The organism is Pseudomonas sp. JS425, assembly GCF_018223845.1.
Lineage (GTDB): Bacteria > Pseudomonadota > Gammaproteobacteria > Pseudomonadales > Pseudomonadaceae > Aquipseudomonas > Aquipseudomonas asiatica.
The window spans coordinates 628,251-741,153 of sequence record NZ_CP073661.1; the positions used below are offsets into that span (position 1 = coordinate 628,251).

General features: G+C 63.7%; 101 protein-coding genes, 1 tRNA gene, 2 pseudogenes and 1 riboswitch (2 of these 105 only partly in view). Of the genes and pseudogenes, 53 read left to right on the top strand and 51 right to left on the bottom strand.

Translation table 11 applies throughout. The features are described from left to right. The 9 genes from secY to bfr form a co-directional block, all read left to right on the top strand. Positions 1–761, top strand: partial view of a preprotein translocase subunit SecY gene (secY, locus tag KDB76_RS02810; RefSeq protein WP_003257108.1) — the 3' portion only. Its footprint begins 571 nt before the window's first position; only the last 761 of its 1,332 coding nucleotides appear in the window; the start codon falls outside the window, past its left edge; the stop codon is at positions 759–761. Between the two features lie 28 nt (positions 762–789). Continuing rightward, positions 790–906: a 50S ribosomal protein L36 gene (gene rpmJ / locus KDB76_RS02815; protein ID WP_002555468.1), complete on the top strand. Its 117-nt coding sequence runs from the start codon at positions 790–792 to the stop codon at positions 904–906. Between the two features lie 131 nt (positions 907–1,037). Further along, positions 1,038–1,394 (top strand): 30S ribosomal protein S13, encoded by a 357-nt coding sequence (rpsM, locus tag KDB76_RS02820; RefSeq protein WP_003257112.1) that lies wholly within the window; start codon positions 1,038–1,040, stop codon positions 1,392–1,394. 18 nt (positions 1,395–1,412) lie between these two features. Further along, positions 1,413–1,802, top strand: coding sequence for a 30S ribosomal protein S11 (gene rpsK / locus KDB76_RS02825; protein WP_003255454.1), 390 nt, complete (start codon positions 1,413–1,415; stop codon positions 1,800–1,802). A gap of 15 nt (positions 1,803–1,817) precedes the next feature. Beyond that, positions 1,818–2,438: a 30S ribosomal protein S4 gene (gene rpsD, locus KDB76_RS02830; protein WP_003257114.1), complete on the top strand. Its 621-nt coding sequence runs from the start codon at positions 1,818–1,820 to the stop codon at positions 2,436–2,438. Between the two features lie 22 nt (positions 2,439–2,460). After that, positions 2,461–3,462 (top strand): DNA-directed RNA polymerase subunit alpha, encoded by a 1,002-nt coding sequence (gene rpoA, locus KDB76_RS02835; RefSeq protein ID WP_003255452.1) that lies wholly within the window; start codon positions 2,461–2,463, stop codon positions 3,460–3,462. Between the two features lie 42 nt (positions 3,463–3,504). Beyond that, the gene (gene rplQ, locus KDB76_RS02840; protein ID WP_003255451.1) at positions 3,505–3,891 is read left to right on the top strand and encodes a 50S ribosomal protein L17; all 387 of its coding nucleotides are present in this window, start codon (positions 3,505–3,507) and stop codon (positions 3,889–3,891) included. A gap of 171 nt (positions 3,892–4,062) precedes the next feature. Further along, positions 4,063–5,502, top strand: a complete 1,440-nt coding sequence (locus tag KDB76_RS02845; RefSeq protein ID WP_013970641.1) for a catalase — start codon at positions 4,063–4,065, stop codon at positions 5,500–5,502. Positions 5,503–5,665: 163 nt separating this feature from the next. Beyond that, positions 5,666–6,130 (top strand): bacterioferritin, encoded by a 465-nt coding sequence (gene bfr / locus KDB76_RS02850; protein ID WP_003257116.1) that lies wholly within the window; start codon positions 5,666–5,668, stop codon positions 6,128–6,130. Between the two features lie 116 nt (positions 6,131–6,246). Here the strand turns inward: bfr and uvrA are convergent, their stop codons facing one another. Continuing rightward, entirely contained in the window at positions 6,247–9,081 is a 2,835-nt protein-coding gene (gene uvrA / locus KDB76_RS02855) for an excinuclease ABC subunit UvrA (protein ID WP_013970642.1), read from the bottom strand. 129 nt (positions 9,082–9,210) lie between these two features. Between uvrA and KDB76_RS02860 the strand changes: the two genes are divergently transcribed. Both KDB76_RS02860 and KDB76_RS02865 read left to right on the top strand, forming a co-directional pair. Then, positions 9,211–10,605: an MFS transporter gene (locus KDB76_RS02860; RefSeq protein ID WP_015268752.1), complete on the top strand. Its 1,395-nt coding sequence runs from the start codon at positions 9,211–9,213 to the stop codon at positions 10,603–10,605. 9 nt (positions 10,606–10,614) lie between these two features. Then, on the top strand, positions 10,615–11,157 hold the full coding sequence (locus KDB76_RS02865) for a single-stranded DNA-binding protein (protein ID WP_013970644.1): 543 nt from the start codon (positions 10,615–10,617) through the stop codon (positions 11,155–11,157). 143 nt (positions 11,158–11,300) lie between these two features. On the opposite strand, the gene KDB76_RS02870 is transcribed toward KDB76_RS02865, so the two are convergent. After that, the gene (locus tag KDB76_RS02870) at positions 11,301–12,680 is read right to left on the bottom strand and encodes a PLP-dependent aminotransferase family protein (RefSeq protein ID WP_023662682.1); all 1,380 of its coding nucleotides are present in this window, start codon (positions 12,678–12,680) and stop codon (positions 11,301–11,303) included. A 199-nt stretch (positions 12,681–12,879) separates the two neighbouring features. On the opposite strand from KDB76_RS02870, the gene KDB76_RS02875 reads away from it, so the two are divergent. The 9 genes from KDB76_RS02875 (at position 12,880) to KDB76_RS02915 (ending at position 23,924) form a co-directional block, all read left to right on the top strand. Continuing rightward, entirely contained in the window at positions 12,880–13,665 is a 786-nt protein-coding gene (locus KDB76_RS02875; RefSeq protein ID WP_031325527.1) for a TSUP family transporter, read from the top strand. A 21-nt stretch (positions 13,666–13,686) separates the two neighbouring features. Then, entirely contained in the window at positions 13,687–14,448 is a 762-nt protein-coding gene (locus tag KDB76_RS02880; protein WP_013970647.1) for an SDR family NAD(P)-dependent oxidoreductase, read from the top strand. A gap of 272 nt (positions 14,449–14,720) precedes the next feature. Further along, positions 14,721–17,789, top strand: coding sequence for a formate dehydrogenase-N subunit alpha (gene fdnG / locus KDB76_RS02885; protein ID WP_143133120.1), 3,069 nt, complete (start codon positions 14,721–14,723; stop codon positions 17,787–17,789). After that, positions 17,789–18,739: a formate dehydrogenase subunit beta gene (gene fdxH / locus KDB76_RS02890; protein WP_013970650.1), complete on the top strand. Its 951-nt coding sequence runs from the start codon at positions 17,789–17,791 to the stop codon at positions 18,737–18,739. Before fdnG ends, fdxH begins: the two co-directional genes overlap by 1 nt. Beyond that, complete coding sequence (locus KDB76_RS02895) at positions 18,736–19,392, top strand: formate dehydrogenase subunit gamma (protein WP_013970651.1); 657 nt, start codon at positions 18,736–18,738, stop codon at positions 19,390–19,392. The genes fdxH and KDB76_RS02895 overlap by 4 nt, the downstream gene beginning before the upstream one ends. Before the next feature lie 4 nt (positions 19,393–19,396). After that, entirely contained in the window at positions 19,397–20,317 is a 921-nt protein-coding gene (fdhE, locus tag KDB76_RS02900) for a formate dehydrogenase accessory protein FdhE (protein WP_038408601.1), read from the top strand. A gap of 158 nt (positions 20,318–20,475) precedes the next feature. Further along, positions 20,476–21,903, top strand: coding sequence for an L-seryl-tRNA(Sec) selenium transferase (gene selA, locus KDB76_RS02905; protein ID WP_013970653.1), 1,428 nt, complete (start codon positions 20,476–20,478; stop codon positions 21,901–21,903). Next, a complete protein-coding gene (gene selB / locus KDB76_RS02910) occupies positions 21,900–23,822 on the top strand; it encodes a selenocysteine-specific translation elongation factor (protein ID WP_013970654.1) in 1,923 nt (640 codons plus the stop codon). Before selA ends, selB begins: the two co-directional genes overlap by 4 nt. 6 nt (positions 23,823–23,828) lie before the next feature. Next, positions 23,829–23,924: transfer RNA gene (locus KDB76_RS02915), tRNA-Sec, on the top strand. Between the two features lie 126 nt (positions 23,925–24,050). Here the strand turns inward: KDB76_RS02915 and KDB76_RS02920 are convergent. Both KDB76_RS02920 and KDB76_RS02925 read right to left on the bottom strand, forming a co-directional pair. Next, complete coding sequence (locus KDB76_RS02920; protein WP_024086175.1) at positions 24,051–25,040, bottom strand: asparaginase; 990 nt, start codon at positions 25,038–25,040, stop codon at positions 24,051–24,053. A gap of 71 nt (positions 25,041–25,111) precedes the next feature. Then, positions 25,112–26,554 (bottom strand): alanine/glycine:cation symporter family protein, encoded by a 1,443-nt coding sequence (locus tag KDB76_RS02925; RefSeq protein ID WP_013970656.1) that lies wholly within the window; start codon positions 26,552–26,554, stop codon positions 25,112–25,114. 178 nt (positions 26,555–26,732) lie between these two features. Here KDB76_RS02925 and KDB76_RS02930 point away from each other — a divergent pair, with 178 nt between their 5' ends. Beyond that, a complete protein-coding gene (locus tag KDB76_RS02930; RefSeq protein WP_024086176.1) occupies positions 26,733–27,542 on the top strand; it encodes a helix-turn-helix transcriptional regulator in 810 nt (269 codons plus the stop codon). Between the two features lie 8 nt (positions 27,543–27,550). Here the strand turns inward: KDB76_RS02930 and KDB76_RS02935 are convergent, their stop codons facing one another. After that, the gene (locus KDB76_RS02935) at positions 27,551–28,345 is read right to left on the bottom strand and encodes a TSUP family transporter (RefSeq protein WP_013970658.1); all 795 of its coding nucleotides are present in this window, start codon (positions 28,343–28,345) and stop codon (positions 27,551–27,553) included. A 17-nt stretch (positions 28,346–28,362) separates the two neighbouring features. After that, positions 28,363–29,403, bottom strand: coding sequence for a hypothetical protein (locus KDB76_RS02940; protein WP_013970659.1), 1,041 nt, complete (start codon positions 29,401–29,403; stop codon positions 28,363–28,365). Positions 29,404–29,667: 264 nt separating this feature from the next. On the opposite strand from KDB76_RS02940, the gene KDB76_RS02945 reads away from it, so the two are divergent. Further along, positions 29,668–30,552, top strand: coding sequence for a sugar nucleotide-binding protein (locus KDB76_RS02945; protein WP_024086179.1), 885 nt, complete (start codon positions 29,668–29,670; stop codon positions 30,550–30,552). Then, positions 30,545–31,477 (top strand): NAD-dependent epimerase/dehydratase family protein, encoded by a 933-nt coding sequence (locus KDB76_RS02950; protein ID WP_013970661.1) that lies wholly within the window; start codon positions 30,545–30,547, stop codon positions 31,475–31,477. The genes KDB76_RS02945 and KDB76_RS02950 overlap by 8 nt, the downstream gene beginning before the upstream one ends. Positions 31,478–31,607: 130 nt before the next feature. Here the strand turns inward: KDB76_RS02950 and KDB76_RS02955 are convergent, their stop codons facing one another. Beyond that, positions 31,608–32,051 (bottom strand): helix-turn-helix domain-containing protein, encoded by a 444-nt coding sequence (locus tag KDB76_RS02955; RefSeq protein WP_013970662.1) that lies wholly within the window; start codon positions 32,049–32,051, stop codon positions 31,608–31,610. 102 nt (positions 32,052–32,153) lie between these two features. Here KDB76_RS02955 and KDB76_RS02960 point away from each other — a divergent pair, with 102 nt between their 5' ends. Further along, positions 32,154–33,359, top strand: a complete 1,206-nt coding sequence (locus KDB76_RS02960) for an MFS transporter (protein WP_038408604.1) — start codon at positions 32,154–32,156, stop codon at positions 33,357–33,359. On the opposite strand, the gene KDB76_RS02965 is transcribed toward KDB76_RS02960, so the two are convergent. The 5 genes from KDB76_RS02965 to KDB76_RS02985 form a co-directional block, all read right to left on the bottom strand. After that, positions 33,347–34,030: an OmpW family outer membrane protein gene (locus KDB76_RS02965; protein ID WP_013970664.1), complete on the bottom strand. Its 684-nt coding sequence runs from the start codon at positions 34,028–34,030 to the stop codon at positions 33,347–33,349. The two genes, KDB76_RS02960 and KDB76_RS02965, sit on opposite strands and share 13 nt — an antisense overlap. 109 nt (positions 34,031–34,139) lie before the next feature. Continuing rightward, on the bottom strand, positions 34,140–34,634 hold the full coding sequence (locus KDB76_RS02970; protein ID WP_038408606.1) for a DUF3299 domain-containing protein: 495 nt from the start codon (positions 34,632–34,634) through the stop codon (positions 34,140–34,142). A gap of 150 nt (positions 34,635–34,784) precedes the next feature. Then, positions 34,785–36,050 (bottom strand): ABC transporter permease, encoded by a 1,266-nt coding sequence (locus tag KDB76_RS02975; RefSeq protein ID WP_013970666.1) that lies wholly within the window; start codon positions 36,048–36,050, stop codon positions 34,785–34,787. Beyond that, on the bottom strand, positions 36,050–36,760 hold the full coding sequence (locus tag KDB76_RS02980; RefSeq protein ID WP_013970667.1) for an ABC transporter ATP-binding protein: 711 nt from the start codon (positions 36,758–36,760) through the stop codon (positions 36,050–36,052). The genes KDB76_RS02975 and KDB76_RS02980 overlap by 1 nt, the downstream gene beginning before the upstream one ends. Next, positions 36,761–37,333, bottom strand: coding sequence for a DUF2796 domain-containing protein (locus KDB76_RS02985; protein WP_013970668.1), 573 nt, complete (start codon positions 37,331–37,333; stop codon positions 36,761–36,763). A 130-nt stretch (positions 37,334–37,463) separates the two neighbouring features. Here KDB76_RS02985 and KDB76_RS02990 point away from each other — a divergent pair, with 130 nt between their 5' ends. Then, complete coding sequence (locus tag KDB76_RS02990) at positions 37,464–37,808, top strand: hypothetical protein (RefSeq protein WP_023663079.1); 345 nt, start codon at positions 37,464–37,466, stop codon at positions 37,806–37,808. Positions 37,809–37,884: 76 nt separating this feature from the next. Here the strand turns inward: KDB76_RS02990 and trxA are convergent, their stop codons facing one another. Genes trxA through KDB76_RS03005 form a run of 3 tightly spaced genes read right to left on the bottom strand, consistent with a single transcriptional unit; the run spans position 37,885 to position 39,925 of the window. Then, on the bottom strand, positions 37,885–38,757 hold the full coding sequence (gene trxA / locus KDB76_RS02995) for a thioredoxin (protein WP_013970670.1): 873 nt from the start codon (positions 38,755–38,757) through the stop codon (positions 37,885–37,887). Positions 38,758–38,788: 31 nt separating this feature from the next. Beyond that, complete coding sequence (locus KDB76_RS03000) at positions 38,789–39,445, bottom strand: 50S ribosomal protein L11 methyltransferase (protein WP_038410335.1); 657 nt, start codon at positions 39,443–39,445, stop codon at positions 38,789–38,791. 27 nt (positions 39,446–39,472) lie between these two features. Continuing rightward, positions 39,473–39,925 (bottom strand): YbaY family lipoprotein, encoded by a 453-nt coding sequence (locus KDB76_RS03005; RefSeq protein ID WP_024086181.1) that lies wholly within the window; start codon positions 39,923–39,925, stop codon positions 39,473–39,475. Positions 39,926–40,031: 106 nt separating this feature from the next. Between KDB76_RS03005 and nrdR the strand changes: the two genes are divergently transcribed. From nrdR to KDB76_RS03065, 12 genes are all read left to right on the top strand, one after another. Then, on the top strand, positions 40,032–40,496 hold the full coding sequence (gene nrdR / locus KDB76_RS03010) for a transcriptional regulator NrdR (RefSeq protein ID WP_003255402.1): 465 nt from the start codon (positions 40,032–40,034) through the stop codon (positions 40,494–40,496). Between the two features lie 2 nt (positions 40,497–40,498). After that, positions 40,499–41,629 (top strand): bifunctional diaminohydroxyphosphoribosylaminopyrimidine deaminase/5-amino-6-(5-phosphoribosylamino)uracil reductase RibD, encoded by a 1,131-nt coding sequence (gene ribD / locus KDB76_RS03015; protein ID WP_024086182.1) that lies wholly within the window; start codon positions 40,499–40,501, stop codon positions 41,627–41,629. Between the two features lie 42 nt (positions 41,630–41,671). Then, positions 41,672–42,337 carry a riboflavin synthase gene (locus KDB76_RS03020; RefSeq protein WP_003255399.1) on the top strand — a complete coding sequence of 222 codons (666 nt, stop codon included), beginning with the start codon at positions 41,672–41,674 and terminating at the stop codon, positions 42,335–42,337. A gap of 18 nt (positions 42,338–42,355) precedes the next feature. Next, positions 42,356–43,447, top strand: a complete 1,092-nt coding sequence (ribBA, locus tag KDB76_RS03025) for a bifunctional 3,4-dihydroxy-2-butanone-4-phosphate synthase/GTP cyclohydrolase II (RefSeq protein ID WP_003259341.1) — start codon at positions 42,356–42,358, stop codon at positions 43,445–43,447. A 92-nt stretch (positions 43,448–43,539) separates the two neighbouring features. Continuing rightward, positions 43,540–44,016 (top strand): 6,7-dimethyl-8-ribityllumazine synthase, encoded by a 477-nt coding sequence (ribE, locus tag KDB76_RS03030; protein WP_003255395.1) that lies wholly within the window; start codon positions 43,540–43,542, stop codon positions 44,014–44,016. Next, complete coding sequence (gene nusB, locus KDB76_RS03035) at positions 44,013–44,513, top strand: transcription antitermination factor NusB (protein ID WP_013970674.1); 501 nt, start codon at positions 44,013–44,015, stop codon at positions 44,511–44,513. The genes ribE and nusB overlap by 4 nt, the downstream gene beginning before the upstream one ends. 18 nt (positions 44,514–44,531) lie before the next feature. After that, positions 44,532–45,500, top strand: coding sequence for a thiamine-phosphate kinase (thiL, locus tag KDB76_RS03040; RefSeq protein WP_038408608.1), 969 nt, complete (start codon positions 44,532–44,534; stop codon positions 45,498–45,500). Then, on the top strand, positions 45,497–46,000 hold the full coding sequence (locus tag KDB76_RS03045) for a phosphatidylglycerophosphatase A (protein WP_004376077.1): 504 nt from the start codon (positions 45,497–45,499) through the stop codon (positions 45,998–46,000). Before thiL ends, KDB76_RS03045 begins: the two co-directional genes overlap by 4 nt. 16 nt (positions 46,001–46,016) lie before the next feature. Continuing rightward, complete coding sequence (locus KDB76_RS03050; protein WP_013970676.1) at positions 46,017–46,760, top strand: transporter substrate-binding domain-containing protein; 744 nt, start codon at positions 46,017–46,019, stop codon at positions 46,758–46,760. A 218-nt stretch (positions 46,761–46,978) separates the two neighbouring features. Further along, entirely contained in the window at positions 46,979–47,596 is a 618-nt protein-coding gene (gene ribA, locus KDB76_RS03055; protein WP_003260612.1) for a GTP cyclohydrolase II, read from the top strand. Then, positions 47,593–48,012, top strand: a complete 420-nt coding sequence (locus tag KDB76_RS03060; protein WP_013970678.1) for a hypothetical protein — start codon at positions 47,593–47,595, stop codon at positions 48,010–48,012. The genes ribA and KDB76_RS03060 overlap by 4 nt, the downstream gene beginning before the upstream one ends. Further along, entirely contained in the window at positions 48,012–48,824 is an 813-nt protein-coding gene (locus KDB76_RS03065) for a cobalamin-binding protein (RefSeq protein ID WP_013970679.1), read from the top strand. The genes KDB76_RS03060 and KDB76_RS03065 overlap by 1 nt, the downstream gene beginning before the upstream one ends. A gap of 135 nt (positions 48,825–48,959) precedes the next feature. Here the strand turns inward: KDB76_RS03065 and dxs are convergent, their stop codons facing one another. The 4 genes from dxs to ribB all read right to left on the bottom strand — a co-directional run bounded on the left by dxs (position 48,960) and on the right by ribB (position 53,028). Continuing rightward, positions 48,960–50,855, bottom strand: coding sequence for a 1-deoxy-D-xylulose-5-phosphate synthase (dxs, locus tag KDB76_RS03070; protein ID WP_013970680.1), 1,896 nt, complete (start codon positions 50,853–50,855; stop codon positions 48,960–48,962). A 188-nt stretch (positions 50,856–51,043) separates the two neighbouring features. Further along, positions 51,044–51,931: a (2E,6E)-farnesyl diphosphate synthase gene (gene ispA / locus KDB76_RS03075; protein WP_013970681.1), complete on the bottom strand. Its 888-nt coding sequence runs from the start codon at positions 51,929–51,931 to the stop codon at positions 51,044–51,046. Further along, positions 51,928–52,170, bottom strand: a complete 243-nt coding sequence (locus KDB76_RS03080; RefSeq protein ID WP_003255380.1) for an exodeoxyribonuclease VII small subunit — start codon at positions 52,168–52,170, stop codon at positions 51,928–51,930. The genes ispA and KDB76_RS03080 overlap by 4 nt, the downstream gene beginning before the upstream one ends. Positions 52,171–52,377: 207 nt before the next feature. After that, complete coding sequence (gene ribB, locus KDB76_RS03085; protein ID WP_013970682.1) at positions 52,378–53,028, bottom strand: 3,4-dihydroxy-2-butanone-4-phosphate synthase; 651 nt, start codon at positions 53,026–53,028, stop codon at positions 52,378–52,380. 80 nt (positions 53,029–53,108) lie between these two features. After that, positions 53,109–53,250: riboswitch (FMN riboswitch) on the bottom strand. Between the two features lie 91 nt (positions 53,251–53,341). On the opposite strand from ribB, the gene KDB76_RS03090 reads away from it, so the two are divergent. The 3 genes and pseudogenes from KDB76_RS03090 to KDB76_RS03100 all read left to right on the top strand — a co-directional run bounded on the left by KDB76_RS03090 (position 53,342) and on the right by KDB76_RS03100 (position 56,521). Beyond that, positions 53,342–54,547 (top strand): RtcB family protein, encoded by a 1,206-nt coding sequence (locus KDB76_RS03090; RefSeq protein WP_013970683.1) that lies wholly within the window; start codon positions 53,342–53,344, stop codon positions 54,545–54,547. Between the two features lie 547 nt (positions 54,548–55,094). Next, positions 55,095–55,259: pseudogene (locus KDB76_RS03095) on the top strand (DUF3077 domain-containing protein); the annotation flags it as partial. A gap of 152 nt (positions 55,260–55,411) precedes the next feature. Next, positions 55,412–56,521, top strand: a complete 1,110-nt coding sequence (locus tag KDB76_RS03100; RefSeq protein ID WP_031324558.1) for an NAD(P)/FAD-dependent oxidoreductase — start codon at positions 55,412–55,414, stop codon at positions 56,519–56,521. A gap of 19 nt (positions 56,522–56,540) precedes the next feature. Here KDB76_RS03100 and KDB76_RS03105 read toward each other — a convergent pair whose 3' ends face one another. From KDB76_RS03105 to KDB76_RS03165, 13 genes are all read right to left on the bottom strand, one after another. After that, positions 56,541–57,218, bottom strand: a complete 678-nt coding sequence (locus KDB76_RS03105; RefSeq protein WP_023661458.1) for a c-type cytochrome — start codon at positions 57,216–57,218, stop codon at positions 56,541–56,543. Positions 57,219–57,227: 9 nt separating this feature from the next. Continuing rightward, the gene (locus tag KDB76_RS03110; protein ID WP_023661459.1) at positions 57,228–58,175 is read right to left on the bottom strand and encodes a copper resistance protein B; all 948 of its coding nucleotides are present in this window, start codon (positions 58,173–58,175) and stop codon (positions 57,228–57,230) included. Continuing rightward, positions 58,165–58,494 (bottom strand): hypothetical protein, encoded by a 330-nt coding sequence (locus KDB76_RS03115; protein ID WP_013970688.1) that lies wholly within the window; start codon positions 58,492–58,494, stop codon positions 58,165–58,167. The genes KDB76_RS03110 and KDB76_RS03115 overlap by 11 nt, the downstream gene beginning before the upstream one ends. 14 nt (positions 58,495–58,508) lie before the next feature. Further along, positions 58,509–60,293 carry a copper resistance system multicopper oxidase gene (locus KDB76_RS03120; RefSeq protein WP_013970689.1) on the bottom strand — a complete coding sequence of 595 codons (1,785 nt, stop codon included), beginning with the start codon at positions 60,291–60,293 and terminating at the stop codon, positions 58,509–58,511. A gap of 475 nt (positions 60,294–60,768) precedes the next feature. Then, complete coding sequence (locus KDB76_RS03125) at positions 60,769–61,470, bottom strand: XRE family transcriptional regulator (RefSeq protein WP_023660927.1); 702 nt, start codon at positions 61,468–61,470, stop codon at positions 60,769–60,771. A gap of 369 nt (positions 61,471–61,839) precedes the next feature. Continuing rightward, the gene (gene ppa, locus KDB76_RS03130; RefSeq protein WP_003255365.1) at positions 61,840–62,367 is read right to left on the bottom strand and encodes an inorganic diphosphatase; all 528 of its coding nucleotides are present in this window, start codon (positions 62,365–62,367) and stop codon (positions 61,840–61,842) included. 93 nt (positions 62,368–62,460) lie between these two features. After that, on the bottom strand, positions 62,461–63,276 hold the full coding sequence (locus KDB76_RS03135; protein ID WP_013970691.1) for a M90 family metallopeptidase: 816 nt from the start codon (positions 63,274–63,276) through the stop codon (positions 62,461–62,463). Positions 63,277–63,285: 9 nt separating this feature from the next. Further along, positions 63,286–63,933, bottom strand: a complete 648-nt coding sequence (locus tag KDB76_RS03140) for a DedA family protein (RefSeq protein ID WP_038408611.1) — start codon at positions 63,931–63,933, stop codon at positions 63,286–63,288. A gap of 250 nt (positions 63,934–64,183) precedes the next feature. Beyond that, a complete protein-coding gene (locus tag KDB76_RS03145; RefSeq protein ID WP_003257044.1) occupies positions 64,184–64,642 on the bottom strand; it encodes a GNAT family N-acetyltransferase in 459 nt (152 codons plus the stop codon). A gap of 108 nt (positions 64,643–64,750) precedes the next feature. Beyond that, entirely contained in the window at positions 64,751–65,569 is an 819-nt protein-coding gene (gene eutC / locus KDB76_RS03150; protein ID WP_038410336.1) for an ethanolamine ammonia-lyase subunit EutC, read from the bottom strand. An 8-nt stretch (positions 65,570–65,577) separates the two neighbouring features. Continuing rightward, positions 65,578–66,972, bottom strand: a complete 1,395-nt coding sequence (locus KDB76_RS03155) for an ethanolamine ammonia-lyase subunit EutB (protein ID WP_013970694.1) — start codon at positions 66,970–66,972, stop codon at positions 65,578–65,580. A gap of 46 nt (positions 66,973–67,018) precedes the next feature. Further along, complete coding sequence (gene eat, locus KDB76_RS03160; RefSeq protein ID WP_013970695.1) at positions 67,019–68,467, bottom strand: ethanolamine permease; 1,449 nt, start codon at positions 68,465–68,467, stop codon at positions 67,019–67,021. Between the two features lie 225 nt (positions 68,468–68,692). Further along, the gene (locus KDB76_RS03165) at positions 68,693–70,213 is read right to left on the bottom strand and encodes an aldehyde dehydrogenase family protein (protein ID WP_003257045.1); all 1,521 of its coding nucleotides are present in this window, start codon (positions 70,211–70,213) and stop codon (positions 68,693–68,695) included. Between the two features lie 255 nt (positions 70,214–70,468). Here KDB76_RS03165 and KDB76_RS03170 point away from each other — a divergent pair, with 255 nt between their 5' ends. From KDB76_RS03170 to KDB76_RS03185, 4 genes are all read left to right on the top strand, one after another. Further along, a complete protein-coding gene (locus tag KDB76_RS03170; RefSeq protein WP_013970696.1) occupies positions 70,469–72,457 on the top strand; it encodes a sigma-54-dependent Fis family transcriptional regulator in 1,989 nt (662 codons plus the stop codon). Positions 72,458–72,523: 66 nt separating this feature from the next. Then, a complete protein-coding gene (mpl, locus tag KDB76_RS03175; RefSeq protein WP_024086190.1) occupies positions 72,524–73,873 on the top strand; it encodes a UDP-N-acetylmuramate:L-alanyl-gamma-D-glutamyl-meso-diaminopimelate ligase in 1,350 nt (449 codons plus the stop codon). Continuing rightward, positions 73,870–74,499: a flavin prenyltransferase UbiX gene (gene ubiX, locus KDB76_RS03180; RefSeq protein WP_013970698.1), complete on the top strand. Its 630-nt coding sequence runs from the start codon at positions 73,870–73,872 to the stop codon at positions 74,497–74,499. The genes mpl and ubiX overlap by 4 nt, the downstream gene beginning before the upstream one ends. After that, positions 74,496–74,783, top strand: a complete 288-nt coding sequence (locus KDB76_RS03185; RefSeq protein ID WP_023660805.1) for a YceK/YidQ family lipoprotein — start codon at positions 74,496–74,498, stop codon at positions 74,781–74,783. Before ubiX ends, KDB76_RS03185 begins: the two co-directional genes overlap by 4 nt. Before the next feature lie 108 nt (positions 74,784–74,891). Here the strand turns inward: KDB76_RS03185 and KDB76_RS03190 are convergent, their stop codons facing one another. The 7 genes and pseudogenes from KDB76_RS03190 to KDB76_RS03220 form a co-directional block, all read right to left on the bottom strand. Continuing rightward, the gene (locus KDB76_RS03190) at positions 74,892–75,536 is read right to left on the bottom strand and encodes an oxidoreductase (protein WP_013970700.1); all 645 of its coding nucleotides are present in this window, start codon (positions 75,534–75,536) and stop codon (positions 74,892–74,894) included. A gap of 27 nt (positions 75,537–75,563) precedes the next feature. Further along, complete coding sequence (locus tag KDB76_RS03195; protein WP_038408613.1) at positions 75,564–77,297, bottom strand: C13 family peptidase; 1,734 nt, start codon at positions 77,295–77,297, stop codon at positions 75,564–75,566. A 705-nt stretch (positions 77,298–78,002) separates the two neighbouring features. Next, positions 78,003–79,066, bottom strand: a pseudogene (locus tag KDB76_RS03200) (2,3-butanediol dehydrogenase). 52 nt (positions 79,067–79,118) lie between these two features. Then, positions 79,119–80,225 carry an acetoin dehydrogenase dihydrolipoyllysine-residue acetyltransferase subunit gene (locus KDB76_RS03205; RefSeq protein WP_013970704.1) on the bottom strand — a complete coding sequence of 369 codons (1,107 nt, stop codon included), beginning with the start codon at positions 80,223–80,225 and terminating at the stop codon, positions 79,119–79,121. After that, on the bottom strand, positions 80,222–81,244 hold the full coding sequence (locus tag KDB76_RS03210; protein ID WP_013970705.1) for an alpha-ketoacid dehydrogenase subunit beta: 1,023 nt from the start codon (positions 81,242–81,244) through the stop codon (positions 80,222–80,224). The genes KDB76_RS03205 and KDB76_RS03210 overlap by 4 nt, the downstream gene beginning before the upstream one ends. Before the next feature lie 33 nt (positions 81,245–81,277). Further along, the gene (locus KDB76_RS03215) at positions 81,278–82,255 is read right to left on the bottom strand and encodes a thiamine pyrophosphate-dependent dehydrogenase E1 component subunit alpha (RefSeq protein ID WP_015268810.1); all 978 of its coding nucleotides are present in this window, start codon (positions 82,253–82,255) and stop codon (positions 81,278–81,280) included. Between the two features lie 22 nt (positions 82,256–82,277). Next, positions 82,278–83,333, bottom strand: coding sequence for an NAD(+)/NADH kinase (locus KDB76_RS03220; RefSeq protein ID WP_013970707.1), 1,056 nt, complete (start codon positions 83,331–83,333; stop codon positions 82,278–82,280). Between the two features lie 282 nt (positions 83,334–83,615). Here KDB76_RS03220 and KDB76_RS03225 point away from each other — a divergent pair, with 282 nt between their 5' ends. After that, on the top strand, positions 83,616–85,469 hold the full coding sequence (locus KDB76_RS03225; protein WP_023662885.1) for a sigma-54-dependent Fis family transcriptional regulator: 1,854 nt from the start codon (positions 83,616–83,618) through the stop codon (positions 85,467–85,469). A 175-nt stretch (positions 85,470–85,644) separates the two neighbouring features. Here the strand turns inward: KDB76_RS03225 and accC are convergent, their stop codons facing one another. The 6 genes from accC to KDB76_RS03255 form a co-directional block, all read right to left on the bottom strand. Next, positions 85,645–87,000 (bottom strand): acetyl-CoA carboxylase biotin carboxylase subunit, encoded by a 1,356-nt coding sequence (accC, locus tag KDB76_RS03230; RefSeq protein WP_003257054.1) that lies wholly within the window; start codon positions 86,998–87,000, stop codon positions 85,645–85,647. A gap of 17 nt (positions 87,001–87,017) precedes the next feature. Beyond that, positions 87,018–87,482 carry an acetyl-CoA carboxylase biotin carboxyl carrier protein gene (gene accB, locus KDB76_RS03235; RefSeq protein WP_003257055.1) on the bottom strand — a complete coding sequence of 155 codons (465 nt, stop codon included), beginning with the start codon at positions 87,480–87,482 and terminating at the stop codon, positions 87,018–87,020. A gap of 100 nt (positions 87,483–87,582) precedes the next feature. Then, positions 87,583–88,038 carry a type II 3-dehydroquinate dehydratase gene (aroQ, locus tag KDB76_RS03240; RefSeq protein ID WP_003255330.1) on the bottom strand — a complete coding sequence of 152 codons (456 nt, stop codon included), beginning with the start codon at positions 88,036–88,038 and terminating at the stop codon, positions 87,583–87,585. Between the two features lie 179 nt (positions 88,039–88,217). Further along, positions 88,218–89,990: a protein-disulfide reductase DsbD gene (locus KDB76_RS03245; protein WP_013970709.1), complete on the bottom strand. Its 1,773-nt coding sequence runs from the start codon at positions 89,988–89,990 to the stop codon at positions 88,218–88,220. A gap of 205 nt (positions 89,991–90,195) precedes the next feature. Beyond that, the gene (locus KDB76_RS03250; RefSeq protein WP_038408615.1) at positions 90,196–92,157 is read right to left on the bottom strand and encodes a methyl-accepting chemotaxis protein; all 1,962 of its coding nucleotides are present in this window, start codon (positions 92,155–92,157) and stop codon (positions 90,196–90,198) included. A 242-nt stretch (positions 92,158–92,399) separates the two neighbouring features. After that, the gene (locus tag KDB76_RS03255) at positions 92,400–93,758 is read right to left on the bottom strand and encodes a diguanylate cyclase (RefSeq protein ID WP_013970712.1); all 1,359 of its coding nucleotides are present in this window, start codon (positions 93,756–93,758) and stop codon (positions 92,400–92,402) included. A 248-nt stretch (positions 93,759–94,006) separates the two neighbouring features. Between KDB76_RS03255 and KDB76_RS03260 the strand changes: the two genes are divergently transcribed. From KDB76_RS03260 to KDB76_RS03280, 5 genes are all read left to right on the top strand, one after another. Then, entirely contained in the window at positions 94,007–95,074 is a 1,068-nt protein-coding gene (locus KDB76_RS03260; protein ID WP_013970713.1) for a DUF2333 family protein, read from the top strand. 2 nt (positions 95,075–95,076) lie between these two features. Further along, entirely contained in the window at positions 95,077–95,613 is a 537-nt protein-coding gene (locus tag KDB76_RS03265) for an NUDIX hydrolase (protein WP_024086195.1), read from the top strand. Positions 95,614–95,911: 298 nt separating this feature from the next. Continuing rightward, positions 95,912–96,283, top strand: a complete 372-nt coding sequence (locus tag KDB76_RS03270) for a translation initiation factor Sui1 (protein ID WP_003257057.1) — start codon at positions 95,912–95,914, stop codon at positions 96,281–96,283. A 151-nt stretch (positions 96,284–96,434) separates the two neighbouring features. Continuing rightward, positions 96,435–98,348: an arginine decarboxylase gene (gene speA / locus KDB76_RS03275; protein WP_013970716.1), complete on the top strand. Its 1,914-nt coding sequence runs from the start codon at positions 96,435–96,437 to the stop codon at positions 98,346–98,348. A 150-nt stretch (positions 98,349–98,498) separates the two neighbouring features. Next, the gene (locus tag KDB76_RS03280; RefSeq protein ID WP_023662678.1) at positions 98,499–98,954 is read left to right on the top strand and encodes a transposase; all 456 of its coding nucleotides are present in this window, start codon (positions 98,499–98,501) and stop codon (positions 98,952–98,954) included. 93 nt (positions 98,955–99,047) lie between these two features. On the opposite strand, the gene KDB76_RS03285 is transcribed toward KDB76_RS03280, so the two are convergent. Beyond that, positions 99,048–100,385: an MATE family efflux transporter gene (locus KDB76_RS03285; RefSeq protein WP_038408617.1), complete on the bottom strand. Its 1,338-nt coding sequence runs from the start codon at positions 100,383–100,385 to the stop codon at positions 99,048–99,050. Positions 100,386–100,632: 247 nt separating this feature from the next. On the opposite strand from KDB76_RS03285, the gene KDB76_RS03290 reads away from it, so the two are divergent. Next, positions 100,633–105,534 (top strand): alpha-2-macroglobulin, encoded by a 4,902-nt coding sequence (locus tag KDB76_RS03290; protein ID WP_024086197.1) that lies wholly within the window; start codon positions 100,633–100,635, stop codon positions 105,532–105,534. 161 nt (positions 105,535–105,695) lie between these two features. Here the strand turns inward: KDB76_RS03290 and KDB76_RS03295 are convergent, their stop codons facing one another. Next, positions 105,696–105,989 (bottom strand): hypothetical protein, encoded by a 294-nt coding sequence (locus tag KDB76_RS03295; RefSeq protein WP_025337571.1) that lies wholly within the window; start codon positions 105,987–105,989, stop codon positions 105,696–105,698. A 77-nt stretch (positions 105,990–106,066) separates the two neighbouring features. Between KDB76_RS03295 and pbpC the strand changes: the two genes are divergently transcribed. Both pbpC and KDB76_RS03305 read left to right on the top strand, forming a co-directional pair. Next, entirely contained in the window at positions 106,067–108,421 is a 2,355-nt protein-coding gene (pbpC, locus tag KDB76_RS03300; RefSeq protein ID WP_038408619.1) for a peptidoglycan glycosyltransferase PbpC, read from the top strand. A 127-nt stretch (positions 108,422–108,548) separates the two neighbouring features. Continuing rightward, positions 108,549–110,213, top strand: a complete 1,665-nt coding sequence (locus KDB76_RS03305; protein ID WP_038408621.1) for a POTRA domain-containing protein — start codon at positions 108,549–108,551, stop codon at positions 110,211–110,213. A 50-nt stretch (positions 110,214–110,263) separates the two neighbouring features. On the opposite strand, the gene KDB76_RS03310 is transcribed toward KDB76_RS03305, so the two are convergent. From KDB76_RS03310 to KDB76_RS03325, 4 genes are all read right to left on the bottom strand, one after another. Next, positions 110,264–111,037 carry a response regulator transcription factor gene (locus KDB76_RS03310; protein ID WP_024086200.1) on the bottom strand — a complete coding sequence of 258 codons (774 nt, stop codon included), beginning with the start codon at positions 111,035–111,037 and terminating at the stop codon, positions 110,264–110,266. A gap of 124 nt (positions 111,038–111,161) precedes the next feature. Next, on the bottom strand, positions 111,162–111,632 hold the full coding sequence (locus KDB76_RS03315) for an A24 family peptidase (RefSeq protein WP_013970724.1): 471 nt from the start codon (positions 111,630–111,632) through the stop codon (positions 111,162–111,164). 280 nt (positions 111,633–111,912) lie between these two features. Next, the gene (locus tag KDB76_RS03320; protein ID WP_023661913.1) at positions 111,913–112,482 is read right to left on the bottom strand and encodes a DUF4136 domain-containing protein; all 570 of its coding nucleotides are present in this window, start codon (positions 112,480–112,482) and stop codon (positions 111,913–111,915) included. A gap of 19 nt (positions 112,483–112,501) precedes the next feature. Then, positions 112,502–112,903 carry the 3' portion of a DUF4136 domain-containing protein gene (locus KDB76_RS03325; RefSeq protein WP_038408623.1) on the bottom strand. Its footprint extends 234 nt past the window's final position, so 402 of the gene's 636 nt are visible here — the last part of the coding sequence; its start codon lies beyond the right edge, outside the window; the stop codon is at positions 112,502–112,504.

Sequence of the window (112,903 nt, forward strand, 5' to 3'; positions counted from 1 at the left end):
TTGCCGGTCTTCCGAGAGCAATCGGGCAGTCTTTCGAGTCTGCGCGCACAGGCGATATCAACATTTTCGCCCTGGTCGCTATCGGTTTGCTGGCAGTAGCGATTATCGGTTTTGTGGTGTTCATTGAGCGTGGTCAGCGTCGTATCGCCGTTCACTACGCCAAGCGTCAGCAGGGCCGCAAGGTCTTCGCTGCGCAGACCAGCCACTTGCCGCTGAAGGTGAACATGGCGGGGGTTATCCCGGCCATTTTCGCGAGCAGCATTCTGCTGTTCCCGGCTTCGCTGGGTGCCTGGTTCGGTCAGTCCGAAGGTATGGGCTGGCTGCAGGACATCTCGCAGTCGATCGCTCCTGGTCAGCCGTTGAACATTCTGCTGTTTAGTGCAGGGATCATTTTCTTCTGCTTCTTCTACACAGCGCTGATGTTCAACCCGAAAGACGTAGCGGAAAACCTGAAGAAGTCCGGTGCCTTTATTCCGGGTATCCGTCCTGGTGAGCAGTCGGCACGCTACATTGATGGCGTTCTGACCCGTCTGACCATGTTCGGTGCTCTTTACATGATGGCCGTCTGCCTTCTGCCCCAGTTCCTGGTGGTGGCAGCAAATGTGCCGTTCTACCTTGGCGGGACCTCGTTGCTGATTGTGGTAGTGGTTGTGATGGACTTCATGTCCCAAGTACAATCGCACCTCGTTTCGCACCAGTACGAATCCCTGATGAAGAAAGCCAACCTGAAAGGCTACGGTGGCAGCGGTCTGCTGCGCTGATACGCCCCTAAGGTTCGAGGAGTCGGTAATGAAAGTTCGTGCATCGGTGAAAAAGCTGTGCCGTAACTGCAAGATCATCCGTCGCGAAGGCGTCGTACGAGTGATCTGCAGCGCGGAACCGCGTCACAAACAGCGCCAAGGCTGAGTGTGATCTGCGCTTCAAACCCAGCAGCTAGTGTGCTGCTGGGTTGATTATTCGTTTCTACAGCGATATTATCTCGCGCCCTATTTCTTGGCTTCCGGGGCGTAGGTAGCTGTCAATTGGAGTCCCACTGAATGGCCCGTATTGCAGGCGTCAACATTCCAGATAACAAGCATGCTGTTATCTCGCTGACCTACATCTATGGTGTCGGTCGCACTACTGCACAGAAGATCTGTGCAGACGCTGGTGTAAACCCAGCCGCTAAGATCAAGGATCTGAGCGACGAGCAAATCGAAACCCTGCGTGGCGAAGTCGCGAAGTTCACCACCGAAGGTGACCTGCGTCGTGACATCAACATGAAGATCAAGCGCTTGATGGACCTGGGTTGCTATCGCGGCCTGCGTCATCGTAAAGGTCTGCCGGTTCGCGGTCAGCGCACCAAGACCAACGCACGCACCCGTAAGGGCCCGCGTAAGCCGATCCGCAAGTAATCGCCCAGGAATATAGACATGGCAAAACCTGCTGCTCGTCCTCGTAAGAAAGTCAAAAAGACAGTGGTTGATGGCATCGCCCACATCCATGCCTCTTTCAACAACACCATCGTGACCATCACCGACCGTCAGGGCAACGCTTTGTCCTGGGCGACCTCCGGTGGTTCGGGTTTCCGTGGTTCGCGCAAATCCACCCCGTTCGCAGCCCAGATCGCTGCTGAGCGTGCTGGTCAAGCTGCGCTGGAATACGGTCTGAAGAACCTCGACGTAAACGTCAAGGGTCCAGGTCCAGGTCGTGAGTCCGCCGTTCGTGCACTGAACAGCTGCGGCTACAAGATCGCCAGCATCACCGACGTGACGCCAATCCCGCACAACGGGTGCCGTCCGCCGAAGAAGCGTCGCGTGTAATCAGGAGACAGATAAATGGCACGTTACATTGGTCCAAAATGCAAACTGTCTCGTCGTGAAGGCACTGACCTGTTCCTGAAGAGCGGCGTTCGCGCTCTGGAATCGAAGTGCAACATCGAAGCAGCCCCAGGTATCCACGGCCAGCGCCGTGGCCGTCAGTCCGACTACGGTACCCAGCTGCGCGAGAAGCAAAAAGTTCGTCGTATCTACGGTGTTCTGGAGCGTCAGTTCCGCGGTTACTACCAGGCTGCAGCCTCGAAAAAAGGCGCAACCGGTGAGAACCTGCTGCAACTGCTCGAGTGCCGTCTGGATAACGTCGTCTACCGTATGGGCTTCGGCTCGACTCGTTCCGAGTCCCGTCAGCTGGTTTCGCACAAAGCGATCAGCGTCAACGGTAAGACTGTAAACATTCCATCCTACCAAGTTCGTCCGGGTGACGTGGTCGCGGTTCGCGAGAAGTCGCTGAACCAGCTGCGCATTGTTCAAGCCCTTGAACTGTGCGCCCAGCGTGGCCGCGTTGAGTGGGTTGACGTGGATGCTGCTAAAAAGTCGGGCGTTTTCAAGAACGTTCCTGCTCGCAGCGACCTGTCTGCCGACATCAACGAGAACCTGATTGTCGAGCTCTACTCCAAGTAAGGGCTAGAAAATAGGTGCATCCATGCAGATTTCGGTAAATGAGTTCCTGACTCCCCGCCACATTGATGTGCAGGTAGTCAGTCCGACCCGCGCCAAGATTACGCTCGAGCCTCTCGAGCGTGGTTTCGGCCATACCCTGGGCAACGCGCTGCGCCGCATCCTGTTGTCCTCCATGCCTGGCTGTGCAGTAGTCGAGGCCGAGATCGACGGCGTACTCCACGAGTACTCCGCGATCGAAGGTGTTCAGGAAGACGTCATTGAAATCCTGTTGAACCTGAAAGGCCTGGCTATCAAACTGCACGGTCGTGACGAAGTTACGCTGACCTTGTCGAAAAAGGGTTCGGGGGTGGTTACCGCTGCCGATATTCAGCTGGATCACGATGTCGAGATCGTCAACCCCGATCACGTAATCGCGAACCTGGCGTCGAACGGCGCCCTGAACATGAAGCTCACTGTAGCTCGTGGTCGTGGTTACGAGCCGGCCGACTCCCGTCAAACCGACGAAGACGAAAGCCGTAGCATTGGCCGTCTGCAGTTGGACGCTTCGTTCAGCCCGGTGCGTCGTATCGCCTATGTGGTCGAGAACGCCCGTGTTGAACAGCGTACCAACCTGGACAAGCTGGTCATTGATCTGGAAACCAACGGCACCCTGGATCCTGAAGAGGCTATCCGCCGCGCTGCGACCATCCTGCAACAGCAGCTGGCCGCGTTCGTCGACCTCAAAGGTGACAGCGAGCCTGTCGTAGTCGAGCAGGAAGACGAGATCGATCCGATCCTGCTGCGTCCGGTTGACGACCTGGAACTGACTGTACGTTCGGCCAACTGCCTCAAGGCGGAGAACATCTACTACATCGGCGACCTGATTCAGCGTACCGAAGTAGAGCTGTTGAAGACTCCTAACCTGGGCAAGAAGTCCCTGACTGAAATCAAGGACGTCCTGGCCTCTCGTGGTCTGTCTCTCGGCATGCGCCTCGACAACTGGCCGCCTGCAAGTCTTAAGAAAGACGACAAGGCGACCGCCTGATCGTCGTAATCACCGAACGTAGTGTTTGGTAAGGAATGAATCATGCGTCATCGTAAAAGTGGACGTCACCTGAGCCGTACCAGCTCTCACCGCAAGGCTATGTTCCAGAACATGGCAGTGTCGCTGATCGAGCACGAGCTAATCAAAACCACCCTGCCGAAAGCCAAGGAACTGCGCCGCGTTGCCGAGCCGCTGATCACCCTGGCCAAGGAAGACAGCGTAGCTAACCGCCGTCTGGCCTTCGATCGTACCCGTTCGAAGTCCGCTGTTGGCAAGCTGTTCAACGACCTGGGCAAGCGTTACGCCACCCGTCAGGGCGGCTACCTGCGCATCCTGAAGTGCGGTTTCCGCGCTGGCGACAACGCTCCTATGGCGTACGTCGAGCTGGTTGATCGTCCGGTCGGCGGTGCTGTAGAAGCTGCTGAGTAAGACGTTCTGTCTGCTACAAAGAACCGGGCCTAGTGCCCGGTTTTTTGTTTTAAGATGTATTGTTTATTCCTATTGATTCAAGTCATGTAATGCATTTGTTCTTGTAACCTTGCTCGTCAATACTCTCCCAGAGCCGATTAGCCGGCGCTTGAAGACCGATAAGGAGAGCCCATGAGCAAGATTCTCACCACCGCCAGCGGTGCACCTGTAGCAGACAACCAGAATTCCCGTTCCGCCGGCCCGCGCGGCCCGCTGCTGCTCGATGACTTCCACCTGATCGAGAAGCTCGCCCACTTCAACCGCGAGAACATTCCTGAGCGCCGCGTACACGCAAAAGGCTCGGGCGCCTACGGCACCTTTACCGTCACCCGCGATATCACCGATTACACCAGTGCCAAGTTGTTTGAACAGGTTGGCAAGCAGACCGAAACCTTCCTGCGCTTCTCCACCGTTGGTGGTGAGCGTGGCTCCGCTGATACCGAGCGCGATCCCCGTGGTTTTGCCGTCAAGTTCTACACCGAGGAAGGCAATTGGGACATCGTCGGCAACAACACGCCGGTGTTCTTCATCCGCGACCCACTGAAGTTTCCGGACTTTATCCACACCCAGAAGCGTCACCCACAATCCAACCTGAAGAACGCTCAGATGATGTGGGACTTCTGGTCACACTCTCCCGAGGCGCTGCATCAGGTCACCATTCTGTTCTCCGATCGCGGCATTCCGGACGGCTACCGCCACATGCACGGCTTCGGTAGCCATACCTACAGCCTGATCAATGCCAAGGGTGAACGCACCTGGGTCAAATGGCACTTCAAGACCCAGCAAGGCATCAAGAACCTCGCACCGGCAGATGCTGCGCGCCTGGCAGGTACTGACCCAGACTACGCCCAGCGCGACCTGTTCGAAGCCATCGAGCGGGGCGATTACCCACGCTGGACCGTATGCATCCAGGTGATGAGCGAAGCCGAGGCTGCCAGCCGCGACGAAAACCCCTTCGACGTTACCAAGACCTGGTCGCAGAAGGACTACCCGCTGATTGAAGTGGGCGTGCTGGAGCTCAACCGTAACCCGCTCAACTACTTTGCCGAGGTCGAGCAGGCTGCGTTTGGCCCGAGCAACATGGTGCCGGGTGTTGGCCTGTCGCCGGACCGCATGCTGCAAGGGCGGGTATTCGCCTACGCCGACGCGCATCGCTACCGGGTGGGTACCAACCACCAGCAGCTGCCGGTGAACGCACCACGCTGCCCGGTCAACAGCTACCAGCGTGATGGTTCCATGGCCGCTGGCAGTTACGGCAGCGCGCCGAACTATGAGCCCAACAGCTACAGCGATGCACCGAAGCAGTCACCAGGCCACGCCGAGCCTGCACTGGCCCTGAATGGTTCGGCAGATCGCTACGACCACCGCGAGGATACCGACTACTACAGCCACGCCGGCGCGCTGTTCCGCCTGATGAGCGATGAGCAGAAAGCCCTGCTGATAAACAACATAGCCGGCACCATGGCAGGCGTCAGCGAAGACGTGATCCAGCGTCAGCTGCAATACTTCTTCAAGGCCGATCCGGCCTACGGCGAAGGGGTTGCCAAGGCCTTGGGCGTCAATCTCGCCTAAGTCGAAGTGATAAGAAGAACCGCCCTCATTTGGGCGGTTTTTCAATGAATATCACTACTGTTTAACCGATTTTTTGCTTCTAATTGCGCGGTTTTCAGTGACCGCAGGCAAAAGCTGGTTCACACTGTGTGGCATAGACGTTTTCACATGGAGAAACAGGGCGATGCAAGGTCACCCGGACGTAATCAACTACCTCGTTACGCTGCTGAAGGGCGAACTGGCGGCTCGCGACCAGTACTTCATTCACTCGCGTATGTACGAAGACTGGGGCCTGTCCAAGCTCTACGAGCGCATCAACCACGAAATGGAAGAAGAGACGCAGCACGCCGATGCCCTGATGCGTCGCATCCTCATGCTCGAAGGCACCCCTGACATGCGCGCGGACGACCTGGAAGTGGGCAGCACCGTGCCGGAAATGATCGAGGCCGACCTCAAGCTCGAGTACAAGGTACGCGGCGCGCTGTGCAAAGGCATCGAACTGTGCGAATTGCACAAGGACTACATCAGCCGCGACATCCTGCGCGCTCAGTTGGCTGATACCGAAGAAGATCACACCTACTGGCTGGAGAAGCAGCAGGGGCTGATCAAGGCCATTGGCCTCGAGAATTACCTGCAGTCGCAGATGTAAAAGGCTGGGGCTGCTCTGCAGCCCTATCGCGACAAAAGGCCGCTCCCACAGGGAAATGCATTCCTCCTGTGGAGCGGCCTTTTGTCGCGAAAAGGGCAAAAAGCGCCCCCAAGGCCTTACGCCCGATCCCGCTCCAGCAACGGTTTCAGGTAGTGCCCGGTATACGACTGCTTCATCGTACTCAGTTCTTCCGGCGTACCGCAGGCAATGATCTGCCCGCCTTTCGAACCACCCTCCGGCCCCAGATCCACCAGCCAATCCGCGGTCTTGATCACATCCAGGTTGTGCTCGATCACCACCACGGTATTGCCGTGGTCGCGCAGGCGATGCAGGACGTCCAGCAACTGCTGAATATCGGCAAAGTGCAGGCCCGTGGTCGGCTCGTCGAGAATGTACAAGGTCTTGCCGGTATCACGCTTGGACAGCTCGCGCGACAGCTTCACTCGCTGTGCCTCACCGCCCGACAGCGTGGTCGCCGACTGGCCCAGCTTGATGTATGACAGCCCCACATCCATTAACGTCTGCAGCTTGCGCGCCAGCGCCGGCACTGCGTCGAAGAACTCGCGGGCATCCTCGATGGTCATTTCCAGCACCTCGTGGATGTTCTTGCCCTTGTACTTGATCTCCAGGGTTTCGCGGTTGTAGCGCTTGCTCTTGCACACGTCGCACGGCACATAGATATCCGGCAGGAAGTGCATCTCCACCTTGATCAGGCCATCGCCCTGGCAGGCCTCGCAACGGCCTCCCTTGACGTTGAACGAGAAACGCCCCGGACCATAGCCGCGCGAACGCGATTCCGGCACACCGGAGAACAGCTCGCGGATCGGCGTGAAGATGCCGGTGTAGGTCGCCGGGTTCGAGCGAGGGGTGCGGCCGATCGGGCTCTGGTCGATGTCCACTACCTTGTCCAGGTGCTGCAGGCCATCCATGCTGGCATGCGGCGCCGCTTCCAGGCTGCTTGAGCCATTCAGGGCGGTCGCGGCCAGTGGGAATAGGGTGTTGTTGATCAGTGTCGACTTGCCCGAACCGGACACCCCCGTCACGCAGGTCAGCAGGCCGATCGGGATTTCAAGGTCGACGTTTTGCAGGTTGTTGCCACGCGCGCCCTTGAGCTTGAGTTGCAGCTTCTTGTTGCGCGGCGTGCGCTTGGCCGGCACTACGATCTTCTTGCGCCCTGACAGGTACTTGCCGGTCAGCGAGTCGGGGTGCTCCATGACTTCCTGCGGCGACCCCTCGGCGACGATCTGACCGCCGTGCACGCCGGCCCCAGGGCCGATGTCCACCACGTAGTCAGCCAGGCGGATGGCGTCTTCGTCGTGTTCCACCACGATCACCGTGTTGCCCAGGTCGCGCAGGTGGTTGAGGGTGGCCAGCAGGCGGTCATTGTCACGTTGATGAAGGCCGATGGACGGCTCATCGAGGATGTACATCACTCCCACCAGGCCAGCACCGATCTGGCTGGCCAGGCGGATACGCTGCGCTTCGCCACCGGATAGGGTATCAGCGCTGCGGTCCAGGGTGAGATAGTCGAGACCGACGTTCACCAGGAACTGCAGGCGCTCGCAGATTTCCTTGAGGATCTTCGCCGCAATCTCGCCACGGCGTCCGGTCAGAGTCAGCTCGCCGAAGTAGTTGCTGGCTTCACCGATCGGCAGGTTGGTCACTGCCGGTAGCGTTTTTTCGCCCACCCACACATGCCTTGCCTCACGGCGCAGGCGGGTGCCGCGGCAATCGGGGCACGGCTGGGTGCCGAGGAACTTGGCCAGTTCTTCGCGCACGGTGGCCGACTCGGTCTCGCGGTAGCGACGCTCCAGGTTCGGCACGATGCCTTCGAACGGGTGCGAGCGCTTGACGATGTCGCCACGGTCGTTGAGGTACTTGAAGTCGACGCTCTGCTTGCCGCTGCCCTGCAGGATCACCTTCTGGTGCTCGGCCGAAAGCTGGCCGAATGGTTCCTCCAGGCTGAAGCCGTAATGCGCGGCCAGCGAGCCGAGCATCTGGAAGTAGTACACGTTGCGCCGGTCCCAGCCGCGGATCGCGCCTTCGGCCAAGGTGAGCTCGGCATTGACCAGGCGCTTGGTGTCGAAGAACTGCTTCACCCCCAGTCCATCGCAGGTCGGGCAGGCGCCGGCGGGGTTGTTGAAGGAGAACAGTTTCGGCTCCAGCTCGCTGATGGCATGGCCACAGACCGGGCAGGCGAAACGCGCGGAGAAGATCGTCTCCTCGCCTGGCTCGTCATCCATCGGCGCTACCAGGGCTATGCCGTCGGCCAGCTTGAGCGCGGTCTCGAACGACTCGGCCAGGCGCTGTTGCAGGTCGGCGCGGACCTTGAAACGGTCCACCACCACATCGATGCTGTGTTTTTTCTGCTTGTCCAGCTTGGGCAGTTCGTCGAGCTCGTAGAGCTTGCCGTTGACCCGGGCGCGCACAAAGCCCTGGGCCCGTAGCTCGTCGAATACCGCCAGGTGCTCGCCCTTGCGCTCGCGCACCACCGGCGCCAGCAGCATCAGCTTGCTGCCTTCCGGTCGCTCCAGCACCAGGTCGACCATCTGGCTGATCGTTTGCGCTTCCAGCGGGATATCGTGATCCGGGCAGCGTGGGGTACCCACGCGAGCGTACAGCAGGCGCAGATAGTCGTAGATTTCGGTGATGGTGCCGACCGTGGAGCGGGGGTTGTGCGAGGTCGACTTCTGCTCGATGGAAATGGCCGGCGACAGGCCTTCGATGGTGTCGACGTCGGGCTTTTCCATCATCGACAGGAACTGCCGGGCGTAGGCCGACAGCGATTCCACATAGCGGCGCTGGCCTTCGGCGTACAGGGTGTCGAACGCCAGGGACGACTTTCCGGAACCGGACAGGCCGGTGATCACGATCAGCTTGTCCCGGGGCAGGGTCAGGTCGATGTTCTTCAGGTTGTGGGTACGTGCCCCACGAATCAGGATCTTGTCCACTGCGGCCTCGCTCGGCGGGCATAAACAAGGAAGTATACGGCGCGCTGCCAGTACGCGGCAAAGCGTCGCGTAGATGCCGTCAAGCTGTCGGACTGATAGAATCGCCGCCGGTTCACACGAGGTTAATCCATGCACGACACCCACAACGAGCGCATGAGTGGCGGCGAAACCCGCGCCGCTGGCGGCCTGGCCCTGGTCTTTGCCTTTCGTATGCTGGGCATGTTCATGGTCTTGCCGGTGCTGGCTACCTACGGCATGGACCTGGCAGGTGCCACGCCTGCGCTGATCGGCCTGGCCATTGGTGCCTATGGCCTGACGCAGGCCGTATTGCAGATCCCGTTCGGGATGATTTCCGATCGCATCGGCCGCCGGCCGGTGATTTACCTGGGGCTGGTCATCTTTGCCCTGGGCAGTGTATTGGCGGCCCAGGCCGACTCCATCTGGGGAGTGATCGCCGGGCGTATCCTGCAGGGCGCCGGGGCGATTTCCGCTGCGGTCATGGCGCTGCTGTCCGACCTCACCCGCGAGCAGCACCGGACCAAGGCCATGGCCATGATCGGCATGAGCATCGGCCTGTCGTTTGCCGTCGCCATGGTCGTCGGCCCATTGCTGACTCGTGCCTTTGGCTTGTCAGGATTGTTCCTCGCCACGGCAGGACTTGCCCTGGTCGGCATCTTGCTGATCGCCTTTGTGGTGCCCAATACCCACAGCATCCTGCAGCACCGTGAGTCGGGTGTGGCGCGCCAGGCCATCGGCCCGACCCTGCGCCATCCGGACCTTCTGCGCCTGGATGTGGGCATCTTCATCCTCCACGCCATCCTCATGGCCAGCTTCGTCGCATTGCCACTGGCCTTTGTCGAGCGCGGCGGCCTGCCGAAGGAGCAGCACTGGTGGGTATACCTGACCGCGTTGTTCATCTCATTTTTTGCAATGGTCCCGTTCATCATCTATGGCGAAAAAAAGCGCAAGATGAAACGCGTGCTGGCCGGGGCGGTCAGTGTGTTGCTGCTGGTGGAGGTGTTCTTCTGGCAGTGGGCTGACGGTTTGCGCGGACTGGTGATCGGCACCGTGGTATTCTTTACTGCATTCAACCTGCTGGAGGCATCACTGCCTTCGCTGGTGAGCAAGGTGTCGCCTGCAGGTGGCAAGGGGACGGCAATGGGGGTCTACTCCACCAGCCAGTTCCTCGGTGCTGCCCTGGGAGGAATCCTCGGTGGCTGGTTGTTCCAGCACGGCGGGCTGAACATGGTGTTCCTCGGTTGTGCGGTACTGTGTGCCATCTGGTTGGTCGTCGCCTTGCGCATGAACGAGCCGCCCTATGTGACCAGCCTGCGCATGCCGCTGACGCCAGAGGCAGTCCGGGAAGCCGGCCTGACCGAGCGCCTGATGGCTGTACCGGGTGTGACCGACGCCGTCGTGGTGGCGGAAGAAGCCGCCATCTATATCAAACTGGATACGAAAATTTTGGACCGTACGACCCTCGAGCGCCTGGTGAACCCGGCCTCTTCGGCGTGCGAAGCCTAGGAGAACGTTATGGCCCGTGGGGTTAACAAAGTCATTCTGGTCGGCACCTGTGGCCAGGATCCCGAAGTCCGCTACCTGCCCAACGGTAACGCCGTGACCAACCTGAGCCTGGCTACCAGCGAGCAGTGGACCGACAAGCAGTCGGGCCAGAAGGTCGAGCGTACCGAGTGGCACCGTGTGTCGCTGTTCGGCAAGGTTGCCGAAATCGCCGGCGAATATCTGCGCAAAGGTTCGCAGTGCTACATCGAAGGCAAGCTGCAGACCCGCGAGTGGGAAAAAGACGGCATCAAGCGCTACACCACCGAGATCATCGTCGACATCAACGGCACCATGCAGCTGCTCGGCGGTCGTCCGCAGAACCAGCAGCAGGGCGGTGACCCGTACAACCAGGGTGGCGGCAACTACGGTGGCGGCCAGCCGCAGCAGTACAACCAGGCCCCACGCCAGCAGGCCCCGCGCCCGCAACAGGCTCCTCAGCGCCCGGCCCCGCAGCAGCCAGCCCCGCAGCCGGCGGCTGACTTCGACAGCTTCGATGACGATATTCCGTTCTGATCAGAACGGTTAGGCGTCTGGCAAAACCAGAAACCCAGGGCAGTTGCCCTGGGTTTTTTTATGGGCGGTGCCGCATACCTTTTTGTGGGCGGGTTTGCCCGAGAATGAATTGGTACCGACTGCCACTCCAGTAGCGAGCCTGATCAATAGAACAACCGCGGCTCCGGCGAGTCCAGCAAGCTGACCAGCTTGGTCAGGGCAAAGCCCAACTCCTGACGGCTGGGGGCCATCAAGGCGATGCGCACGCCGCAGCTGGCGTGGCTGCGCTCTGGCAGGAACTGGCTGCCACTGACTACAGTGACGCCGTTGCTACGCGCCAGGTTGGCGAATTCGTCGCTGGTCCACGGCTCGGGCAACTCCAGCCAGATGTGGAAGCTGTTGGGCTGGCTGCGGATCTTGTACTTGCCAAGGATCTCCTGGGCCATTTGCTGGCGCGCGGCCGCCTCTTCCTGTTGTTCTCGCACCAACTGGTCGGCCATGCCGCTGTTGATCAGGTTGCTGGCCAGTTGTGCCATCAACGGCGATGGCATCCAGACGCTGCTGCGTACCATCGACGATAGCCGCGAGAGGGTTTGCGGTGGGGCGTACAGGTAACCGATACGCAGCGCCGGCAGCACACTTTTGGACAGGCTGGTGAGATACACCGAACGTTCTGGCGCATACGCCGCCAGTGGCTGGTAATCCGGTGCGGGTTCAAGGAAGCCGTAGATATCGTCATCGACGATGAACAGGTCGAACTCGCGGGCGATCTCTGCGATGGCCTGGCGCCGTGCGTGGGGCATGATCGAGTTGGTGGGATTCTGGTGGGTGGTGACACACACCAACAGGGAAGGGCGATGCTCCAGGCAGGCCGCGCGCAATGCCTCGGGAATAAGGCCATGCTCGTCCATGGCCACGCCACGCAGGCGGCGGCCCATGCTGTGGGCCAGGGAGATGATGCCTGGGTAGCAGAACGATTCGCACAGCACCACATCGTCGCTCTTCGACAGGCTGCTGATGGCCACCAATAGTCCATGCTGCGCGCCAGAGGTCAGTACAACCTGTTGCCAGCGCGCATCAGGCAGCCAGCGCCGAATCCAGTCTGCACCTGCTTGTTTGTGGGAGGTGTGACCACCTTCTGTCACATAGTCGAGTACCTGTCCCAGGTCCGCAGAGGTGGCCAGCTCGCTGATCGCCGTACCCAGCCAACTCATGTGGGCGTCGTTGGGTTTGATGATCGAGAGATCGATCTGGCTGCTTCCGCCAGTAACTGGTGTAGGCACCGACGGGGCGGATAACCGCTGTCGCAACTGCCTGACAAATGTGCCACGGCCTACCTCTCCAACCACCAGGCCGCGCTTGGCGGCTTCGTCGTAGGCTCTTCCAACGGTGCCGGGGGTTACATTCAGTGCCTCGGCAAGGTCTTTGAGGGTGGGCAAACGATCGCCTGCTGCAAGCCGACCACTTTCGATGTCCTGTTCAAGGGCATTAGCGATCATCAGATAAACCGGCTGGGTTTGATCGCCGTATTGAGGGACCCACATGGAAATGGCACCAGATTCTGCAATTGCGCGCAGCCTAACATGAAAGCCAGGATGCGGGTAATGATGGTAATCTTCGCCATTGAGTCGATTTAATTCGATATTGCATCGATTCAATTTTCGTAATTACAATCATCGCGCTGATTGGGACATGCACACTTGCGTTGTGCTTGGCAGGACACTCCACTGGATGGACTTCGCTATGGAAATTCTGGGCGCTTTCTGGGCGGAACACTGGTTGCTGGCGGTGCTCATGCTTGGGGCTATCGCTTTCGTTGCCGGCTTCGTAGACAGCATTGCCGGTGGCGGCGGGTTGTTCCTGGTGCCGGGCTTTCTGCTGGTCGGCATGCCACCGCAGGTTGCCCTCGGCCAGGAAAAACTGGTCAGTACCCTTGGCACACTGGCAGCCATTCGCAACTTCCTGGCCAACAGCAAGATGGTCTGGCAGGTGGCGCTGGTCGGCGTGCCATTCTCGTTGCTCGGTGCCTACCTGGGAGCGCACCTGATCGTCTCGATCTCCCAGGAGGCTGTGGGCAAGATCATCCTGGCGCTGATCCCCTTCGGCATCCTCATCTTCCTCACCCCCAAGGACCGCTTGGTCGAGGAGCGCGAACTGTCATCGCGCATGGTCTTCACCGTGGTGCCGCTGACCTGCCTGGCCATCGGCTTCTACGACGGCTTCTTCGGCCCGGGTACCGGCAGCATGTTCATCATCGCGTTCCACTACCTGCTGCGCATGGACCTGGTCTCCAGCTCGGCCAATTCAAAAACCTTCAACTTCGCATCCAACATCGGCGCTTTGGTGGCCTTCGTCATTGCCGGCAAGGTCGTCTACCTGCTGGCGGTGCCGCTGGTGGCCTGCAACATCCTCGGTAACCACCTTGGCAGTGCACTGGCCCTGCGCAAGGGCAACGAAGTGGTGCGCAAGGCGCTGGTGTTCTCGATGCTCTGCCTGTTCACCAGCCTGGGCGTTAAGTATCTGGCCTGACCCTTCCATAGGAGACAACTGATGAAAACTGCATTCGTAACCGGCGCCTCCTCGGGCTTTGGCCGCGCCATCTGCCGTACCTTGATCGGCAAAGGCTACCGCGTGATCGGTGGCGCCCGGCGCATGGACAAGCTGCAAGCGCTGGCCGCCGAGCTAGGCGTCAATTTCATTCCGCTGGCGCTGGATGTCACCGACCCGGTGTCGCTCGAGAAGGTGGTCGAGCAGATTAGTGATGCGTCACTGCAGGTCGACCTGCTGGTCAATAATGCCGGGCTGGCGCTGGGCGTGGACCGTGCCCAGGCCAGTAGTGCGGAAAACTGGCAGCGGATGATCGACACCAACATCACTGGCCTGGCCATGGTCACCCACAAGATCCTGCCGCAGATGGTGGAAGCTGACAGCGGCATGATCATCAATATCGGCTCGATCGCCGGCACCTATCCCTACCCGGGCGGTAACGTGTATGGCGCCAGCAAGGCCTTCGTTCGCCACTTCAGCCTCAACCTGCGCGCCGATCTGGCGGGCACCCGCGTTCGAGTGAGCAACATCGAGCCTGGGCTGTGCTCGGGGACCGATTTCTCGGTGGTGCGCCTGAACGGCGATCTGGATGCCGTGCAGGCGCTGTATCGGGACGTGGAGGCCATCCTGCCCGAGGACATCGCGGCCACGGTGGCCTGGATTGCCGAGCAGCCGGCGCATGTGAACATCAATACCATCGAGATCATGCCGGTGGCCCAGAGCAGTGCGGCGCTGAACGTGGTGCGCAACCTGCCGGCTTGCTGATCGGCCGGTGGTGGATGGCACCGGTGTTGCCGGTGTTCGCGTGCACGCCCGCTCCCACAGGAATGGCGCCCTGCTTCGGGCATGTGCAGTAACTGTGGGAGCGGGTTCACCCGCGAATCAGGCAACACAGCGCCTTCAGCTGACCCATGTCATCGCACCTTCTCGATTCTTGGCTAGTCTTAACTGTTGGCGGCCATCAATTGGCCGCCACCGTGACTACCAAGAGGCGCCGGCCATGTTCCGTGCGTCCACCACCTGATCAGGAGTGCACGATGGACCTGAACCGTCGGCAGTTCTTCAAGGTCGCCGCCGTCGGCCTTGGAGGCTCGAGCCTTGCGGCGTTGGGCATGGCCCCGACACCAGCATTTGCCGAGCAGGTGCGTCACTTCAAGCTGGCGCATACCAAGGAAACCCGTAACACCTGCCCTTACTGCTCGGTCGGCTGCGGCCTGATCATGTACAGCCAGGGCGATGCGGGCAAGAACGTCAAACAGAACATCATCCATATCGAAGGTGACGCCGACCACCCGGTCAACCGCGGCACCCTCTGCCCGAAAGGCGCTGGCCTGCTGGACTTCATCCACAGCCCGAGCCGCCTGCAGTACCCCGAGGTACGCAAGCCGGGCAGCAAGGAGTGGGTGCGGGTCAGCTGGGACGAGGCGCTCGATCGCGTCGCCGACCTGATGAAGCAAGACCGCGACGCCAACTTCATCGAAAAGAACGCCCAGGGGCAAACGGTCAACCGCTGGCTCACCACCGGTTTTCTTGCTGCTTCCGCCGCCTCCAGCGAGGCCGGCTACCTGACCCACAAGGTCATCCGCGCAACAGGCATGCTGGGGTTCGATAACCAGGCTCGTGTCTGACATGGCCCGACGGTGGCAAGTCTTGCCCCGACGTACGGCCGTGGCGCCATGACCAACCACTGGTCCGATATCGCCAATGCGAATCTGGTCCTGGTGATGGGTGGCAACGCAGCAGAAGCGCATCCGTGCGGCTTCAAGTGGGTGACCGAGGCCAAGGCGCACAACAAGGCGCGGCTGATCGTGGTCGACCCGCGGTTTACCCGTACCGCTTCGGTGGCCGACTACTACGCACCGATTCGTACCGGTACCGACATCGCCTTCATGGGCGGGTTGATCAATTACTTGCTGAGCAATGACAAGATCCAGCACGAGTACGTGCGCAACTACACCGATGTGTCGTTCATCGTCAAAGAGAACTATGGCTTCGAGGATGGCCTGTTCAGCGGGTACGACGAGGCCAAGCGCGTGTATTCCGACAAGTCCGGCTGGGGTTACGAGCTGGGTGCAGACGGCTTTGCCAAGGTTGACCCGACGCTGCAGCACCCGCGCTGCGTGTTCCAGCTGATGAAGCAGCACTACAGCCGCTATACACCGGAACTGGCAAGCATGACCTGTGGCATGCCGCAGGACGCCATGTTGAAGATCTGGGAAGAGATCGCCACCTGCTCGGTACCGGGCAAGACCATGACGATCCTCTACGCGCTGGGCTGGACGCAGCACTCGATCGGTGCGCAGATCATCCGCAGTGCGGCCATGGTGCAGTTGCTGCTGGGTAACGTCGGCATGCCAGGTGGCGGGGTCAACGCCTTGCGCGGGCACTCCAACATCCAGGGCCTGACCGACCTCGGCCTGCTGTCCAACTCGTTGCCGGGTTACTTGACCCTTGCCGGCGATGCCGAGCAGGACTATGCCGCCTATATCGACAAGCGCGCCTCCAAGCCACTGCGTCCTGGCCAACTGTCGTACTGGCAGAACTACGGCAAGTTCCATGTCAGCCTGATGAAGGCGTGGTACGGCGCCAATGCCACGGCGGAGAACAACTGGGGCTACGACTGGCTGCCCAAGCTCGATGTGCCGGCCTACGACGTGCTGCGCATGTTCGAGATGATGGGCCAGGGCAAGGTAAACGGCTACATGTGCCAAGGTTTCAACCCGATTGCCGCGCTGCCGGACAAGAACCGTGTCACTGCCGCCCTGAGCAAACTCAAGTGGCTGGTGATCATGGACCCGCTGGCCACCGAGACCTCGGAGTTCTGGCGCAACGCCGGGCCGTTCAACGATGTCGACACGGCCAACATCCAGACCGAAGTGATCCGCCTGCCCACTACCTGCTTTGCCGAGGAAGACGGCTCGCTGGTCAACAGCAGCCGCTGGCTGCAGTGGCACTGGAAGGGCGCCGACGGCCCGGGCGAGACCCGCACCGACGTTCACATCATGAGCGAGCTGTTCCTGCGCCTGCGCCGACGCTACCAGGCCGAAGGCGGCGCCTATCCTGACGCGCTGATGAACATCAACTGGCCATACAAGGTCCCTGAAGAGCCATCCCCGGAGGAGCTGGCCAAGGAAATGAACGGCTGGGCGGTGACGGACGTCACCGATCCGACTGGCGCAGTGCTCAAGGCCGGCCAGCAACTGGCGGGCTTTGGCCAGCTCAAGGACGACGGCAGCACTGCGTCCGGTTGCTGGATCTTCGCCGGCAGCTGGACCGAGCAGGGTAACCAGATGGCTCGCCGTGACAACAGCGACCCGTACGGCATGCACCAGGTGCAGAACTGGGCCTGGGCCTGGCCGGCCAACCGCCGCATCCTCTACAACCGTGCTTCCAGCGACCCGCAAGGCAAGCCGTGGGACCCGGAGAAGAAGCGCCTGGTGTGGTGGAACGGCAAGGCCTGGACCGGGACCGATGTGCCCGACTTCAAGGTCGACTCGCCGCCCGAGGCGGGGATGAACCCGTTCATCATGAACCCCGAAGGCGTGGCGCGGTTCTTTGCCATCGACAAGATGGCCGAAGGCCCGTTCCCCGAGCACTACGAGCCGTTCGAGACGCCGATTGGCATCAACCCGCTGCACCCGCAGAACAAGAAGGCCACCAGCAACCCGGCCGGGCGGGTGTTCGACTCGGTGTGGGACACCCTCGGCAAGCACGAAGAGTTCCCGTACGCGGCGACCACGTACAGGCTGACCGAGCACTTCCACTTCTGGAGCAAGCATTGCCGGCTCAACGCCATTGCCCAGCCCGAGCAGTTCGTCGAAATCGGCGAGGTGCTGGCCAACGAGAAAGGTATCAAGGCCGGTGACCGGGTGCGGGTATCGAGCAAGCGCGGGCATATCGATGCGGTGGCGGTAGTGACCAAGCGGATTCGCCCGCTCCAGGTCAACAACCAGACCGTGCACCAGATCGGCATCCCGCTGCACTGGGGCTTCACCGGGGCTACGCGGCATGGCTACCTGACCAACACCCTGGTGCCTTTCCTGGGTGACGGCAATACCCAGACGCCAGAGTCCAAGTCGTTCCTCGTCAAAGTGGAGAAACTCTGATGGCCAGCCAAGACATCATCGCCCGCTCGGCCACCACCACCGTACCGCCTTCGGTACGCCAGCAGCAGGAAGTCGCCAAGCTGATCGACACCACCAAATGCATCGGCTGCAAGGCTTGCCAGGTGGCGTGTTCGGAGTGGAACGAACTGCGTGACGAGGTCGGCCACAACCACGGCACCTACGACAACCCCCAGGACCTCACTGCCGAGACCTGGACCCTGATGCGCTTTACCGAGCACGAGCGCGACGACGGCAACCTGGAGTGGCTGATTCGCAAGGATGGCTGCATGCACTGCGCCGAGCCAGGTTGCCTGAAGGCGTGCCCGAGCCCTGGGGCGATCATCAAGCACGCCAACGGCATCGTCGACTTCAACCAGGACCACTGCATCGGTTGTGGGTACTGCATCACCGGTTGCCCGTTCAATATCCCGCGTATTTCGCAGAAGGACCACAAGGCGTACAAGTGCACCCTGTGTTCCGACCGCGTGACCGTGGGCCTGGAGCCGGCCTGCGTGAAAACCTGCCCGACCGGGGCGATCGTGTTCGGCACCAAGGATGAGATGAAGGTGCATGCTGCCGAGCGCATCGTCGACCTGCAGTCGCGGGGCTACGACAAGGCTGGGCTTTACGACCCGGACGGCGTCGGTGGCACCCACGTGATGTATGTGCTGCACCATGCCGACACGCCGAAGCTGTACGCCGGCCTGCCGGACCAGCCGGTGATCAGTCCGCTGGTGGGGCTGTGGAAGGGCATTACCAAGCCGCTGGCGCTGCTGGCCATGGGGGCTGCGGTGCTGGCCGGGTTCTTCCACTATGTGCGGGTAGGGCCACAGCGGGTGGAGGAGGACGAACACCCGACACCCGCGGATGAAAGCGTGCACCAGGTGGACCCGTCGGTCCATGTCTATGATCCGACCAAGCCCGGTGGGCAAGGGGAGCAGCGACCATGAACGACAACAAACCCATCCTGCGCTACAACGCCAACGAGCGCAGTAACCACTGGGTCGTCGCGATCCTGTTCATCCTGGCTGGCCTGTCGGGGCTGGCGCTGTTCCATCCGGCGCTGTTCTGGCTCAGCAATCTGTTCGGCGGTGGCCCGTGGACACGCATCCTGCACCCCTTCCTCGGGGTGGCGATGTTCGTGTTCTTCCTCGGCCTGGTGCTGCGTTTCTGGCGCGCCAATTTCATCACTGCCAATGACCGACTGTGGCTGCGCCGGGTGGACCGGGTGATGCTCAACAAGGAGGAGGGTGTGCCACCGATCGGCAAGTACAACGCCGGGCAGAAGCTGTTGTTCTGGACCCTGCTGGTGTGCATGCTGGTTCTGCTGGTCAGCGGTGTGGTGATCTGGCGCGCATACTTCAGCCATTTGTTCGGCATCGAGGTTATTCGCCTGTCTGCGCTGCTCCACGCCCTGGCGGCGTTCGTGCTGATCCTCAGCATCATCGTGCACATCTACGCCGGTATCTGGATCAAGGGCTCGATCGGCGCCATGCTGCATGGCTGGGTCAGCCGCGCCTGGGCGCGCAAGCACCATGAGTTGTGGTACCGCGAAGTGACTGGTGACAAGACGCCGGGCAATCACGGACGAAAAGAAGGATGAGCGCTTGAGCACGATACTCGAACCCGGGCAGATCGAAGCGTCGGCAGTGATGCCGCCGTTTCTGCACCTGCCCCCCGCCAACCTGTTCGAACTGCGCGCCGCGCGCCTGGAGCAGCTGGCCGAGGGCAATGCCCTTGGCGAATACCTGAAGCTGGTGGCTTGTTTGTGCCGTATCCAGCAGCAGCTTGTGGATAACCCACCCGCTGGCATGCCGGTGGCAGAGGAGCGTCAGCGCCTGTGCATAAGTCATGGTTTGCCGCCACTGGCGGCGGACAGCCTGGTGCGTGAAGGGCCGTGGCTGGTCTGGTTGCAGGCCTTGCTCAAGCACTTCAATGCGCAGACCAGCGGTCCATTAGGGGAGGCGCTGCAAGTCCTGCGCAGCAGTGATGACTGTCAACGCAAGGGTTGGGGCATCGCCTTGCTCGCCGGCCAGTACGACGCAGTGCCCGCAGCACTGGTGCCGTTCATCGGGGCGGCCTTGCAGGCGGCCTGGTCCAGCTGGTTGCTGGCGCTGCCCGCACCAGAGCTCAAGCCCGCCGACAGCCTGGCCCAGTGCCCGGCCTGCGGTTCGCCGGCGATGGCCGGGGTGGTGCGCAACCGCGGCAAGCACAATGGCCTGCGCTACCTGGCTTGTTCGCTGTGTGCCTGCGAATGGCATGTGGTGCGGGTCAAATGCGTGTACTGCGAGTCGAGCAAGGACCTGCGCTATACCAGCCTTGACGATGACCGACATGCGCCGGGCAAGGCGCCGCTACGGGCGGAGTGCTGCCCGGAGTGCGAGAGCTACCTGAAGCAGAACTACCTGGAAAACGATGCGGCGGCCGAGCCGCTGGCCGATGACCTGGCCAGCCTGGCACTGGACATTCGCCTGGACGAGGAGGGCTTCCATCGGTTGGCACCGAACCTGATGCTCGCACCCGGGTAATGGAGAGTGTCTACACTGTAAGACCGAGTCGCTTCTTCGCGGGTAAACCCGCTCCCACAGGGCCCGCGCAGCTTTTTAGGCTTGCGCGGCCTTTGTAGGAGCGGGTTTACCCGCGAAGAGGCCAGTACAAACAACGGATCAGTCCAAGGTAGTACCGCATGTCCTCCAGCCTAGCCAGCGACACCCCACGCCTGCCCTCCATCGACACCCTTTTGCGCCACCCAGCCTGCCTCCCGCTGATCGACCGCCACGGTCGCGACGCGGTCCTGGCCACCCTGCGGCAACTGCTCGACGACCTGCGCGACCCCGCCCGCACCGGCCAGCTCAGCACCGCCGAACTGGCCGCTGAAGTCCTGTTGGGCCGCACTGGCGAACGCTTGGCCACCCAGCAACGCAGCCAGGTCCGCCGAGTGTTCAACCTCACCGGCACCGTGTTGCACACCAACCTCGGCCGCGCCCTGTTGCCAGAGGAGGCCATCGAGGCCATGCAGACCGCCGCCCGCTACCCGCTCAACCTGGAGTTCGACCTGGCCACCGGCAAGCGCGGCGACCGTGACGACCTGATCGAGGGCCTGATCCGCGAGCTGACAGGCGCCGAAGCCGTCACCGTGGTCAACAACAACGCCGCCGCCGTGCTGCTGGCGCTCAACAGCCTGGGTGCGCGCAAGGAGGGGATCATCTCCCGCGGTGAGCTGATCGAGATCGGCGGTGCCTTCCGCATCCCCGACATCATGGCCCGCGCCGGCGTGAAGCTGCACGAAGTCGGCACCACCAACCGCACTCACGCCCGTGACTACGAGGCCGCCATCAGCCCGCGTACGGGCCTGCTGATGCGGGTGCATTGCAGCAACTACAGCATTCAGGGCTTCACTACCCAGGTGCCCACCGCCGAGCTGGCGCGTATCGCCCACCAACATGACTTGCCGTTGCTTGAAGACCTTGGCAGCGGCAGCCTGCTTGACCTTACCCGCTGGGGCCTGCCCGCCGAGCCTACTGTGCGTCAGGCCCTGGCTGACGGCGCCGATATCGTCACCTTCAGCGGCGACAAACTGCTTGGCGGGCCGCAAGCCGGAATCATCGTCGGGCGCAAGGAGCTGATCGCCAGAATCAAGAAGAACCCGCTCAAGCGCGCGCTGCGGGTCGACAAGATCACCCTTGCCGCACTCGAAGCGGTGCTGGCGTTGTACCGAAACCCCGACCGCCTGGCCGAGCGCCTGCCCAGCCTGCGCCTGCTGACCCGCAGCCAGGCAGAAATCCAGGCCCAGGCCGAGCGCCTGGCCCCTGAAATCAAAGCTCGCCTCGGCGAGCAATGGGCGGTCAGTGTGGAGCCGGCGTTGGGCATGATTGGCAGTGGCAGCCAACCGGTGGCCCGCCTGCCAAGCGCGGCATTGTGCCTGCGCCCGCAGGTGTCGAAGAAGTTGCGCGGGCGCAGCCTGCATGTAGTGGAGCGCGCCTTGCGCGGTCTGCCCGTGCCAGTGCTCGGCCGAATCGACGATGACGCCCTGTGGCTGGACCTGCGCCAACTGGATGACGAGGCCCAGTGGCTGGCTCAGTTGCCCGCCCTGCAATTGGGGCCGGTACAGTGATCGTTGGTACCGCCGGCCACATCGACCACGGCAAGACCGCACTGCTCCAGGCCCTGACCGGCCAGGCCGGTGACCAGCGCCAGGAGGAGCGCGCCCGTGGCATGACCATCGACCTTGGCTATCGCTATGCGGCGTTGACCGAGGGCGCAGCGCTGACCGGCTTCATCGACGTGCCCGGTCACGAGCGCTTTATCCACAACATGCTGGCCGGCGCCCATGGCATCGATCTGGTACTGCTGGTAGTGGCGGCCGACGACGGGGTAATGCCTCAAACCCGTGAGCACCTGGCGATCATCGAGTTGCTGGGCATCCCACAAGCCCTGGTGGCGATCAGCAAATGCGACCGTGTAGAGCCGGCCCGCCTGGCCGAAGTGCAGGCACAGGTCAGCGAACTTCTGGCGCCGGGCCCATATGCCGGTGCGCGGCAGTTTCCGTTGTCCAGTGTGACCGGTGAAGGTATCGATGCCTTGCGCCAGGCCTTGCTGGCCGCGCAACAGCGCGTGTGCCAGCGCAGCGTGCGCGGCGGTTTCCGCCTGGCCGTCGACCGCGCCTTTGCCGTTACCGGTGCGGGTGTGGTGGTCACGGGCACGGCGCTGGCCGGGCGGGTCAGTGCCGGTGACACCTTGTTACTGGGCAAGGCCGGCAAACCGGTGCGGGTGCGTGGCCTGCATGCGCAGAACCAGGCCGCACTGGTGGCCGAAGCGGGCCAGCGGGTGGCACTGAACATTGCTGCCGAACGCCTGGCGGTGGAGCAGGTGCGCCGGGGGGACTGGCTGGTGCCCGAGTGGCTGCATGCGCCTAGCGTGCGGGTGGATATCGAGCTGAACCTGTTGCCGGGCGAGACCCGTACCTTCGAGCATTTCAGCGCTGTGCACGTGCACCTGGGCACCCAGGATGTAACGGCCCGGGTAGCCTTGCTCGAGGGTGAAACCTTGGTGGCAGGCCAGCGCATGTTCGCCCAGTTGCTGCTCAACGCGCCGCTGCAGGCGGTGCACGGCGACCGCTTGGTGCTGCGCGATCAGCGTGCCCAGCGCACACTGGGGGGCGGCAAGGTACTCGATCCGTTCGCGCCAAGCCGTCAGCGTCGCAGTGATGAGCGCCTGCGCCAATTGCAGGTGCTGCGTGATGCCGAGGACCTGGAGCAGGCCTTGCCGGCACTGCTTGCCAGCGCACCCGGGGGTATCGACCCGCAACGTCTGGAACGGCAGTTCAATCGCCTGCGCGAAACCTGGCAGTTGCCGGAAGATGTGCTGGTGGTGGCCACGCGGCAGGGCCAACTGCTGTTTGCCAGTGCCCGGTGGCAGTCGCTCAAGCGCCAGGTGCTGGAGCAGCTGGCGCGGTTCCATGAACAGGAGCCCGACCAGCTCGGCCCGGACCGCGACCGCCTGCGCCGCTTTGCTGCCTTGCCGCTGGAGCGGCCCGCTTTTGTCAGCCTGCTGGATGAGTTGCTCGAAGACGGCGCCATTGCCAGCAGCGGGCCTTGGCTGCACCTGCCCGATCACAAGGTGCAGTTGAGCGAAGCCGACAGTGCATTATGGGCGAGTCTGCAACCGAAGTTGCTGGCGGGGCAATACGATCCGCCCTGGGTCCGGACGCTGGCGAGCGAGGAAAATTGTGCCGAAGCCGATGTGCGCCTGTTGCTGCGCAAGCTGGCCCGGTTGGGCCTGGTGCACCAGGTGGTGCGCGACCTGTTCTACCCCGAGGCGACGCTACAGCGCATGGCAGAGCTGCTGCTGGGGCAGGCCAGTGAAACGCCGATAGTGCAGGTTGCCGCGTTTCGCGATATGTTGGGCATCGGTCGCAAGCGCAGTGTGCAGATTCTGGAGTACTTCGACCGCATCGGCCTGACCCGGAGGGTGGCCGATCAGCGTCACATTCGCGCCGACAGCGCCCTGGCCCAGCAGCAGGCCAGGCACTGAGTTCAAGGAAGGCAATCGCGCCCGGTGGCGCGGCCGGGCTTCAAACCCGGTTGGGGACGGCAGCCGTTCCCGGGCAGGTTCGACTCCCGCTGCCTTCCGCCATTTTCTTTTGCCTGTCAGGGCCTATTCGCGGGTGAACCCGCTCCCACAGGTACCGTACAAGTCTCTGGAACTGTGACGCCCCTGTAGGAGCGGGTTTACCCGCGAAGAGGCCAGAGCAGGTAACAGTCAGGCCCGCTCGCCACACAGATCCAGGGCAAACCACCGCTCTGCCGTTTCGACATCCAGCCCGGCCCCCAGCAACGCAACCATCTTGGCCAGCGCCGCCTCCCGGGTCATGCCCCCGCCACTGACCAGCCCGGCCCCGCGCAAGCGGTTACCCGCCGCATAGGTATCGAACACCACCGACCCCTCAGGGCACTGGCTGATAGCTGCCAGCATCACACCCCGCTGGCGTGCCGTGCTCAGCACATCCAGCAACGCCTGGTCATCCGACGGCCCGGTTCCGCTGCCGTAGCATTCCAGCAGCAAACCCTGCACGCCGCTGCCCAGCAGTGCCTGCAAATGCCCGGCCTGCAGGCCCGGGAACACCGGCACTACCGCCAGGTTGACTGGCTGGCGCGGGTGCTTGTAGCCAAGCTCGGCAGGGATCGCCGTTGCGCGCTCACTGTCACGATGACGCGGCAGCGCGGCAAAGGCATCGAACGCCTCGCTGCGCAGCTTCGACGCCCGGCAGCCATGCAGCAGCTGCCCATGGAAGTACAGCTGCACGCCATCTTCCAGCCCTTGTTCGAACTGGCGCAGTGCGCCGCACAAGTTGCCCCAGGCGTCGCTGTCCGCGCTACCTGCCGGCAGCATCGAGCCGGTCAGCAGCACTGGCACCGGCAGGCCCAGCAGCAGGAACGACAACGCCGCGGCGCTGTAGGCCAGGCTGTCGGTACCATGCAGTACGAGCACGCCATCATGGCCAGCCACCTCTACCGCTGCGACGATTGCATCGCGCATCGCCAGCCAGTTGTGCTGTTGCATGTTGGCGCTGTCGAGCAGCGGGTTCAGTTCCTGCAAGGTCCATTGCACCTGGGGGGCGTCGGCCAACTGGGCAAAGTGTTCGCGCATGCGTGCTTCGAAGCCACCGGCGGGCGCCAGGCCTTCGGGGGTTTCGAGCATGCCGATGGTGCCCCCGGTATAGAGCACGAGGAGATTCTTTACTGCTCGCATGGGAAGTATCCGTAGCGGTGAGCGGAAGAAGGTAAGCCGCCCACGGACGGGGCGGCTGGCAGGGGAGAATATCAGCGTTGAGTCTGGACTTCGCCGACTGCTTTGTCAGTGGCTGTTTCCGCCTGCGGATTGGCAGGCCAGGCATTGCGATCCAGGTCCAGGTCGGCAAACTTGGCCGAGTCGAACACCGGTTGGTCGACGCCCGCCTTGCGCTGGTCGTCGTAGTCGCGCATCACCCGCAGGCCGACCTTGAACAGCAGGGCCAGGGCCACCAGGTTGACGAAGGCCAGGCAGGTCATGGTGATATCGGCAAAGGCGAACACAGTCGACAGGTCCTGCAACGAGCCCCATACAACCAGCGCCAGTACCAGGCCACGGAATACCATCAGTACCACACGATTGCGGCTGAGGAATTGCAGGCTGTTCTCGCCCAGGTAGTAGTTGTAGAGGATGCAGGTGAACACGAACAGCGACAGTGCCACGCTGACGAACACGCGGCCCCAGTCACCAACCACGGCGGCCAGCGAGTTCTGGGTCAGGACGATGCCGTCACCTTCGAAGCCCGGGGTGTAGAAACCCGACAACAGGATCAGCAGCGCGGTGCAGGTGCAGATCACGAAGGTGTCGAGGAACACGCTGAATGCCTGGACAACGCCCTGCGCACCCGGGTGTTTCACGGCGGCCACGGCTGCGACGTTTGGCGCACTGCCCAGGCCCGCTTCGTTGGCGAACACACCACGCTTCACGCCCATGACGATGGCGCTGCCGAGCAGGCCGCCGAACGCCGGGTCGAGGCCGAAGGCACTCTTGAAGATGGTTTCCAGCATGGCTGGCACGTGCTCGATCTGGGTGCCGATCACGTACAGGGTCACGCCGATGTACGCCAGGGTCTTGACCGGTACCAGCAGGTCCGACACCGCGGCGATGCGCTTGATGCCGCCGATGAAGGTGATGGCCAGCAGCACGGCGAGGACGATGCCGGTGTGCTTGGGGTCGAAGGCGAAGGCGTTCTGCAGCGAGTGAGTCACGGTGTACGACTGCAGGCCGATGAAGGCGAAGCCGTAAGTGACCAGCAGCAGGACCGAGAACACGATGGCCATGCTTTTCAGCTTCAGGCCGTGCTGGATGTAGTACGCCGGGCCACCACGGTACAGGCCGTCGCCATCGGCGCGCTTGTAGACCTGGGCCAGGGTGCATTCGAAGAAGCTGCTGGACATACCCACCAGTGCGGTGACCCACATCCAGAACACGGCGCCTGGGCCACCCAGGGTCACGGCAATGCCGACACCGGCGATGTTACCGGCACCAACGCGGCCAGCCAGGCTCAGCATCAGGGCCTGGAAGGAGCTCAGCTGGCCTGCCTGGCCACGCAGCGATTCCTTGAACACACCGAACATGTGGCCGAAGTGGCGGAACTGGACGAACCGGGAGCGGATAGTGAAGTAGCTACCCAGCCCTACGATCAGCACAATGAGAAGTTTCCCCGAGAGGAAATCGTTGAGTACTTCGAGCATTGGAAAATGACCTCGATTCTTATTGTTCGTGTGGAAAGATCAGCGGACGGCAGGCGCACCGCTATTCGTGGGGCGCATGGTTGGCTATGACAAGAGCGGTTACAATTTCGCGGGTTGCTCTGATTTGGTGCAACTTGATGCTACAATTGCGCCATTCGCGTCACCTGAGTCCCGAGTCATGAGCGATCATTTCGCTACCAACCTCAAACTGGCCTGCAGCCACTACCGCTCTATCTCCGAAGTTTGCCGCCAGCTGTCGATCAACCGCGCGCAGTTCAACAAGTACCTGAGTGGGCAAAGCCGCCCGACGGCCTACAACCTCAAGCGCATCGGCGATTTCTTCGGGGTAGAAGATTACGAATTGCATTTGCCACCCGAGCAGTTCAGCCGCCTGATCGGTGCCCGCGTGTCGACCCCGGCCGAGCAGCCTGGCGACCCGATCAGTGATCTGTTCCGCCCGTTGCACGCCCATGCGGGGAACCTGTCGCGCTATTGCGGTTACTACCTGGAATATTCCAACTGCATGTCGGTTCCGGGTACGGTCCTGGTGTCATTGGTGCACCTGTGGGAGGAGCGCGGGCAGTTCCTTTTCGAACGCCAGGAACGCCAGGAGCGTTCCAGCGCCACCAACCCCCATGCCGGGGTGCGTTGTCGCTATCTGGGAGCGGCGTTCCAGCTGCAGGACCGGATGTTCCTGGTCGATTACGAGTCGCTGACGTTCAACGAGATGAGCCAGACTATCCTCATCCCCAGTTTCAAAAGCCGCATTACCCGCCTCAACGGCCTGAAGGCCGGCGTATCCAGCGGAGACCGGCGCAACCCGGCCTGCACTCGGGTTGTGTGGGACTACCTGGGAGAGGAGATCAATCGCATTAATGTCTACCGGCAGGTAAAACTGTACCAGCCGGATGATCCACGCATAGATGACGATGTGCGTGAGCGCCTTAGCGTGGGGCCGTTGCGTAACAGTCTGTTCGAAATCGAGTGATGCTTTTTTCAGAGAACAAGTTGATGTAACCACTCGCCAACAGGGTTGCCTGGGTCGAGCAGCAACTTGATTGCCATGATGCAGCAAACACATACCAGCAACGGCTTGATCAGACGGGGGCCAAAGTGTACTGCGCAGCGTGCGCCCAGTTGAGCCCCCACAAAAGCAGCGAATGCCATTGCCAGTGCCAGCGGCCAGATGATCGCCCCGCTCAGTGAAAAGACTGACAACGCGCCCAGGTTACAGGCTGCGTTCAAAAGCTTGCTTGTGCACACGGCTTGTATCAAGTGCTGGCCCAAGAGGATCACGCAGGCCAGCATGAAGAACGAGCCGACGCCAGGGCCGAAGATCCCGTCATAAAAGCCAATGATTGGTGCAACCGTAATGCAGAACAGGCTGGTCGATATCTTTGCCTTGCGCGCTTGTTCATTCGGCTTTGGACTGAAGGCAAAGTAGGCGGCTATCAGGATCAGCAGAGGTGGAACGCACGCCTGCAGAACGCTTTTGGGCACGTAAGTTATCGACAAGGCACCCAACGCCCCTCCGATAAACGACATGACAGCCATTGGACTGCCTTGTCTCCAGTCGATCATGCCTTTGCGGGCGAAGGCGCACGTAGCCGAAACCGTAGCCGAAGCCGCCTGGAACTTGTTGGTGGCAATTGCCGCCAAGGGTTCGATACCGGCAATGAACAACACCGGGAGCGTGATCAGGCCCCCGCCACCGGCGATAGCATCGAAAAAGCCGGCCATCAGTGCCACCAGTGCTAGGGTCAGAACAAGCGTTAAATCTAATTCGATCATTGCGTGTTTTCCTATGATCAGCCACGCACCAGCAGCGGGTCTTCAGCGAGCACCAGCGGTTCGGCGAAGGGGGAATATCCGAATTGACGGATAAGCAGGCGCCGGTTGTCCTGAACCATGTCGCGGCCGTGCAAGGCTCGGCTGTTGTTGATCAGCAGTGCGGTGTCAGGCTGCAGGACAAACGCCAACGGTTGTGTGGTATCCAGTATTTTTTGAAAGGAGTCGAAAGCGCGCGCAGCAGCGCTGCAGGCGCGTTCATTCAGACTGAAGCGATAGCAATTGTAACGAACAGAGAAACCACCATTTGGCTCGAATTGCAGTATTGAAACTGCTTTGCCTGCATTGCCTTGTCCGTGACCGAAGCAGTCACTGCGGGTGAAGTCGAAAGACGCTGAAGTCAGTGCAAGTGTGCCCATGCTACCCAAGCGTTCAATGATTCCCCGGAGCGGGAAGACATGCGTAGGTTCATTGGCGGGGTTCCAGCGCGCAGTCAGAATCAGTGCAGAGGGAGCAGGGGAGTGAGCGTTGCTGGAAATTGTCGAGCAGTTGTAGGGCGCTTCAGTGTGCGGCCCCAAGCGCAAGCCCGCATGCGAGCTGGTTTCAACTTTCAGGCAGGGATCTTCGTCGAGTCGCGGAATGCGGCCACCGCCCTTGAAGTTGCCTACCAGGCGAACCTGCTTACCCTCGTTATCTATATCGAAGGCGAAACTGCGGTGGCGCACGAGCTCCAGCAGTAGTTGATTGCGTGAGGCAAGGTATTGGCAGCGTGGGTTTTGCGCCAGGGCGGAAATGTGGGGCAGATATTCTGGTATTGGCTCGTCGGCACAAGGCATATGCCTGTACATCAAGGCAGATAGCTGGCCTTCACTGAAGCGTTGTAGCAACCCACGCTGTTCCACGCTCAAGGCTTGCTCGAATTGATCGGCGAATATACGAGCCTGAAGTGCTACTCCTTTGGCCTCTGGGCCACCCAGGTCAGCAATTGTCTGGCTTGCAAAGGCTATGGCTTTGCTTTGCTCCGGGCTGAAATCCAGGTATGCAGCTTCCGAGTGAGGCATTGAACGTTCCTTGTACTTGTTTTTGTGAAGCTCCCCGGCTGGCAAGTGGGGGAGTCAACTATTCAATGCGGTTGTGCTGTTGCGCGGAAGTCAGCTCGTTCCTGGTATGTCGTAGGAGATTTCTGCGTGTTGCGGTATTGAACGGTGGAACTTTGAATTCAGTACCGCCTGTGGCATCGAACGGGTCCGGTGTTGGACTTCCCCGCCCGGAAACCGCAAAATGACCCCTTTCCTTCAATCAACCTCTCCGGATCTGCTGACTCTATGCGTATGCGCCTAATGCTGTTGGGTGGTGGCAATGCCCTCGGGCAAGCGCTGATTCGTCTTGGGGCCGAGGAGGACATCGCATTCCTGGCTCCGCGCCCGCCCGAGAACGGCTGGACGCCGGCCAGCCTCACCCAGCTGCTCGACGATCATCGTCCCGATGCACTGGTCAACCTGGCCTATTACTTCGACTGGTTCCAGGCCGAGTCGGTCAGTGAGCAGCGCCTGGCCCAGCAGGAGCGGGCTGTGGAGCGGTTGGCAGAGCTGTGCCAGCACCACCAGATCACCCTGGTTCAGCCATCCAGCTACCGGGTGTTCGATGGTTCTCGGGCCACGGCCTACAGCGAAAAGGACGAGCCGGTACCGCTGGGCCTGCGTGGCCAGGCCCTGTGGCGCATCGAGCAGAGCGTTCGCGCGGCTTGCCCGCAACACGTGCTGTTGCGCTTTGGTTGGCTGCTCGACGAAAGCATCGACGGGGCGTTGGGCCGCTTCCTGACCCGCGCCGAGCAACCCCAGGAGCTGCTGCTGGCCGATGACCGGCGTGGCAACCCTACGCCAGTCGACGACGCCGCCCGGGTGATCCTGTCGGTGCTCAAACAACTCGATTGCAGTGCGCCGCTGTGGGGCACCTACCATTACGCCGGCAACGAGGCGACCACGCCGCTGGCGCTGGGCCAGGCGATCCTCGCCGAGGCAGGCCAGTACCGGCAGCTGGCCGTGCAGGCGCCGACGCCGCAGGCACATGCCGCACGGCCGGATGCCAGCGAAGAGCCGCAGCACGCGGTACTGGCCTGCAAGAAAATCCTTCATACCTTCGGCATCAAGCCGCGCGCCTGGCGCGCCGGCTTGCCGCCTCTACTGGACCGGTTCTACCGCCATGGCTGACGCCCCCATCCTGATCACCGGCGGTGCCGGCTTTATTGGCTCCCACCTGTGCGATGCGTTGTTGGAGAAAGGCTACGCCGTACGCATTCTCGACGATTTCTCCACTGGCCAGCGGGGCAACCTGCAGGTTGACCACCCTCGGCTGGAACTGGTTGAAGGCGATGTCGCCGATGCCAAGCTGGTCACGCAGGTTACGGCTGGCTGCAGTGCCGTGGTGCACCTGGCAGCGGTGGCCTCGGTGCAGGCCTCGGTCGAGGACCCGGTGCGGACCCACCAGAGCAATTTCATCGGTACCCTCAACGTGTGCGAAGCCATGCGCGTGCATGGGCTGCGCCGGGTGCTGTTCGCCTCCAGTGCGGCGGTGTATGGCAACAATGGTGAAGGCGAGTCGATTGCCGAAGACACCCCCAAGGCGCCGCTGACCCCGTATGCCGTGGACAAGCTGGCCAGTGAGCAGTACCTGGACTTCTACCGTCGTCAGCATGGCCTGGAGCCGGTGGTGTTCCGCTTCTTCAATATCTTCGGGCCGCGCCAGGACCCGTCATCGCCGTATTCCGGGGTGATCAGCATCTTCTCCCAACGTGCTGTGCAGGGTTTGCCGATTACCGTGTTCGGTGATGGTGAGCAGACCCGGGACTTCCTTTACGTGGGCGACCTGGTGCAGGTGATGGTGCAGGCGCTGGAGCAGCCGCAGGTCGAGGAGGGAGCGGTGAATATCGGCCTCAACCAGGCCACTTCGCTCAACCAGTTGCTGGCAGCGCTTGAGAAGGTGGTGGGTAGCTTGCCGGCGGTCAGCTATGTGGCGGCACGTTCGGGTGACATTCGCCATTCGCGGGCGGATAACCAGCGCTTGTTGGCGCGGTTCGAGTTTCCGCAGGCGACGCCGATGGTCGAGGGCTTGTCGCGGCTTCTGGGTAAGGGCTGAAATTCTTGGTGGCGCTTTGCGCCCCTATCGCGACACAAGGCCGCTCCTACAGCTACCGCGCAACCTCGGCCTGGCGCGATCGCTGTAGGAGCGGCCTTGTGTCGCGATGGGCTGCGCAGCAGCCCCAGAATCACTCATGCCGCACCACTTTTCGCAGGCAATCCCCTGCCGCCAGCACCCGCCCATCCCGGGCCCGCACCTGCAGTGTTTCCAGCGCCTGCCCCGTATCACTATCCACCAACTCCGAACGCACCTCGCCCGCCTCGAACAGAAACCGCTCCCCCCACTGCCTCAAGCCAACCACCACCGGGAACACCGATCGCCCTTTCTCGGTCAGCACATACTCCTTGTAGGCACTGCCATCCGACGCCGGCTGCAGCGTCAGCAGCCCACTCTCCACCAGCCACTTCAGCCGTGAGGCGAGGATGTTCTTCGCCAGCCCCAGGTTCTTCTGGAATTCACTGAAGCGCCGCAGCCCATCGAATGCGTCGCGCAGGATCATCAGCGCCCAGCGGTCTCCCAGTACCTCCAGCGCCCGGGCTACGGGGCATTGCGCATTGTTTTCATCGAGCATGGACGGGGCCTTTCGTGATCATCTGGTTGCAGATTAAAACCACATTTGCTAAATAGCCAGTATGTGGTTTCAATTCGAAACCAGATTGACGAGACCAGCCCGATGAACCCTGCACTGACACGCTGGATAACCCTGCTGCTGGCCATTACCAGCGCCATGGCTGTGGCGACAGTGTATTTCGCCCAGCCTCTGCTCGAGTCGATGGCCGCTGACCTTGGCGTGGCGCAGCAGCAGATCGGTTGGGTAGTTGGCGCGACCCAGGCGGGCTACGCCCTGGGGTTGTTGCTGATCGTGCCGTTGGGTGACCTGATCGACCGCAAGCGCCTGCTGCTCGGGCAGTTGCTGTTCTCGGCCCTGGCGCTGGTTGGGGTAGGCATGGCGCCCAACTGGGCGCTATTGCTGCTGGCCCTGGCTATCACCGGGCTGATGGCGGTCATGGTGCAAGTGATGGTGGCGCATGCTGCGAGCCTTGCCGCCCCCGGCCAGCAAGGGCAGGCCGTGGGCACCGTCACCAGCGGCATAGTGCTGGGCATTCTGCTGGCGCGGCTGGTCTCGGGCGGGCTTGCCGACCTGGCTGGCTGGCGCAGCGTGTACCTGTTTACCGCAGGGTTGTTGATGCTGCTGGCCCTGGTGCTGTGGCGCAGCCTGCCCGTGGGGCAACCGGTGTCGCTGCGGTCTGGCTACCGGGCGCTGATCGTTGCCCAGTTCAGGCTGTACCGGCACGACCGGCTGCTGCGCCAGCGCGGGTTGTTCGGCGTGTTGATCTTCGCTGCGTTCAGCGTGCTCTGGAGTGCCATGGTCATGCCCCTGAGTGCCGAGCCACTGGAGCTGAGCCATACCGCGATCGGTCTATTCGGCCTGGCGGGTGTTGCCGGCACATTGGCGGCAGCGCGCGCCGGTCGCCTGGCCGACCAGGGGCTGGGTGAGCGCACCACTGGGGTAGCGCTGATTCTGCTGGTGCTGTCATGGCTGCTCACGGCCTTCGTCGGGCATTCACTGATGGCCTTCGGGTTGGGCGTGCTGATGCTGGACTTTGCCGTGCAGGCGGTGCATGTCACCAACCAGAGCCTGCTGCTGGCTGGGCGTGGCGCAATGGCCAGCCGTTTGATCGGCGCCTACATGTGCTGCTATTCGCTTGGCAGTGGAGTGGGGGCAGTGCTGGCGAGCTGGGTGTATGCCCATTGGGGTTGGGCAGCGGTGTGTGGGCTCGGGATGGGCATCAGCGCGGTCGCGCTGGGGTACTGGTTATGGCTGCAACGCGCGAGGGCGGCCGAAGCCGCCCTGCAGTGTTCAGGTCAGAACTTGTAGCCAAGGCCGACCATGTACACCCATGGGTCGACATCGACGTCGACTTTGGTCTTGCTGTAGCCCAGTGCGGACGGGCCGTCGACGCTGGCCTTGGTGTCGATGTCGACGTACCAGACCGCGGCGTTGACCAGCAGGTTGTCGGTGATCATGTAGTCCATGCCCAGCTGGCCGGCGAAACCGACCGAGTCCTGCAGCTTCAGGTTGCTGAAGCCTTGCTGCTTGCGGGCGCTGCTGAGGTCTTCATCGAAGAACAGGGTGTAGTTGATGCCGACACCAGCGTACGGCTGGAACTTGGAGGTCGGTTCCATCGGGTAGTACTGCAGCGACAGGGTCGGTGGCAGCTGCTTGATGTCGGCCAGCTTGCCGTCCAGGCCGCCGCCCAGGCCCTTGACGCCAACGGTATGCTTGAACGGGGTGGCCGCCAGCAGCTCCAGGCCGACATGGTCGGTGAGCATATAGGCGAAGGTCAGGCCCAGCTGGGTGTCGCTGTCCAGGGTTGCCTTGGTGCCCGAGACTTTGTTGCCGTCGAATTTCAGGTCGCCGCTGCTCTCGTTGGGCGCGGTGGTGATCGCGCCGGCACGGACGATGACATCGCCTGCCTGGTGGGCGTTGGCAACAGGGGTAGCGAGCGCCAGGGCCGCGAGGGCGGCGCTGAGCAAGGACTTGTTCATGGAAGCTCCCAGAGGACGTGAGTAATCGAGTAGTCCAATGGTACGGATGCGTCTGAACGGAAAGTTTGACCCAGCTCAACGAAGCATCGCCACAAATTCGAAATAGTTCTCATCTCAGCTCATAAGCGTATATTTTCTCGGCTTCCATCTGGTAGCCGGCATCGGCCAGTTCGCTGCTGGAGGCTCTAACCTGAAGCTTTCCCTCGATCCAGTAGGGCTGGTAGAGGTCTTCAATGCGAACGCCCATTTCACTGAAGATGTGCACAATCTGGTTCGACGGTGGCGGTGGCACGTGGATGCACGCGCCGTAGTAGGGGACCAGCAGGAATTCGGTGGTGCGGCCTTCTTCGCTCACCTCCAGCGGTACGATGTAGCCGGGCAGTTTGATCTGCTGGCCGTCGAGGCTTTTTACCACTGGTGCATCGGGGGCCTGCTGGCGCGCCGGCGGGGCGGACTCGGCGGACAGGGCGTTGCTGAGCTGCGACATGTCGTGCAACGGCGCGAGTTGGGGCGGGATGACCGGGGCGCCTTCGGGGATGAGGGCGGGCCAGTCAAGTTCGCGGGGTTCCGAGGCCCAGGTGGGCGATGCCAGCGAAAGCAGCATGACCAGTAGTAGTTGTACTGCCTGTACTGGCCTCTTCGCGGGTGAACCCGCTCCCACAGGTCCTGCATAGGCTTTGAAGCTTGTGGTGGACCTTGTGGGAGCGGGTTCACCCGCGAAGAAGGCAGTGAGGTATTGGATCATTGCACGCCCTCAGAGGTGAATGGACAAGCCGTCGGCCAGCGACTGCCGATAGGCCCGCCACGCCGGTACGCTGCCCATCAACAGCGCAGCTCCCAGGATGATAGCCAGCAACGTCCATTCATGAGCACTCGGCATGGCCAGCGGCAAGTACAAACCATAGTTGGCCTGCACATACCCTTGTGCCAGGGCGATTCCCGCATACAGCAAGCCAAGCCCTGCAGCGATCCCTACCGCCGCCAGCGACAGTGCCTCCAGCACCAGCAGCCCTGCGATATGCCACGGCCTGGCACCAACCGAGCGCAATATCGCCATCTCCCTGCGGCGTTCATTGAGGCTGGTGAGAATCGCCGTAAGCATGCCGATCAGGCCGGTCAGCACCACGAACAGCGACACCACGAACAACGCCTGCTCCGCGGTGCCCATCAGGCTCCACAGCTCCTGCAGGGCTACCCCGGGCAGGATCGCCAGCAACGGCTCGCTGCGGTATTCATTGATCTCCCGCTGCAGGCTGAATGTCGCGATCTTGCTGTTCAGGCCGAGCATGAACGCAGTGATGGCGGCAGGCTGCAGGTCCATGGTCCGTGCCTGCTCGGCGCTGATACGCCCGGCGCCACGGGCCGGCACACCGTTGTGCCAGTCGATGTGGATGGCTTCCATGCCGCCCAGGCTGATATGCAGCGTGCGGTCGACCGGTGTGCCGGTGCGCTTGAGCACTCCGACTACGGTGAACGGCTTGTCGTCGTGCTTGACCAGGCTGATCGCGGCCACGCCGTGGGCAAGCACCAGCTTGTCGCCCAGCTTGTAGTGCAATGCCTCGGCCACTTCGGCACCCAGCACCACCTCGAACGGATCATCGGCAAACGCGCGGCCATGGCTCAATTCCAGGTGCTGGCGGCGGCCGTACTGGTAATGGCTGAAGTAATCACCGGTAGTGCCCATCACTCGATAACCACGGTGCGAGTCGCCCAGCGAGATAGGGATGGCCCATTCCACCCGCGGGTCCTTGGCGTAGTGCTCATAGCTGTCCCAACGGATGTTGTTGGTGGCGTTGCCGATGCGGAACACCGAGTACAACAGCAGGTTCACCGAGCCGGAGCGGGCGCCGACGATCAGGTCGGTACCGCTTATGGTGCTGGCGAAGCTGGCCCGGGCCTCGGTACGGACCCGCTCCACGGCCAGCAGCAGGCACACCGACAGGGCGATGGCGAAGGCGGTGAGGAATGCGGTGAAGCGGCGGTTGGCCAGGCTGGCCAAGGCAAGGCGGAGCAGGTACATCAGGCCTCCCGGGACTTGGCGGCGCGGTTGAGTTCGGCCAGCGACAGGTGGCGGTCGAACAGCGGCGCCAGGCTCTGGTCGTGGCTGACGAACAGCAGGCTGGCACCGGCGGCGCGGCATTCATCGAACAGCAGGCGGATGAACGCTTCGCGGGTGTCGGCATCCAGCGCCGAGGTCGGTTCGTCGGCGATCACCAGTTCGGGTTGGCCGATCAGTGCGCGGGCGGCAGCGACCCGTTGCTGCTGGCCGATCGACAGGCTGTCGGCGCGGCGGGCGAGCAGGGCGGGGTCGTCCAGGCCCAGGTGGGCCAGCAAGGTGCTGGCTGCCTGGTCGACACTGCCATGGCGTTGCTCGGCGCGGGCCTTGCGGCTGCGCGAGAAGCGGCAGGGCAGCTCGACATTTTCGCGTACCGAGAGGAACGGCAGCAGGTTGAACTGCTGGAAGATATAACCGGTGTGGTCGACCCGGAAGCGGTCACGGGCGCCTTGGCCCAGGCGCCCGAGGTCCTGGCCGAGCAACTGGATGCGGCCCTGGCCTGGTACGTTCACCCCGCCCAGCAGGCCCAGCAATGTGGTCTTGCCACTGCCACTGGGGCCCTTGAGAAACAGGGCTTCGCCAGCCTCCAGGCGGAATGCCGGAATATCCAGCAGCGCCGGCTGGCCGGGCCAGGCAAACACCAGGTCATGCAGTTCGATCAACGGCTGGCGCATTCAGAACGCGACCGCAGCCTTGGCTGGCGTGGCTTCCGCGCCTTTCTGGCCATTGGGGCCGATCAGTTGAACGGTGATTTTCTGGGTAGCCGGGAACGCCTTGAACAGCGGAGCGAGGTCCACCTGCGCCAGTTTGTCGGGGTCGGCGCAAGTCAGCTGGTAATGGGCGCCGATGTCGCTGTGCTGGTGGCTGTGCTCGTGGTCGTCACCATCGTCGTCGGCTTTCGGGGCATCACCGAACAGCGGGCTTTCCAGTTCCTGCTGGTCTTCCTTGCAACCGGCAGCGGCGGGCAGGCCGAACAGCTTCAGTGGCTGCTCCAGCTGCTGGCGCACCGCCGCGACCTTGGCCTTGTCGGCGTCGCTGTTGGCGGCGTGTTCGAAGCCGACCAGGTTCATTGCCGGGCTGTCCAGCTCCAGCTCCAGGGTGTTGCCATCGAGCACGGCATTGAGCTTGGCCACGCCATGCTCGTGGGCGCCGAGGGTGCCGTGGTCGTGATCATGGTCATCATCGTGGGCTTGGGCCACGGCCAGGGGCAGCAGGGCGAAGGGCAAGGCGAGCAACAGGCGACGCATGGACGACTCCGGAGCGGGCGGGAAGATCGGGTTATGTTATAACAACTTTTCCGTGTGCTGCCAGCCTGCGTGGCGCAGGTTTCATGTTGGGGTAGGATGGTGGCATTGACTTGGGTTCAGGGAATGCAGCATGAGAATTCGTGGACAGATTGGTGACTGGCCTGTGGATCTGACCATCGAGCTGGCGCCTGAAGAGTGGGCGCAACTGGGGCGGCGGATCGAATTGCCTGCGGTGGCACAGACCGCAACAGCGGAAACCGTGGCGACAACTCGTCAGGATGACGGGCAATGGACTGCGGCACGTGAGGTGTTGCGCCTGGCAGGGCAGATGAGCGGGCCGGAATTGCTGGATCGGCTGGAAGGGCTGGCTGGGAGTACGGCGGCGGGTAAACGGCTGCTGGTGCGCTTGCGGCATAGCCGTGAAGTCAAGGTGGAAAGTGGCGTGGACGCGCCGGTGTATCACTGGGTGGGATAAATCTGTATTGCCTGTGCTGGCCTCGTTCGCGGGCATGCCCGCGAACGAGGGCAAAGCCCTCGCAATAGGCCTAGGGTCAGAACATCGCCGCCGATAACTTGCGACGATACACGCCGACCAGCGGGTGATCACCGCCCAGCAGCTCGAACACCTGCAGCAACGCCTTCTGCGGCAGCCCGTTCTCATAACCACGGTTACGCTGGAACAGCTTCAGCAACCCTTCCAGCGCCGCTTCATATTGCTGGCGCGCCAGCTGCTGCACGCTCAGCTGATAAGCCGCTTCATCATCCTGCGGGTTCTGCGCCAGGCGGCTTTTCAGGTCAGCCACTTCCGGCAGACTGGCGGCCTGGCGCAGGAAGGTCAGTTGTGCCTTGGCGCCGGCCAGTGCAGCTTTGTGCTCGTCAGTCTTGACCGCATCCAGCACCACCTGGGCTTCACCCAGCTCCCCGCGCTCGGCCAGGCAACGGGCATACAGAATCAGTGCCTCGGCATTGCTGTTGTCCTCACCCAGCAGTGCCTGCAACAGTGCTTCGGCCTCGGCAAAACGGCTTTCGGCAAAAAGTCCCTTGGCCTGCTCCAGCGGCGAGGCGGTAGGCGCGGCAGGCAGTTGCACGTGCGGCTCGAGCATCGCGCGGATCGCCGATTCCGGCTGCGCACCGGCAAAACCGTCCACCGGCTGGCCGTCCTTGAACAGCACCACGGTCGGCAGGCTGCGGATGCCGAACTGGGCAACTACCTGTTGCTCCACGTCACAGTTGATCTTGGCCAGCAGCAACTCGCCCTGGTAACCCTCGGTGATCTTCGCCAGCAGTGGCATCAGTGCCTTGCACGGCGCGCACCACTCGGCCCAGAAATCCACCAGCACCGGTTTGTGGAAGGAGTTCTCGATAACCAGTTGCTGGAAGGTGGCATCGGTAGCGTCGAAAATGTATGGCGTGTCTTGGGTCATCGCGACTCTCGCAAACTCGTGGATAACACCACTATAAGGTGTCGCGGCTGGCGTGGTACAGGCTGACCCGGCGGAATTCGTGCGGCTCGGCCAGGTCTGGCAGGGTGAGCGCTTCCAGCACGCCCAGTTGTTGATACAACGGGTGGCTGAAGTCGCGTACACGCGAGTCGGCCACCAGCGCCTGGCGCCCGCGGCCGAGGAAGGCATCCAGCAGCGGCAGGTTGGCGCGGTCGTACAGCACGTCGGCAACCAGGATCAGATCGAAGCGATCGTCCTCGGCGAAGAAATTGCTGCTGTAACCCAGTTCCACCCCGTTCAGCGCGGCATTTGCGCGGCAGGCATCGAGTGCCAGCGGGTCGAGGTCGCAGGCCACCACTTCCAGCGCACCGGCGCGGGCGGCGGCAATACCGGCGATACCGGAGCCGGCGCCAAAGTCCAGCACGCGCTTGCCGGCTACCCATTCCGGGTGCTCGGCCAGGTAACGGGCCATGGCCAGGCCGCTGGCCCAGCAGAAGCTCCAGTAGGGCGGTTCTTCAAGAATGCGCCGGGTCTCTTCGCTGCTGAAGGCGCGGTCCATGTTCTGGTCGTCGATCAGCCACAGCTTGAGGTCGCAGCCGGGCAGCTCGCTGACGACAAGACGCGCTTCGCCGATCAGGCTGCTGAGGGCCTGTTGCAGGGCCTGTTGCAGGGGCTGTTGTAGGGAGACTGGCGCCACTTACGGCGCCTTCTCGAAACGCAGCGGGCCGATGGCCTGGGTCTGGGCCTGGGTAATGCGCACCGGCGGCAGGTGCATGATCAGCTGGCCAGAGCTGCTGGCGCGGCCGCGCAGCTCGACCCGGGCACCGGCGGGGAAGGCCTCGGGGTTGAAGCGCAGTTGGTAGGGCAGGGCCTGGCCGGTGCCAGTCAGGTTGCTGCTGGCCAGCAAGCGTTGTGGGCGGTCGCGTTCGTCGATGACCAGCAAGGCCAGCTCCACGTCGGCACCGGCGGGGATTTCCAGCAAGGTGCCGCTTAGCTCGCGCTGGTAGGCCGGCAGCGGGCCCAGTACTGCGGCCGGCTTGGCCGTGCGGGCTGGCGTGGGTGCCGGAGGGGTGTCGGGCTTCGGCCTGTCGCTGCCGCAGGCGGCGAGCAGGGCGGCGCAGCACAGCACGACGAGCGCTCGGTAGTGCATGGGGTAGTCCTTCACGGGCAGATTTCCCATGGATGTTAACCCCTTTGGCTTGTCTTGCCAGTGGGATGCGCTACCATGGCCCTCCCTTTTTTTGTTGCCTGCCACCATGCACTGTCCCTTTTGCGGTGCCAACGACACCAAGGTCATCGACTCTCGCCTCGTCGCCGAGGGCGAGCAGGTGCGCCGCCGCCGCGAATGCGTCGCCTGCGGCGAGCGTTTCACCACTTTCGAAACCGCCGAGCTGGTGCTGCCCCGGCTGATCAAGCAGGACGGCACGCGCCAACCCTTCGACGAAGAAAAACTGCGCGCCGGCATGCAGCGGGCACTGGAAAAGCGCCCGGTCAGCGTCGAGCGTCTGGAAGCTGCGCTGGCGCATATCAAGAGCCGCCTGCGTGCCACCGGCGAGCGTGAAGTCAAATCGCTGGTGGTGGGTGAAATGGTCATGGCCGAGCTGCGCAAGCTCGACGAAGTGGCCTATATCCGTTTTGCCTCGGTTTACCGGCGCTTCCAGGACCTCGACGAGTTCCGCGAAGAAATCGACCGCCTGGCTCGCGAGCCGGCTAAAGAGTGATCATGCCCAGCCAAGCTGCCATCCTCGACGCCCACTACATGGCCCGCGCGCTGGAGCTGGCGCGCAAGGGCCTGTACACCACCCACCCGAACCCGCGCGTAGGCTGCGTGATCGTGCGCGATGGCGAGGTGGTCGGCGAAGGCTGGCATGTACGCGCCGGCGAGCCGCATGCCGAAGTGCATGCGCTGCGCCAGGCCGGTGAGCGTGCCCGTGGCGCCTGTGCCTATGTCACCCTCGAGCCGTGCAGCCATCACGGCCGCACGCCGCCGTGCGCCGAAGCGCTGGTCAAGGCAGGCGTGGCACGGGTGGTAGCCGCCATGCAGGACCCCAACCCGCAAGTGGCGGGGCAGGGCCTGCGGCGCCTGGCCGAGGCCGGTATCGAAGTGGCCAGCGGCGTGCTCGAGGCCGAGGCCCGCGCACTCAACCCCGGTTTCCTCAAACGCATGGAACATGGCCTGCCGTTCGTTCGCGCCAAGCTGGCCATGAGCCTGGATGGCCGCACCGCCATGGCCAGTGGCGAAAGCCAGTGGATCACCGGCCCGGCCGCCCGTTCGGCGGTGCAGCGCCTGCGCGCCCGCTCCAGCGTGGTACTGACCAGCGCCACCAGCGTGTTGGCCGACAACGCGCGGATGACCGTGCGCGGCGCCGAGCTGGGCCTGGATGCCGAAACCACTGCCCTGGCTCTCAGCCGCACACCGCTGCGCGTGCTGATCGATGGCCACCTGCGCCTGCCGCTGGATGCGCCGTTCTTCCAGGCTGGCCCGGCGCTGGTGGTGACCGCTGTCGCAGATGACCCGCGCTATGCCGCTGCCGGCCACGAACTGCTCAGCTTGCCGGGTGACAATGGCCAGGTAGACCTGTCGGCGTTGCTGCAGGCCCTGGCGGCCCGCAGCATCAACGAAGTCCTGCTGGAAGCCGGTGCCGGCCTGGTCGGCGCCTTCGCCCGGCAAGGCCTGATCGACGAGTACCAACTGTTCGTCGCCGGCACTTTCCTTGGTTCCCAGGCTCGTCCGCTGTTGGACTGGCCACTGGACAAGATGAGCGAAGCGCCGCGGCTGAAAATTACTGAAATGCGCGCAGTGGGCGATGACTGGCGGGTCACGGCCATCCCCCTGCCGGCACCCCGCGTATAATGCCTGGCTTGCCCTGCGCAAAACGTTTTTGAGGAAGACCCCATGTTCACCGGCATCATCGAATCCATCGGCACCATCCGCAGCCTGACCCCCAAGGGTGGCGACGTGCGCGTATACGTCGAAACCGGCAAGCTCGACCTGGGTGACGTCAAGCTCGGCGACAGCATCGCCGTCAACGGCGTGTGCCTGACCGCCGTCGAACTGCCGGGCGACGGCTTCTGGGCCGACGTCAGCGTCGAAACCCTCAAGCGCACCGCCTTCATCGACCTCAAGAGCGGCAGCAAGGTCAACCTGGAAAAAGCCCTGACTCCCACTACCCGGCTGGGCGGGCACCTGGTCAGCGGCCACGTCGACGGGGTCGGCGAAATCATCTCGCGCAGCGATAACGCCCGCGCCATCCAGTTCCGCGTGCGTGCACCGAAGGAGCTGGCCAAGTACATCGCCCACAAGGGTTCGATCACCGTCGACGGCACCAGCCTGACGGTCAACGAGGTCAATGGCGCCGAGTTCGAGCTGACCATTGTCCCGCACACCCTGTCCGAAACCATCATGGCCGACTACCGTGCAGGGCGTCGGGTAAACCTTGAGGTCGACCTGCTGGCCCGTTACCTGGAGCGTCTGCTGCTGGGTGACAAGGCCGCCGAACCGAGCAAGGGCAGTGGCATTACCGAAAGCTTCCTGGCCGCCAACGGCTTCTTGAAATCCTGATTGAGAAGGGGGTGCCGCGTGGCGCTCAACAGCATCGAAGAACTGGTCGAAGACATCCGCCAGGGCAAAATGGTCATCCTCATGGATGACGAAGATCGCGAAAACGAAGGCGACATCATCATGGCAGCCGAGTGCTGCCTGCCCGAGCATATCAATTTCATGGCCAAGCACGCCCGTGGCCTGATCTGTATGCCGATGACCCGCGAGCGTTGCGAAACGCTGAAGCTGCCGCTGATGGCGCCGCGCAACGGCTCGGGCTTCGGCACCAAGTTCACCGTGTCGATCGAAGCCGCCGAAGGTGTCACCACCGGCATCTCCGCCGCTGACCGCGCACGCACCGTGCAGGCGGCGGCCGCCAAGGACGCCAAGGCCGAAGATATCGTCAGCCCTGGCCACATCTTCCCGCTGATGGCCCAGCCTGGCGGTACTCTGGCCCGTGCCGGCCACACCGAGGCCGCGTGCGACCTGGCGCGCATGGCCGGTTTCGAGCCGAGCGGCGTGATCTGCGAAGTGATGAACGACGACGGCACCATGTCGCGCCGCGCCGAGCTGGAAGTGTTTGCCGCCGAGCACGGCCTGAAGATCGGCACCATCGCCGACCTGATCCACTACCGCATGATCCACGAGCGCACCGTGCAGCGCGTCTCCGAGCAACCGGTCGAGAGCGAGCTGGGTGAGTTCAACCTGGTCACCTACCGCGACGCGGTGGAAGGCGACGTGCACATGGCCTTGACCCTGGGCAAGATCTGCGCCGAAGAGCCGACCCTGGTCCGCGTACACAACATGGACCCGCTGCGCGACCTGCTGCTGGTCAAGCAACCGGGCCGCTGGAGCCTGCGCGCCGCCATGGCTGCCGTGGCCGAGGCCGGCAGCGGCGTGGTATTGCTGCTGGGGCACCCGCTGGACGGCGACGTGTTGCTGGCGCACATCCGCGAAAGCGCTGGCGATGCACCAGTCAAGGCACCGACCACCTACAGCACCGTGGGTGCAGGTTCGCAGATCCTGCGCGACCTCGGTGTGCGCAAGATGCGCCTTATGAGTTCGCCGATGAAGTTCAACGCGATATCCGGATTCGATCTGGAAGTTGTAGAATACGTGCCCTCCGAGTGACTTGAGGCGGCAGTGACGCCCTCCAGCTCGAGTCCATACCCCTGTCGAGGCCGCCAGCATGCGGCCTCGCTCTTGAAGATGAGAATATCGGAATGACCCTGAAGACCATCGAAGGTACCTTCATCGCCCCCAAAGGTCGCTATGCTTTGGTGGTTGGCCGCTTCAACAGCTTCGTCGTCGAAAGCCTGGTAAGCGGTGCCGTTGATGCCCTGGTACGCCACGGTGTCAGCGAAAGCGACATCACCATCATCCGTGCCCCGGGTGCATTCGAAATCCCGCTGGTGGCACAGAAGGTCGCCCAGCAAGGCGCCTACGACGCGATCATCGCCCTGGGCGCCGTGATCCGTGGTGGTACCCCGCACTTCGAATACGTGGCGGGCGAATGCACCAAGGGCCTGGCCCAGGTGTCCATGGAGTTCGGTGTTCCGGTGGCCTTCGGCGTACTGACCGTCGACTCCATCGAGCAGGCCATCGAGCGTTCCGGCACCAAGGCCGGCAACAAAGGTGCTGAAGCTGCCCTGTCCGCTCTGGAAATGGTCAGCCTGCTGGCGCAGTTGGAGGCCAAGTGATTAGCGACGAAAGCGATCGTTTCAACCCGCGCGATCCAAAACCTGCGGATGCCGGCAAGCCATCGAAGAGTGCCAAGCGCCGCGAAGCCCGCAAGCTCGCGACCCAGGCACTGTACCAGTGGCACATGGCGCAGCATTCGCTGAACGAGATCGAAGCGCAGTTCCGGGTCGATAACGATTTCTCCGATGTCGACGGCGCTTATTTCCGCGAGATCCTGCATGGGGTCCCGGCGATCAAGAGCGAAATCGACAGCGCCCTGAAGCCATGCCTGGACCTGGCACTGGAAGAGCTCGACCCGGTCGAGCTGGCCGTGCTGCGTCTGTCTACCTGGGAGTTCATCAAGCGCGTCGACGTACCGTACCGCGTGGTGATCAACGAAGGTGTCGAGCTGGCCAAGGTCTTCGGTGCCACCGACGGCCACAAGTTCGTCAACGGTGTGCTGGACAAGCTGGCCCCGAACCTGCGCGAAGCAGAAGTCAAGGCGAACAAGCGCTGATCCTGGCGCTTGCAGACCATGGGTGAGTTCGAGCTGATCAGCCATTACTTCGCCGCCGCGCCCTGTGCGCAAGGCGGTGAAGGCGTGGCCCTTGGCATCGGTGACGACTGCGCCTTGCTGGGCCTTCCTGCCGGCGAGCAACTGGCGGTGTCCACCGACACCCTGGTTGCCGGGGTGCATTTTCCGGCTCTGTGCGACCCTTGGTTGCTCGGCCAGCGCTCGCTGGCCGTGGCGGCCAGCGACCTGGCTGCCATGGGCGCCACCCCCATCGGCTTCACCCTTGCCCTGACCTTGCCCGAGGTCAGCGCCGACTGGCTGCAAGCCTACGCCAGCGGCCTCAACCGCATGGCCGGCCATTGCCAGCTAAGCCTTATCGGTGGCGACACCACTCGCGGCCCCCTGAGTATCACCATGACCGTGTTCGGCCGGGTTCCGGCGGGGCAGGCGTTGCGCCGTGGCGGGGCTCGTCCGGGCGACTTGCTGTGCGTGGGCGGTGAGCTGGGCAATGCGGCGGGTGCCTTGCCGCTGGTGCTGGGCCAGCGCCAGGCGGATGCCGCGCTGGCGCAACCGTTGCTCGACCATTACTGGTCGCCATCGCCACAGTTCGCCCTGGGCCAACTGCTGCGCGGGCGTGCCACCTCGGCGCTGGATATTTCCGACGGCTTGCTGGCCGACTGCGGGCATATCGCCAAGGCCTCCCGTGTGGCGCTCGAGGTGAACCTGGAGCAGGTACCGGTGTCAGCCGCTCTGCAGGGGTTCCTCGGTGCCGAGGCGGCCGTGCAGGCGGCGCTGACCGGTGGCGACGACTATGTGCTGGCGTTCACCTTGCCGCCAGCCGAGCTTTCATCCCTGCAGGCACAAGGCCTGGCGGCATTCCACGTCATCGGGCGGGTGCTCGAAGGGCAGGGTGTGAGCCTGCGCGACCGGCAGGGCCAGGACATCACCCCGCGGCAACGCGGCTATCAACATTTTAGGGAGACACCGTGACCGATCACCCCAACCAGGTGCCTGCGGAGTTTGTTCCGCCTTCGGTCTGGCGCAACCCGTGGCACTTCATCGCCTTCGGTTTTGGTTCTGGCACCTTGCCAAAGGCGCCGGGCACCTGGGGCTCGCTGGTGGCCATACCGTTCATCCCGCTGTGGCAGATGCTGCCCGACTGGGGCTACTGGCTGTTGCTGGGCGTGAGCATGCTGTTCGGCTTCTGGCTATGCGGTAAGGTCGCCAATGACTTGCGCGTGCACGACCATGAAGGCATTGTCTGGGACGAGATCGTCGGCATGTGGATAACCCTCTGGCTGGTGCCGGAAGGCTGGCAGTGGCTGCTGGCGGGGTTCCTGATGTTCCGCTTCTTCGACATTCTCAAGCCGTGGCCGATCCGCTGGGTCGACCGCCATGTGCATGGGGGTGTTGGCATCATGCTCGACGATATCCTGGCTGGCGTGTTTGCCTGGCTGGGGATGCAGGTTCTGGTTTGGGCGGTTGCCTGATACAGGGAGCGTGTGAATGGCCATGAGGACCGTGCTGCTGGCAATGCTGCTGAGCCTTGCCCCGTGGGCGGCGGCTGCCGAGGGTGTGCCGAAACAGATCCACCTGGTCAGCGAAGAGTGGCTCGACTACACCAACGCCGACGGTACCGGGGTAGCCTGGGACGTGCTGCGCAAGGTGTTCGAGCCGGCCGGGGTCAAGGTGGTGACCCAGAGCGCGCCTTACAGCCGTGCGATCGGGCTGGTCAAGCGTGGCGAGGCTGACGCCTGGGTAGGCTCGTACAAGGACGAGAACGACGACAACCTGTACCCGCGCTGGCACTTCGACATGGACCACATCTACGCCCTGGGGCTGGTCAGCAAGCCTGTGCCTACCCAGGAGACCATAGGCCAGTACCGCCTGGCCTGGGTGCGTGGCTACGATTTCGGCAGCTACCTGCCCAATGTGCATGACTTTCGCGAAGTCCAGCGCCGCGAAGGCATTTTGCCGATGCTCGAGCATGACCGCGTGGACTACTACATCGATGCGCTGACCGAGGTCGACTACGTGCTCGGCCAGACCTCCCAACCCGAGCGCTTCCGCCGCACCCATGTGGCCGAGCTGCCGCTGTACCTGGCCTTTGCCCGCAACGACCAGGCCAAGGCCCTGCGCGACCTGTTCGACAAGCGCATGGCCGAGCTGGTGCGCAGTGGCGAGCTGAAGCCGATCTTCGAGCACTGGCAGCAGCCGTATCCGTTCAGCCCGGATAGCAACCCGCATTGACCTGTGGGAGCGGGCGTGCCCGCGAAGAATCCACCGCGGTGGGAGGCACCGGCTACGCCAGTGTTCGCGGGCATGCCCGCTCCCACAGGATTGCGTACAGACCTCTGCTAAGCATCGAACTTTTCGATCTTACCCCACGATATTCAGCCAGCCCACATCCCCCAACCTGCTGATACAATCGGCCCACGAGAAATTTAAACTTATTCCAGGAGCACAACGTGCCCGTCGTCTTTGTTGCCGCCTCTAAACTCCCGACTCCCTTCGCGACCTTCACCATGCATGGCTTCCTCGACGAAGCCACTGGCCGTGAGCACGTGGTGCTCAGCCTGGGTGACATCGCGGACGGCCAGCCGGTGCTGGGGCGCCTGCACTCCGAGTGCCTGACCGGCGATGCCCTGTTCAGCCAGCGCTGCGACTGCGGCTCGCAGCTGGAAGCCGCGCTGCAGGCCATCGCCCGTGAAGGCCGTGGCGTGCTGCTGTACCTGCGCCAGGAAGGCCGTGGCATCGGCCTGCTGAACAAGATTCGCGCCTACGAGCTGCAGGACGGTGGCGCCGATACCGTCGAGGCCAACGAGCGCCTGGGCTTCGCCGCCGACCAGCGCGACTACGCCATGTGCCTGCCGATGCTGGAGCACCTGGGCGTGAAGTCGCTGCGCCTGATGACCAACAACCCGCGCAAGGTCAAAGCCCTGACCGACATGAACATCGTCGTCGCCGAGCGCGTACCGCTGCACACCGGGCACAACCCGCACAACCGCTACTACCTGGCAACCAAGGCCGGCAAGCTGGGCCACATGCTGGGTAACGAGCACCAGGGCGAGGTGCCTCAGGCGTGACCCGCGCCGAGGTCAAGCGGCGCCTGGCGCTGGCCTGGTGGCAATACCTGGCGGTGGGCCTGGTGCCGCTGCCAGTGATGGCCTGGGCCTTCGGTGGCGGTGATGCGCTTGCCTCGGTGCTGGCCATGCCACTGTTCATTGCCGGCGCGGCGACCATGTTCCTCAGCCTGCCGCGCTTCGGTGCCTACAAGCGCGCCCTTATCGCCACTTCCAAGGTGCTCGGCACTGGAGAAGAGCCCGCCGCCTGGATCGAACTGGCGCGGGTGCGGCGCCTGGCCATGCTGTATGCCTGCTTGCCGGCCTGGGTCGCCGCCTTGTCGGTGCTGGTCGGCCTCGAGGCGGTGCCGCAGATCCTGCTGGCGTTGTCCACCGCAGTGGTTCTGTACCTCTATCGCATTCCACGCCAGCTCGGCTGATGCGCCTGCTGCCCGGCCTGTTGGCGCTGCTCGTCTGCTCCACACTGGCCGCCGAACCCCTGCGAGTGGTCAGCCTGGCCCCGTCGATGAGCGAGATCATGCTCGAACTGCAGGCCGATGACCTGCTGGTCGGTGTGCTCGACGGTGGCGAACGGCCGGCGGCGCTGCGCGAGTTGCCCTCGGTGGGGCGCCAGGGGCAACTGGACCTCGAACGCCTGCTCAGCCTGCGCCCCGACCTGTTGCTGCTGTGGCCGGGCAGCGTGCCGCCGGCCCAACGCGACCAGCTCAAGCGCCTGGGTATCGCAACGTACAGCGCAGAACCCCATGATATCGACCAGCTGATCGAGCAGATCGAAGCCATCGCCGAACGAATCGGCCGTGCCGAACAGGGCCATCGGTATGCCCAGGCCCTGCGTGACCGACTGCGGCAGCTGCGCCAGCAGTATCGACGGGACGAGCCCTTGCAGGTGTTCTACCAGGTCTGGGACCGACCGCTGTATACGCTCGGTGGCCGGCAGGTGGTCAGCGATGCCCTGGCCGTTTGCGGCGCGCGTAATGTCTTCGCCGATCTCACCCAGGCGGCGCCGCAGGTAAATGTGGAGTCTGTGCTGCTGCGCAACCCGCAGGTCATTCTGGCGGGTGATCAGGCGCAGCTGGCGGGTTGGAAGGCCTGGCCACAACTGCGTGCAGTTGCCGATGATCGTTTACTGGTGGTGCCAGACAAGGGCCTGGAGCGGCCTAGTGGGCAGATGATCGAAGCTACGGCGCGTTTGTGTGCGTTGCTCGAGGCTAACGCGCCGGCGTCCAAGTAAGCTTTTGCGAGGGCTGCGCCCTCGATCGCGACGCAAGGCCGCTCCCACAGGGACTGCGCAAGGCTTGGTGGCTTGCACGACCTTTGTGGGAGCGGCCTTGTGTCGCGAAAGGGCCGCAAAGCGGCCCCCAAGGGATTACAACCCGAGCCTGGCCATCCGAGCCGTCACCGAAGCCTCGATCCCAGCCGCATCCAGCCCGCACTCAGCCAGCATCTGCGCCGGCTTGGCATGCTCGACATAGATGTCCGGCAACCCAAGGTGCAGCAGCGGTTTCACGATCGCCTGGCTGGCCAGGAACTCACCCACAGCCGCACCGGCACCGCCCATGATGGCGTTTTCTTCGATGGTTACCAGCAGCTCATGGCTTGCAGCCAGCTCCAGCACCAGCGCCTCGTCCAGCGGTTTGACGAAACGCATGTCCACAACGGTAGCGTTGATCTGCTCGGCCACCTGCATGGCCTCGGCCAGTTGCACGCCGAACACCAGCAAAGCGACTTTCTCGCCCTGGCGACGGACCACGCCCTTGCCGATTTCCAGCGGCTCCAGGTCACCGCTGATCGGCGCGTTCGGGCCGGTGCCACGCGGGTAGCGCACAGCCGCCGGGCCGTTGTACAGGTGGCCGGTGCTGAGCATCTTGCGCAGTTCGTTTTCGTCGCTTGGGGTCATCACCAGCATGCCCGGGATGCAGCGCAGGTACGACAGGTCGTAGCTGCCCGCGTGGGTCGGGCCGTCTTCGCCGACCAGGCCGGCGCGGTCGATGGCGAACAGCACGTCAAGATTCTGTACCGCCACGTCGTGAATCAGCTGGTCGTAGGCGCGCTGCAGGAAGGTGGAGTAGATCGCCACCACCGGCTTGCTGCCCTCGCAGGCCATGCCGGCCGCCAGGGTCACGGCATGTTGCTCGGCAATCGCCACGTCGAAGTAACGCTCCGGGTAGCGTTCGCTGAACTCGACCAGGTCGGAGCCTTCCTTCATCGCCGGGGTGATGCCCACCAGGCGGTTGTCGGCGGCAGCCATGTCGCACAGCCACTGGCCGAACACCGCGGAGTATTTTGGGCCGCTGGCTTTCTTCGGTGCGGCGGGTTTGTCGGCCGGCTCCAGCTTGGTGATGGCGTGGTAGCCGATAGGGTCGATCTCGGCCGGGGCGAAGCCCTTGCCCTTCTTGGTCACCACGTGCAGGAACTGCGGGCCCTTGAGGTCACGCATATTCCGCAGGGTGGCGATCATGGTCGGCAGGTCGTGGCCGTCGATCGGGCCGATGTAGTTCCAGCCCAGTTCTTCGAACAGCGTGCCCGGCACCAGCATGCCCTTGGCGTACTCCTCGGTGCGGCGGGCGATTTCCCAGGCGCCTGGCAGGCGCGACAGCACTTTCTTGCTGCCTTCGCGCATGCTCGCGTAGGTGCGGCTGGAGAGGATCTTGGCCAGGTAGTTGGACAGGCCGCCGACATTGCGCGAAATCGACATGTCGTTGTCGTTGAGGATCACCAGCATGTCGGCGTTGACTTCCTGGGCGTGGTTCAACGCCTCGAAGGCCATGCCGGCGGTCAGCGCGCCGTCACCGATCACCGCGATCGACTTGCGGTCGCTGTTCTGCAGGCGGGCGGCAATGGCCATGCCCAGTGCGGCGCTGATCGAGGTGCTGGAGTGGCCGACGCCGAAGGTGTCGTACTCGCTCTCGCTGCGGCGCGGGAAGGCGGCGATGCCGCCCTTCTGGCGCAGGCTGAGCATGCGGTTACGGCGCCCGGTGAGGATCTTGTGCGGGTAGGCCTGGTGCCCCACGTCCCACACCAGCCGGTCGTCGGGGGTGTCGAAGACATAGTGCAGGGCGATGGTCAGCTCGATGACGCCCAGGCCGGCACCAAAATGCCCACCGGTCTGACCCACGGTGTAGAGCAGTTCCTGGCGCAGTTCGTCGGCCAGGGTCTCCAGGTCGGCTTCGGCCAGCCGGCGCAGGCCGGCAGGCGTGTCAGCGCGGTCGAGCAACGGCGTGACCGGGCGTTCGCGGGGGATCTCTTGAAACGTCGTGGGCATCAGGCGAGTCGTTATAGGTGTGTGAAGACGCGGCAGTTTACCCCATTGTAGGAAATACTGCCCATTCAGACGGGTGTCGCATGGGGCTGCTGTGCAGCCCTTCGCGGGCAAGCCCGCTCCCACAGGTGCAGCGCTGTCCTGTAGGAGCGGGCTTGCCCGCGAAGGGCCGCACAGCGGCCCCAGTCAAATCAGTTGCGGCGTTCGACGATGTAACGCGCCAACGCCCGCAGCGGTTCGGCCTTTTCGCCGAACCCTTGCAGTGCGACCAGCGCCTGGTCGCGCAGTTCGATCGCATAGGCCTTGGCCGCTTCCAGGCCCAGAAGCGCCGGGTAGGTCGGTTTGTCACGGGCGATATCGGCCCCCTGGCGTTTGCCCAGGGTCGCAGTGTCGCTTTCCACGTCAAGGATGTCGTCCTGCACCTGGAACGCCAGGCCGATGGCCTGTGCATAGGTCTGCAAGGCATCCAGTTGCGCCTGTTCGGCGCGGGCGCTGGCCAGGGCGCCGAGGCGCACGCTGGCTTCGATCAGCGCGCCGGTCTTGTGCCGGTGCATGAACTCCAGCGCCTGCTGGTCCAGCTTCAGGCCAACCGAGCCCAGGTCGATGGCCTGGCCACCGACCATGCCTGCCGGGCCGGCAGCCTTGGCCAGGGCCTGGACCATGGCCAGGCGAATGTTGTCATCCTGCGGGCTCAGACGCGGGTCGAGCAAGGCGCTGAAGGCCAGACTCTGCAAACCGTCGCCGGCGAGGATCGCGCAGGCTTCATCGAAGGCTTTGTGGGTGGTCGGCTGGCCGCGGCGCAGGTCGTCGTCATCCATGGCCGGCAGGTCGTCATGCACCAGCGAGTACGCGTGGATCAGTTCCACCGCACAGGCTGCGCCGTTGGCCTGTTCGGCCGGGGCGCCCAATGCTTCGCAGGCCGCGTAAGCCAGCAGCGGACGAACGCGTTTGCCACCGTTCATCACGCTGTAGCGCATGGCGGCGTAAAGGCGTTCGAGTTCCTTGGTCGGGGCGACGAACAACGGTTCGAGGGCGGCATCGACTCGCGCCTGGCAGCTGGCCTGGTAGGTGCCGATCATGCTTCCGGCTCCGCGTCGAAGGGCTGGGCCGCCAGTTCGCCATCGCGTTCCAGCAGGATCTGCACCTTCTGTTCGGCCTGGGCCAGGGCACCCTGGCAATCGCGGGTCAGGGCGATGCCTTGCTCGAAGGCGGCCAGCGACTCTTCCAGCGACAACTCGCCGTTCTCCAGGCGCTCGACCAGTGCTTGCAGGTCTGCGAGGGATTGCTCGAAATCGAGGGAGGCTTTTTTGCGGGCCATGGCGACTGTCTCGGTGGCATTCAGAACGGCGCGACACTAGCAGAGCGGGGCGGGGGGAGCAAACTTCCGGCAGCCTGAGGTTGCACTTGCCGGCCTCTTCGCGGGTAAACCCGCTCCCACAGGTACTGCACCGGTTCCGAGTCTGCGCGGTCCCTGTGGGAGCGGGTTTACCCGCGAATGGGCCGCAAAGCGGCCCCGTGCGGTGGATCAGGCTGGCTCTGCTTCCAGCTCCAGCATGGCCTCACGGTACCGCGCCAGTTCCTCGATGGTCAGCACCGGCAGATTGTATTGCCGCGCATACACCGCCACCTGCTCGCCACGGGCCATCGTGCCATCGGGGTTCATCAGTTCGCACAGCACTGCCGCCGGGCGCAACCCGGCCAGGCGTGCCAGGTCCACCGAGCCTTCGGTGTGGCCACGGCGGGTCAGCACCCCACCATTGCGGGCGCGCAGCGGGAATACATGCCCCGGGCTGACGATATGGCGCTGGTCCGCAGTAGAGCGCAATGCCGCGCCAATGGTGGTGATGCGGTCCTGGGCGGACACCCCGGTGGTGATGCCTTCCGCCGCCTCGATGGTGACGGTGAAGCCGGTGCCATGGCGTGCCTGGTTGTTCTGCACCATGGGTGCCAGTTGCAGTTCGTCGACGGTGGCCTCGTCCAGGCACAGGCAGACGATGCCGCTGCAATCGCGAATCATCATGGCCATGGTCTGCAGCGAGATGTTCTCGGCGGCGGCGATGATGTCCGCTTCGTCCTCGCGGTCGTCGTCGTCGAGCAGCAGCACAGGGCGCCCGGCCCGGAAGGCGGCGATGGCGGCGCTGACATTGGGGAATTGCGGGTGGTGCTTGGTGGACATGAAACGCTCCTCGTGAATGATCGATGAACGTCTCGGGGCGAACAAAATGCGCGCGCAGGGGCGCCCGGATGGCCCCTGCCTGACGCCTTCTTTCATCCGGACTATGACCGTCGGCTCTGGAGTCTCACCAGATCTGCTGACCCCCGGCATGGCCGGGGCGCTCGCGGGCTCATCTTTCGATTTACCGCCGGTGGGGACTTTCACCCCGCCCTGAAGACCCGCCAAGCATACAGCACATTGCCACCTCGCTGGCAACCCACGGCTCTACGACCTTTGGCGGTATCATTCGGCTATGCATTCGAGGAACAACCCCATGGACATTCTCCAGGTCGCCGGCGGCAAGCCGGTCAAGTTGTGGACCGACGGCGTACCGGTGGAAGACGACGCCCGCAAGCAACTGCTCAACACGGCCAGGATGCCGTTCATCTTCAAGCACCTGGCTGTGATGCCGGACGTGCATCTGGGCAAAGGCTCGACCATCGGCAGTGTGATCCCCACGGTTGGCGCGATCATTCCCGCCGCGGTGGGTGTGGATATCGGCTGCGGAATGATCGCCGCGCGCACGTCGCTGCACGCCCGTGACTTGCCGGACAACCTGCATGGCCTGCGCAATGCCATCGAGCACGCCGTGCCGCATGGCAAGACCTTCGGCAAACGTGACCAGGGCGCCTGGGCCGATGTGCCGGCCAAGGCGGACAAGGCCTGGGGGCAGTTGGCCGGGCGCTTCAAGGCCATCACCGACAAGTACCCGCGCCTGGAGAAGACCAATAACCGCCATCACCTGGGGACGCTGGGCGGCGGCAACCACTTCATCGAGGTGTGCCTGGACGAGGCCGACCGCGTCTGGTTCATGCTGCACAGCGGCTCCCGGGGCGTGGGCAATGCCATCGGCAACCTGTTCATCGAACTGGCCCAGGCCGACATGCGCCAGCACCTGGCCAATTTGCCGGACAAGGACCTGGCGTATTTCGAGGAAGGCAGCCGCCATTTCGCCGACTACGTTGAAGCGGTGGAGTGGGCGCAGGACTACGCCAGGCAGAACCGCGAGCTGATGATGCTGGCGGTGGTCGGTGCGGCTCGCAAGGCGCTCGGCAAACCGTTCGAGGCCAGCCTGGAAGCGGTGAACTGCCACCATAACTATGTGCAGCGCGAGCAGCATTTTGGCCGAGAGGTGCTGGTGACGCGCAAGGGGGCGGTGTCGGCGCAGAAAGGGCAGTTGGGCATCATTCCCGGCTCGATGGGGGCCAAGAGCTTCATCGTGCGAGGGCTGGGCAACGAGGAATCGTTCTGTTCCTGCAGCCATGGTGCCGGCCGGGTGATGAGCCGGACCAAGGCCAAGAGCCGCTTCACCGTGGAAGACCAGCGGCGGGCCACGGCGCATGTGGAATGCCGCAAGGACAAGGAGGTGATCGACGAGATCCCCATGGCCTACAAGGACATCGATGCGGTGATGCGCGCGCAGCAGGACTTGGTGGAGGTGGTGCACACCTTGCGGCAGGTGGTGTGTGTGAAGGGCTGACGGGTTTACCGAGATATCCCTTCATTCGAGCCGCGGTATGACTTCTGATAATCAGATTTTTTCCGTTGCGCGTAGGCCATTTCTGAAATAGCTTCCTGGCGCCCCAATGGCATGCCATTGCGCGCGCTTGAGGGTGGCTGCGTACGGGAGGTTTTCGAACCTGCCGGTTTCGTTCTCTGCCGGTCTTGCAGACCTGTACGTGGCCGCCACCCATCACACTGCAAGTAATGAGTGGCGGTTCTAGCCAATCAACTGAGAACCTCACCATGCTTAAGATTGTCCCCGATCCACCCCACGATATTCATTCCCTTGAAGACACCCTGATCCGGGCCACGGACTACGCGCTGTGCGCGGCGACCGTTGTGCATCAGGCCATGCTGCTGCCCGCTCAGCCTCGGACTTTGCACTGAGGCTTGAGTGATGTGTTGTCTGGGTCGGCCTTTTCGCGGGTAAACCCGCTCCTACAACGATCGGTGGTCCATGTAGGAGCGGGTTTACCCGCGAAAGGGCCCGTCCAGGCAGTCGAGAATTCTCAGGGGATTCAAAAATGACCACAGAAGACACCCAATTCACTGTCGGCAAGACCACGTTCTACCAAGGCGAACATGGCACCCACCCACTGTTTCGCATCGAGCCCGGCATTCTGTGCAGAGACGCCCGCGAGCAGTCCTCAGAGTTGATGGGCTATGTCCGAGAACTGACCATCACCGGCCTGATGGATGATGCCGAGCTGGGCATGGGACAGTGATGAGCGTTCGCCGTGGCAGTTTCAACGCCTGTCGGTATACACCTGTTGGCCTGCTTGATTAGAGTGGCGCCTGAGGTGATACAGGCCAGTCAAGCCTTTCGACAAGCGAGGTGCAGGTGAGCGTTGATATCGAGTGTGTGGTGGTCGGGGCCGGCGTGGTCGGCCTGGCGGTGGCGCGCGCCTTGGCCCAGGCTGGCCATGAAGTGCTGGTGGTGGAGGCGGGCGAGGGCATTGGCGTCGGGGTCAGCTCGCGCAACTCCGAGGTGATCCACGCCGGCCTGTATTACCCCGACGGCAGCCTGAAGGCGCAGTTGTGTGTCGAGGGCAAGCAACGCCTGTATGCCTATTGCGACAGTCGGGGCGTTGAATACCAACGCCTCGGCAAACTGATCGTCGCCACCGATGCGGCCCAGGTCGAAGGCTTGCAGCGCCTGCTGGAGCAGGGCCGGCGCAATGGTGTCGATGACCTGCAATGGCTCGACGCCGACCAGGCGCGTGAGTTGGAGCCGGCGCTGTCATGTGTCGCCGCGCTGTGGTCGCCGTCCACCGGCATCATCGACTCCCACGGTTTGATGCTCGCCCTGCTGGGTGACGCCGAGGCCGCAGGCGCCACCTTGGTACTGCATACCCCACTGCTTGCCGCGCGGGTGATCGAGGCCGGTTTCAGCCTGGACATGGGCGGTGCCGAGCCGATGAGCCTGACCTGCCAGCGGCTGGTCAACTGCGCCGGGTTATCGGCAGTTGAAGTCGCTGGGCACATCACCGGCCTCGATCCGGCCCATGTGCCCAAGGCCTATCTATGCAAAGGCAGCTATTTCAGCCTGAGCGGTCGCGCGCCATTTCGGCACCTGGTGTACCCCGCACCGGAGCACGCCGGCCTGGGCGTGCACATGACCCTCGACCTGGGCGGCCAGGCGCGCTTCGGCCCGGATGTGGAGTGGGTGGAAAATATCGACTACCCGGTAGACCCCCGACGCGGCGACAGCTTCTACGCTGCAGTACGGCGCTATTGGCCCAACCTGCCAGACGCCAGCCTGCAACCGGCCTACAGCGGCATCCGCCCGAAGATCAGCGGCCCGCAGGACCCGGCGGCAGACTTCGTCATCAGTACGCCCGCCGAGCATGGTGTGCCGGGGTTGGTGAACCTGTTTGGCATCGAGTCACCGGGTTTGACCAGTTGCCTGGCATTGGCGGATCGCGTGCTGCGTACCCTGCGTGGCAACTGAAGGCAGTGCCGAGCTGCCTTCAGTCTTTATGCATGTGCTGCTTGCCATCGCGATGAGTATGGGCCTTTGAATGCCCCTCATCATGCTGGCTTGCGCCCGAGGCCTGCTCACCATGGTGGCCAGGCACGTTGCCGCGGTGCTGGCCTTCATGGTTGTGCATTTCACTTTCGCCACCACCATGCTGGTGGCCGCCACTGGCCGCGACCATCGTTTTGTACTGCTGGGCGTTCAACTGGGGTAGCTGATCCAGGAAGGCGACGATGCCCCAGATGTATTCATCGCCCATGCTCTTGCCCCAGGCCGGCATGCCGGAGGCCTTGATGCCGTGCTTGATGATCCAGAACGCCGCAGCGGGGTCGCTACCGATCCCGCTTATGGTCAGGTTGGGGGGTGATGGATACAGAGCCTGGCTGAGCTCGGTCTTCTCGACGCCAGGGGCAAGGTGGCAACCGATGCACATGGCATTGTAGTTACCGGCGCCGGTACGAATCAGCGCTTCATCTTTCAGGTCTGGCACCTCGATGTCCCTGGCCCGTACTGCGATCGAGCGGTCGCGTGCCATGGCCAGAAAGGCATGCACGGCGGGGAAATGGGGATCATCGGCTCCCACATTGACCAGGCCGGAGTACGCAGCACCCAGCACGGCCACGCTGGCCACTGCGCCTGCTGCAACAAGCGTTGTTATTGTTCTTTTCATGTCTGGTTCTCAAAACCACATGCGGATACCGGCCACGAAACGCGCTTCATCCACATCACCACCGTCGTCGCGGACGAAATCGGCGGTTTTGCCGTAGGAGCGGCTCCAGGTGATGCCGATGTAGGGGGCGAACTGGCGGACAATTTCATAGCGCAGGCGCAGCCCGACTTCGGTATTTGCCAGGCCGGAACCCACACCGCGCCCAGGGTCGTTCTTGCCATAGAAATTGGCTTCAGCGGTCGGCTGCAGGATCAGGCGGTTGGTCAGCAGAATGTCGTAGTCGCCTTCCAGGCGAGCGGCAGTCTGGCCGTTCTCGCCAATGAACGCGGTGGCTTCGGCTTCGAAGTCGTAGAGCGCCATGCCCTGGATACCGAACGCCGCCCAGGTTTGGGGAGATTCAGGCTTGAAGTCCTGGCGCACCCCGGCAACCAAATCCCACCATGGGTTGATCGCGCGGCCGTACAGCAGCTGCAATTCGGCATCCTCGGTGACACCGTTGGTGCGTTCACCTTCGGAGCGGATCCACAGCCGGTTGATATCGCCGCCTACCCAGCCAGAAGCATCCCAGGCCAGCGTGCTGCCTTCATTCGCATCTTGGTACTCGAGCTGATCCAGCAGGAAGAAGCTGTTGATAGCACTGTCGTGCATCTGATGCCCACCCAATGGGGGGAAGGCTGCCTGGCGGTCGGCGTCGGTCAGGACCGGGATCGGGGTACGGCTTGTTGTCGGTGTATCCGCCGAGCCTTGGTTCATTGTCGAATGGTCCATAGCCTCATGATTCATAGCTCCATGATTCATCGCGCCATGGTCCATGCCCTGCATGCTGCCATGATCCATCTCGCCGTGGTCCATCATCGAATGGTCCATTTCTTCAGCGGCGAAGCTGGGCGCAGCGCCCAGCGCCCCCAGCGTAACGGTCAGTGCCAGCAGCGATGGTCGTGCCAGGCTATTGAGCATCTTTCCCTGCCTTGGCTTTGTTACTGCCATGGGATTCCATCATCTTGCCGTGGTCCATGCCCTGCATCGAACCATGGTCCATACCCTTCATGGCGTCATGGTTCATACCTTTCATCGAGCTGTGATCCATCCCTTTCATGGCGCCATGGTCCATGCCCTTCATCGCACCATGGTCCATGCCTTGGGCACTCCTGGCTTCCTTGGCATCGGCAGACTGCTGATCGTTGCCGTCGGACCAGGATGCCGGGGCATAAACTGCAAACAGGCCGGCTATCGCAGCAGAGAGGAAAAACGCGCTTCGTTTCATTGGTTTGCTCATCTCGGATCTCCAGTTCATTCGTCCACGCGGACTTCGCGGAACATGCCCATTTCCATGTGGAACAGCAGGTGACAGTGATAGGCCCAGCGCCCCAAGGCATCTGCCGTGACGCGATAGCTTCGTTTTGAGCCAGGCGGCATGTCGATCGTGTGTTTGCGCACCATGAAGTTGCCGTTCTCATCCTCCAGGTCGCTCCACATGCCATGCAGGTGGATGGGGTGAGTCATCATGGTGTCGTTGACCAGGGTGATGCGCAGGCGCTCGCCATACTTGAGGCGCAGTGGCTCGGCATCGGAAAACTTGATGCCGTCGAAGGACCAGGCGAACTTTTCCATGTGGCCGGTTAGGTGCAACTCGATTGTGCGACCAGGCGCGCGGCCGTCCGGGTCCGGGAAGGTGCTGCGCAGGTCGGCATAGGTCAGCACACGGCGGCCGTTGTCACGCAGGCCGATGCCCGGATCGCCCAGTTTTGGCGTCGGGGTCATCGTTTGCATGTCGACCAGGGGGTTGTTGGTCTCGGACTCTGGGTGGCTCTGCATGGGCGCGCTGGTACCAGCCATTTCGCCATGGTCCATGCCGGCCATGCTGCCATGGTCCATGCTGCCGTGGTCCATGCCAGCCATGTCACCGTCGTCCATGCCGGCCATGCTGCCGTGATCCATGCCGCCCATACCGCCATGGTCCATGCCCATATCGCTCATGGAAATGGTCGGCCGTGGATCGACAGCGGGAACAGGGGCCTGCAAGCCCTCGCGAACCGCCAGGGTGCCCCTGGAATACCCGGTACGGTCCATGGATTGGGCGAAAATGGTGTAAGCCTGCTCGCTTTCGGGTTCGACGATGACATCGTAGGTTTCGGCAACGGCAATGCGGAACTCGTCGACCGCAACGGGTTTGACATGCTGCCCATCCGCCGCGACAACCGTCATCTTCAGGCCGGGAATTCGCACATCGAAATACGTCATGGCCGAGCCGTTGATGAAGCGCAGGCGGATTTTCTCGCCCGGCTTGAACACGCCCGTCCAGTTACCGTCGGGGGCCTGGCCGTTCATCAGGTAGGTGTAGGTGTAGCCGCTCACGTCAGCGAGATCGGTGGGGCTCATTTTCATCTCGGCCCACATCTTGCGGTCGGCTACCGCGGCGGACCAGCCCATTTCGCTCACATCGTTGACGAAATCGCCCACCGTGCGCTTGTGGTAGTTGTAGTAGTCGGACTGCTTCTTGAGCTTGGACAGCACCCGTGCAGGGTCTTCATCCGTCCAGTCGCTGAGCATGACCACGTAGTCCCGGTCATAGGTGAACGGCTCAGGCTCTTTCGCGTCGATGACCAGGGCGCCATACACCCCGACCTGCTCCTGGAAACCGGAGTGGCTGTGGTACCAGTAGGTGCCGTTCTGCTGGACCTTGAACTTGTACTCATACATGCCGTCGGGGGCGATGCCATGGAAGCTCAGGCCCGGCACGCCGTCCATGTTCGCCGGCAGGATGATGCCGTGCCAATGGATGGAGGTGTCCTGCTGCAAGCGGTTGCGCACACGCAGCGTGACGGTATCGCCTTCGCGCCAGCGCAGGATGGGCCCGGGAATGGAGCCGTTGATGGCCATCGCTGTGCGCGCAGCGCCGGTAATGTTGACCGGCAGCTCACCGATGTAGAGATCGAAGTCGGTGCCGCTCAGCACACTCGGTTGGCCCGGGCTGGTCACGGCCCAGACCGGCGCGCGCCACATGCCAAGCCCGCCAAGCAGTCCGGTAGCGGCAAGGCCTTTGACGAAGGAGCGTCTGGTGGTTTTGCTTTGCATGCCGTTGCGTCCAGTCAGTCGTGAAGTCGCTGGCATTCAGCGGTTGAATGCCCAGCCCGTGGGACGAGAGGCCCACAATCATCATTCACGCTAGCGGACCTGCGCTGTCATCTGGCTGAGCTTCAGATTACTTTTTTGTCAGCTTCTGACTGGATGTACTGGCGAACCCTATGGTCTGGCTGCAACGCCAGTGTCCGGGAAGCCTGCAACAGTCTGCAAAGGGTGGGAGTGGCTTTTACTCGGGCATTAAAAAGCCGGCTTGTGGCCGGCTTCTCGGGGACGCTTCCGACTAATTTATGGTAAGCCGCAATCGCCTTAACTGTGTGGCCATCAAGGGCCTGAAAGAGATGGCAGATGCCCGTGTGGGATATCGCCGAGCCCTCTGGACCGCGGCTTGCGCCGGTCGGGGCTGAATGTGCGGCGTAGCATACAAGGGCGCGCGCAGGATGCCCAGCAAAAAATGGCACAGGTTGTTTCAGTCGGGCCGTTGCTGGCGGAAATGCGACCAGTGGAACACCCAGCCCAGGACCTTCAGCCCTTGTGTCTGGCGCTGGGCGGCGGTGTAGCGTTCGACCGCATAGTTGCGCCGATCATGGCTGTGCAGGTACAGCGTGCCGTGCTGGCCGAGGCTGAGGTTGTTAACCCTGAGCACGCCGTTGTGCAGCAGGGCATAGGTTTCGCCCTCGACCACCTGGGTCATGCCCAGGTCGATGGCCAGGGTAGCTTGCAGCGGAATCAGCGGGGTCATGTTGCTGGCGGGCATGGCCAGGCAGATGGCGTCGTCGGCATGCACTCCCAACCCTTTCAGGGCTTTTGCGGGCAGGCACAGGTGTTTGCCGGCCACGGGCGACAGCAGGCCGTTGTGCAACTCGTAAAAGGGCACCTTCAATGTACGGCCGCCTTGCGCCGATAGCGGCGTGCGCGGGTTGGCGGGCGCCGGCTCCGGTGGGCAGGTGCGCAGGATCGGGTTGTGGTGTTTGGGGCCTTCGCCCGTGCGCAACCAGCGACGATGCACGCAGAACAGGTCCGCCATTTCGTCCAGCCGGGCCAGGGGCACGCCGCGCTTGAGCCAGTTGTTGACGTGCTGGGGCGTGACGCTGCGCTGGGCGGCGAAATCGGAAGAGGTCAGGCCACATTCGTGGAGGAGGGCTTTGAGTCTGTCACCGGATGTGTTCATGGCGGCGAGTGTAGCGGCGGGATGCCAGCAAGGATATGAACCGGATGTTGATGGGGCTTGTGTGAAAAGCGCCTGTTTGTAGGGCGTTGGAGTAGGACTGCGTAGGATTTTTTACTCTCCCAGGCAAGTGCGCGGTTCCTGTGGGAGCGGGCGTGCCCGCGAAGAGGCCAACGCGGTGGCTGGCACCGGCTGCGCCGGTGTTCGCGGGCACGCCCGCTCCCACAGGGATCGCGCCGGCATCTAGAATTTGAGCAAGACAGTTGTTCCCACAAAAGTGCTGCGCAGGCAGGTCATCCAGTGCCAGGGCGACCAGCCATCCATCAGGCATAAAAAAACCCCGCCGAGGCGGGGTTCTTCATGCAACCGGCATCAGCCCTTGTAGGCAGCAACCGATTTGGTGATCGCGGCGCGGGCGGCGTCAGCGCCTTCCCAGCCTTCGATCTTGACCCACTTGCCCTTCTCGAGATCTTTGTAGTTGGCAAAGAAGTGCTCGATCTGCTGGATCAGCAGGGCTGGCAGGTCGGTGTATTCCTTCACGTCGACATACAGCTGCGACAGCTTGTCGTGAGGAACAGCGATGACCTTGGCGTCGCCGCCGCCGTCGTCGGTCATGTTCAGCACGCCGACCGGACGGGCGCGGATAACCGAACCTGGGGCTACCGGGTAAGGAGTAACGACCAGCACGTCCAGCGGATCACCGTCATCGGCCAGGGTGTTCGGGATGAAGCCGTAGTTGGCTGGGTAGAACATCGGGGTAGCCATGAAACGGTCGACGAACAGGGTATCGCTGTCCTTGTCGATCTCGTATTTGATCGGCGCGTGGTTGGCCGGGATCTCGATGGCGACGTAGATGTCGTTCGGCAGGTCTTTGCCCGCCGGAATCTTGCTGTAGCTCATTGGGCAGTGCCCCCGTGTTTGACCAAAAAAGTGGCGGCGATTATAGGCACATTCTGCATGGGCATGCCACGCCTGGCCTGATGTGCGGCCCCGTCAGGCGTGGCTTTCGCGGTATTCCGGGTGTTCGGCCTGCAGCCGGCACAGGCGCGCCAGCGGGTCTTGGCGGTAGAACAGCGACAACTGGCGGTAGACCTGTGGATAAGCCTGTTGCAGCAGGTCGGGAGCACTAAAGAAGTACTCGCTGGTTACGGCAAAGAACTCTGCGGGGTTCTCTGCGGCATATGGATCGATGGCGGTTTCGGCGTCGGGGTTGGCGTCCAGCTGGCGGTTGAGGTCGTCATAGGCCTGTTGCATGGCGGTTGCCCATTCATCCACGGGCATGCCGCTGTGCAGCGGCGGCAGGCCGTTGGCATCACCATTGAGCATGTCGAGCTTGTGCGCCAGTTCATGGATGACCAGGTTGTAGGCCTCCCAGCCACCACTGGCCAGCACGCCGCTCCAGGCGAGGATGATCGGGCCCTGCTGCCAGGCTTCGCCGCTGTGCTCACCGTCCCACACGTGCTCCACGCCACTGGCATCGCGGTGGCGCTGGGGGCTCTTGAAATCGTCTGGGTAGAGGATGATTTCGTGGAAACCCTGGTACCAGTTCAGCTCGCCCAGGTGCAGCAGCGGCAATTGCGCCTGGGCCGCCAGCAACAGGCGCTGCTCGTCATCCGGCTCGACGCCGGGCAGGCAGGTGAGGTGCTTGTCGAGCAGGAACAGGATGCAGGCTTCACGCAGCCAGCGATCCTCTTCGTCAGTGATGCCGTCCAGCATTGGCAGGCGCTCGCGCACGGCCTGCCATTGCTGGGGGGTGATGGGATAGCGCGCCAGGGTGCGCTTGCGCCGCCAGGCGCTGAACGACCACATCGGCAAGTTTCAGTGCGCTTTGGCCGTGCGGCCCAGACGGCCACGCAGCAGGCCGAGGATCATCGGTACCAGCGACAGGATGATGATGCCCACCACCATCAGCGACAGGTGCTGTTTGATGAATGGCACGTTGCCGAAGAAGTAGCCCAGTGTCACCAGGCCGCCGACCCACAGTAGCGAACCGGCGGCGCTGAAACCGAGGAAGCGCGGGTAGTGCATGTGGGCGATGCCGGCGACGAACGGCGCAAAGGTGCGCAGGATGGGCAGGAAGCGCGCCATGGTCACGGTCTTGCCGCCGTGGCGTTCATAGAAGTCGTGGGTACGCTGCAGGTAGTCGCGACGGAAGATCTTCGAGTTGGGGTTGTTGAACAACCGCTCGCCCGTCGTGCGGCCGATCACATAGTTGGTGCTGTCGCCGAGGATCGCGGCGGCCATCAGCAGGCCGGCCAGCAGCAACGGGTCCATGCCGCCACCGGCGGCCACGGCGCCGGCAATGAACAGCAGCGAATCGCCAGGCAGGAAGGGCATGACCACCAGCCCGGTTTCACAGAAGATCACGGTGAAGAGGATGGCGTAGATCCAGGGACCGTAGTTGGTGACCAGCAGATCGAGGTAGGCATCGAGATGCAGGATAAGGTCCAGCGGGTTGAAATCCATGTACAGCACCTGTGTTCTTGGGCGTAGGCTCGGTTACCTGCGGATGGGTAAATTTTCACACACGACAGGTGGGCCATTATACGGCTAAGTCAGGATCATGCCCGGGGAGTTTGTAGCGGGGGGTTACGGCAGGGGGTACTCCTGTACCGGCCTCTTCGCGGGTAAACCCGCTCCCACAGGTACAGAACCGACTTCAGATGTGCCGCTATGCCTGTGGGAGCGGGTTTACCCGCGAAAAGGCCGGTGCAGGTCAATCCTGGCTGATCGGCAGGATATAGCTCTTGAACTCGTTATCCTCACGAAACCCGATGGATTCGTAAGTCTTGTGCGCTACCTCATTGTCTGCACTGGTCGACACCCGCATGCGCACGGCGTTGGTTTCCTTGGCCATTTTCTTCGCCTCGCGCATCAGGTGGTCGGCCACCAGCATGCGCCGCGAGTCCTCGGCCACGTAGATATCGTTGAGAATCCATACCCGCTTCAGCGACAGCGACGAGTAGCTCGGGTACAGCTGGCAGAAGCCCAGCAGCTTGCCGTCATCATCATCGGGTAGCGCCAGGTAGATCACCGACTCATCCCGCTTCAGGCGCTTTTCCAGGAAGCTGCGCGAACTGTCGGGGTAGGGTAGCTGCCCATAGAACTCGCGGTATTTGACGAACATCGGCGTAAGCAGATCGAGGTGTTCCAGGGTTGCCTTGATGATGCGCATGTGCGGCCCTCAGAGTCCATTAGGGGAAACAGCGGATTGCCAGCAGCTTTCAAAGGCATGCTGCCCAATGCTTGGCGCAAGTGCAATCCGCCTTCCGTGACATGTTTTTTATCCTTTGCCGAGCAGGAAGTTACCTTTCTGGCCGGTGCTGTTTTCGCTCTCCAGGCTATGGACCTCGGCCTCGTCCTTCAGATTCACCCCGGAAAGCTGGCGCCGGCAGGCTTCGCGCATCAAGTACAGCAAGCGGTGCGCCGCCATGCCATAACTCAGGCCCTCCAGGCGGATGTTGGAAATGCAATTGCGGTAGGCATCGGTCAGGCCGACCTTTGGCGCATAGGTGAAGTACAGGCCAAGGCTGTCGGGCGAGCTGAGCCCCGGGCGTTCGCCGATCAGCATCACCGTCATCCGTGCGCCCAGCAGTTCACCGACCTCGTCGGCCACTGCCACGCGGCCCTGCTGCACCAGCACCACCGGGGCGCTGGTCCAGCCGTCGGCGGCGGCCTGTTCCTCGAAGCGCGCCAGGAACGGCAGCGTGTGGCGGTGCACGGCCAGCGCCGATAGGCCGTCAGCGACGACGATGGCCAGGTCGACCCCGCCGGGGTTGGCCTGGGCATGCTGGCGCAGCACGGCAACCGAATCTTCGCTCAGCCGTCGCCCCAGGTCCGGGCGTTGCAGGTACTGGTTGCGGTCGCTGGCGGCGCTGTGCAGCACCAGGCTTTCGCGCCCGCGGTCACTCAGCTGGGTAGCCAGGCCGGCATGGTCGAAGGCCAGATGCACGGCATCGCGTGCCTGGGCGTGGGCGAACTGGAAGTCCAGTTGCGCACCGGTCGGCAGGCTGGTGCCGGTACGGCCCAGGGCAATGCGCGCCGGGGTCAGGTTGCGCAGGGCCAGCCAGGGGTTTTCGGGGGTAGGCGTGCGGTGGTCCATGGTCATCCCTATGCAAGCTGTGCCAAGGCCTGGCGGAAGGCCGGCGGCAGGTTGTCACCGAAGCGCACCCGGCCATCGGCCTGGGTGAAGATGCCGGTGCGGGCCAGCCATGCCTCGAATTCCGGCCCAGGCTTAAGGCCCAGGGTCTGGCGCGCGTACAGCGCGTCGTGGAACGAGGTGGTCTGGTAGTTGAGCATGATGTCGTCGGAGCCTGGGATACCCATGATGAAGTTGATCCCGGCCACGCCCAGCAGGGTCAGCAGGGTGTCCATGTCGTCCTGGTCGGCTTCGGCGTGGTTGGTGTAGCAGATGTCGCAACCCATCGGCACTCCCAGCAGCTTGCCGCAGAAGTGGTCTTCGAGGCCGGCGCGGATGATCTGCTTGCCGTTGTACAGGTATTCGGGGCCGATGAAACCGACCACGGTGTTGACCAGGAACGGTTTGAAGTGGCGGGCCACGGCATAGGCGCGGGTCTCACAGGTCTGCTGGTCGACGCCGTGGTGGGCGTTGGCCGACAGCGCGCTGCCCTGTCCGGTTTCGAAGTACATCAGGTTCTGCCCGAGGGTGCCGCGTTTCAGCGAAAGGCCCGCTTCGTAGCCTTCCTGCAGCACGTTCAGGTTGATGCCGAACCCGGCGTTGGCCGCCTCGGTGCCGGCGATGGATTGGAACACCAGGTCCAGTGGCACGCCACGGTTGATCGCCTCGATCGAGGTGGTGACGTGGGTCAGCACGCAGGCCTGGGTGGGGATGTCGTAGCGCTGGATGATGGCGTCGAGCATCTCCAGCAGGGCGCAGATCGAGGCGATGCTGTCGGTGGCCGGGTTGATGCCGATCATGGCGTCGCCGTTGCCGTACAGCAGGCCGTCGAGAATGCTGGCGGCGATGCCGGCTGGCTCGTCGGTCGGGTGGTTGGGCTGCAGCCGGGTCGACAGGCGCCCGCGCAGGCCCATGGTGCCACGGAACCGGGTGACCACGCGGATCTTCTGTGCCACCAGCACCAGGTCCTGCACGCGCATGATCTTCGACACCGCTGCGGCCATTTCCGGCGTCAGCCCGGGTGCCAGGCTGCGCAGGCTGTCCTCGTTGGCCTCTTCGCTCAGCAGCCAGTCGCGCAGGCCACCCACGGTCAGGTGGCTGACCGGGGCGAAGGCCTGGGCGTCGTGAGTGTCGATGATCAGGCGCGTGACTTCATCATCTTCGTAAGGGATCAGCGCTTCGTTGAGGAAATGCGTCAGCGGGATATTGGCCAGGGCCATCTGCGCGGCGACCCGTTCGCCATCATTGCTGGCCGCCACGCCCGCCAGGTAGTCCCCCGAGCGGGCGGGGCTGGCCTTGGCCATCACTTCCTTGAGGCTGTCGAAGCGGTAGACCAGGTGGCCGACCGTGTGTACGAAACTTGCCATACAGAGTCTCCAGAGCCGCGGGTTGCCCCGCGGCGGGTGGCGGCGATCAGTGCAAGGCCTCTTCGGCCTTCTGGATCGCGGCGAATTCCTCTTCCGGTGTACCCGCGACCAAGTGGTGGCGGCTGTAGAAAGCAAAGTAGGCAATTAATACCGCATAGATCACTGCGGCGCCAATCACCACCCGTGGGTCTACCAGGAAACCGGCGACCACGGCGATGCAGGCCAGTACCAGTGCCAGGCCCGAGGTGAAGATGCCACCGGGGGTGCGGTATGGGCGCTCCATCTTCGGCCGGCGGATGCGCAGGGTGATGTGCGCGGCCATCATCAGCACGTACGATAGGGTAGCGCCGAACACCGCCACCAGAATCAGCAGGTCACCCTGGCCGGTCAGCGACAGGGCAAAGCCGATGATCCCGGGGATGATCAAGGCCAGTACCGGGGCCTTGCTCTTGTTGGTTTCCGACAGCTTGCGCGGCAGGTAGCCGGCGCGGGACAGGGCGAAGATCTGCCGGGAGTAGGCGTAGATGATCGAGAAGAAGCTGGCGATCAGCCCAGCCAGGCCGACCAGGTTGACGAAGCCGCCCATCCAGGTGCTACCGCCGTAGGCCTTGGACAAGGCTTCTACCAGCGGGTTGCCGGACGCTTTCAGTGCTTCGGAGCCTGCGCCGCCGGGGCCGACCACCAGGATCAGCAGGGCGAAGGCCAGCAACACCAGCATGGCGCCGATCAGGCCGCGTGGCAGGTCACGCTTGGGGTTCTTGGTTTCTTCGGCAGCCAGCGGCACGCCCTCTACGGCAAGGAAGAACCAGATGGCATAGGGGATGGCCGCCCACACGCCGACATAGCCGAACGGCAGGAAGCTGCTGGCGCCCACAGCGTCCGTTTTGGCGATGTCGAACAGGTTGGCTGCATCAAAATGGGGCACCATGCTCACCAGGAACACGGCTAGAGCGATGGCTGCGATGGCGGTGATGATGAACATCAGCTTCAACGCCTCACCCACGCCAAAGATGTGGATGCCGATGAACACGATGTAGAACGCCAGGTAGATCATCCAGCCGCCGATGCCGAACAGTGACTGGCAGTAGGCGCCGATGAATACCGCGATGGCGGCGGGGGCGATAGCGTACTCGATGAGGATCGCCGTGCCGGTGAGGAAGCCGCCCCAGGGGCCGAAGGCGCTGCGGGCAAAGCCGTAGCCGCCGCCTGCGGTGGGGATCATCGACGACAGCTCGGCCAGCGAGAAGCACATGCACAGGTACATGGTGGCCATCAGCAGGGTGGCGAGGAACATGCCGCCCCAGCCGCCCTGGGCCAGGCCGAAGTTCCAGCCGGCATAGTCGCCGGAGATGACGTAGGCCACGCCCAGGCCGACCAGCAGGACCCAGCCGGCGGCGCCTTTTTTCAATTCACGTTGCTGGAAATAGTCCGAGCCGACTTTTTCGAAGTCGACGGAAGAGCCTGCCGGCGAGCCGGCGGAATGATCGCTTGGCATAGATTCACCTGTTGTTTTTCTTGGTGGCCGGACGGGTTCCGGGCCGATGGTGATGGGTACTGCAGGAAGCGAGCCAGAGCGTTGGTGCACGGTTACCGCTCTGGGTTTTGTATATGCAGGCCTGGCCTCTTCGCGGGTGAACCCGCTCCTACAGGGGGTGTACAGCGCCTTAAGCAAGCGCAGTACCTGTGGGAGCGGGTTTACCCGCGAAGCAGGCGACGCGGTTTAGAAGAAGCCCAACGGATTGATGTCGTAGCTCACCAGCAGGTTCTTGGTCTGCTGATAGTGGTCAAGCATCATCTTGTGCGTCTCACGCCCGACCCCCGACTTCTTGTAGCCACCGAACGCGGCATGCGCCGGGTACAGGTGGTAGCAGTTGGTCCACACGCGGCCAGCCTTGATCCCACGGCCCATGCGGTAGGCACGGTTGATGTCGCGGGTCCACACGCCGGCACCCAGGCCGAACTCGGTGTCGTTGGCGATCGCCAGGGCTTCGGCTTCGTCCTTGAAGGTGGTGACGCTGACCACCGGGCCGAAGATTTCTTCCTGGAACACGCGCATCTTGTTGTTGCCCTTGAGCAGGGTCGGCTGGATGTAGTAACCGGTGGCCAGCGAGCCTTCCAGTTTTTCGACCTTGCCGCCGGTCAGCAACTCGGCGCCTTCCTTCTGGGCGATGTCCAGATACGACAGGATCTTCTCGAACTGCTGTTGCGAGGCCTGCGCTCCGACCATGGTGTCGGTGTCCAGCGGGTCGCCGCGCTTGATCTGCAGCACCTTCTTCATCACCACTTCCATGAACTGCGGGTAGATCGACTCCTGTACCAGTGCCCGTGACGGGCAGGTGCATACCTCGCCCTGGTTGAAGAACGCCAGCACCATGCCTTCGGCCGCCTTCTCGATGAAGCTTGGCTCGGCTTGCATGATGTCTTCGAAATACACGTTCGGCGACTTGCCGCCCAGTTCGACGGTGGACGGGATGATGTTCTCGGCGGCGCATTTCATGATGTGCGAGCCAACCGGGGTCGAGCCGGTGAAGGCGATCTTGGCGATGCGCTTGCTGGTGGCCAGTGCTTCACCGGCTTCGCGGCCATAGCCTTGTACCACGTTGAGCACGCCTTTTGGCAGCAGGTCACCGATCACTTCCAGCAGCACGGTGATGCCCAGCGGGGTCTGTTCGGCCGGCTTGAGCACCACGCAGTTGCCGGCGGCCAGGGCCGGGGCGAGCTTCCAGGCGGCCATCAGGATCGGGAAGTTCCACGGGATGATCTGCCCGACCACGCCCAGTGGCTCATGGATGTGGTAGGCCACGGTACCTTCGTTGATTTCCGCGGCGCCGCCTTCCTGGGCGCGGATGCAGCCAGCGAAGTAGCGGAAGTGGTCGACCGCCAGCGGAATGTCGGCATTGAGGGTTTCGCGGATCGGCTTGCCGTTGTCCCAGGTTTCGGTAATGGCCAGCAGTTCGAGGTTCTGCTCGATACGGTCGGCGATCTTCAGCAGAACGTTGGAGCGGTCCTGCACTGAAGTGCGGCCCCAGGCGTCGGCTGCAGCGTGGGCGGCATCCAGGGCTTTGTCGATGTCTTCGGCAGTGGAGCGAGGGAATTCAGCGATCAGCTTGCCATTCACCGGGGAGGTATTTTCGAAGTACTGCCCCTTTACCGGAGGAACGAACTCACCACCGATGTAGTTGCCGTAGCGGCTCTTGAAGGAAACCTTCGCGCCTTCGGTACCGGGATGTGCGTAACGCATGGTGTGTCTCCTGGCTATTGTGTTTGTTAGGGAGTTGGAAAGCGTAGAGCAAAGGTTGGGCCAGCGTTTCGAGCGCCAGGTAAATCAATGACTTGGCTCGGTCCTTTGGGCCGGGCCCACGATCTCTGTGCCAGCGCCGGTACGCGCGGGGGTGACACTTTGTGCCATTTGCGACACGTAACCGGAGGGTGCATTGCAAAGCCTTCCCGGGTGGAGGATGCTGGCGGGACTCTCTATCTGCGGAGAACTACAACAATGCAGAGCAATCATTTCAGTCGCCATGCCCAGCAAGTCCATACCGTCGCCCATGGTGGGGCCGGGGAGGGTGGCAGTGACCCGTCCATCGCCCGCTCCTGGCTGCGCTGCCTGGAGGACTACCACCTCGACCCGTCGGTGATCGAGGCTCCGGTGGTGCTCGAGCATGGGCGCCTGCTGGAAAGCCGCGAGCGCCTGCGCCAGGTGCTGCAGATTGCCGACCATGAAATGAACAGCCTGCACCAGCAGCTTTCCGGGGCCGGCCATGCGGTGCTGCTGACCGATGCCCGTGGGGTGATCCTCAATTGCGTCAGCGCGCCGACCGAGCGGCGCAGCTTCGAGCGTGCCGGGCTGTGGCTGGGCGCTGACTGGAGCGAGGCGCGCGAGGGCACCAACGGCATCGGCACCTGCCTGGTCGAGCGCCAGGCGCTGACCATTCACCAGAACGAGCACTTCCGCGGTCGCCACACCGGCCTGACCTGCTCGGCCAGCCCGGTGTTCGACCCGCATGGCGAGTTGCTGGCAGTGCTGGATGTGTCTTCGGCGCGGCCCGACGTTTCCCGGCAGAGCCAGTTCCACACCATGGCTTTGGTCAACCTGTCGGCGAAGATGATCGAAAGCTGCTACTTCCTGCGCCATTTCGAACAGCAATGGCTGCTGCGTTTTCACCTGCAGGCCGAGTCGGTCGGCCTGTTCAGCGAAGGCCTGCTGGCGTTCGACGGTGACGGGCGCATCTGCGCCGCCAACCAGAGCGCGCTGAACCTGCTGGGCACGGTGCGTGGTGGCGTGCTGGGCAAACCGCTGGAACGCTTCTTCGCTTGCAGCCACGACGAACTGTTCAGCCGCGCCACGCCTGGCGGCAGCACGGCGTGGCCGCTGCATACCCTGGACGGGCGCCAAGTGTTCGCCAGCCTGCGTGGCCAGGCGCGCGCACCGGTGTGGTCGGTACCAGCCGCCCAGCCGCGGCCCACGCGGGAAGTGGAGCCGCTTATCTGCCTGCTCGACCCCGCCTTGCAAAACGACTTCCGCCGCAGCGTGCGGGTGTTCGAGCGCGATGTGCCGCTGTTGCTGCGCGGCGAGACCGGCTGCGGCAAGGAGGCCTTCGCCCAGGCCGTGCACCAGGCCAGCGAGCGGCGCGGCAAGCCGTTCGTCGCCATCAACTGCGCCTCGATCCCGGAAAGCCTGATCGAGAGCGAACTGTTCGGCTATCGCGGCGGCAGCTTTACTGGTGCACGCAAGGAAGGCATGCGCGGCAAGCTGCTGCAGGCCGATGGCGGCACCTTGCTGCTGGACGAGATTGGCGACATGCCACTGGCCCTGCAAACCCGCCTGCTGCGCGTGCTGGAGGAGCGCCAGGTGGTGCCGATCGGTGGTGAGCCGCAGGCGGTCGACGTGCGCATTGTCAGCGCTACTCACCGTGACTTGCTGGAACGGGTGGAGCAGGGCAGTTTCCGCGAGGACCTGTATTACCGGCTGAATGGTCTGGAAGTGGCATTGCCTGCGGTGCGCGAGCGCAGTGACAAGGCGCAGTTGCTGGACTTTCTGCTGCGTCAGGAGGCGCAGGGAGAACCGATCGATATCGAGCCCAGGGCGCGGCAGGCACTGCTCGACTTCGCCTGGCCGGGCAACGTGCGGCAGATGCGCAACGTGCTGCGTACCCTGGTGGCACTTTGCGAAGACTCCCGCATCGCGTTCCCGGATCTGCCCACCATTCTCCGCAACAGCACCGTCCCTGTAGGAGCGGCCTTGTGTCGCGAAAGGGCCGCAGAGCGGCCCCAGGGTCTCAGCAGCGCCGACCAATCTGCAGGGGCTGCGTCGCAGCCCGATCGCGACACAAGGCCGCTCCTACAGGATGCGGAGCGGCAAGCATTGTTGGAGACGCTAGATGCAAAACACTGGCACCTCACCCGTGTCGCCGAGCACTTGGGCATCAGCCGCAATACCTTGTATCGAAAACTGCGCAAACACGGCATCACCAGAGCCGACTGAGCGAAACATCTGGTGCGATTTGTCGCGCCCTGGGCTACCCTGCCTCGATGTTTTGCGAGGTCGACCATGCATATTCACATTCTCGGTATTTGCGGCACTTTCATGGGCTCGCTGGCGGTGCTGGCCAAGGAACTTGGCCACCGCGTCACCGGCTCGGACGCCAACGTCTATCCCCCGATGAGCACCCAGCTTGAAGCCCAGGGCATCGAGCTGACCCAAGGCTATGACCCGGCCCAGCTGGACCCGGCGCCAGACTTGGTGGTCATCGGCAACGCCATGTCGCGTGGCAACCCGGCGGTGGAGTACGTGCTGAACAAGGGCCTGCCCTATGTTTCCGGCCCGCAGTGGCTGGCCGACCACGTGTTGCAGGGCCGCTGGGTGCTGGCCGTTGCCGGTACCCACGGCAAGACCACTACCAGCAGCATGCTGGCCTGGGTGCTGGAACACGCTGGCATGAGCCCGGGCTTCCTGATTGGCGGTGTGCCGCAGAACTTCTCGGTGTCGGCGCGCCTGGGCGATACGCCGTTCTTCGTGGTCGAAGCCGACGAGTACGACAGTGCCTTCTTCGACAAGCGCTCGAAGTTCGTCCACTACCACCCGCGCACGGCGATCCTCAACAACCTCGAGTTCGACCATGCGGACATCTTCCCCGACCTGGCCTCGATCGAGCGGCAGTTCCACCACCTGGTGCGCACCATTCCCAGCGAAGGCCTGGTCATCCACCCCACCACCGAGCAGGCGCTGGAGCGAGTGATCGGCATGGGTTGCTGGACCCCGGTGCAGACCACCGGCGAAGGTGGCCAGTGGCAAGCCCGTCTGCTCAGCCCCGACGGCTCGCGCTTCGAAGTGCTGTTCGACGGCGAAGCGCAGGGCGTGGTGGACTGGGCGCTGACTGGCCAGCACAACGTCGCCAACGCCCTGGCTACCCTGGCAGCGGCGCGCCATGTAGGCGTGGTGCCCGCCATGGGCATCGAAGGCCTGAGCGCCTTCAAGAGCGTCAAGCGGCGTATGGAGAAGGTTGCCGAAGTGCAGGGCGTGACCATCTACGATGACTTCGCCCACCACCCGACCGCCATCGCCACCACCCTGGACGGCCTGCGCAAGCGCGTTGGCGAAGCCCCGGTGATCGCCGTGATCGAGCCGCGCTCCAACTCGATGAAGCTCGGTGCCCACCGTGACGGCCTGCCGGAAAGCGTCAACGACGCCGACCAGGTGATCTGGTACGCCCCGGCCAACCTTGGCTGGGACCTGGCTGCCACCGCCGCGCAATGCAAAGTGCCCAGCGTGGTGGCCGACAGCCTCGAAGCGATCATCGAGCGGGTCAAGGGGCAGGCCCGCGCGGGTACCCATGTAGTGATCATGAGCAACGGCGGCTTCGGCGGCCTGCACGGCAAGCTGGCCGAGGCACTGAAGTGAGCGGGCCGGAACGCATCACCCTGGCCATGACGGGCGCCTCTGGTGCCCAGTATGGCCTGCGCCTGCTCGACTGCCTGGTGCGTGAGGACCGCGAGGTGCACTTCCTGATCTCCAAGGCCGCGCAACTGGTGATGGCCACCGAGACGGACGTGGTGCTGCCGGCCAAGCCACAGGCGATGCAGGCTTTCCTCACCGAATATACCGGCGCTGCCGACGGGCAGATCCGCGTGTATGGCAAGGAAGACTGGATGTCGCCGGTGGCCTCGGGCTCCGGCGCCCCGGCGGCAATGGTAGTGGTGCCCTGTTCCACTGGCACGCTGTCGGCGATTGCCACCGGTGCCTGCAACAACCTGATCGAACGTGCTGCCGACGTTACCCTCAAGGAGCGTCGCCAGCTGATCCTGGTGCCGCGCGAGGCGCCGTTCTCCACCATCCACCTGGAGAACATGCTCAAGCTGTCGCAGATGGGCGCGGTGATCCTGCCGGCGGCGCCGGGCTTTTATCACCAGCCGCAGACCATCGACGACCTGGTCGACTTCGTGGTGGCGCGCATTCTCAACCTGCTGAACATTCCTCAGGACATGTTGCCGCGCTGGGGCGAGCACCACTTCGGGGTGGATGATTGAAGCGAGCGCTGGCGGGTTTGATGGCGCTGGTGCTGCTTGGTGGCTGCGCCACGGTGCGCACGCTGGATGCCAACAAGCCCGGAGCACCGGTGGTGTATGCCGGTACCCGGCTGGACTTGTATGTGATCAATGGCGGGTGCTGCCCGCGGGATCGTTACGGGGCTGAGGCGCCAACGTATCCGGGGCTGGACCTGCCGGGGAGCATGTTGCTGGATACCTTGTTGCTGCCGTTGTCGTTGCTGACAGCGGCCGGTGTAGGCTTCCAGGCCACTGGTGGCCTGTAAGGGCCCTTTCGCGGGTAAACCCGCTCCTACAGGATCTGTGTAATCTTCTTGTGATCACTGTACCTGTGGGAGCGGGCGTGCCCGCGAAGAGGCCATCACAAGTGAAGCCTACTTCTTGCCCAACCTGCGCAACTCATCCGACTCCACAATCCGCACCCCGTCCTCTTCCTCCAGCGCCAGCCGCCACAGCGCCCGGGCCAAGGTACAAGCCTCGATCCCCCGGTACTTCCCGGGTATCAGCCTGGCAAACGGCGAAGCCAACTGTTCGCCGAGCCGCGGCTCGACCCGCTCACCCAGCAGCAACGACGGCCGCACGATGGTCAGCTGCGGCCAATCCTGAGCCTTGAGTGCCTCCTCCATCTCACCCTTGACCCGGTTGTAGAAAATCGACGATTTCGGGTCGGCGCCCAATGCACTGACCACCAGCAGATGCCGCGCGCCCAACTCCCGGGCACGCTTGCTGAAAGCCACCACCATGTCCAGGTCCACCGCGCGGAAGGCCGATTCGGAACCGGCCTGCTTCAGCGTGGTGCCCAGGCAGCAATAGGCGATATCGACCCGCCCACCCAGTTGTGGAAGGAACACAGCCGGGTCGCCTACCGGGTTTTCCAGGTGCGGGTGCTCGGCCAATGGCCGGCGGGTAGGCGCCAGTACGCGAGTGATGGTGGGCTCGTTGAGCAGACGGTCAAGCAGGTGTTCACCTGTCAGACCCGTGGCACCGGCAAGCAGGACATGCTGAGGCGTCAAATACATGATGTCTCTCCCTTGTTACACACAAGCTTAGTGGCTGCCGGGCGTTTGCGCCTGTTCCCCCGCGTTGGCCTGTGCGGCGTTACGCAATGCATCTTCGGCCTGTTGCCGGCGCAGGTGCTGCCAGTGCTCAAGCACCTTCGGCGGCGCCCACAGCTGCGGTTCGGAGGCCTCGAAACCTTCCCTTTGTTCTCTTTCGGCAACGCTGGCGCGCGCCAGTTCAAACGCCTGTTTCAGGTCGTCGGTCTGGTTCAGCGCTTCGGCGAACAGGGCATCGCCGAAATAGGTGAAATCGGCTTCTTCCGAGCAACCGAAAGACACGCGGTCGGCCCGGGCGGCGGTCATGATGAGCGTGCGCTCATCTTTGAGCGGCGTGATGTAGCCCCCTGAATAGCAGGCGGATATGACAATCACCTTGTCGCGGTTCTTCAGCGGTGCCAGCGCGCTCGCCAGCTCGTCGGCAGACAGATCGGCCAGCTGCAGGCGCGGTTGGTCGAGTACCAGCTGATGGTCCTGGCTGCCATGACTGGTGAGATAGATGAACACCAGGTCTTCGGGGCCGCTGCGCTCGGCCAGGGTGCGGGCGGCGCGGGTCAGGTTTTCGCGTGTGGCCATGGCTCGGGTGGTCATGTGGTCGCGGTGGTTGACCAGGGTCACCTGGCCACTGGCGCCAAAGCGCACCTTGAGCATGTTGCTGACATAGTCGGCTTCGCGCATGAACACGCTCTGCTGGCCATCGCCGGCCACCACCAGGCTGTATAGCTGAACTGGTGGCGCCGAGCGCGGTACCCGGGCCAGCGCTTCATCCAGCAAACGGCCCTGGTTGAGCAGCGCCAGGTCCAGCGGGTCGGGCAGCAGCTTGCCGTTCTGGTCGCGTACGCGCACGCCGTTGCTCCAGGTGCCACTTTCGACCTTGCCGTTGGCCAGGATCAGCCGGCCCTGGCCGTGGTAGGCATCGTTGAGAAAGCCACCGATATACTTGCTGCCGTCGGCCAGCTGCAGGCTGCCCTGGCCCGACAGGCGCCAGTCGGCGAAGGTGCCTTTGTAGTGGCTGCCATCGCTGCCCAGCAGTTCGCCTTCGCCAACCAGCGAGCCGTCCTTGAATTCGCCGATCCACACATCACCATCGGCATTTTCGTAGCGGCCACGGCCTTCCAGGCGGTTGTCCTTGAACTCGCCGATGTACTGCTCGCCGTCAACGCTGTCGTAGGTGCCGCTGCCCTCCAGCTGGCCATTTATGAAGTGGCCGCTGAACTGGTTGCCGCTGGCATCGCTGCGCACCCCGGCGCCGTTGGGCTTGCCCTTGGCGAACAGGCCCTGGTAGCGGCTGCCGTCGGCCAGTTCCAGCTCGCCGGCACCTTCGTACAGGTCGTCCTTGAACTGGCCGCGGTAGGTCTGGTCGGCTTGCTTGAGGGTGCCTTCGCCGTCGCGGCGGCCGTGGCTGAAGGTGCCGGCATAGTGGCTGCCCGGGGTGGTCAGCTCGCCCAGCCCCTGGAACAGCCCTGCGGCGAACTGGCCGCGATACACCTCGCCGTTGCGGCCGTGCCATTCGCCCTGGCCGTGCCATTGGCCGTCCTTGAAGGTACCGGCGTACCAGCTGCCGTTGGGGTAGTCGATCCGGCCCTCGCCTTGCAACAGGCCATCGACCACCTGCCCCCGGTACCGCCCACCGTCAGGCAGGCGTGCGTCCGGCGGGAGCAGCGATTCGCCATCGCCGCAGGCGGCGAGCAGCAGGACCAGGGTGACGGGGAGCAGTGAACGCATGGCGAGAACCGGGCAATAGGTCTGCCGAGTATGACGCAGAATGGGATCCTGAAACAGCGAACGCATGTGCTGGCGCAGCTTTCGAGCCTGCACTGCATTGAAAAGCTGGCACGGAACCTGTGGGAGCGGGCGTGCCCGCGAACACCGGCGAAGCCGGTGCCATGTACCGTGTGGCTTTCTTCGCGGGTGAACCCGCTCCCACAGGTATTGCGGTGAATTTCAGCTTTGCGCAATCCCTATGGGAGCGGCTTTAGCCGCGAACACCGGCGAAGCCGGTGCCAGGCACCGTGTGGTCTTCTTCGCGGGTGAACCCGCTCCCACAGCTATTGCGGTGAATTTCAGCTTTGCGCAATCCCTGTGGGAGCGGCTTTAGCCGCGAACACCGGCGAAGCCGGTGCCAGGCACCGTGTGGTCTTCTTCGCGGGTGAACCCGCTCCCACAGGTATTGCGGTGACCTTCAGCTTTGCGCAATACCTGTGGGAGCGGCTTTAGCCGCGAACACCGGCGAAGCCGGTGCCATGTACCGTGTGGCTTTCTTCGCGGGTGAACCCGCTCCCACAGGTATTGCGGTGACCTTCAGCTTTGCGCAATCCCTGTGGGAGCGGCTTTAGCCGCGAACACCGGCGAAGCCGGTGCCAGGCACCGCGTCGCCTGCTTCGCGGGCACGCCCGCTCCCACAGGTTCCGTGTTGCCTTTGAGGTGCAATCAGCGCACGCCCGGCGAAACGATGATCTTCACGTTCTCCTCCTTGTTGTTGACCAACTCCTCGAAGCCCAGCTCGACAATCTGCTCCAGCCCGATCCGCCCGGTCACCAGCGGGCCAATGTCCAGCCTGCCGTCAGCGATGAAGGCAATCACATCGGCAAACTCGCCGTTGTACGCCAACGCGCCCAGCACCTGCTTTTCGGTGGACACCAGTTCGAAGAAGTTGAACTCGCTAGGCTCCTCGAATATCCCCACCAACACGCACTTGCCCGCCTTGCGGATGGTGTCGATGGCCAGCTTGGCCGTGTGCTTGTTGCCGATGCATTCAAAACTCACATCCGCGCCCAGCCCGGCAGTGAGCTTGCGGATTTCCACCAGGGCGTCGCACTGGCTGGGGTCCAGCACCACGCTGGCGCCAACCTCTTTGGCCTTGGCCTTGCGTGCCGAGGACATTTCCAGGGCGATCACCTGCGCCGCGCCTGCCGCCTTGGCACACATGATGGTGCACAAACCGATAGTGCCGGCTCCAACTACCACCACCGTCTCGCCAAGCAGGCTGCCGGCCTTCTTTACCGCATGCATGCCCACCGCCAGCGGTTCGATCAGCGCCCCGGCCTCAGCCGGGAAACCTGCGGCAGCCGGTACAGCAGGTTGGCGGGCACGTTGACCAGTTCGGCAAAGGCGCCATTGTTCATCAGGCCGGTGAAGGCCAGGCGCTCGCAGATGTTGTACAGGCCGTGGGTGCAGTAGTAGCAGGTGCCGCAATGCTGGCAGGCGTCCGCAGCCACCGGGTCACCGACGGCAAAACCTTCCACGCCTTCACCCAGCTTGGCGATCTGGCCGCAGAACTCGTGGCCGAGGATGCACTGGCCCTGGATGCCGGTCAGCGGGTGCGGTGCCTCCACCGGGATGAATACCGGGCCAGCGACGTATTCGTGCAGGTCGGAGCCGCAGATGCCGCACCAGTCCACCTTGATCTGCACCCAGCCGGGCGCAGGGTCGGCCGGCAGGGGCACCTGTTCGACGCGAATATCATTGCGGCCATGCCAGACGGCGGCGCGCATGTGGGTGTGGCTCAGGTCGTTCATTGTTGTTCTCCAGGCTCACGGAAAGGGCTTAGTGCTTGCGCAGGAACGCGAGCAGTTGCTGGTTGACCTGTTCGGCCGCCTCCATTTGCACCATATGGCCAGCCTCGGGCAGCACCAGCACTTCAGCCTCCAGCCCTTCGGCATGGCTGGCCGGGATGATCGCGTCCTTGCCGCCCCACACCACCAGGGCCGGGTGTTGTCCCAGCACCCCGCGCAGGTCGTGGCGCTGCCGGTCGCCGTCGGCGATGGCCGATGCCAACAGGCGCAACGCGTCGTCCACGCCTTCCAGTCTCTTGAACTTGAGCATGTCCTCCAGCATCTGCCGCGTTACCAGTGCGGGGTCGGCAAACAGCTGTACCATCTGCGGTTTGAGGGCATTGCGGTTAGCGGCAGCGACGAAGCCTTGCAGGTACTGTCCGTTGATCTCCTCGCCCAGCCCGGCACTGGCCACCAGGCTCAGGCTGGCCACCCGTTGCGGCGCCAGGCGCGCCACATTCAGGCTGACCGCGCCGCCCATGGAGTGGCCGGCCAGGTGGGCCTTGGCGATGTCCAGGTGGTCGAGCAGGGCCAGTACGGTTTCGCTCAACTCATCCAGATCGCCCCGTTGCAGGGCCTTGGCCGACTCGCCATGGCCCGGCAGGTCGAGGGCGATTACCCGTCGCTCGGCAGCCAGCGCCGGGTGGTTGAACAGCCAGTTGTTGAGGTCGCCACCAAAACCGTGCACCAGCACCAGCGGCGTGCCGCCTTCACCCAGCTCGAACCAGCGCAACTGCCGGCCAGCCACTTCAGCCTTCTGTGGCGCCGGCCCTTGGGCCTGGTCGGCGCCACCCTCGGCGACGAACTCGGCCTGGAAGCGCTGCACCACGGCATCGATTTCGGCTTCTTCGGCTTCGCCTTCCACCACCACCGCCAGCAGGGCTCCGACCGGCAGGGTTTCATCAGGCCTGGCCACCTGACGGCGCAACACACCGCTGAACGGGGCTTCGACGCTGCTGCTGATCTTGTCGGTCTCGACGTCCAGCACCTCGTCGCCCTTGCTGATTTCGTCACCTTCCTGCTTCAGCCAGGTATCCACCCGGCCCTCGGTCATCGACAAGCCCCACTTGGGCATGGTCAGGGTATGGATCTGGCTCATGCGGCACTCCTTGCGGCTTCGATCACTTTGCGTACCGCAGCCTCGATCTTCGCCGCGTCAGGGATGTACAGGTCTTCCAAGGCATCGGAGAACGGCACAGGAGTATGCGGGGCGGTGACCATTTCGATCGGGCCCTTGAGCGCGCCGAAGGCCTTCTGTGCCACCAGCGCGCTGATGTCGGTGGCCATGGAGCAACGCGGGTTGGCTTCGTCGATCACCACCAGGCGACCGGTCTTTTCCACGCTTTCCAGGATGCTGTCCTCATCCAGCGGGCTGGTGGTGCGCAGGTCCAGCACCTCGCAGTCGATACCCTGGCGGGCCAGGTTGTTGGCGGCCTCCAGCGCCACATGCACCATGCGGCCATAGGTGACCAGGGTCACGTCGTCGCCATCACGCAGGAAGTTGGCCTCACCGAACGGTACGGTGTACACCTCTTCCGGCACCTCTCCCTGCATGCTGTAGAGCAGCTTGTGCTCGCAGAAGATCACCGGGTCGTTGTCGCGGATCGCCTGTATCAACAGGCCCTTGGCATCGTACGGCGAGGACGGGCAGACCACCTTCAGGCCGGGAATGTGCGTCCACAGCGAGGTGAGCATCTGCGAGTGCTGGGCCGCCGCGCGCAGGCCGGCGCCGTACATGGTGCGCATCACCAGCGGGGTGACCGCCTTGCCGCCGAACATGTAGCGGAACTTGGCGGCCTGGTTGAGGATCTGGTCCAGGCAGCAGCCGGCGAAGTCGACGAACATCAGCTCGCACACCGGGCGCAGGCCCTGGGTGGCAGCACCGACGGCAGCGCCGACGTAGCCGATTTCCGACAGCGGTGCGTCGAGCACGCGCCCCGGGAACTGATGGTAAAGGCCCTTGGTCACGCCCAGCACGCCCCCCCAGGCGTCATCCTCGCCGGGGGCACCGGCGCCGCCGGCAACGTCTTCGCCAATGATGAATACAGTGTTGTCGCGGCGCATTTCCTGGGCCAGGGCTTCGTTGATGGCCTGCTGGTAGCTGATCTTTCTTGCCATGGTGATTCTCCTGTTGTTCTTGTAATCCGCGGCTCAGGGGTAGGCGACGTAGACGTCGGTGAGCAGGTCGGCGGGCTGTGGCTTGGGATCGGACTTGGCGCGGCGCACGGCGTCTTCGATCAGGTCCTCGACGCGGGCGTCGATGGCGTCCAGTTGCGCAGCCGTGAGCAGGCCGGCGCGGGTGGTCTTGTTGCGGAACTGCATGAGGCAGTCGCGGGATTCGCGCAGGTTCTTCACTTCGTCCGGGGCGCGGTAGGTTTGTGCATCGCCTTCGAAATGGCCGTAGTAGCGGCTGAGCTTGACCTCGATCAGCGACGGGCCTTGCCCGGAACGCGCACGTTCGATGGCAGCGCCGGCGGCCTCGTACACGGCAAAGAAGTCGAAACCGTCGATGGTGACACCGGGCATGCCGAACCCGGCCGCGCGGTCGGCGATATGGTCGCAGGCAACCGACCAGGTCGAGGCGGTGGCTTCGGCGTAGCCGTTGTTCTCGGCCACGAAGATGCACGGCAGGTTCATGATCGAGGCCATGTTCATTGCTTCGAACACGGCGCCTTCGTTGGAAGCGCCATCGCCGAAGAAGGCCACCGATACATCGTCGCGGCCTTTGATCTTGGCCGCCAGCGCCGCCCCGGCCACCAGCGGAGCGCCGGCACCGACGATGCCGTTGGCGCCGAGCATGCCTTTTTCCAGGTCGGCGATGTGCATCGAACCGCCTTTGCCGCCGCACACGCCGGTCTTCTTGCCGTAGATCTCGGCCATCATGCCGTATACGTCCACACCCTTGGCGATGCAGTGGCCGTGGCCGCGGTGGGTCGAGGCGATACAGTCGCTATCGCGCAGGTGGGCCATGACTCCAGCGGCGGAAGCCTCTTCGCCGGCATACAGGTGCACGAAGCCAGGGATCTCGCCGGTGGCGAACTCGACGTGCAGGCGTTCTTCGAAGGCACGGATGGTGCGCATCACTTCATAGGCATGCAGCAGTTGTTCGGTACTGAGTTGATTGGACATCTTGTTGTTCTCCGGGGTTGTCTCAACACGGGTTTGCAGGGTGCAGCCGATGGCCACGGGGCACGGCCAGCAAGTGATGGCGGGCGGCGTGCGCCAGTACGGCCTCGACGTCCACGCTCAATGGGCCTTGGTGGTCGAGGGTGATGGTGGGGCTGTCATGCTCGGCGAATTCGATTTCGCGCTCGCCGTCCAGCGCCAGGGTGCCGCTGGCCAGGCTCAGGCGATGGGCTACGCCGGGCGTCAGGGCGCCGCTAGCGGTGATGCCGCAGCCTTGCAGCAGGCCGGGTGCCAGTGGTGCGAGCAGCGCTTGTTCAGCACCGGGGTTCAGGCGTACCCAGGCACCGTGCGGGTCCTGGCGCGAGACCGGGCACCACAGGCCGCACAGGGCCGAGAGGCCGATGGCATGGGGTTCGGCGAAACAGGCGAATACTTCGCAAAGGTCTTCGCTGCGGCTCAGTGCCCGAGCGCCGATGAAGCGCTGGGGCGATACCGCCACCTCCACCAGTGCCCATTCGGCAAGCTGTTGTTCGGGCACCTTCACCAGCAGGCGCTTGTTGCGGCGCAGGCCGATGCTCGGCGGTACCCGGCCGCTGGCAAGCAGGCCGCCGGCCAGGCCGGCGCTGGTGGCCTCGCGCAGTTCGGGGAAGGCATTGTTGGTGCCGGTGGACAAGGTCAGCAGCGGTACGTCACCGGCCTCGGCAGCAACTGCCTTGTGGGTGCCGTCGCCGCCGAGCACTGCAATCATCGCCACGCCGCGTTCGACCATGCGCCGGGTGGCCAGGCGGGTATCGGCAACGGTCTGGGTCAGCGGCAGGTCGAGGATCTCGATGGCCGGCCAGTGCTGGTCCTGGGCGACCGGGCCCTGGCTGGCCTTGAGCACGGCAGCGGCGATGCCGGTCATGTCGCTGGGCAGCAGCACCTGACCGATGCCGGTAGCACCGAAGGCAGCGAGCAGGCGCTGGATCGCCGATGCCTTGTCGGTACTCGAATAGAGCCCGGCATTGGCAGTCAGGCGGCGCAGGTCGCGGCCAGAGGCAGGGTTGGCAATGATGCCGACAGTTGGGGCGGGTAGCGGCATGGCGCACCTCGTTTCTTGTTTGCCAGTGCTGGAGCAAGCGGGGTGCCAGTTTTCCTTGGGTAGGCTGAAATCACCGGGGCAGAGCGGTTTCGTTGCGCTCTGGCCGGAACGTATGGCCGGGCTGGCGAGACGCCGGGTGCCAGCCGAGGTATGGCATGGCCGAGACGCTGAGACGCTGCGTCTCAAGCCAGCCGGTAATCACGCAGTGCTTGTCGGGGCATGCCCGGAAGCGCTTAATGGCCGGACAACGATAAAAACAGCAACGAGAACCGGAGGGCCTGCATGCTTGCCGCGAACTCCCGAGCCCATGTCGACTGCGTCAGCAGGGTGCTGAAGAATGCCGACCGCCTGCCGCAGGCGCCGGTGCCACCGCTGATCCTCGATTCATGGCGCCGTTCCATGGAGCTGTACCGCCTCGACCCCGGGTCCCAGCAGGGGCCGCGCATCCTGTCCCAAAGCCTGCTCAACGAATGCCGCGAGCGCGCTGAACTGTTCCTGCGCATCGCCAGCGATGCCGTGGCCCGCCTGCATGAGCGGGTGCGCGGTGCCGACTACTGCGTGCTGCTCACCGACGCCTTGGGGCGCACCATCGATTACCGGGTCGAGTCGGCCATCCGCAACGATTGCCGAAAGGCCGGGCTGTACCTGGGCACCTGCTGGTCGGAGGGCGAGGAGGGCACCTGCGGCGTGGCGGCGGTGTTGACCAGCAAGGCGCCGGTCACGGTGCACAAGCGCGACCACTTCCGCGCCGCGTTCATTGGCCTGACCTGTACGGCGGCACCGGTGTTCGACCCGCTGGGCGAGTTGCTGGGCGTGGTGGATGTCTCGGCCTTGCAGTCGCCGGACGACCGCCGCAGCCAGCACCTGATCCGCCAATTGGTCGAGCAGACTGCGCGCGAGATCGAAAATGCCTTCTTCATGCACAGTGCCCAGGGCCATTGGGTAATGCGTGCCCATGGCACGCCGGGCTATGTGGAAAGCCAGCCCGACTACCTGCTGGCCTGGGATGGCGATGGCCGCCTGCAGGCGATCAACAGCCTGGCGCGCCAGCGCCTGGTGGAGCATCTGGGGCGTTTGCCCGAGCACATTGGCGAGCTGTTCGACATGGATCAGTTGCGCCGCGTGAACGCATCGTCCGCTCAACGCCTGCCGGGCCTGGGTGGTCTGTACGGCCGGGTCAGCGCACCCCGACAGCGCCAGCGTGCGCAGCCGTTGCGCCAGGCCCAGGACGCCCGTATCGAGCAGCATCTGCGCCTGGCCACGCGGGTCAAGGACTGCAACCTGGCGGTGCTTGTGCAAGGCGAGACGGGGGCTGGCAAAGAGGTGTTCGCCCGCCAGCTGCATCAGCAAAGCCTGCGTCGCGATGGCCCGTTCGTCACCTTGAACTGCGCGGCCATCCCGGAAAGCCTGATCGAGAGCGAGCTGTTCGGCTATGTGGCCGGGGCCTTCACCGGGGCTTCCAGCAAAGGTATGCAGGGGCTGTTGCAGCAGGCCGATGGCGGCACGCTGTTCCTCGACGAAATCGGTGACATGCCGCTGAACCTGCAAACCCGGTTGCTGCGCGTGCTGGCGGAGGGTGAAGTGGCGCCGCTGGGCGCGGCGCGGCGGGAGCGGGTGGATATTCAGGTGATTTGCGCGACCCACCGCGATTTGGCGGCGATGGTGGAGGATGGGCGTTTTCGTGAGGACCTGTACTTCCGCCTGGCCAATGCCCGCTTCGAGTTGCCGCCGCTGCGCGAGCGTGAGGACCGCTTGGGGTTGATTCACCAGTTGCTGGCCGAGGAAGCCGAGGCCTGCGGAGTCGAGGTGGTGTTGGCGGATGATGCGCTGCAGGCGCTGCTGGTTTACCGCTGGCCGGGGAATTTACGCCAGCTGCGGCAGGTGTTGCGCTATGCCTGTGCGGTGAGCGAGGACGGGCGGGTGCAGGTGCAGGACCTGCCGCAGGAGGTGCGCGGCGAGGTGGTCGCTTCGGCAGAAAGCAGCATGTCTTGTCCGGCCCGGCAGTTGCTGCTGGATGCGCTGATCCGCCATCGCTGGAAGCCGGCCGATGCGGCGCGGGCTCTGGGAATATCGCGGGCAACCTTGTACCGGCGGGTGCATGAGCACCACATCGAGATGCCGCGGATGAAGGGGTAGGACCCGGGGGGCTGCTTTGCAGCCCAATCGCCGGCAAGCCAGCTCCCACCTCGACCGCATAGACCTCAAGCCGTGTGCAATCCCTGTGGGAGCTGGCTTGCCGGCGATGAGGCCCTGACAGGCAATAAAAAACCCCGGAACAAGTCCGGGGTTTTCAGTACATCACACTACGCGATCACTCCTGGCTAGCCAGTTTGTGCTCGAGGTAGTGAATGTTGACGCCGCCTTTGCAGAAACCTTCATCACGCACCAGGTCGCGGTGCAGCGGGATGTTAGTCTTGATGCCGTCGACGACGATCTCGTCCAGGGCATTGCGCATGCGCGCCATGGCTTCGTCGCGGTCCTTGCCGTAGGTGATCAGCTTGCCGATCAGCGAGTCGTAGTTCGGCGGAACCGAGTAACCGCTGTACAGGTGCGAATCAACACGCACGCCGTTGCCGCCCGGGGCGTGGAAGTGCTTCACCTTGCCTGGGCTCGGGATGAACTTCTTCGGGTCTTCGGCGTTGATACGGCATTCCAGCGCATGGCCACGGATGACCACGTCTTCCTGGCGGAACGACAGCTTGTTGCCAGCGGCGATGCTCAGCATCTCCTTGACGATGTCGATACCGGTCACCATCTCCGACACCGGGTGCTCAACCTGCACGCGGGTGTTCATCTCGATGAAGTAGAAGCGGCCGTTCTCGTACAGGAACTCGAAAGTACCCGCACCACGGTAGCCGATCTCGATGCACGCATCGACGCAGCGCTTGAACACTTCCTGACGGGCTTTCTCGTCGATGCCCGGGGCTGGCGCTTCTTCCAGTACCTTCTGGTGACGGCGCTGCAGCGAGCAGTCACGGTCACCCAGGTGAATGGCGTTGCCTTGGCCGTCGGACAGTACCTGTACTTCCACGTGGCGTGGGTTGGTCAGGAACTTCTCCAGGTAGACCATCGGGTTGCCGAAGGCTGCACCGGCTTCGGTACGGGTGAGCTTGGCCGAGGAAATCAGGTCCTCTTCCTTGTGCACCACACGCATGCCGCGACCACCACCGCCACCGGCGGCCTTGATGATTACCGGGTAGCCGACGTCACGAGCAATCGCCAGGGCGACTTCTTCATCTTCCGGCAGCGGGCCATCGGAGCCCGGTACGGTCGGTACGCCCGACTTGATCATCGCGTCCTTGGCCGAAACCTTGTCGCCCATCAGGCGAATGGTGTCGGCTTTCGGGCCGATGAAGGCGAAACCGGACTTTTCCACCTGCTCGGCGAAGTCGGCGTTTTCCGCCAGGAAGCCGTAGCCCGGGTGAATCGCGGTGGCGCCGGTCACTTCGGCGGCAGCGATGATTGCCGGGATATGCAGGTAGGAATCCTTGGACGATGCAGGGCCGATGCAGACCGACTCGTCTGCCAGGCCCAGGTGCATCAGTTCACGGTCGGCGGTGGAGTGCACGGCGACTGTCTTGATACCCAGCTCTTTGCAGGCACGCAGGATCCGCAGGGCAATTTCCCCGCGGTTGGCGATCAGGACTTTTTCGAGCTTCCCAGACATCGTTGGCTCTCCGCGATTCAAACGATGGTGAACAGCGGCTGGTCGAACTCAACCGGCTGGCCGTCTTCTACCAGGATGGCGTCGATGACACCGCCGACATCGGCTTCGATGTGGTTCATCATCTTCATGGCTTCGACGATGCACAGGGTGTCGCCCTTCTTCACGGTCTGGCCAACTTCAGCGAAGTTCGGCGAGGTCGGCGAAGGCTTGCGGTAGAAGGTACCTACCATCGGCGAGCGGATCACGGTGCCTTTCAGGGCCGGGGCGGCGGCAGCGGCTTCAGCGGCCGGAGCGGCAGCGGCGGCAACCGGGGCAGCAGCAGGGGCAGCGGCTACCGGAGCCGGTGCGAAGTACTGCTGGGCAGCCGGGGTCTTGCTGTGACGGCTGATACGGACCGACTCTTCGCCTTCCTTGATCTCCAGTTCGTCGATGCCAGACTCTTCCAGCAGCTCGATCAGTTTCTTGACTTTACGGATATCCATTAATCATCAACTCCCAAAGGTTCGGTCAGGGGGCGAAATACAAAAAAACGTATCTGAAACGTTTCTCTCGAACCCTGGCCCACTGAGGCCAGGGTTTTCATCATTTGGGCTGTGCGTTGGCAGCCAGTTGTTCCAGCGCGGACTCCAGGGCCAGGCGATAACCGCTGGCGCCCAGGCCGCAGATCACCCCTACGGCAACATCGGAAAAGTAGGAGTGGTGGCGGAACGGTTCGCGTTTGTGCACGTTGGACAGGTGCACTTCGATGAATGGGATGCTCACCGCAAGCAATGCGTCACGTAATGCGACACTTGTGTGGGTGAAAGCAGCCGGATTGATCAGGATGAAGTCCACACCCTCATTGCGTGCGGCGTGAATGCGGTCGATCAGTTCGTATTCGGCGTTGCTCTGCAGGTACTGCAGATGGTGGCCTGCGGCGCGGGCACGTTGCTCCAGGTCCTGGTTGATCTGGGCCAGGGTCACGGCGCCGTAGTGGCCAGGCTCGCGGGTACCGAGCAGGTTGAGGTTGGGGCCGTGGAGCACCAGTAGCGTTGCCATCTGCGGATTCCTTGGATTTGTAGGGCAATTCGACACAGCGCGGCGAGTGTGCCGTAAAGCGACGGCAAGTGTCCAGTTCCCGGCAATAGCCAGCACGATGTCCGAGGTTCGCGCGAAGTATGTGACCAAATAATTAAATTTGGTCACTGATTTCTGGATTTTTCACAGCTCGCGGGAAGTTATAGACCGACTTTACCGCGCACGCGTGTGAGAATTTGCGCAAATTCACCGGCATTTATCTCGCCAATGACCCGATCAGCGGTTATTTCGCTACCGTTCGCGGCAAAGAACAGCAGAGCGGGCGGGCCGAACAGCTGGTAGCGATCGAGCAGGCTGCGTTGTTCGGCATTGCTTTCGGTGATGTCAAAACGCAGCAGCTTGAAGCCGGCCAGTTGCGCTTGCACCTGCGGAGCGGTGAGCACCTCGCGTTCGATCACTTTGCAGCTGATGCACCAATCGGCGTACCAGTCCAAGAGCACCGGCTGGCCGGCTGCCTTGGCCTGGGCCAGGGCAGCGTCCAGTGCGGCGGGGGTAGTGATGGTCTGCCAGCTATCCGCCTGCACCGCCGGCCCGTTGCCGGTGGCCACAAGGGTTGCCGGCGGCAACGGGCGCAGTGGGTCGCCCTGGCCGCTGAGGGCGCCGTACCAGCAGGCCAGGGCGTACACCAGCAGGGCCAGGCCGAGCAGTTGGGCCAGGCGCTGGCGTGCGGTCTTGACGACGAACTCGAGGGCACCGAGGAACAGCGCCACGCCAGCGGCGAGGAAACCGACCAGCAGCAAGGTCAGCGGGCCTGGCAGCACTCGGCTGAGCAAGCCGATGGCCAAGCCCAGCAGCAGGACGCCGATGGCATTCTTCACCGTGTTCAGCCAGGGGCCGCTTTTCGGCAGCCAGGCCGCGCCACCGGTGGCCACCAGCAGCAATGGTGCGCCCATGCCCAGGCCCAGGGCGAACAGCTTGAGTGCGCCGCCCAGGGCATCGCCGCTGGCGCTGATGTACAGCAGCGCACCGGCCAGCGGCGCCGACACACAGGGCGAAACCAGCAGGCTGGAGAGGACGCCCAATATTGCCGCGCCCAGCAGCGAGCCGCCCCGGGTGTGGCTGGCGACATTGTTCAGGCGGTTGCTCAGGGCTTGCGGCAGTTTAAGTTCGAACAGGCCGAACATGGCCAGGGCGAACACCACGAAAAACAGAGCGAAGGGCACCAGTACCCAGGCCGACTGCAGGCGCGCCTGCAGGTTCAGGCCGGCGCCGAACAACCCCATCAACGCACCGAGTACCGCAAAGCTGGCCGCCATCGGCAGCACATAGGCAAGCGACAGCGCCAGCCCGCGCAGGCCGCCGGCCTGGCCGCGCAGCACCACGCCGGAAAGGATCGGCAGCATCGGCAGCACGCAGGGGGTGAACGTCAGGCCGACCCCAGCGAGGAAGAACAGCAGCAGCGACTTCCAGGTCCAGGCGTGTTCACCGCCGGCCGGGGTGCTTTTGCCGCCTTCGCCATCGATGTTCAGGCGTGCGGTTTCTGGCGGGTAGCACAGGCCTTTGTCGGCGCAGCCCTGGTAGCCCACCAGCAGGGTGAAGGCGCGCGGGTCATTGCGCGGCAGCTCGATATCGAGCACGCCGTGGTACACCTCGACATCGCCGAAGAACTCATCGTGCTTGGCCTCGCCCTTGGGGATGCTTGGTGTGCCCAGGGCAATGTCGGCCGGTTCGGTGCGGAACTGGAAACGGTGGCGATAGAGGTAGTAGCCGTCGGTTGCGACGAAGCGCAGCTTGATGGTTTGCGCATCGGCCTGGACCAGGCTGAGCTTGAACGCTTCGTGTACCGGCAGGAAGTCGGCGTTGTTGGCCAGCGAAGCTGCGCCGAGGGTGGCGCTGGGGCGGTTGTCGAGCAGGCCCGTGGCGAAGGCAGGGCTGGCCAGCAGCAGGAACAGCAGGAAAAACAGGCGGCGCATGGCGGACTCGCGAGGTGGAACGTGCTGGGCATGATAGCGGAGTTGGTGCGGGTTGGGGCCATGCTGGTTGCGGGGGCGACACATGGCCGCTGGCTCATGTGCTGCCTGTGCCGGCCTCTTCGCGGGTAAACCCGCTCCCCCCTCGTCCGCATAGGCTATCCCTGTGGGAGCGGGTTTACCCGCGAAGAGGCCAGCACAGGCCAACCTAGACTCTGAAGGCCCGCACCGCCCGGTTCAGTTCACCCCCCAAACTCAGCAACTGCTCGCCTTGCTCGCGCCCCTCGCCAATGCGCTGCAGGTTGTCCTCACCCAGCTCATGAATTCGCTCGCTGTGGTCGCGAATCTCACTCACGGCACCACTCTGCTGCGCCGTGACATCGGCAATCCGCACCGCAGTGTCCGAAATGGTGCGAATGGCACAGACGATCTCGTCCAGCGCCCCGTCCGCCGCCTGGGCCTGGTTGGCCGTGGCCTCGGCATGCTCAAGCTGCGCACGCATCCCGGCCACCGAGCTTCTGGCTGCCTGCTGCAAGCGGTCGATCAGTGCCTGAATCTCGCCGGTCGCCCCGGTGGTGCGCTGTGCCAGCGAACGCACCTCATCGGCCACCACTGCAAAACCACGGCCCATCTCACCGGCGCGGGCCGCTTCGATCGCGGCATTCAGCGCCAGCAGGTTGGTCTGCTCGGCAATCGAGCGGATCACTGTCAGGACGCCGCCGATGGTGGCCGACTCCTCCGCCAGTTGCTCGATCATGCGGGCGTTGCCCTGCACCTCGTCGACCAACTCACGCAAGCCCGACAGGCTCTGGCCGATCACCGCCTGGCCCTGTTCCACTGCACGCCCGGCATCGCGGCTGGCGTCGGCTGCGGCGCTGGCGTCGCCGGCTACTTGCTGGATGGTCGCTTCCAGTTCACCCAAAGCATCGCGGATCTGCCCGGTGTCGCCGGCCTGGCGTTCGGCGCCGTCATGCAGGGCGGCGCTCATGCCGGCCAGGGCGTGGCTGCTGCCAGCCACCTGCTCGGCGTTGTGGCGGATGGTGCCGACCAGCTCTACCAGATACTGGCGCAGGCGGTTGAGCGATTCCTGGATGTCGCGCAGTTCGCGGTTGGTCCTGCCCAGGGCGATGGCCTCGGCGAAGTCACCCTCGGCCCAGCGCGACAGGGCCGGGGCCAGGCCGGTCAGGGTGCGCGCCAGGCGACGTTGCAAGGTGTCGATCAGCAGGGCGATAAGTAGGATCAGGCCGATCATCAGACCCTGGATGATGCGCACTTCGCCGGCAATTTTCGCATGCTGGCCGCGTACCTCGGGCTCCAGTGCCGCAATGGCCTGTTGCACGGCCTCCAGGCGTTGGCCAGTGCTGGCAGCCAGGGCGACGCGCCGCTCGATCTGTTCGCGGGTGCGCTGCAGTTCGGCCGGGTAGCGGCCGAGCAGGCTCTGCAGTTCGCGCTTGAGGCCGACGGCAATGTCTTCCTGCTGGGCGCTGGCCTGGGTTTCCAGGCCCATCATCGCGGCGAAGTCGTCGGCACCGGACTCGGCGCTACGGGTTACGCCGAGCAAGGGCAAGGCATCGATCGCCTGGGCCTGGGCACGGATCAGTTGCAGCTCGCGCTCCACTTCGTCAGCCAGCTCGGGGCGACCGCTGCTGACCAGCTTGTCCCGGGCCAGCGACAGGCGACCGAGGTGCACGGTGGCGTCGAGCAGTGGCACCAGGTAGCGGTTGGCGTCGGCGCTGCCGCTGTCGCGGGCGTAGCCGGCCAGTTGTTCGAAGTTGGCGCCCAGTTCCCGCTCGGCTTGCAGCAGCAGGGCTTGCGGGTCACCAGCCAGCTTGCCGGCGGCCAGCAGCTCCTCGGCGGTAAAGGCCTGCAGGCTGTCCAGGCTGGGGCGCAGTTTGTCGGCCAGTTCGCTGGGCCACTCGGCCAGCGCGGCCTGCAACTGCTGGTTGGCCTCCATCGCCGCGGCATGGCGCAGGGCATCGCCGCTGCCCAGGTACGCCTGGATGTTGCGGGCCGCCTGGTTCTGGAACTGCTGGGACAGGCCCAGGTAGCGCTCCATCAACTGGTAGGGGCGCTCAAGGGCCCGCTGCGACCACCAAAGGGTGGCGCCCAAGGCGATACACACGGTTACCAGCAACAGGGTGTTGAAATTGGTCAGCCACTTCAGGCGCATAGCCGCGAGCTTCCTGCGGGGGAGGGAGAGGTCGGTGGCTGAAGTTATTGCGATTTTGTGACGGGGTGATGACGGCAGGGGGTTGGCGCCATAAAAAAGTGGCACAGTGCCTCTATTTTAATCTGTGCCGGCCTCTTCGCGGCTAAAGCCGCTCCCACAGGGACTGCGCAATCCTTCAGTCCGGTGGAGTACCTGTGGGAGCGGCTTTAGCCGCGAAGAGGCTGGCACAGGCAAAGCCTGATTCAGGGCTCTACACGCACCACACAATTTCGCCCGGCATGCTTGGCCCGATACAGCGCCTCGTCCGCCGCACTGGCCATGGTCAGCGCATCCAGCCCCTCATCCAACTGCACCACCCCTGCACTGAAGGTGCACTGCAAGTCCCGTGGCTGCGCCGGGTAGAGGATCTCGGCAAAGCGCCTGCGGATTTCGTCGAGAACCTTGTGCGCCGCGTCCAGCGCGGTATTGGGCATCACAATGGCGAACTCTTCACCGCCGTAACGGCCAATGAAATCGGTCTTGCGCAAGCGCTGCTTGAGAAACAGCGCCAGGCTCTTGATCACCCGGTCGCCCATCGGGTGGCCGTGGCGGTCGTTGATCTTCTTGAAGTGGTCGATGTCGAGCATGGCAAAGCACAACGGCAGCTGCTCGCGACGGGCGCGGAAGCTGCAGTCTTCCAGCAATTGCAGGATGTGGGTGTGGTTGTACAACCCGGTCAGGCTGTCGCGCACCATGCGCGCCTTCAGGTGCCGGGCGCGAGCGGCGCGGTTGCGCACGGTGGTGATCAGGTGGCGAGAACGAAACGGTTTGGTCAGGAAGTCATCACCGCCTTCGCTCATGGCATCCAGCTGCTTGTCCAGGTCGTCTTCGGCAGACAGATAGATGATCGGCACGCTCACATAACGGTCGCTGTGGCGGATCACCTTGGCCAGTTCGGGGCCGGTGCAGGCCGGCATGTACAGATCGAGGATGATCAGGTCGGGCTGGAAGTCAGCCAGCTCGGCCATGGTGCGGATCGGGTCGGTCAGGCTGCGGGTGATCATGCCGGCGCTGGCCAGCACGCGCTCGGTGTACAGCGCCTGGGTGCGTGAGTCGTCGATGACCAGTACGCGCAACGGGTCGTGCGGGGTTGCATTGGTCAGCAGTTCGACCTTTTCCAACAGGCTGGAGGCTTCCAGGGTGCCGGTGAGGAAGTCCTGGCCACCGGCGCGCACGGCGGCCAGGCGGGTCGGGGTGTCGGTTTCGTGATGGCTGAAGAACAGCAGTGGTATATGTCGGGCCAGCCCCTGCTGCATCTGGGCAGCCAACAGCAGGCCTTGGCCGGCACCGTTGAAGTCGACATCCATGATGATGGCCGAGGGCGGGTATTCGCTGATCGAGGCCTGAAACGCCGCGGCGCTGGCAAGCGCCTGCACCACCAGGCCAAAGAATTCCAGTTGCTGGGCCAGGCGCTGGGCGCGCTCGTGGTCCTGCAGCAGGATGTACACCGGCTTGCGCAGGGGCGGCAGCAGCACCTGATCGAGCGGGTCGTCCTTGCGCAGGCCGCTACGCGTCAGCTGTTGGGCGGGGCACAGCGGGCTCGGCTCGGCTGCTTGGCTCATGTCCTGGCTACTTGTAGGTTGGGGTGTGCAGGGGCAATGATGGCTCTATGCTAGCAGTTCTTTTCAGGTGCGTGAGTGCCCTGCGTCAACAAAGCGGCCAGAACGAATATTCAGTTGCTGACCGATTGGTCGCTTATGCGTAAGGCGGTGTCTGCTTTATAGTGCTGCCACGCGGGCTTGCCGTGGCACCCTGGCGTAGGCCTGTGGTCCAAGCCCCTGAACCGTCGTGACTGATTAAGGACAAAGCCATGCTGGACTGGAAAAACCGCGAGGCCAAAGCCGAGCCCCGCGAGCGTGTCGACGGCCGTGGCGCCGCCGCCCGTAGCTATCTTGGCGGCCTCTGGAGCCGTGCCCTGGGGACCCTGATCGGGTTGTACCTGCTGGTGTGCATTGGCCTGGGCTGGTACTGGAGCCAGGAGCCGGAGCTGTTCCCGGTGCAGCAGAACGCCCAGGCCGCAGCCGAGCGTACCGGCCAGCAGATGGTGGTGGGCTACACCACTATCGAAACCCTCAAGACTGTGGCCGGCACCTTGCTGAACAAGCCGGGTGGCTACATTTCCAACGACCGCTTCCCGCCCGGGCTGTGGATGGACAACATGCCGAGCTGGGAATATGGCGTGCTGGTCCAGGTGCGTGACCTGTCCCGTGCCTTGCGCAAGGACTTCGCCCGTTCGCAGTCGCAGTCGACCGAAGACGCCGACCTGGCCAAGGCCGAGCCGCGTTTCAACTTCGACAACAAGAGCTGGATCCTGCCGTCGAGCGAGTCGGAGTTCGAAGAGGGCATCAAGTCGCTGACCCGCTACCAGACCCGTCTGGCTGCCGGCGACAAGGGCGCAATCTTCTATACCCGTGCCGACAACCTGAACAACTGGCTGGGTGACGTGGCCACCCGCCTGGGCTCGCTGTCGCAGCGCCTGTCGGCCAGCGTTGGCCGGGTCAAGCTCAACACCACTTTGAAGACTGAGTCGCTGGTCGCCGGCCAGGCGCCGCAGGTGGACGAGGAGCTGGTGGAAACCCCATGGCTGCAGATCGACAACGTGTTCTACGAAGCCCGTGGCCAGGCCTGGGCGCTGTCGCACCTGCTGCGCGCCATCGAGGTGGACTTTGCCGACGTGCTGGCGAAGAAGAACGCCACGGTCAGCGTGCGCCAGATCATCCGTGAGCTGGAAGCCTCGCAGGAGGCCCTGTGGAGCCCGATGGTGCTCAACGGCAGCGGCTTCGGCATGTGGGCCAACCACTCACTGGTCATGGCCAACTACATTTCCCGGGCCAACGCGGCGGTCATCGACCTGCGTCAGCTGCTGTCGCAGGGTTGATGATGGCGATCAGCCCGAACGAGGCCGCCCACCGGGCGGCTTCCGACCGAGAACTGGTCACCTGGGTGGACGAAGCCGACCGGGTGCTGGGTGCCTTGCCCCGGGCCGAACTGCGTGAGCGGGGCCTGATAGGGCGTTGCACGTTCATTCTGCTGTTCAACAGTGCCGGTGAGCTGTGCGTGCACCGGCGAACCCTGAGCAAGGCGCTGTACCCGGGTTACTGGGATGTGGCGGCAGGCGGCATGGTGACGGCCGGGGAGGCGTATGCCGATTCGGCGGCGCGGGAGCTGGCCGAGGAGCTGGGGATCGACGGTGTGGAGCTGCGTTTTCATGAGCGGTTCTACTTTGACCAGCCGGATAACCACTTGTGGTGTGCGGTGTATTCGGCGGTGTCGGATGCGCCATTGCGGTTACAGCCGGAAGAGGTGATCGAGGCGCGGTTCATTGGCCTGGAGCAGGCTGAGCAAGAAAGCCTGACGAAGCCGTATTGCCCGGACTCGTTGGCGGCGTTGCAGCGCTATAAAGCCAGCCTCAAATAGATGCGTGGCCCATGCGGGCCCCTTCGCGGGTAAACCCGCTCCCACAGGGATTTCACAGGTCGTGAAACCTGCGCAGTACCTGTGGGAGCGGGTTTACCCGCGAGGGGGTCGCAAAACATTCGCAAAATGCCGCATTCCGGTACTTAGCAACAGCGGGATTTATCGTTACACTGCGCGCCCTTTTCGGGCTGCCGCAGGTCTTGTGGCAGTAGCGCCGCCCCTGCCAGAGTGGGGCTTCGCGGTCGGGCTCAACCCCCTGGGGCCGACCAGTTTTTGTCCTCAGCACAGAGGAACAAAAGTGGCCAAGAAAGCTTCTTCCTTCGCCGCCCTTGGCGGTCTCGTTTACTCCACCGACACCGGTCGGCACTGCCCCGACTGTAGCCAGCCGGTGGATGCCTGTACCTGCAAGCAGCAGGTCATCCCCGAAGGCGATGGCATTGCCCGTGTGCGCCGCGAAAGCAAGGGCCGCGGCGGCAAGACCGTGACCACCGTCACCGGCGTGCCGCTGCCGCTCGATCAGCTCAAGGAGCTGGCCTCTACCCTCAAGCGCCGCTGCGGTACCGGTGGCGCCCTGAAGGATGGGGTCATCGAAATCCAGGGCGACCATGTCGAACTGCTGATCGGTGAGCTGACCAAGCAGGGCTTCAAGGCGAAAAAATCCGGCGGCTGATGCGGCCACGCGATTTTTTGCCCAGTGCTTTCTAAACTCGTTGCCGTGACCAGGGTCTATCCAGGGCACGGACGAATCGTCATTTTCGGCTTTTACACTGCGCCCGCCTCCTTGCGGGGCAGTGTCTTCGACTTATCTATAGGGGACTTGAATGTCCGTACGACGCACACGCAAAGACGATGGTAGCCAATGGACCGTGGCCGACAGCCGCAGTGTTTATGGCATCCGCCATTGGGGCGCTGGTTATTTCGCCATCAATGAAGCCGGGCGCGTCGAAGTACGCCCCAACGGCCCAAAAAGCGCACCGATCGACCTGTTCGAACAGGTCGACGAATTGCGCCAGAGCGGCCTGTCGCTGCCATTGCTGGTGCGCTTCCCCGACATTCTGCAAGACCGCGTGCGCCAGCTGACCGGCGCCTTCGATGCCAACATCGCGCGCCTGGAATACCAGAGCAAGTACACCGCGCTGTACCCGATCAAGGTCAACCAGCAGGAAGCGGTGGTGGAAAACATCATCGCTACGCAGAACGTCTCCATTGGCCTGGAAGCCGGCTCCAAGCCTGAGCTGCTGGCAGTGCTGGCGCTGGCGCCGAAGGGTGGCACCATCGTCTGCAACGGCTACAAGGACCGCGAGTTCATCCGCCTGGCGCTGATGGGCCAGAAGCTCGGCCACAACGTGTTCATCGTCATCGAGAAAGAGTCGGAAGTGGCCCTGGTGATCGACGAGGCCGCCGAGCTCAAGGTCAAGCCGCAAGTCGGCCTGCGCGTGCGCCTGTCGTCGCTGGCCTCGAGCAAGTGGGCCGACACCGGTGGCGAGAAGTCCAAGTTCGGCTTGTCCGCCGCCCAGCTGATTTCGGTGGTACAGCGCTTCCGCGATGCCGGCCTGGACCAAGGTATCCGCCTGCTTCACTTCCACATGGGCTCGCAGATCGCCAACCTGGCGGACTACCAACACGGCTTCAAGGAAGCCATCCGTTACTACGGTGAGCTGCGTGCGCTGGGCCTGCCGGTCGACCATATCGACGTTGGCGGTGGTCTGGGCGTGGACTACGACGGTACCCACTCGCGCAATGCCAGCTCGATCAACTACGACATGGACGACTACGCCGGCGTTGTTGTGGGCATGCTCAAGGAATTCTGCGACGCGCAGGGCCTGCCGCACCCGCACATCTTCTCCGAGAGCGGCCGTTCGCTGACCGCCCACCACGCCATGCTGGTGATCCAGGTGACCGACGTCGAGAAGCACAACGACGACGTGCCGACCATCGAGAACAAGGAAGCCCTGCCCGAGACAGTGCAGTGGCTGGTCGACCTGCTCGGCCCGACCGATATCGAGATGGTGACCGAGACCTACTGGCGCGCCACCCACTACATGGGTGACGTGGCCGCGCAGTATGCCGATGGCAAGATCAGCCTGGCCGAGAAGGCCCTGGCCGAGCAGTGCTACTTTGCCGTGTGCCGCCGCCTGCACAACTCGCTGAAAGCCCGCCAGCGCTCGCACCGCCAAGTGCTGGACGAGCTGAACGACAAGCTGGCCGACAAGTACATCTGCAACTTCTCGGTGTTCCAGAGCCTGCCGGACACCTGGGCCATCGGCCAGGTACTGCCGATCATCCCGCTGCACCGCCTGGACGAAGAGCCGATGCGTCGTGCCGTGCTGCAGGACCTGACCTGCGACTCCGACGGCAAGATCAACCAGTACGTCGACGAGCAGAGCATCGAGACCAGCATGCCGGTGCATGCGGTGAAGGAGGGCGAGGACTACTTGCTGGGTGTGTTCCTGGTTGGTGCCTACCAGGAAATCCTCGGTGACATGCACAACCTGTTCGGTGACACCGACTCGGTGAACATCTACCAGAACGCCGACGGTAGCGTGTACCACGCCGGTATCGAGACCCACGACACCATCGAAGACATGCTGCGCTATGTGCACCTGTCGCCGGAGGAGTTGATGACGCATTACCGTGACAAGGTGGCCAGCGCCAAGATCACTGCGCGGGAGCGGACTCAGTACCTGGATGCGTTGCGCCTTGGGTTGACCCGGTCTTCGTACCTGTCCTCGTGATTGCCAGGCCGCTCCCGCTTTTTTGTGGGAGCGGCCTTGCGTCGCGATATGAGGGCGAAGCCCTCACCGCGTCATACCTGGTAATGGTCCAGTCCTCGCCTATCGCATCAGCGCCGCTACCTTTGAATGCAATGTTCAAAGGAGGACGACATGGAAAGTCCCGGCTCCCATCGTTTACGTAGTGGCCGAGTGTCCGAACCAGGGCGTCTCTACCTGCTCACCACGACCACTCGCAACCGAACACCGTTGTTCAAAGACTTCTTGTTCGCCAGAACAGTTATCCAGCAATTGCGGCTCAGCGAAGAGCGCAAGGCGTGTCGATCTCTGGCGTGGGTCTTGATGCCGGATCATCTTCACTGGCTTCTCGAGCTTGGGCCGTCGAGCCTGGGTAGGCTGATGTGCGAGTTCAAGTCCAGAAGCAGTTGTGCGCTGTACAAGGTGGGGGCTGAAAGGCGGCATATCTGGCAGACCAGCTTTCATGATCGGGCTTTGCGCCGCGAGGAGGATGTGAGGGCAGTGGCGCGCTACATCATCGCCAATCCCATTCGGGCTGGCCTGGTGCGGCGGGCTGGTGATTATCCACATTGGGATTGTGTGTGGCTGTGAATCCGCAGGTGAGGGCTTCGCCCTCATTTCGCGACACAAGGCCGCTCCCACAAAGTCCTGCGTACGCCGATCAATGTGGGAGCGGCCCCGGCATTACTGAACCCAAAGCCCTTTTTCCTGCAACCTCCACCCCACCCACCCCAATGTCACCGCCCGCAACCCCATGAACCCGAGAAACGCCAACCACAACCCATGGTTGCCAAACGCACTCATGAGCACCCCCAAGGGCAGCGCAATCACCACCGACACCAACATCGCATTACGCATCTCCCGCGCCCGTGTCGCGCCTATGAACAAGCCATCCAGCAAATAGCTCCACACCGCAATCAATGGCAGCAATGCCAGGTACGGCAGGTACGGATAAGCCGCTGCCCGCACACTCTCGATGTCGGTCTGCAAATCGATGAACAGGTGCCCGCCCAGCAGGAACAACCCGGCAAACCCCAGGCTGGTGATCAGCGACCAGCCACAGGCCACCACCAGCGAGCGGCGCAATGTGTCGCGGTCGCGGGCGCCAATGGCATGGCCGCACAGGGCCTCTACCGCGTGCGCCAACCCGTCAAGCGCATAGGCAGTCAGCAGCAGGCCGTTGAGCAGCAGGGCATTGGCCGCCACGGTGGCTTCGCCCAGACGAGCGCCTTGCACGGTGATCAGCAGGAACACCAGTTGCAGCGCCAGGCTGCGCAGGAAGATGTCGCGGTTCACCGCCAGCAGCGGCCGCCAGGCCTGCCAGCACTTGAGCGCCGCCCACACGATCTGCCCCGGGTAGGCGCGCAGGGCCGGTTGGGTCAGGGCCAGGCCGAGCAGGGCGGCGCTCCATTCGGCGATCACCGACGCCCGCGCCGAACCCAGCACGCCCCAGTCCAGGCCAAGCACGAACCACAGGTTCAAGGCGATGTTCAGCAGGTTGGTGGTCAGCAGGATGGCCAGTGGCGCCCTGGCGTTCTGGGTGCCGAGGAACCAGCCGACCAGGGCGTAGCTGGCCAGTGCCGCGGGCAGGCCGAGCAGGCGGGTATGGAAGAAGTCTTCGGTGGCTTGCTGCAGGGCCGCGCTGGGCTGCATCGCGTGCAGCGCCAGCTGGCTGAAGGGCAGGGCCAGCAGGCCGATCAGCAGGGCGAAGCCGACCGCCAGCAATAGCCCTTGTACCAGTACCTGGCGCAACGCTGCACCGTCGCCACGGCCGGCGGCCTGGGCGGCGAAGCCGGTGGAGCCCATGCGCAGGAAGCCCATCAGGCCAACCATGAAGGTGAACAGCGTGGCGCCCACGGCTACGGCACCCAACTGGTGGGCGTGGGGGAGGTGGCCGATGACCGTGCTGTCGACCAGGGCTACCAGCGGCACGGAGATGTTGGACAGGATCATCGGCGCGGCCAGGGCCCAGACCTTGTGGTGGGTGGGGCGGTGCTGCCAGTCGGTGGTCAGTGAGGTCATCGGGTGTCCTGGGGAATCTTGGGGCTGCTGCGCAGCCCTTTCGCGACACAAGGCCGCTCCCACAAGAATCGTGTAAACCGAAGCCTGTGCAGTACCTGTGGGAGCGGCCTTGCGTCGCGAAAGGGGCGCAAAGCGCCCCCGCTTTTCTAAATTGCCAGCAGTGTACCGGCCATGCAGCCAATTCGCGCGACCATAGTTGCGCTATAGTTGCTGCCCTCACGTACACGCTGCCAAAGAGTTCTACTCCATGTTCAACAAAGGATTGTTGCTGGCCTGCGCGCTGGCTTTGCTCAGTGCCTGTGACTCTTCGACGCCGGACAAGCCGGCGCCATCCGAAAAGCCGGCGGCCACAGCGCCCGTCGCCACCCCGGCACCCCAACGCGAAGACCAGGCCGAACTCGGAAAACGCTACGAGGGCCGCGAGCTGACGGTGCTGGATGTTTCCGAAGTGCAGCTCGATGGCGCCGCGACGCTGTCGATCAGCTTCTCCGCGCCGCTGGATGCCAAACAGGACTTCGCCAGCAAAGTGCACCTGGTCGACACCGTCAAAGGCAAGCTCGACGGCGCCTGGGAGCTCTCCGACAACCAGATGGAGCTGCGTCTGCGCCATCTGGAGCCGCAGCGCAAGCTGGTGCTGACCGTCGACAAGGGCCTGCTGGCGGTCAATGGCAAGCAACTGGACAGCGAGTCGATCAGCCGCCTGGAAACCCGCGACATGCAGCCGACCATCGGCTTCGCCAGCCGCGGTTCGCTGCTGCCCACGCGCCTGGCCGAGGGTCTGCCGGTGATCGCCCTCAACGTCGACAAGGTCGATGTCGAGTTCTTCCGCGTGAAGCCGGACATGCTCTCGACCTTTCTGGTCAACTGGGGGCGCAACAGCAGCCTGTACTACTACCAGTCCAAGGAAACCCTGGACATGGCCGAGCTGGTCTACAGCGGCCGCTTCGACCTCAACCCCGCACGCAACACCCGCGAGACCGTGCTGCTGCCGATCGCCGGCATCAAGCCGCTGCAGGAGCCAGGCGTGTACCTGGCGGTGATGCGTGCCTCGGGCACCTACGACTACTCGCAACCAGCGACGCTGTTCACCCTCAGCGACATCGGTGTGTCCGCGCACCGCTACCGCGACCGCCTCGATGTGTTCGCCCAGGCCCTGGAAGGTGGCAAGGCGATGAACGGCGTCAACCTGGAAATCCATGACGACAAGGGCAAGCTGCTGGCCCAGGCCAGCACCGATAGCGATGGCCACGCCCAGCTGCCGATCACGCCCAAGGCCGACACCCTGATCGCCACCCAGGGCGTGCACACCACCCTGCTGCGCCTGAGCAGCGCGGCGCTGGACCTGGCCGAGTTCGACATCACCGGCCCGCAGGCCAACCCGCTGCAGTTCTTCATCTTCGGCCCGCGTGACCTGTATCGCCCCGGGGAAACGGTGTTGCTCAACGGCCTGCTGCGCGACCAGGACGGCAAGCCGGTCAAGGCGCAGCCAGTGAGCGTGGAAGTGCGTCGCCCGGATGAGCAGGTCAGCCGCAAGTTCGTCTGGGAAGCCGACAGCAATGGCTTGTACCAGTACCAGTTGCAGCTGGCCAGCGAGGCCCCGACCGGCCGCTGGCAACTGCTGCTCGACCTGGGCGGCGGGCGCAAGCAGGTGTATGAATTTCTCGTCGAAGACTTCCTGCCCGAGCGCCTGGCGCTGGAACTCAAGGGCAGCAGCAAACCGTTGTCTCCGGATCAGGATGCGCGCATCCAGGTCAATGGCCGTTACCTTTACGGCGCCCCGGCTGCCGGCAACCGCCTGAGCGGCCAGGCCTATGTTCGCCCACTGCGCGAGGCGGTACCGGCGCTGCCTGGCTACCAGTTCGGCTCGGTCACCGAAACCGAGCTGAACCAGGACCTGGAGCTGGACGAAGTCACCCTCGACCAGGCCGGCAAGGCCGTGGTCGATATCGAAAGCCGCTGGGCCGAAGCCCGCTCGCCGCTGCAACTGACCGTGCAGGCCAGCCTGCAGGAGTCCGGTGGCCGGCCGATCACCCGGCGCCTGGAACAACCCATCTGGCCGGCCGAGCGCCTGCCGGGCCTGCGTGGCCTGTTCGACGGCGAGGAAACCGACAGTGACGGGCCGGTGGAGTTCGAGTTCCTGGTGGCCGACCGCAACGGCAAGAAGCTGGCGGCCAACGACCTCAAGGTGCGGCTGGTACGCGAGCGCCGCGACTACTACTGGAACTACTCGCAGAGCGATGGCTGGAGCTACGCCTACAACGAGAAGTTCCTCACCCAGAGCGAAGAGACCGTCAGCGTCAAGGCCGGCTCCACGGCCAAGCTGAGCTTCCAGGTGGAATGGGGCCCGTACCGTGTCGAGGTGGAGGACCCGGAGACGGGCCTTGTGTCCAGCGCGCGCTTCTGGGCTGGCTACCGCGCCCAGGACAACGCCGAGGGCGGTGCGGTGCGGCCGGACCAGGTCAAGCTGGCGCTGGACAAACCGGCCTACGCCGACGGCGCTACCGCCAAGGTCACCGTCACCCCGCCCGCAGCCGGCAGTGGCTACCTGATGATCGAGTCCAGCGATGGCCCGCTGTGGTGGCAGGAGATCGACGTGCCCGCCGAGGGCAAGACGTTCGACGTGCAGCTGGACAAGCAGTGGGCCCGCCATGACCTGTACATCAGCGCGCTGGTGATCCGCCCGGGTGAGCGCAAGGCCAACGCCACGCCGAAACGCGCGGTGGGCGTGCTGCACCTGCCGCTGAACCGCGCCGAACGCAAGCTGGCGGTGAGCCTGCAGGCGCCGGAGAAAATGCGCCCGAAACAGCCGCTGACCGTGAAGGTCAAGGCTGCAAATGCCGATGGCAGTGTGCCTGAACAGGTGCATGTGCTGTTGTCGGCGGTGGACGTGGGCATCCTCAACATCACCGACTTCAAGACCCCCGACCCGTTCGCCAGCCTGTTCGGGCGCAAGGCCTATGGTGCTGACCAGCTGGATATCTACGGCCAGTTGATCGAAGCCGGCCAAGGCCGCCTGGCCAGCCTGGCATTTGGTGGTGACGCGGCGATGGCCAAGGGTGGCAAGCGCCCCAACACCACGGTGACCATCGTCGCCCAGCAGAGCCTGCCGGTGACCCTGGACGACAAGGGCGAGGGCCTGGCCACGGTCGATATCCCCGACTTCAATGGCGAACTGCGGCTGATGGCCCAGGCCTGGACCGACGAACACTTCGGCATGGCCGAAGGCAAGACCGTGGTCGCCGCGCCCTTGATCGCCGAACTCTCGGCGCCGCGTTTCCTGGCCGGTGGCGACCGTACCAGCCTGGCGCTGGACCTGGCCAACCTGTCGGGTCGTGCCCAGCAACTGAACGTTGAAATCATCACCGAAGGGCAGCTGAGCCTGGCGGCCAACGCCGTGCAGAACGTTGCCCTGGCTGAAGGCCAGCGCTCGACGCTGTTGATCCCGGTCCAGGCCCAAGGTGGCCTGGGGCAGGGCAAGGTGCATGTGCGGGTCACTGGCCTGCAGCTGCCGAACGAGCCGACCGGCGCGTTCGAGCGCGAGTGGACGCTGGGCGTGCGCCCGGCTTACCCGGCGATGCTCAAGCACTACCGCGTGGCCTTGAAGGACCAGCCATGGACCCTGCCTGAAGCAGACCTGGCCGCCTTCGAACCCGCCGGGCTTGAAGCCAGCCTGGCCTTGTCGAGCCGGCCACCGCTGAACCTGGCCGAGCAGATCCGTGCCCTCGAAGCCTACCCCTACGGTTGCCTGGAGCAGACCACCAGCGGCCTCTACCCGTCGCTGTACGCCGATGCCGACAGCCTCAAGCGCCTGGGCATCAAGGGCGAGCCAGCCGATGTGCGCAAGCGCAAGATCGAGATGGGTATCGAGCACCTGCTGGGCATGCAGCGCTACAACGGCAGCTTCGGCCTGTGGAGCTCGGACAGCGAAGAAGAATACTGGCTGACCGCCTATGTCACCGACTTCCTGCTGCGCGCCCGTGACCAAGGCTATGGTGTGCCGGCCGAAGCGCTGAAGAAGGCCAGCGAGCGCCTGCTGCGCTACCTGCAGGAGCGCAACCTGATCGAAGTCGACTACAGCGAGAACGCCGAACACACCCGCTTCGCCGTGCAGGCCTATGCGGCATTGGTGCTGTCGCGCAGCCAGCAGGCGCCGCTGGGTGCCCTGCGTGGCCTGTTCGAACGCCGCGCCGACGCCCGCTCTGGCCTGCCACTGGTGCAACTGGCGGTGGCGCTGGACAAGATGGGCGACAAGCCGCGTGCCGAGCAGGCCCTGCAGGCAGGCCTGGGCATCAGCCGCGGTAAAGGCTGGATGGCCGACTATGGTAGCGCCCTGCGCGACCAGGCACTGATCCTGGCGCTGCTGCAGGAAAACAACCTGGCCAGCCGCCAGGTCGACCAGCGCCTGTTCGCCCTGTCGGATGAGCTGGCGGCCAACCGCTGGCTGTCGACCCAGGAGCGCAATGCGCTGTTCCTGGCCGGCCGTGGCCTGCTGGGCAAACCGGAAGGCCAGTGGCAGGCGCGCCTGGACAGCGCGGGCGAAGTGCGCGAGTTCAACAATGCCGAGTCTGGCATGAAGCTCGAAGGCCCGTTGCTGGCTTCGCCGCTTAGTGTGCAGAACCAAGGCAGCGAGACGCTGTACCAGCAACTGACCTTGTCGGGTTACCCACGCCAGGCGCCTGCGGCCGTTGGCAACGGCATGCAGATCCGCCGTGAGTACCTGGGCATGAATGGTCAGCCGTTGGATCTGCATAACCTGCGCAGCGGAGACCTGGTGCTGGTGCACCTGGCGCTCAAGGCTGAAGACCGGGTGCCGGATGCGCTGGTGGTGGACTTGTTACCGGCGGGCCTGGAGCTGGAAAACCAGAACCTGGCGCAAAGTGCCGCCAGCCTGGAAAACGCCAGCAGTGCGGTGAAGGAATGGCGCGAATCGATGCAGAACGCCAGCGTGGTGCACCAGGAGTATCGCGATGATCGTTACGTCGCCGCGCTCAAACTGGACAGCTATGGCACCACCCACCTGCTGTACCTGGCTCGGGCGGTGACCCCGGGCACCTACCGCGTGCCGCCGCCGCAGGTTGAATCGATGTACCGGCCAAACCTGCAGGCTGTGGGGGATGGGCAAGGGGAGATGACCGTAAAAGCCCGCTAAGCACCTGCCTTGCGCGTACTATGTGGGAGCGGCCTTGTGTCGCGAAAGGGCCGCAAAGCGGCCCCGGCATTTCAAGCGGCGGAGCTGAGATCCTGGGGCTGCTGCGCAGCCCTTTCGCGACACAAGGCCGCTCCCACAGGTCTGCGCCGGGCAGTTCAATGTCAGTGAATCACCCAGCTCATCACCCACAACCCCAACAGCAGCCAGATGATCCCGAGGATGATCGAGGCGCGCATGAACGCGCGGATTGCCGAGTACAGCAGCACCAGCCCGATGATCAGGGCGAGGATGCTGAGCAGCGAGGTCTCCATGCCCAAGGTGCGCGCCAGGCCATCGATGAAATTGCCTCCGGCACTGGCCAGCAGGTTGAACAGCCCGCTCAATGCGTCGACGATGAAGCGGATCAACGACCCCAGCGCCTGGCCCAGCCACTCGAAAAAACCTTCTACATGCATAGTTGCTTCCTGATGAACGAATCGGCGATGTTGCCGTTCCCAAGCCTTTGGCCATCACCTGGCCAGGTCGGTTCCCGATGCCAAGCTTAACGCGGCCGAATACCCGTGCGGGCAGGCTGTTGCGCGCCACGGCGATCGGCATGCTGGTACTGTTCGGCCTGTTGTGGCTGGCCGACCGCCTATGGCCGCTGCCCATGCCCGGAGACGACTTGGCCCGCGTGGTGCTGGCCGAGGACGGCACGCCGTTGTGGCGCTTTGCCGATGCCGATGGCGTGTGGCGCTACCCGGTTAGCCCCGACGAGGTTTCGCCGCTGTATCTGCAGGCGTTGCTGACCTATGAGGACCGCTGGTTCTACAGCCACCCCGGGGTCAACCCGTTGGCCCTGGCCCGTGCTGCCTGGCTGAACCTGCGTGGCGGGCGTGTGGTGTCGGGCGGCAGCACGCTGTCGATGCAGGTCGCACGCCTGCTCGACCCGCATGAGCGCACCCTGGCCGGCAAGCTGCGCCAACTATGGCGCACGGCGCAGCTGGAATGGCACTTGTCCAAGCGCGAAATCCTGCAAATCTACCTGGACCGCGCGCCCTTCGGCGGCACCCTGCAGGGCGTGGCGGCGGCCAGCTGGGCCTACCTTGGCAAGTCGCCCATGCACCTGACCCCGGCCGAAGCGGCACTGCTGGCCGTGCTGCCCCAGGCGCCCAGCCGCCTGCGCCCGGACCGCCACCCCGAGCGTGCCCAGCGCGCCCGGGACAAGGTGCTGCAACGCCTGGCCGAATACCAGGTGTGGCCGGCTCAGCAAATCCGTGAGGCTGCCGAAGAACCGCTGGTGCTGGCGCCACGTCAGGAACCGGCCCTGGCGCCGCTGCTGGCCCGGCGCCTGAACAGCGCCGACAGCCCGCCGCTGATCCGTACCACACTCGACGCCGCACTGCAGCGGCGCCTCGAAGACCTGCTGCTGGGCTGGCGCGCGCGGCTTCCAGAGCGCACCTCCGCTGCCATTCTGGTGGTCGATGCGCAAACCATGGCGGTGCGTGCCTACCTGGGTTCTATCGACCTGGCCGACGAGCGCCGCTTCGGGCATGTCGACATGGTGCGTTCGTTGCGCTCGCCGGGCTCCACCCTCAAGCCGTTCCTCTACGGCATGGCGCTGGATGACGGCCTGATCCATTCCGAGTCGTTGTTGCAGGATGTGCCGCGACGCTACGGTGACTACCGCCCCGGCAACTTCTCCATGGGCTTCAGCGGGCCGGTGTCGGCCAGTTCGGCGCTTGCGCTGTCGCTCAACCTGCCGGCGGTGCAGCTGTTGGAGGCCTATGGTCCGAAACGCTTTGCCGCGCAACTGCGCATGGCGGGCATGCCGCTGATATTGCCGCCTCTGGCAGAGCCCAACCTGTCGTTGATCCTGGGTGGCGCGGGCAGCCGCCTGGAGGATCTGGTGGGTGGCTACGCTGCGCTGGCGCGGGGTGGCAATAGTGCGAGGGTGCGCCTGCAACCGCAGGATCCGTTGCTGGAACGGCGCCTGCTGTCACCAGGGGCTGCGTGGATCATCCGGCGCATCCTCAGCGGCCAGGCGCGCCCCGACCGCGACCCGCATGCCGAGCTGGTGCAACGCCCGCAACTGGCGTGGAAGACGGGCACAAGCTACGGCTTTCGCGATGCCTGGTCGATCGGCGTGGGCCCGCGCTACCTGATCGGCGTATGGATTGGCCGCCCCGATGGCACACCGGTCCCCGGCCAATTCGGGCTGGCTTCGGCAGCGCCGCTGATGCTGCAGGTGCACGACCTGCTGAGCAACCGTGACAGCCAGCGTGGCATCAGCGTGCCGGTGGAGCGGGTGCCGGCGAACGTCGGCGTGGCTGCGATCTGTTGGCCACTGGGCCAGCCGATGAGCAAAAAGGACCCCAACTGCCGGCGTCAGCGTTTCGCCTGGACTTTGGACGGCACTACGCCGCCAACCCTGCAGGCCGCCGACCAGCCACTCGGCCTGGGCCTGCGTGAAAGCGTATGGGTCAACGACCAGGGGCTGCGCGTCGATGGCAGTTGCCCGGGCGCCAAGGCCCGCGATATCGCCCTATGGCCCGCCCCGCTGGAGCCTTGGCTGCCACGTGTGGAGCGGCGTGCGGCGCGCCTGCCGGCCATCGATCCGGCCTGCCCGCCGCATGTGCCGGTCAGCGCGCCACCGCTTTCGATCGTGGGCGTGCGCCCGGGCGACAACCTGCGCCGTCCGGCCACCAGCAGCGAGCCGTTGCAACTGCATGTGTCGGCGCTGGGCGGCGGCGGTCGGCGCTGGTGGTTCCTCAACGGCCAGCCATTGGGCGAAACCCTGGGCCAGGACAGCCTGCTGGTGCGCTTCCAACAGGTAGGCCAGGCCGAAATCAGCGCGCTGGATGAAAGCGGCGAGACGGCGCGCGTGGCGTTCCAGGTCAGCGAGTAGCCGTTCGACGAGGGCCGAGGCAGCACCTACGCTTGCAGGTAACGGGTGTGACCGGCTGGCGCCCCTGATGCCTGTCAGTCAAGCAATTTGGGGCCGCTTTGCAGCCCCAGGGAACATGGAGCGCGCTATGCGTCCTCTGGCCGTGCCCCTGTTGTTGCTGCCTTGGGCGCTTGCGGCCCATGCCGAGCCTTTGCCAGGTTTTCTCGACAGCCATGAGTACGAACGTCGCCTGCCCGGCGCCAACCTGCCGATAGACGCCTACCGCCCGGTCAGTGCTCACCTGCAGCTGGCCGAGGAGGATGGCGACAGCCCCGCGTGGGCGCCTGCGAATACCCGGCTGGTGCTGCATAAAGTGCGCTTCGAAGGCGGCACGGTGTTCCCCCTGAGCGACCTGCGCGAACACTACCAACCGCTGATCGGGCGCCAGACTACCTTGGGCGAGCTCCAGCAGTACACCGCGCGCCTGACCCAGCGCTATCGGCAGGAAGGCTACCTGTTGTCTTACGCCTACCTGCCGCCGCAGGAGGTGGCTGATGGCCAAGTCAATGTGGTGCTGGTCGAAGGCTATATTCGGGATTACCGCGTGGTCGGCGATATCGGCCCGGCAAGCGCCTATCTGCACCAGCTGCTGGAGCGGCTTGCAACCGAGCGCCCGCTGACCCGGGAAACGCTGGAGCGCTACCTGGGCCTGGCCGAGCGCCTGCCAGGGGTGACGATAGACCCACAGCTGGCCATGGCGCGAACCGCTGATGGTGCCACGCTGTTGACCGTGCATGCCCGGCGCAAGCCGTTCAGCGCTGCCGTTACCGTGGTTGATGGCAACCGCGACGATGCGCAGGCGCTGCTGACGGCAACCAGCCACGCCCAGACCCGCTTTGCCGAACAGATCCAGGCCAGCGTGTTGCTGCCACCAGGGAATGACCAGGTGCATTATCAGCGCCTGGCTTACAGCCAATACCTGGATGCGGGCGGCAGCCAGCTGCTGCTGTCGGCCTCGCGTTATCGCAGCGAACCGGGCACGCGGATTCGGCTGGATGATGGCCGTGATATCACCCGCAAGCGCGACAGCGATCGCTATGCGATCGGCCTGCGCCAGCCGGTGATCGTCAGGCCGGATGAATGGATGGTGGTGCAGGGGCAGGTATATTCGGTCAGTGAGCACTTCGAAGACCGGGTAGATGGGTTGCCATCGGCACGGGACTACGACACCTACGTGCGTGCGCTGTCATTCGAGGGCGACTGGCGCAAGGTGGAAGAGGGCCGTTTGCGCATCGTCAGCGCCGGGGTCTATCAGGGCCTGGATTATCTGGGGGCACGCAGCGATGCCGACTACGATCTGGATTTTCTGCGGTTGCGGCTTTCCGGCTTGCAGAGCGACAGGTTGCTCGGTAACTGGCAGGGGGTGGTGTCCGGGGCGCTGTACTGGAGTGATGACCGCTTGCCCGACAGCGAGCGTGCGGGGTTTGGCGGGCAGAGTTTCGGCCGTGGCTACCCGCGCGACCAGGCGGACGGGGACAAGGGCTGGGGTGTGGCTTACGAGGTGAATTACAGCATGCACGCCAACTGGCTGGCGTTGGTGCAGCCCTATGTGGTGGTTGATACGGCGCAGGCCTGGCATAACCGGGGGCCTGTGCAGGATGCCCACCTGGCTTCGGCGGCGCTTGGTGTGCGGTTGGGCGATGGGCGCTTGTTCAATGTGGCGCTGGAGCTGGCCAAGCCTTTGGCGGATGCGGCATTGGACAGCCTGGACCGTGGGCCTCGGCTGACTTTGACGCTTGGCGTTCAAATGTAAGGGGGCGCTGTGGGCTGCAACGCAGCCGCCGAAATCTTGAAGCTACCTGTTTAGTGGGTAGTAAACCGCTGATGCACTGGCGACGAACTGGGTGTCAGTGCCAGTGCAAGCTGGGTGCGGTTGTGCATGTGGGTCAGGCGCAGCACCTGCGACACATACAGCTTCACGGTATTCTCGGTAATGCCCAGCTCACAGGCGATCTGGTAGTTGGTCTGGCCCTTGCCCACCAGGCGGGCTACTTCCAGCTGGCGTGGCGACAGCTTCTCGAACGCCGCTGGCAGTTCGCTTTCACTCTCGTCCACATCGCTGGCACGCCGGTGCATGCCCTGGCCCCGGGCTTTTTGCAGGTCCTGGTAAAGCTCGTCCATCGACTCTGCCAGCTCTTGCAGACGCTGGCTCAACCCGCCCAGCTCGCGGAAGCTGCGCTGGCGCTCCTGCACGGCCTGTTCCTGGCGGCGTACGCCCTCCAGCAGTTCATCGAGGTCCATGGGTTTCTGGTAGTAATCGGCAAAGCCCTCGCGCAACGCTCGGATCACATCCTGCTTCTCCGCGCGACCGGTCACCATGATGGCCTCGAACGCGCGCTGCCCGCCTTGTATCTTCAGTTCGCGGACCAGTTCAATACCATCACGACCAGGCATGTGCAGGTCACAGATGACCACGCCAATGGCCTCGTCTGCCAGGTAACGTTCCAGGGCTTCGTCAGTGGAGTGGGCCGGCAGGCAGCGGTAACCCTTGGTTTCGAGAAACTCACACAATTGTTCGACTATCACTGGTTGGTCATCGACCACCAATATCTTCACATCACTGAATGCTCTGGACACGATCAACTCCCTGTCGTTACGCGGTCCTGCTCCCGGGCCAAGCGCTTTGCAAACTAAAAATAGTCGGGGGTAGTGGATTTGTACAAGTTACAAATTCTGTACAGCCATCGGACCACGAGATTGCTCACTGGATCCATACAGCAGTCAAAAGAAAACCGGTGAGCACATAGGGGACGAACGCCTGCTTGTCACCCATTTCCTCGGTCAAGGCCTGCAAGCGCTTTTTTACCTTGGGGTTGAGCAACGTCCACAGGCGCCGGCGGGTAAGCAGCCACAGCAGCACGCTGACACCGGCGCCGATGAAGGTGCCAAGCACGTATTGCGGGCTGGTGGCCAGGGCCAGGGCGCCCATCAGCTTGACGTCATCGGCACCGAAACGGCCGAGCATGTAACCGGGCAGGGTCAGCAACATGACGATGGCCAGCGCCCATCCGGCATCGCTGGCATCGGCGCCGATCCAGCTGCGGCCAGTGGCGAAAAGCCAGGCCAGGGCGCAGGCAGCCACACCCAGGGTGAGCATGTTGGATATCTGGCGTTGACGCACGTCCTGTTCGGAGCACAAGGCAAGCCACAGCAGGAGAACAATGCTTTGCATTGGCAGGTAGCCCTTCCCAAATGTTGAACACATCTACCCGGTCAGTCAGGTTTCCTTAAGTGAAGATAGACGGGAACCTGCGGGCGAGTGGGGCGGGAAAGGCAAAAAGGCGTGGTCGGGATGGATTTTGTCGCTGTTGAAACAGGCCTCGCAGGCGACCCTTGTGGGAGCGGGTTCACCCGCGAATACCGGCAAAGCCGGTGCCATGCACCGCGTTGTTTTCTTCGCGGGTAAACCCGCTCCCACAGGGGCTGCGGCGCCTGCATAACCGCGTTCGGTGTTACTTCCTGCTCCCCGGCGGGTAGTTGGCCAACACCTTGGTCACGGTGTTCTGGATAGCGCTGTTACGTTCTTCAGGGCTTGGCGGGTAGTTGTTCATGATCTGCTCGGCACTGCCGCGCCACACCAGCTTGCCGTCACGCCCATCGAACAGGTCGATCTGGATGGTGGCGACCTTGTAGTCGACGCTGCGCGTTTCGTTGTACATCGGGCCACCCCAGTAGCCGCCCCAGTAGCCTCCCCAGCCACCGCCGTAGTTGGTGGTGATCTGTTGCTGGCGCTGCTCGACGATCAGGTACGCGCGCACTGTCACGTCCGGCCGGGCGCCGCCTTGTACCGGGCGCAGGCCACGCTGGTCGAGTTGGCTTGCAACTGCCTGGCGAATGCGCTGCTCGGTGAGGTCGCTCTTGATTCGTGGGTCATCCGGGCGGTACTGCAGGCCCGGTTCCTGCCATGCCCAGCTGCGGTAGGCGGCAAAGTCACGGCTGGCATCGAAATCCTGCTGGACGTTATTGCTGGAGCAGGCGGCGAGCAACAACGCGAATGACAGTAGAACGAGACGGCGCAACATGATGGTTCTCCGTTGGATATCAACTGGGAGGATAGCCGTTGAGCGCCTTGTGCACAGAATCGCGCAGGGCGCTTTCGCGTTCACGCGGCGAGTCCTTGTCGCTGCCGCTTTCGGCACTGGCACTCCATACCGGCTGGCCGCTGCGGGCGTCGTACAGGTCGATACGCACCACCATCACCTGCACTTCGTAGGTGCGCACGATGGGCACGCTGGCATAGCCCCCATAGCCATGGCGGTAGCCGCCATAGCCGACACCGCCATAGGGATACGGGCCGTAGTAAGGGTCGTAGGCATCGTAGTCACGTACCTGGCGCAAGCGCTTTTCCAGGCGTATGTCGGCGCTGACCAGCAAGTCGCCGGGGCCGCCCCGGGCGGGACGCAGGCCATGCTGGTCCAGTGCGCCGCTGACGGCATCGGTCAG

What these genes read in the sequence shown, in the direction of transcription:
- rpmJ (WP_002555468.1), top strand. Translation starts at nt 790, where the DNA reads ATGAAAGTTCGTGCATCGGTGAAAAAGCTGTGCCGTAACTGCAAGATC.
- rpsM (WP_003257112.1), top strand. Translation starts at nt 1,038, where the DNA reads ATGGCCCGTATTGCAGGCGTCAACATTCCAGATAACAAGCATGCTGTT.
- rpsK (WP_003255454.1), top strand. Translation starts at nt 1,413, where the DNA reads ATGGCAAAACCTGCTGCTCGTCCTCGTAAGAAAGTCAAAAAGACAGTG.
- rpsD (WP_003257114.1), top strand. Translation starts at nt 1,818, where the DNA reads ATGGCACGTTACATTGGTCCAAAATGCAAACTGTCTCGTCGTGAAGGC.
- rpoA (WP_003255452.1), top strand. Translation starts at nt 2,461, where the DNA reads ATGCAGATTTCGGTAAATGAGTTCCTGACTCCCCGCCACATTGATGTG.
- rplQ (WP_003255451.1), top strand. Translation starts at nt 3,505, where the DNA reads ATGCGTCATCGTAAAAGTGGACGTCACCTGAGCCGTACCAGCTCTCAC.
- KDB76_RS02845 (WP_013970641.1), top strand. Translation starts at nt 4,063, where the DNA reads ATGAGCAAGATTCTCACCACCGCCAGCGGTGCACCTGTAGCAGACAAC.
- bfr (WP_003257116.1), top strand. Translation starts at nt 5,666, where the DNA reads ATGCAAGGTCACCCGGACGTAATCAACTACCTCGTTACGCTGCTGAAG.
- KDB76_RS02860 (WP_015268752.1), top strand. Translation starts at nt 9,211, where the DNA reads ATGCACGACACCCACAACGAGCGCATGAGTGGCGGCGAAACCCGCGCC.
- KDB76_RS02865 (WP_013970644.1), top strand. Translation starts at nt 10,615, where the DNA reads ATGGCCCGTGGGGTTAACAAAGTCATTCTGGTCGGCACCTGTGGCCAG.
- KDB76_RS02870 (WP_023662682.1), bottom strand. Translation starts at nt 12,680, where the DNA reads ATGTGGGTCCCTCAATACGGCGATCAAACCCAGCCGGTTTATCTGATG.
- KDB76_RS02875 (WP_031325527.1), top strand. Translation starts at nt 12,880, where the DNA reads ATGGAAATTCTGGGCGCTTTCTGGGCGGAACACTGGTTGCTGGCGGTG.
- KDB76_RS02880 (WP_013970647.1), top strand. Translation starts at nt 13,687, where the DNA reads ATGAAAACTGCATTCGTAACCGGCGCCTCCTCGGGCTTTGGCCGCGCC.
- fdxH (WP_013970650.1), top strand. Translation starts at nt 17,789, where the DNA reads ATGGCCAGCCAAGACATCATCGCCCGCTCGGCCACCACCACCGTACCG.
- KDB76_RS02895 (WP_013970651.1), top strand. Translation starts at nt 18,736, where the DNA reads ATGAACGACAACAAACCCATCCTGCGCTACAACGCCAACGAGCGCAGT.
- selA (WP_013970653.1), top strand. Translation starts at nt 20,476, where the DNA reads ATGTCCTCCAGCCTAGCCAGCGACACCCCACGCCTGCCCTCCATCGAC.
- KDB76_RS02920 (WP_024086175.1), bottom strand. Translation starts at nt 25,040, where the DNA reads ATGCGAGCAGTAAAGAATCTCCTCGTGCTCTATACCGGGGGCACCATC.
- KDB76_RS02925 (WP_013970656.1), bottom strand. Translation starts at nt 26,554, where the DNA reads ATGCTCGAAGTACTCAACGATTTCCTCTCGGGGAAACTTCTCATTGTG.
- KDB76_RS02930 (WP_024086176.1), top strand. Translation starts at nt 26,733, where the DNA reads ATGAGCGATCATTTCGCTACCAACCTCAAACTGGCCTGCAGCCACTAC.
- KDB76_RS02935 (WP_013970658.1), bottom strand. Translation starts at nt 28,345, where the DNA reads ATGATCGAATTAGATTTAACGCTTGTTCTGACCCTAGCACTGGTGGCA.
- KDB76_RS02940 (WP_013970659.1), bottom strand. Translation starts at nt 29,403, where the DNA reads ATGCCTCACTCGGAAGCTGCATACCTGGATTTCAGCCCGGAGCAAAGC.
- KDB76_RS02945 (WP_024086179.1), top strand. Translation starts at nt 29,668, where the DNA reads ATGCGTATGCGCCTAATGCTGTTGGGTGGTGGCAATGCCCTCGGGCAA.
- KDB76_RS02950 (WP_013970661.1), top strand. Translation starts at nt 30,545, where the DNA reads ATGGCTGACGCCCCCATCCTGATCACCGGCGGTGCCGGCTTTATTGGC.
- KDB76_RS02955 (WP_013970662.1), bottom strand. Translation starts at nt 32,051, where the DNA reads ATGCTCGATGAAAACAATGCGCAATGCCCCGTAGCCCGGGCGCTGGAG.
- KDB76_RS02960 (WP_038408604.1), top strand. Translation starts at nt 32,154, where the DNA reads ATGAACCCTGCACTGACACGCTGGATAACCCTGCTGCTGGCCATTACC.
- KDB76_RS02965 (WP_013970664.1), bottom strand. Translation starts at nt 34,030, where the DNA reads ATGAACAAGTCCTTGCTCAGCGCCGCCCTCGCGGCCCTGGCGCTCGCT.
- KDB76_RS02970 (WP_038408606.1), bottom strand. Translation starts at nt 34,634, where the DNA reads ATGCTGCTTTCGCTGGCATCGCCCACCTGGGCCTCGGAACCCCGCGAA.
- KDB76_RS02975 (WP_013970666.1), bottom strand. Translation starts at nt 36,050, where the DNA reads ATGTACCTGCTCCGCCTTGCCTTGGCCAGCCTGGCCAACCGCCGCTTC.
- KDB76_RS02980 (WP_013970667.1), bottom strand. Translation starts at nt 36,760, where the DNA reads ATGCGCCAGCCGTTGATCGAACTGCATGACCTGGTGTTTGCCTGGCCC.
- KDB76_RS02985 (WP_013970668.1), bottom strand. Translation starts at nt 37,333, where the DNA reads ATGCGTCGCCTGTTGCTCGCCTTGCCCTTCGCCCTGCTGCCCCTGGCC.
- KDB76_RS02990 (WP_023663079.1), top strand. Translation starts at nt 37,464, where the DNA reads ATGAGAATTCGTGGACAGATTGGTGACTGGCCTGTGGATCTGACCATC.
- trxA (WP_013970670.1), bottom strand. Translation starts at nt 38,757, where the DNA reads ATGACCCAAGACACGCCATACATTTTCGACGCTACCGATGCCACCTTC.
- KDB76_RS03005 (WP_024086181.1), bottom strand. Translation starts at nt 39,925, where the DNA reads ATGCACTACCGAGCGCTCGTCGTGCTGTGCTGCGCCGCCCTGCTCGCC.
- nrdR (WP_003255402.1), top strand. Translation starts at nt 40,032, where the DNA reads ATGCACTGTCCCTTTTGCGGTGCCAACGACACCAAGGTCATCGACTCT.
- ribD (WP_024086182.1), top strand. Translation starts at nt 40,499, where the DNA reads ATGCCCAGCCAAGCTGCCATCCTCGACGCCCACTACATGGCCCGCGCG.
- KDB76_RS03020 (WP_003255399.1), top strand. Translation starts at nt 41,672, where the DNA reads ATGTTCACCGGCATCATCGAATCCATCGGCACCATCCGCAGCCTGACC.
- ribE (WP_003255395.1), top strand. Translation starts at nt 43,540, where the DNA reads ATGACCCTGAAGACCATCGAAGGTACCTTCATCGCCCCCAAAGGTCGC.
- thiL (WP_038408608.1), top strand. Translation starts at nt 44,532, where the DNA reads ATGGGTGAGTTCGAGCTGATCAGCCATTACTTCGCCGCCGCGCCCTGT.
- KDB76_RS03050 (WP_013970676.1), top strand. Translation starts at nt 46,017, where the DNA reads ATGGCCATGAGGACCGTGCTGCTGGCAATGCTGCTGAGCCTTGCCCCG.
- KDB76_RS03065 (WP_013970679.1), top strand. Translation starts at nt 48,012, where the DNA reads ATGCGCCTGCTGCCCGGCCTGTTGGCGCTGCTCGTCTGCTCCACACTG.
- dxs (WP_013970680.1), bottom strand. Translation starts at nt 50,855, where the DNA reads ATGCCCACGACGTTTCAAGAGATCCCCCGCGAACGCCCGGTCACGCCG.
- ispA (WP_013970681.1), bottom strand. Translation starts at nt 51,931, where the DNA reads ATGATCGGCACCTACCAGGCCAGCTGCCAGGCGCGAGTCGATGCCGCC.
- KDB76_RS03080 (WP_003255380.1), bottom strand. Translation starts at nt 52,170, where the DNA reads ATGGCCCGCAAAAAAGCCTCCCTCGATTTCGAGCAATCCCTCGCAGAC.
- ribB (WP_013970682.1), bottom strand. Translation starts at nt 53,028, where the DNA reads ATGTCCACCAAGCACCACCCGCAATTCCCCAATGTCAGCGCCGCCATC.
- KDB76_RS03090 (WP_013970683.1), top strand. Translation starts at nt 53,342, where the DNA reads ATGGACATTCTCCAGGTCGCCGGCGGCAAGCCGGTCAAGTTGTGGACC.
- KDB76_RS03105 (WP_023661458.1), bottom strand. Translation starts at nt 57,218, where the DNA reads ATGAAAAGAACAATAACAACGCTTGTTGCAGCAGGCGCAGTGGCCAGC.
- KDB76_RS03110 (WP_023661459.1), bottom strand. Translation starts at nt 58,175, where the DNA reads ATGCTCAATAGCCTGGCACGACCATCGCTGCTGGCACTGACCGTTACG.
- KDB76_RS03115 (WP_013970688.1), bottom strand. Translation starts at nt 58,494, where the DNA reads ATGAGCAAACCAATGAAACGAAGCGCGTTTTTCCTCTCTGCTGCGATA.
- KDB76_RS03120 (WP_013970689.1), bottom strand. Translation starts at nt 60,293, where the DNA reads ATGCAAAGCAAAACCACCAGACGCTCCTTCGTCAAAGGCCTTGCCGCT.
- KDB76_RS03125 (WP_023660927.1), bottom strand. Translation starts at nt 61,470, where the DNA reads ATGAACACATCCGGTGACAGACTCAAAGCCCTCCTCCACGAATGTGGC.
- ppa (WP_003255365.1), bottom strand. Translation starts at nt 62,367, where the DNA reads ATGAGCTACAGCAAGATTCCGGCGGGCAAAGACCTGCCGAACGACATC.
- KDB76_RS03135 (WP_013970691.1), bottom strand. Translation starts at nt 63,276, where the DNA reads ATGTGGTCGTTCAGCGCCTGGCGGCGCAAGCGCACCCTGGCGCGCTAT.
- KDB76_RS03140 (WP_038408611.1), bottom strand. Translation starts at nt 63,933, where the DNA reads ATGGATTTCAACCCGCTGGACCTTATCCTGCATCTCGATGCCTACCTC.
- KDB76_RS03145 (WP_003257044.1), bottom strand. Translation starts at nt 64,642, where the DNA reads ATGCGCATCATCAAGGCAACCCTGGAACACCTCGATCTGCTTACGCCG.
- eutC (WP_038410336.1), bottom strand. Translation starts at nt 65,569, where the DNA reads ATGGACCACCGCACGCCTACCCCCGAAAACCCCTGGCTGGCCCTGCGC.
- KDB76_RS03155 (WP_013970694.1), bottom strand. Translation starts at nt 66,972, where the DNA reads ATGGCAAGTTTCGTACACACGGTCGGCCACCTGGTCTACCGCTTCGAC.
- eat (WP_013970695.1), bottom strand. Translation starts at nt 68,467, where the DNA reads ATGCCAAGCGATCATTCCGCCGGCTCGCCGGCAGGCTCTTCCGTCGAC.
- KDB76_RS03165 (WP_003257045.1), bottom strand. Translation starts at nt 70,213, where the DNA reads ATGCGTTACGCACATCCCGGTACCGAAGGCGCGAAGGTTTCCTTCAAG.
- KDB76_RS03170 (WP_013970696.1), top strand. Translation starts at nt 70,469, where the DNA reads ATGCAGAGCAATCATTTCAGTCGCCATGCCCAGCAAGTCCATACCGTC.
- mpl (WP_024086190.1), top strand. Translation starts at nt 72,524, where the DNA reads ATGCATATTCACATTCTCGGTATTTGCGGCACTTTCATGGGCTCGCTG.
- KDB76_RS03190 (WP_013970700.1), bottom strand. Translation starts at nt 75,536, where the DNA reads ATGTATTTGACGCCTCAGCATGTCCTGCTTGCCGGTGCCACGGGTCTG.
- KDB76_RS03195 (WP_038408613.1), bottom strand. Translation starts at nt 77,297, where the DNA reads ATGCGTTCACTGCTCCCCGTCACCCTGGTCCTGCTGCTCGCCGCCTGC.
- KDB76_RS03205 (WP_013970704.1), bottom strand. Translation starts at nt 80,225, where the DNA reads ATGAGCCAGATCCATACCCTGACCATGCCCAAGTGGGGCTTGTCGATG.
- KDB76_RS03210 (WP_013970705.1), bottom strand. Translation starts at nt 81,244, where the DNA reads ATGGCAAGAAAGATCAGCTACCAGCAGGCCATCAACGAAGCCCTGGCC.
- KDB76_RS03215 (WP_015268810.1), bottom strand. Translation starts at nt 82,255, where the DNA reads ATGTCCAATCAACTCAGTACCGAACAACTGCTGCATGCCTATGAAGTG.
- KDB76_RS03220 (WP_013970707.1), bottom strand. Translation starts at nt 83,333, where the DNA reads ATGCCGCTACCCGCCCCAACTGTCGGCATCATTGCCAACCCTGCCTCT.
- KDB76_RS03225 (WP_023662885.1), top strand. Translation starts at nt 83,616, where the DNA reads ATGCTTGCCGCGAACTCCCGAGCCCATGTCGACTGCGTCAGCAGGGTG.
- accC (WP_003257054.1), bottom strand. Translation starts at nt 87,000, where the DNA reads ATGTCTGGGAAGCTCGAAAAAGTCCTGATCGCCAACCGCGGGGAAATT.
- accB (WP_003257055.1), bottom strand. Translation starts at nt 87,482, where the DNA reads ATGGATATCCGTAAAGTCAAGAAACTGATCGAGCTGCTGGAAGAGTCT.
- aroQ (WP_003255330.1), bottom strand. Translation starts at nt 88,038, where the DNA reads ATGGCAACGCTACTGGTGCTCCACGGCCCCAACCTCAACCTGCTCGGT.
- KDB76_RS03245 (WP_013970709.1), bottom strand. Translation starts at nt 89,990, where the DNA reads ATGCGCCGCCTGTTTTTCCTGCTGTTCCTGCTGCTGGCCAGCCCTGCC.
- KDB76_RS03250 (WP_038408615.1), bottom strand. Translation starts at nt 92,157, where the DNA reads ATGCGCCTGAAGTGGCTGACCAATTTCAACACCCTGTTGCTGGTAACC.
- KDB76_RS03255 (WP_013970712.1), bottom strand. Translation starts at nt 93,758, where the DNA reads ATGAGCCAAGCAGCCGAGCCGAGCCCGCTGTGCCCCGCCCAACAGCTG.
- KDB76_RS03260 (WP_013970713.1), top strand. Translation starts at nt 94,007, where the DNA reads ATGCTGGACTGGAAAAACCGCGAGGCCAAAGCCGAGCCCCGCGAGCGT.
- KDB76_RS03265 (WP_024086195.1), top strand. Translation starts at nt 95,077, where the DNA reads ATGGCGATCAGCCCGAACGAGGCCGCCCACCGGGCGGCTTCCGACCGA.
- speA (WP_013970716.1), top strand. Translation starts at nt 96,435, where the DNA reads ATGTCCGTACGACGCACACGCAAAGACGATGGTAGCCAATGGACCGTG.
- KDB76_RS03280 (WP_023662678.1), top strand. Translation starts at nt 98,499, where the DNA reads ATGGAAAGTCCCGGCTCCCATCGTTTACGTAGTGGCCGAGTGTCCGAA.
- KDB76_RS03285 (WP_038408617.1), bottom strand. Translation starts at nt 100,385, where the DNA reads ATGACCTCACTGACCACCGACTGGCAGCACCGCCCCACCCACCACAAG.
- KDB76_RS03290 (WP_024086197.1), top strand. Translation starts at nt 100,633, where the DNA reads ATGTTCAACAAAGGATTGTTGCTGGCCTGCGCGCTGGCTTTGCTCAGT.
- KDB76_RS03295 (WP_025337571.1), bottom strand. Translation starts at nt 105,989, where the DNA reads ATGCATGTAGAAGGTTTTTTCGAGTGGCTGGGCCAGGCGCTGGGGTCG.
- pbpC (WP_038408619.1), top strand. Translation starts at nt 106,067, where the DNA reads ATGCCAAGCTTAACGCGGCCGAATACCCGTGCGGGCAGGCTGTTGCGC.
- KDB76_RS03305 (WP_038408621.1), top strand. Translation starts at nt 108,549, where the DNA reads ATGCGTCCTCTGGCCGTGCCCCTGTTGTTGCTGCCTTGGGCGCTTGCG.
- KDB76_RS03315 (WP_013970724.1), bottom strand. Translation starts at nt 111,632, where the DNA reads ATGCAAAGCATTGTTCTCCTGCTGTGGCTTGCCTTGTGCTCCGAACAG.
- KDB76_RS03320 (WP_023661913.1), bottom strand. Translation starts at nt 112,482, where the DNA reads ATGTTGCGCCGTCTCGTTCTACTGTCATTCGCGTTGTTGCTCGCCGCC.